At 67.6% G+C, this 108,784-nt stretch carries 99 protein-coding genes and 1 riboswitch; of the genes, 59 read left to right on the top strand and 40 right to left on the bottom strand.

Features of this window, described 5'->3' with window-relative positions:
* Positions 1–478: 478 nt before the first annotated feature.
* The 8 genes from ACYX7E_RS16400 to ACYX7E_RS16365 all read left to right on the top strand — a co-directional run bounded on the left by ACYX7E_RS16400 (position 479) and on the right by ACYX7E_RS16365 (position 8,040).
* On the top strand, positions 479–1,402 hold the full coding sequence (locus ACYX7E_RS16400; protein ID WP_462081675.1) for an acyl-CoA desaturase: 924 nt from the start codon (positions 479–481) through the stop codon (positions 1,400–1,402).
* Entirely contained in the window at positions 1,399–2,751 is a 1,353-nt protein-coding gene (locus ACYX7E_RS16395) for an NAD(P)/FAD-dependent oxidoreductase (protein WP_462081673.1), read from the top strand. The genes ACYX7E_RS16400 and ACYX7E_RS16395 overlap by 4 nt, the downstream gene beginning before the upstream one ends.
* Positions 2,752–2,777: 26 nt before the next feature.
* Complete coding sequence (locus tag ACYX7E_RS16390; RefSeq protein WP_462081672.1) at positions 2,778–3,632, top strand: DUF1365 domain-containing protein; 855 nt, start codon at positions 2,778–2,780, stop codon at positions 3,630–3,632.
* The gene (locus ACYX7E_RS16385; RefSeq protein WP_462081671.1) at positions 3,629–4,924 is read left to right on the top strand and encodes a class I SAM-dependent methyltransferase; all 1,296 of its coding nucleotides are present in this window, start codon (positions 3,629–3,631) and stop codon (positions 4,922–4,924) included. The genes ACYX7E_RS16390 and ACYX7E_RS16385 overlap by 4 nt, the downstream gene beginning before the upstream one ends.
* Positions 4,921–5,496, top strand: coding sequence for a DUF2878 domain-containing protein (locus ACYX7E_RS16380; protein WP_462081670.1), 576 nt, complete (start codon positions 4,921–4,923; stop codon positions 5,494–5,496). Before ACYX7E_RS16385 ends, ACYX7E_RS16380 begins: the two co-directional genes overlap by 4 nt.
* Positions 5,493–6,320: a DUF1295 domain-containing protein gene (locus tag ACYX7E_RS16375; protein WP_462081669.1), complete on the top strand. Its 828-nt coding sequence runs from the start codon at positions 5,493–5,495 to the stop codon at positions 6,318–6,320. Before ACYX7E_RS16380 ends, ACYX7E_RS16375 begins: the two co-directional genes overlap by 4 nt.
* Positions 6,317–7,399, top strand: coding sequence for an SAM-dependent methyltransferase (locus ACYX7E_RS16370; RefSeq protein ID WP_462081668.1), 1,083 nt, complete (start codon positions 6,317–6,319; stop codon positions 7,397–7,399). Before ACYX7E_RS16375 ends, ACYX7E_RS16370 begins: the two co-directional genes overlap by 4 nt.
* Positions 7,400–7,464: 65 nt before the next feature.
* Entirely contained in the window at positions 7,465–8,040 is a 576-nt protein-coding gene (locus ACYX7E_RS16365; RefSeq protein WP_462081667.1) for a lipocalin family protein, read from the top strand.
* 70 nt (positions 8,041–8,110) lie between these two features.
* Here ACYX7E_RS16365 and bla read toward each other — a convergent pair whose 3' ends face one another.
* The 3 genes from bla to ACYX7E_RS16350 form a co-directional block, all read right to left on the bottom strand.
* Positions 8,111–9,013 carry a subclass B3 metallo-beta-lactamase gene (gene bla / locus ACYX7E_RS16360; protein WP_462081666.1) on the bottom strand — a complete coding sequence of 301 codons (903 nt, stop codon included), beginning with the start codon at positions 9,011–9,013 and terminating at the stop codon, positions 8,111–8,113.
* Between the two features lie 136 nt (positions 9,014–9,149).
* Entirely contained in the window at positions 9,150–10,007 is an 858-nt protein-coding gene (locus tag ACYX7E_RS16355) for a bile acid:sodium symporter family protein (RefSeq protein WP_462081665.1), read from the bottom strand.
* Positions 10,008–10,146: 139 nt separating this feature from the next.
* Positions 10,147–10,563, bottom strand: coding sequence for a hypothetical protein (locus ACYX7E_RS16350; protein WP_462081664.1), 417 nt, complete (start codon positions 10,561–10,563; stop codon positions 10,147–10,149).
* Between the two features lie 103 nt (positions 10,564–10,666).
* On the opposite strand from ACYX7E_RS16350, the gene ACYX7E_RS16345 reads away from it, so the two are divergent.
* Entirely contained in the window at positions 10,667–11,260 is a 594-nt protein-coding gene (locus ACYX7E_RS16345) for an NADPH-dependent FMN reductase (RefSeq protein WP_462081663.1), read from the top strand.
* A gap of 1,140 nt (positions 11,261–12,400) precedes the next feature.
* Here the strand turns inward: ACYX7E_RS16345 and ACYX7E_RS16340 are convergent.
* The gene (locus ACYX7E_RS16340) at positions 12,401–13,075 is read right to left on the bottom strand and encodes a C40 family peptidase (protein WP_462081662.1); all 675 of its coding nucleotides are present in this window, start codon (positions 13,073–13,075) and stop codon (positions 12,401–12,403) included.
* A 177-nt stretch (positions 13,076–13,252) separates the two neighbouring features.
* Positions 13,253–13,786 (bottom strand): C40 family peptidase, encoded by a 534-nt coding sequence (locus ACYX7E_RS16335; RefSeq protein WP_462081661.1) that lies wholly within the window; start codon positions 13,784–13,786, stop codon positions 13,253–13,255.
* Between the two features lie 185 nt (positions 13,787–13,971).
* On the opposite strand from ACYX7E_RS16335, the gene ACYX7E_RS16330 reads away from it, so the two are divergent.
* From ACYX7E_RS16330 to ACYX7E_RS16305, 6 genes are all read left to right on the top strand, one after another.
* Positions 13,972–14,451 carry an FKBP-type peptidyl-prolyl cis-trans isomerase gene (locus ACYX7E_RS16330; protein ID WP_462081660.1) on the top strand — a complete coding sequence of 160 codons (480 nt, stop codon included), beginning with the start codon at positions 13,972–13,974 and terminating at the stop codon, positions 14,449–14,451.
* Positions 14,452–14,672: 221 nt separating this feature from the next.
* Positions 14,673–16,763 carry a serine hydrolase domain-containing protein gene (locus tag ACYX7E_RS16325; protein WP_462081659.1) on the top strand — a complete coding sequence of 697 codons (2,091 nt, stop codon included), beginning with the start codon at positions 14,673–14,675 and terminating at the stop codon, positions 16,761–16,763.
* Positions 16,764–17,049: 286 nt separating this feature from the next.
* On the top strand, positions 17,050–18,318 hold the full coding sequence (locus ACYX7E_RS16320) for a DUF418 domain-containing protein (protein WP_462081658.1): 1,269 nt from the start codon (positions 17,050–17,052) through the stop codon (positions 18,316–18,318).
* 126 nt (positions 18,319–18,444) lie between these two features.
* Complete coding sequence (locus ACYX7E_RS16315) at positions 18,445–19,701, top strand: NAD(P)/FAD-dependent oxidoreductase (RefSeq protein WP_462081657.1); 1,257 nt, start codon at positions 18,445–18,447, stop codon at positions 19,699–19,701.
* Positions 19,698–21,122, top strand: coding sequence for a glutathione-disulfide reductase (gene gorA, locus ACYX7E_RS16310; protein WP_462081656.1), 1,425 nt, complete (start codon positions 19,698–19,700; stop codon positions 21,120–21,122). Before ACYX7E_RS16315 ends, gorA begins: the two co-directional genes overlap by 4 nt.
* 437 nt (positions 21,123–21,559) lie before the next feature.
* Positions 21,560–22,507 (top strand): DMT family transporter, encoded by a 948-nt coding sequence (locus ACYX7E_RS16305; RefSeq protein WP_462081655.1) that lies wholly within the window; start codon positions 21,560–21,562, stop codon positions 22,505–22,507.
* Positions 22,508–22,576: 69 nt separating this feature from the next.
* Here the strand turns inward: ACYX7E_RS16305 and ACYX7E_RS16300 are convergent, their stop codons facing one another.
* Both ACYX7E_RS16300 and ACYX7E_RS16295 read right to left on the bottom strand, forming a co-directional pair.
* Complete coding sequence (locus ACYX7E_RS16300; protein WP_462081654.1) at positions 22,577–23,812, bottom strand: MFS transporter; 1,236 nt, start codon at positions 23,810–23,812, stop codon at positions 22,577–22,579.
* On the bottom strand, positions 23,809–25,008 hold the full coding sequence (locus ACYX7E_RS16295) for a serine hydrolase domain-containing protein (RefSeq protein ID WP_462081653.1): 1,200 nt from the start codon (positions 25,006–25,008) through the stop codon (positions 23,809–23,811). The genes ACYX7E_RS16300 and ACYX7E_RS16295 overlap by 4 nt, the downstream gene beginning before the upstream one ends.
* A 276-nt stretch (positions 25,009–25,284) precedes the next feature.
* Between ACYX7E_RS16295 and ACYX7E_RS16290 the strand changes: the two genes are divergently transcribed.
* Positions 25,285–26,199, top strand: a complete 915-nt coding sequence (locus tag ACYX7E_RS16290) for a LysR family transcriptional regulator (protein WP_462081652.1) — start codon at positions 25,285–25,287, stop codon at positions 26,197–26,199.
* An 82-nt stretch (positions 26,200–26,281) separates the two neighbouring features.
* Here the strand turns inward: ACYX7E_RS16290 and ACYX7E_RS16285 are convergent, their stop codons facing one another.
* Positions 26,282–26,887, bottom strand: coding sequence for a TetR/AcrR family transcriptional regulator (locus tag ACYX7E_RS16285; RefSeq protein ID WP_462081651.1), 606 nt, complete (start codon positions 26,885–26,887; stop codon positions 26,282–26,284).
* A 40-nt stretch (positions 26,888–26,927) separates the two neighbouring features.
* Complete coding sequence (locus ACYX7E_RS16280) at positions 26,928–27,983, bottom strand: Gfo/Idh/MocA family protein (protein ID WP_462081650.1); 1,056 nt, start codon at positions 27,981–27,983, stop codon at positions 26,928–26,930.
* A gap of 233 nt (positions 27,984–28,216) precedes the next feature.
* Between ACYX7E_RS16280 and ACYX7E_RS16275 the strand changes: the two genes are divergently transcribed.
* From ACYX7E_RS16275 to ACYX7E_RS16260, 4 genes are all read left to right on the top strand, one after another.
* Positions 28,217–29,104: a beta-keto acid cleavage family enzyme gene (locus ACYX7E_RS16275; RefSeq protein WP_462081649.1), complete on the top strand. Its 888-nt coding sequence runs from the start codon at positions 28,217–28,219 to the stop codon at positions 29,102–29,104.
* A gap of 90 nt (positions 29,105–29,194) precedes the next feature.
* On the top strand, positions 29,195–30,589 hold the full coding sequence (locus tag ACYX7E_RS16270) for an APC family permease (protein ID WP_462081648.1): 1,395 nt from the start codon (positions 29,195–29,197) through the stop codon (positions 30,587–30,589).
* Between the two features lie 152 nt (positions 30,590–30,741).
* On the top strand, positions 30,742–32,661 hold the full coding sequence (locus ACYX7E_RS16265; protein ID WP_462081647.1) for a CocE/NonD family hydrolase: 1,920 nt from the start codon (positions 30,742–30,744) through the stop codon (positions 32,659–32,661).
* Positions 32,658–33,212: a gamma carbonic anhydrase family protein gene (locus ACYX7E_RS16260; RefSeq protein ID WP_462081646.1), complete on the top strand. Its 555-nt coding sequence runs from the start codon at positions 32,658–32,660 to the stop codon at positions 33,210–33,212. Before ACYX7E_RS16265 ends, ACYX7E_RS16260 begins: the two co-directional genes overlap by 4 nt.
* 244 nt (positions 33,213–33,456) lie before the next feature.
* Here the strand turns inward: ACYX7E_RS16260 and parE are convergent, their stop codons facing one another.
* Positions 33,457–35,346, bottom strand: a complete 1,890-nt coding sequence (gene parE / locus ACYX7E_RS16255) for a DNA topoisomerase IV subunit B (protein ID WP_462081645.1) — start codon at positions 35,344–35,346, stop codon at positions 33,457–33,459.
* Positions 35,347–35,713: 367 nt separating this feature from the next.
* Between parE and ACYX7E_RS16250 the strand changes: the two genes are divergently transcribed.
* The 9 genes from ACYX7E_RS16250 (at position 35,714) to truD (ending at position 43,390) form a co-directional block, all read left to right on the top strand.
* Positions 35,714–36,037, top strand: coding sequence for a hypothetical protein (locus tag ACYX7E_RS16250; RefSeq protein ID WP_462081644.1), 324 nt, complete (start codon positions 35,714–35,716; stop codon positions 36,035–36,037).
* Between the two features lie 257 nt (positions 36,038–36,294).
* The gene (locus tag ACYX7E_RS16245; RefSeq protein ID WP_462081643.1) at positions 36,295–37,977 is read left to right on the top strand and encodes a CTP synthase; all 1,683 of its coding nucleotides are present in this window, start codon (positions 36,295–36,297) and stop codon (positions 37,975–37,977) included.
* Complete coding sequence (gene kdsA / locus ACYX7E_RS16240; RefSeq protein WP_462081642.1) at positions 37,974–38,807, top strand: 3-deoxy-8-phosphooctulonate synthase; 834 nt, start codon at positions 37,974–37,976, stop codon at positions 38,805–38,807. Before ACYX7E_RS16245 ends, kdsA begins: the two co-directional genes overlap by 4 nt.
* Positions 38,808–38,827: 20 nt before the next feature.
* Positions 38,828–39,340 carry a hypothetical protein gene (locus tag ACYX7E_RS16235; RefSeq protein WP_462081641.1) on the top strand — a complete coding sequence of 171 codons (513 nt, stop codon included), beginning with the start codon at positions 38,828–38,830 and terminating at the stop codon, positions 39,338–39,340.
* Positions 39,337–40,623, top strand: coding sequence for a phosphopyruvate hydratase (gene eno / locus ACYX7E_RS16230; protein ID WP_462081640.1), 1,287 nt, complete (start codon positions 39,337–39,339; stop codon positions 40,621–40,623). Before ACYX7E_RS16235 ends, eno begins: the two co-directional genes overlap by 4 nt.
* A 16-nt stretch (positions 40,624–40,639) precedes the next feature.
* Complete coding sequence (ftsB, locus tag ACYX7E_RS16225) at positions 40,640–40,981, top strand: cell division protein FtsB (RefSeq protein WP_462081639.1); 342 nt, start codon at positions 40,640–40,642, stop codon at positions 40,979–40,981.
* A gap of 13 nt (positions 40,982–40,994) precedes the next feature.
* Entirely contained in the window at positions 40,995–41,687 is a 693-nt protein-coding gene (gene ispD, locus ACYX7E_RS16220) for a 2-C-methyl-D-erythritol 4-phosphate cytidylyltransferase (protein ID WP_462081638.1), read from the top strand.
* Positions 41,688–41,792: 105 nt separating this feature from the next.
* The gene (ispF, locus tag ACYX7E_RS16215; protein WP_462081637.1) at positions 41,793–42,317 is read left to right on the top strand and encodes a 2-C-methyl-D-erythritol 2,4-cyclodiphosphate synthase; all 525 of its coding nucleotides are present in this window, start codon (positions 41,793–41,795) and stop codon (positions 42,315–42,317) included.
* On the top strand, positions 42,314–43,390 hold the full coding sequence (gene truD, locus ACYX7E_RS16210; protein WP_462081636.1) for a tRNA pseudouridine(13) synthase TruD: 1,077 nt from the start codon (positions 42,314–42,316) through the stop codon (positions 43,388–43,390). Before ispF ends, truD begins: the two co-directional genes overlap by 4 nt.
* A 64-nt stretch (positions 43,391–43,454) precedes the next feature.
* On the opposite strand, the gene ACYX7E_RS16205 is transcribed toward truD, so the two are convergent.
* Positions 43,455–44,000: a Smr/MutS family protein gene (locus tag ACYX7E_RS16205; RefSeq protein WP_462081635.1), complete on the bottom strand. Its 546-nt coding sequence runs from the start codon at positions 43,998–44,000 to the stop codon at positions 43,455–43,457.
* Between the two features lie 145 nt (positions 44,001–44,145).
* On the opposite strand from ACYX7E_RS16205, the gene surE reads away from it, so the two are divergent.
* The 4 genes from surE to ACYX7E_RS16185 all read left to right on the top strand — a co-directional run bounded on the left by surE (position 44,146) and on the right by ACYX7E_RS16185 (position 47,180).
* Positions 44,146–44,928 carry a 5'/3'-nucleotidase SurE gene (gene surE / locus ACYX7E_RS16200; protein ID WP_462081634.1) on the top strand — a complete coding sequence of 261 codons (783 nt, stop codon included), beginning with the start codon at positions 44,146–44,148 and terminating at the stop codon, positions 44,926–44,928.
* Entirely contained in the window at positions 44,925–45,623 is a 699-nt protein-coding gene (locus ACYX7E_RS16195; RefSeq protein WP_462081633.1) for a protein-L-isoaspartate(D-aspartate) O-methyltransferase, read from the top strand. Before surE ends, ACYX7E_RS16195 begins: the two co-directional genes overlap by 4 nt.
* On the top strand, positions 45,620–46,234 hold the full coding sequence (locus tag ACYX7E_RS16190) for a YqaA family protein (RefSeq protein ID WP_462081632.1): 615 nt from the start codon (positions 45,620–45,622) through the stop codon (positions 46,232–46,234). The genes ACYX7E_RS16195 and ACYX7E_RS16190 overlap by 4 nt, the downstream gene beginning before the upstream one ends.
* 166 nt (positions 46,235–46,400) lie before the next feature.
* Positions 46,401–47,180 carry a peptidoglycan DD-metalloendopeptidase family protein gene (locus ACYX7E_RS16185; RefSeq protein ID WP_462081674.1) on the top strand — a complete coding sequence of 260 codons (780 nt, stop codon included), beginning with the start codon at positions 46,401–46,403 and terminating at the stop codon, positions 47,178–47,180.
* A gap of 228 nt (positions 47,181–47,408) precedes the next feature.
* On the opposite strand, the gene ACYX7E_RS16180 is transcribed toward ACYX7E_RS16185, so the two are convergent.
* A complete protein-coding gene (locus ACYX7E_RS16180; RefSeq protein ID WP_462081631.1) occupies positions 47,409–47,786 on the bottom strand; it encodes an Mth938-like domain-containing protein in 378 nt (125 codons plus the stop codon).
* Between the two features lie 111 nt (positions 47,787–47,897).
* Entirely contained in the window at positions 47,898–48,203 is a 306-nt protein-coding gene (yhbY, locus tag ACYX7E_RS16175) for a ribosome assembly RNA-binding protein YhbY (RefSeq protein WP_462081630.1), read from the bottom strand.
* An 80-nt stretch (positions 48,204–48,283) separates the two neighbouring features.
* Between yhbY and rlmE the strand changes: the two genes are divergently transcribed.
* The 3 genes from rlmE to folP all read left to right on the top strand — a co-directional run bounded on the left by rlmE (position 48,284) and on the right by folP (position 51,968).
* Positions 48,284–48,931, top strand: a complete 648-nt coding sequence (gene rlmE, locus ACYX7E_RS16170) for a 23S rRNA (uridine(2552)-2'-O)-methyltransferase RlmE (RefSeq protein ID WP_462081629.1) — start codon at positions 48,284–48,286, stop codon at positions 48,929–48,931.
* A gap of 30 nt (positions 48,932–48,961) precedes the next feature.
* Entirely contained in the window at positions 48,962–50,875 is a 1,914-nt protein-coding gene (ftsH, locus tag ACYX7E_RS16165) for an ATP-dependent zinc metalloprotease FtsH (RefSeq protein ID WP_462081628.1), read from the top strand.
* A gap of 193 nt (positions 50,876–51,068) precedes the next feature.
* Complete coding sequence (gene folP / locus ACYX7E_RS16160) at positions 51,069–51,968, top strand: dihydropteroate synthase (RefSeq protein WP_462081627.1); 900 nt, start codon at positions 51,069–51,071, stop codon at positions 51,966–51,968.
* Between the two features lie 134 nt (positions 51,969–52,102).
* Here the strand turns inward: folP and ACYX7E_RS16155 are convergent, their stop codons facing one another.
* Complete coding sequence (locus tag ACYX7E_RS16155) at positions 52,103–54,427, bottom strand: HzsA-related protein (RefSeq protein ID WP_462081626.1); 2,325 nt, start codon at positions 54,425–54,427, stop codon at positions 52,103–52,105.
* Between the two features lie 348 nt (positions 54,428–54,775).
* Between ACYX7E_RS16155 and putP the strand changes: the two genes are divergently transcribed.
* From putP to ACYX7E_RS16115, 8 genes are all read left to right on the top strand, one after another.
* Entirely contained in the window at positions 54,776–56,263 is a 1,488-nt protein-coding gene (gene putP / locus ACYX7E_RS16150) for a sodium/proline symporter PutP (RefSeq protein WP_462081625.1), read from the top strand.
* 147 nt (positions 56,264–56,410) lie between these two features.
* Positions 56,411–57,379, top strand: coding sequence for a tRNA (adenosine(37)-N6)-dimethylallyltransferase MiaA (gene miaA / locus ACYX7E_RS16145; RefSeq protein ID WP_462081624.1), 969 nt, complete (start codon positions 56,411–56,413; stop codon positions 57,377–57,379).
* A 160-nt stretch (positions 57,380–57,539) separates the two neighbouring features.
* Complete coding sequence (gene hfq, locus ACYX7E_RS16140) at positions 57,540–57,818, top strand: RNA chaperone Hfq (protein ID WP_462081623.1); 279 nt, start codon at positions 57,540–57,542, stop codon at positions 57,816–57,818.
* A 19-nt stretch (positions 57,819–57,837) separates the two neighbouring features.
* Positions 57,838–59,262: a ribosome rescue GTPase HflX gene (gene hflX / locus ACYX7E_RS16135; protein WP_462081622.1), complete on the top strand. Its 1,425-nt coding sequence runs from the start codon at positions 57,838–57,840 to the stop codon at positions 59,260–59,262.
* Positions 59,263–59,339: 77 nt separating this feature from the next.
* Positions 59,340–60,485 (top strand): FtsH protease activity modulator HflK, encoded by a 1,146-nt coding sequence (gene hflK / locus ACYX7E_RS16130; protein ID WP_462081621.1) that lies wholly within the window; start codon positions 59,340–59,342, stop codon positions 60,483–60,485.
* On the top strand, positions 60,482–61,345 hold the full coding sequence (hflC, locus tag ACYX7E_RS16125; protein WP_462081620.1) for a protease modulator HflC: 864 nt from the start codon (positions 60,482–60,484) through the stop codon (positions 61,343–61,345). Before hflK ends, hflC begins: the two co-directional genes overlap by 4 nt.
* Positions 61,346–61,361: 16 nt before the next feature.
* Positions 61,362–61,547, top strand: coding sequence for a DUF2065 domain-containing protein (locus tag ACYX7E_RS16120; protein ID WP_462081619.1), 186 nt, complete (start codon positions 61,362–61,364; stop codon positions 61,545–61,547).
* Between the two features lie 232 nt (positions 61,548–61,779).
* Complete coding sequence (locus ACYX7E_RS16115; RefSeq protein WP_462081618.1) at positions 61,780–63,072, top strand: adenylosuccinate synthase; 1,293 nt, start codon at positions 61,780–61,782, stop codon at positions 63,070–63,072.
* Positions 63,073–63,171: 99 nt separating this feature from the next.
* Here the strand turns inward: ACYX7E_RS16115 and paoC are convergent, their stop codons facing one another.
* From paoC to ACYX7E_RS16095, 4 genes are all read right to left on the bottom strand, one after another.
* Complete coding sequence (paoC, locus tag ACYX7E_RS16110) at positions 63,172–65,373, bottom strand: aldehyde oxidoreductase molybdenum-binding subunit PaoC (RefSeq protein WP_462081617.1); 2,202 nt, start codon at positions 65,371–65,373, stop codon at positions 63,172–63,174.
* The gene (locus ACYX7E_RS16105; protein ID WP_462081616.1) at positions 65,370–66,329 is read right to left on the bottom strand and encodes an FAD binding domain-containing protein; all 960 of its coding nucleotides are present in this window, start codon (positions 66,327–66,329) and stop codon (positions 65,370–65,372) included. Before ACYX7E_RS16105 ends, paoC begins: the two co-directional genes overlap by 4 nt.
* Positions 66,326–67,063 carry an aldehyde dehydrogenase iron-sulfur subunit PaoA gene (gene paoA, locus ACYX7E_RS16100; protein WP_462081615.1) on the bottom strand — a complete coding sequence of 246 codons (738 nt, stop codon included), beginning with the start codon at positions 67,061–67,063 and terminating at the stop codon, positions 66,326–66,328. Before paoA ends, ACYX7E_RS16105 begins: the two co-directional genes overlap by 4 nt.
* Positions 67,064–67,352: 289 nt before the next feature.
* Positions 67,353–67,898 carry an NADPH-dependent FMN reductase gene (locus ACYX7E_RS16095; RefSeq protein WP_462081614.1) on the bottom strand — a complete coding sequence of 182 codons (546 nt, stop codon included), beginning with the start codon at positions 67,896–67,898 and terminating at the stop codon, positions 67,353–67,355.
* Between the two features lie 133 nt (positions 67,899–68,031).
* Between ACYX7E_RS16095 and ACYX7E_RS16090 the strand changes: the two genes are divergently transcribed.
* Positions 68,032–69,312, top strand: coding sequence for a phage tail sheath family protein (locus ACYX7E_RS16090; RefSeq protein WP_462081613.1), 1,281 nt, complete (start codon positions 68,032–68,034; stop codon positions 69,310–69,312).
* Positions 69,313–69,420: 108 nt separating this feature from the next.
* Here the strand turns inward: ACYX7E_RS16090 and ACYX7E_RS16085 are convergent, their stop codons facing one another.
* Entirely contained in the window at positions 69,421–69,879 is a 459-nt protein-coding gene (locus ACYX7E_RS16085) for a hemerythrin domain-containing protein (protein ID WP_462081612.1), read from the bottom strand.
* 28 nt (positions 69,880–69,907) lie between these two features.
* On the bottom strand, positions 69,908–70,453 hold the full coding sequence (locus ACYX7E_RS16080) for a pyridoxamine 5'-phosphate oxidase family protein (RefSeq protein ID WP_462081611.1): 546 nt from the start codon (positions 70,451–70,453) through the stop codon (positions 69,908–69,910).
* Between the two features lie 248 nt (positions 70,454–70,701).
* On the opposite strand from ACYX7E_RS16080, the gene ACYX7E_RS16075 reads away from it, so the two are divergent.
* From ACYX7E_RS16075 to ACYX7E_RS16060, 4 genes are all read left to right on the top strand, one after another.
* Positions 70,702–71,919: an NAD(P)/FAD-dependent oxidoreductase gene (locus tag ACYX7E_RS16075; protein ID WP_462081610.1), complete on the top strand. Its 1,218-nt coding sequence runs from the start codon at positions 70,702–70,704 to the stop codon at positions 71,917–71,919.
* A gap of 340 nt (positions 71,920–72,259) precedes the next feature.
* Complete coding sequence (locus tag ACYX7E_RS16070) at positions 72,260–72,628, top strand: BON domain-containing protein (protein ID WP_462081609.1); 369 nt, start codon at positions 72,260–72,262, stop codon at positions 72,626–72,628.
* 138 nt (positions 72,629–72,766) lie between these two features.
* Positions 72,767–73,981 carry an SDR family oxidoreductase gene (locus ACYX7E_RS16065; RefSeq protein WP_462081608.1) on the top strand — a complete coding sequence of 405 codons (1,215 nt, stop codon included), beginning with the start codon at positions 72,767–72,769 and terminating at the stop codon, positions 73,979–73,981.
* Positions 73,982–74,291: 310 nt separating this feature from the next.
* Positions 74,292–76,388, top strand: a complete 2,097-nt coding sequence (locus ACYX7E_RS16060; protein WP_462081607.1) for a putative bifunctional diguanylate cyclase/phosphodiesterase — start codon at positions 74,292–74,294, stop codon at positions 76,386–76,388.
* 186 nt (positions 76,389–76,574) lie between these two features.
* On the opposite strand, the gene gcvP is transcribed toward ACYX7E_RS16060, so the two are convergent.
* Entirely contained in the window at positions 76,575–79,454 is a 2,880-nt protein-coding gene (gene gcvP / locus ACYX7E_RS16055; RefSeq protein WP_462081606.1) for an aminomethyl-transferring glycine dehydrogenase, read from the bottom strand.
* Positions 79,455–79,604: 150 nt separating this feature from the next.
* Positions 79,605–79,728: riboswitch (glycine riboswitch) on the bottom strand.
* Positions 79,729–80,127: 399 nt separating this feature from the next.
* Between gcvP and ACYX7E_RS16050 the strand changes: the two genes are divergently transcribed.
* Complete coding sequence (locus ACYX7E_RS16050; protein ID WP_462081605.1) at positions 80,128–81,378, top strand: multidrug effflux MFS transporter; 1,251 nt, start codon at positions 80,128–80,130, stop codon at positions 81,376–81,378.
* A gap of 128 nt (positions 81,379–81,506) precedes the next feature.
* Here ACYX7E_RS16050 and ACYX7E_RS16045 read toward each other — a convergent pair whose 3' ends face one another.
* Positions 81,507–82,997 carry a trypsin-like serine peptidase gene (locus ACYX7E_RS16045; protein ID WP_462081604.1) on the bottom strand — a complete coding sequence of 497 codons (1,491 nt, stop codon included), beginning with the start codon at positions 82,995–82,997 and terminating at the stop codon, positions 81,507–81,509.
* A 247-nt stretch (positions 82,998–83,244) separates the two neighbouring features.
* Here ACYX7E_RS16045 and ACYX7E_RS16040 point away from each other — a divergent pair, with 247 nt between their 5' ends.
* The gene (locus ACYX7E_RS16040; RefSeq protein WP_462081603.1) at positions 83,245–83,751 is read left to right on the top strand and encodes a hypothetical protein; all 507 of its coding nucleotides are present in this window, start codon (positions 83,245–83,247) and stop codon (positions 83,749–83,751) included.
* Positions 83,752–83,763: 12 nt separating this feature from the next.
* Here the strand turns inward: ACYX7E_RS16040 and ACYX7E_RS16035 are convergent, their stop codons facing one another.
* The 7 genes from ACYX7E_RS16035 to ACYX7E_RS16005 all read right to left on the bottom strand — a co-directional run bounded on the left by ACYX7E_RS16035 (position 83,764) and on the right by ACYX7E_RS16005 (position 90,549).
* Positions 83,764–85,236 carry an amidohydrolase family protein gene (locus tag ACYX7E_RS16035; RefSeq protein ID WP_462081602.1) on the bottom strand — a complete coding sequence of 491 codons (1,473 nt, stop codon included), beginning with the start codon at positions 85,234–85,236 and terminating at the stop codon, positions 83,764–83,766.
* A gap of 32 nt (positions 85,237–85,268) precedes the next feature.
* On the bottom strand, positions 85,269–87,254 hold the full coding sequence (locus ACYX7E_RS16030; RefSeq protein WP_462081601.1) for a M2 family metallopeptidase: 1,986 nt from the start codon (positions 87,252–87,254) through the stop codon (positions 85,269–85,271).
* Between the two features lie 138 nt (positions 87,255–87,392).
* On the bottom strand, positions 87,393–87,908 hold the full coding sequence (locus tag ACYX7E_RS16025) for a hypothetical protein (RefSeq protein ID WP_462081600.1): 516 nt from the start codon (positions 87,906–87,908) through the stop codon (positions 87,393–87,395).
* 144 nt (positions 87,909–88,052) lie between these two features.
* On the bottom strand, positions 88,053–88,313 hold the full coding sequence (minE, locus tag ACYX7E_RS16020; protein ID WP_462081599.1) for a cell division topological specificity factor MinE: 261 nt from the start codon (positions 88,311–88,313) through the stop codon (positions 88,053–88,055).
* A gap of 4 nt (positions 88,314–88,317) precedes the next feature.
* The gene (gene minD / locus ACYX7E_RS16015) at positions 88,318–89,127 is read right to left on the bottom strand and encodes a septum site-determining protein MinD (protein ID WP_462081598.1); all 810 of its coding nucleotides are present in this window, start codon (positions 89,125–89,127) and stop codon (positions 88,318–88,320) included.
* A gap of 22 nt (positions 89,128–89,149) precedes the next feature.
* Positions 89,150–89,950 carry a septum site-determining protein MinC gene (gene minC, locus ACYX7E_RS16010; protein ID WP_462081597.1) on the bottom strand — a complete coding sequence of 267 codons (801 nt, stop codon included), beginning with the start codon at positions 89,948–89,950 and terminating at the stop codon, positions 89,150–89,152.
* Positions 89,951–89,952: 2 nt separating this feature from the next.
* The gene (locus ACYX7E_RS16005) at positions 89,953–90,549 is read right to left on the bottom strand and encodes a GNAT family N-acetyltransferase (RefSeq protein ID WP_462081596.1); all 597 of its coding nucleotides are present in this window, start codon (positions 90,547–90,549) and stop codon (positions 89,953–89,955) included.
* Positions 90,550–90,858: 309 nt separating this feature from the next.
* Here ACYX7E_RS16005 and ACYX7E_RS16000 point away from each other — a divergent pair, with 309 nt between their 5' ends.
* The 5 genes from ACYX7E_RS16000 to ACYX7E_RS15980 all read left to right on the top strand — a co-directional run bounded on the left by ACYX7E_RS16000 (position 90,859) and on the right by ACYX7E_RS15980 (position 97,246).
* Positions 90,859–92,082, top strand: a complete 1,224-nt coding sequence (locus tag ACYX7E_RS16000) for a sensor histidine kinase (protein ID WP_462081595.1) — start codon at positions 90,859–90,861, stop codon at positions 92,080–92,082.
* A gap of 34 nt (positions 92,083–92,116) precedes the next feature.
* Positions 92,117–92,758 carry a response regulator gene (locus ACYX7E_RS15995; RefSeq protein ID WP_462081594.1) on the top strand — a complete coding sequence of 214 codons (642 nt, stop codon included), beginning with the start codon at positions 92,117–92,119 and terminating at the stop codon, positions 92,756–92,758.
* Positions 92,759–93,124: 366 nt separating this feature from the next.
* A complete protein-coding gene (locus ACYX7E_RS15990) occupies positions 93,125–94,270 on the top strand; it encodes a polyketide cyclase (protein ID WP_462081593.1) in 1,146 nt (381 codons plus the stop codon).
* 82 nt (positions 94,271–94,352) lie between these two features.
* The gene (locus ACYX7E_RS15985; protein WP_462081592.1) at positions 94,353–94,727 is read left to right on the top strand and encodes a DUF423 domain-containing protein; all 375 of its coding nucleotides are present in this window, start codon (positions 94,353–94,355) and stop codon (positions 94,725–94,727) included.
* 254 nt (positions 94,728–94,981) lie between these two features.
* Positions 94,982–97,246 (top strand): penicillin acylase family protein, encoded by a 2,265-nt coding sequence (locus ACYX7E_RS15980; RefSeq protein WP_462081591.1) that lies wholly within the window; start codon positions 94,982–94,984, stop codon positions 97,244–97,246.
* Positions 97,247–97,291: 45 nt separating this feature from the next.
* Here the strand turns inward: ACYX7E_RS15980 and ACYX7E_RS15975 are convergent, their stop codons facing one another.
* From ACYX7E_RS15975 to ACYX7E_RS15950, 6 genes are all read right to left on the bottom strand, one after another.
* Complete coding sequence (locus ACYX7E_RS15975) at positions 97,292–98,095, bottom strand: M15 family metallopeptidase (RefSeq protein WP_462081590.1); 804 nt, start codon at positions 98,093–98,095, stop codon at positions 97,292–97,294.
* Positions 98,096–98,104: 9 nt separating this feature from the next.
* A complete protein-coding gene (locus ACYX7E_RS15970) occupies positions 98,105–98,698 on the bottom strand; it encodes a PH domain-containing protein (RefSeq protein ID WP_462081589.1) in 594 nt (197 codons plus the stop codon).
* A gap of 119 nt (positions 98,699–98,817) precedes the next feature.
* Positions 98,818–98,979, bottom strand: a complete 162-nt coding sequence (locus tag ACYX7E_RS15965) for a DUF4177 domain-containing protein (RefSeq protein ID WP_462081588.1) — start codon at positions 98,977–98,979, stop codon at positions 98,818–98,820.
* Positions 98,972–99,772: an alpha/beta fold hydrolase gene (locus ACYX7E_RS15960; RefSeq protein ID WP_462081587.1), complete on the bottom strand. Its 801-nt coding sequence runs from the start codon at positions 99,770–99,772 to the stop codon at positions 98,972–98,974. The genes ACYX7E_RS15965 and ACYX7E_RS15960 overlap by 8 nt, the downstream gene beginning before the upstream one ends.
* Positions 99,769–99,957 carry a type II toxin-antitoxin system antitoxin gene (locus ACYX7E_RS15955; RefSeq protein WP_462081586.1) on the bottom strand — a complete coding sequence of 63 codons (189 nt, stop codon included), beginning with the start codon at positions 99,955–99,957 and terminating at the stop codon, positions 99,769–99,771. The genes ACYX7E_RS15960 and ACYX7E_RS15955 overlap by 4 nt, the downstream gene beginning before the upstream one ends.
* Before the next feature lie 18 nt (positions 99,958–99,975).
* Positions 99,976–100,842: an SPFH domain-containing protein gene (locus ACYX7E_RS15950; protein WP_462081585.1), complete on the bottom strand. Its 867-nt coding sequence runs from the start codon at positions 100,840–100,842 to the stop codon at positions 99,976–99,978.
* Positions 100,843–100,992: 150 nt separating this feature from the next.
* Between ACYX7E_RS15950 and purT the strand changes: the two genes are divergently transcribed.
* Both purT and ACYX7E_RS15940 read left to right on the top strand, forming a co-directional pair.
* Positions 100,993–102,192, top strand: coding sequence for a formate-dependent phosphoribosylglycinamide formyltransferase (gene purT, locus ACYX7E_RS15945; protein ID WP_462081584.1), 1,200 nt, complete (start codon positions 100,993–100,995; stop codon positions 102,190–102,192).
* A gap of 138 nt (positions 102,193–102,330) precedes the next feature.
* Positions 102,331–102,729: a hypothetical protein gene (locus ACYX7E_RS15940; protein WP_462081583.1), complete on the top strand. Its 399-nt coding sequence runs from the start codon at positions 102,331–102,333 to the stop codon at positions 102,727–102,729.
* 43 nt (positions 102,730–102,772) lie between these two features.
* On the opposite strand, the gene ACYX7E_RS15935 is transcribed toward ACYX7E_RS15940, so the two are convergent.
* Together ACYX7E_RS15935 and ACYX7E_RS15930 are read right to left on the bottom strand one after the other, a co-directional pair.
* A complete protein-coding gene (locus ACYX7E_RS15935; protein ID WP_462081582.1) occupies positions 102,773–104,014 on the bottom strand; it encodes an endonuclease/exonuclease/phosphatase family protein in 1,242 nt (413 codons plus the stop codon).
* On the bottom strand, positions 104,014–104,736 hold the full coding sequence (locus ACYX7E_RS15930) for an arginyltransferase (RefSeq protein WP_462081581.1): 723 nt from the start codon (positions 104,734–104,736) through the stop codon (positions 104,014–104,016). Before ACYX7E_RS15930 ends, ACYX7E_RS15935 begins: the two co-directional genes overlap by 1 nt.
* Positions 104,737–104,909: 173 nt before the next feature.
* On the opposite strand from ACYX7E_RS15930, the gene ACYX7E_RS15925 reads away from it, so the two are divergent.
* Positions 104,910–105,680, top strand: coding sequence for an EF-hand domain-containing protein (locus ACYX7E_RS15925; RefSeq protein ID WP_462081580.1), 771 nt, complete (start codon positions 104,910–104,912; stop codon positions 105,678–105,680).
* 157 nt (positions 105,681–105,837) lie between these two features.
* On the opposite strand, the gene ACYX7E_RS15920 is transcribed toward ACYX7E_RS15925, so the two are convergent.
* The 3 genes from ACYX7E_RS15920 to ACYX7E_RS15910 form a co-directional block, all read right to left on the bottom strand.
* On the bottom strand, positions 105,838–106,974 hold the full coding sequence (locus ACYX7E_RS15920; RefSeq protein ID WP_462081579.1) for an RNA polymerase sigma factor: 1,137 nt from the start codon (positions 106,972–106,974) through the stop codon (positions 105,838–105,840).
* A gap of 85 nt (positions 106,975–107,059) precedes the next feature.
* The gene (locus ACYX7E_RS15915) at positions 107,060–107,902 is read right to left on the bottom strand and encodes a hypothetical protein (protein WP_462081578.1); all 843 of its coding nucleotides are present in this window, start codon (positions 107,900–107,902) and stop codon (positions 107,060–107,062) included.
* Positions 107,903–107,906: 4 nt separating this feature from the next.
* A complete protein-coding gene (locus ACYX7E_RS15910) occupies positions 107,907–108,782 on the bottom strand; it encodes an acyl-CoA thioesterase (protein WP_462081577.1) in 876 nt (291 codons plus the stop codon).
* Positions 108,783–108,784: the final 2 nt, after the last annotated feature.

The raw sequence follows: 108,784 nt of genomic DNA, 5'->3' as shown, positions 1-108,784 counted from the left end.
GCAGCCCCTGCGAACGCCCGGCGTGCTTCGCCGGGCCGGACCGGGCCGCGCAGCGGCACGGGCTGACCGAGCCGAGCAGCAAGCCCTGGAAGGGGCGGCGCAGCTTCCGAAGCCGACAACGTGTCCGCTTTGCTTCACTTGCGAGAAAAAGGCCCAAGCCGGAACGCCGGTGCTAGACGTACAGCGGTTGCGGGCTGCGGTGTCGAGAAAGTTACCGACGCAGCCTCCCTCGAAGACCTCGGCCGACCCGATTCCGGGCCGACCCGGCTCCCGGAGCCGACCACGCCCCGCCTGGACCCGAACCGTAAAACTTCCCCCCGGTCGGCGAAGAGCTCGAAATTTTCCGCCCCCCTGCATCCGGACGCCCGCTCCATCCGTATCTGTCGCCAGTACCCTGGCCACCGCGGAGCAAGCAATGTCGCAGTCCACCGCCCGCATCCGACCGATCGGCGCGCGCCTGCGCGGTCTGTGGGCGGCGATCGGGCGCTGGTTTGATACCAGCGCGTTTGACACCAGCGCGCCAGCCACCGCCGATGGCGGGGACCCCGCATCCGGCGATCGTATCGACTGGCTGCGCGCGGCGCCTTTCATCGCCATGCACCTGGCCTGCGTGGCGGTGTTCTGGGTCGGCGTCTCACCGGTCGCCATCGGTGTCGCCGTCGCGCTCTACGCCCTCCGCATGTTCGCGCTGACGGGCTTCTACCATCGCTACTTCTCGCATCGCACCTTCCGCACCTCGCGCGCGCTGCAGTTCGTGTTCGCATTGATCGGCGCATCCTGCGCGCAGCGCGGCCCCCTGTGGTGGGCAGCACATCATCGCAACCACCATCGCCATACCGAAACCGAGCGCGACCCGCACTCGCCGACTGTGCATGGCTTCTGGTGGAGTCACATGGGCTGGTTCCTGACCCGCAACGGCTTCCGCACCGACTGGGACCGCATCCCCGACCTCGCGAAGTTCCGCGAACTGCGCTGGCTCGACCGCTACGACACCCTCGTGCCGGTCTTGCTGGCGATGGCCCTGTTCGGATTGGGCGCGCTGCTTGAACGCCTCGCGCCTTCGCTGGGCACCAACGGCTGGCAGATGCTCGTCTGGGGCTTCTTCATCTCGACCACCGTGCTGTTCCACGCCACCGTGACCATCAACTCGCTGTCGCACCGCTACGGCAGCCAGCGCTTCGAGACCGGCGACGACAGCCGCAACAACCTCTGGCTGGCACTGTTGACCTTCGGCGAGGGCTGGCACAACAACCATCACTTCTTCCCCGGTACCGTGCGCCAGGGCTTCCGCTGGTGGGAGATCGACCTGACCTGGTATGGCTTGCGCGCGATGGCCGTCCTGCACCTGGTCAGCGACCTCAAGCCGATCCCGGCGTGGGTGCACGCCAAGGCCAAGGCATGAGCGGGCGCATCGCCGTCGTCGGTTCCGGGATCGCCGGCCTCGCCTCGGCGTTGTCGCTGTCGCGCACGCACGATGTGGTGCTGTTCGAGGCCAACGACTATCTCGGCGGCCATACCCACACCCATACGATCGTGCAGGCCGATCGCGAGTACGCCGTCGACAGCGGCTTCATCGTCTTCAACCCCGATCACTATCCGCTGCTGAGTCGGCTGTTCGACGCACTGGGCGTCGCCTCGCAACCGACGACGATGAGCTTCTCGATGCACAGCGATGTCAGCGGCGTCGAGTACAACGCGACCTCGCTCGATGGCCTGTTCTGCCAGCGCCGCAACCTGGTGTCGCCGCGGTTCCTCGGCATGCTGCGCGACCTCGCGCGTTTCTACCGGCAGGCGCCGGTCCTGCTGCAGTCTGCCGACGCCGGCCCCTCGCTCGGCGACTACCTGCACGAAAACGGCTATGGCGACGCCTTTCGCGACGAGCACATCGTGCCGATGGCATCGGCGCTGTGGTCGTCGCCATCGCGTCGCGTACTCGATTTCCCGGCGCGCTACCTCGTGCAGTTCATGGCCAACCACCACATGCTGCAGCTGACCGGACGGCCCCCGTGGCGCGTGGTCACCGGCGGCTCCAGGACCTATGTCGAAGCGCTGCAGCGGCTGTGGTCGGTCGACGTGCGCCTGTCGACGCCGGTGCGCAGCGTGCGTCGCGAGGCTGATGGCGTTGTCGTCCATGTCGATGGTGGCGAGCAACGCTTCGACCAGATCGTGCTGGCCTGCCACAGCGACCAGGCACTGGCCTTGCTGGCCGACGCCGACGCCACCGAGCGTGAGGTGCTGGGTGCGATCCGCTACCAGCACAACGACACCGTGCTGCATACCGACGCCAGCGTGCTGCCGCGCAACCGCAAGGCCTGGGCGGCCTGGAACGCACATGTGCCGCGCGACCCTGAGACGCCGTGCACGGTCAGCTACTGGATGAACCTGCTGCAGGGCATCGACTCACCCGAGCCCTTCATCGTAACGCTGAATCGCAGCGATGCCATCGACCCGGCGAAGATCCTGCGCCGCATGTCCTATGCGCATCCGGTGTACGACGCCGCGATGGTCGCCGCGCAGCAGCGCAGGCCGGAGATCCAGGGGCATCGCCGCACTTGGTTCGCGGGCGCGTACTGGGGTTGGGGCTTCCATGAGGATGGCATCCGCAGCGCCACCCAGGTTGTCGATGCGATGCATGCACGCGGCATATCGGCAGCCCCGCCGGCGCGGCATGGTGTGGACATCGCCGCGACGTCCGTCCTGCCAGCCTGCACGCTCCCCAGTCAGGAGTCCGCGCGACACGCGCCGGCATGAGCCTTCCGTCCGCCCGACCTGATGCAATGGCCGATTTGGCTGTCGATGCCGCTGGTACGGCTGCTGCTGTCACGGGTGCCGTTGACGCCGCCGTGGCAGATACCGCGCCCGCGCCGCTGTCCAGCGCCGTCTACGAGGGCGTCGTCCGGCATCGTCGGCATTCACCGCATCCGCATGCGTTCACCTACCGCATGGCGCAGCTGTGGCTGGACCTTGATGAGATCGACGAGGTCTTCAGGTCGCGCTGGCTGTGGTCGAGCCGCCGGCCCAATATCGCGCGCTTCCAGCGCAGCGACTATCTCGGGCCCGCCGACGTTCCCCTCGCGGACGCCGTGCGCGATCGCGTGCAGGCCAGCATCGGTCGCAGGCCGCTCGGGCCGATCCGCCTGCTGACCCATCTGCGCTATGTCGGCCTAGTCTTCAACCCGGTCAGCTTCTACTACTGCTACCGCGCCGACGGCCGCACGCTCGACTGCATCGTTGCCGAGATCACCAACACGCCGTGGCGCGAGCGACATGCCTACGTACTGCCGGTGGAGACAGCGACACGCCTCGGCCGCGCGCTGCAATGGGACTTCGACAAGCAGTTCCATGTCTCGCCGTTCATGGCCATGGCACGCGGCTACCGCTGGCGCTTCACGCCGCCGGTTGAGGACCTGCATGTGCATATGGACGTCCTGCACGACGGCAAGCCCGAGTTCGACGCCACGTTGACGCTGCAACGGCAACCGCTGGATGGCCGCTCGCTGGCGCGCGTGCTGTGGCGCTATCCGGCGATGACCGCACAGGTTGTCGGCGCGATCCATTGGCAGGCCCTGAAGCTCTGGCTCAAGCGCAACCCGGTCCACGACCATCCCGCAACATCACGGACACCCTCATGAACCAGATCGCCGCCCATGACACCCGACCGGCGTTCGGCAGCCTCGATCGCTGGCTGCGCAGTCGACTGCTCGACCAGTTCGCCGACCTGCAGGGTGGTGCACTTGAGGTCAGCGATGCATTGGGCCGGATGTCGTTCGGCTCGCCGACGACGGGCGCCGACGTGGTCCACGTCCACGTCGAGGATCCGGCGTTCTATCGCATGGTCGCTGCCAGCGGTACGGTCGGCGCCGGCGAGGCCTATATGGATGGCCTGTGGCGCTGCAGCGACCTGGTCGGCCTGGTACGGCTGCTGGTGCGCAACCGGGCGCTGCTCGACTGTCTCGAGAGCGGCCTCGCGCGGGCGGGCGGCATGGCCCTGCGCGGATGGAACGCGCTGCGTCGCAATACCCGCAACGGCAGCCGCCGCAACATCGCCGCGCATTACGACCTCGGCAACGATTTCTTCTCGCTGTTTCTGTCGCCCGACCTGATGTACTCGTCGGCGCTATATGCCGACCCCGGCGACACCCTGGAAGCCGCTTCGATGCGCAAGCTCGATCGCATCTGCCAGGTGCTCGAACTGGTGCCGGGCGATCGCGTCATCGAGATCGGTACCGGCTGGGGCGGCTTCGCACTGCACGCGGCGCGCCACCATGGCTGCCACGTGACCACCACCACGATCTCGCGCGAGCAGCATGCGCTGGCCAGCCGTCGCGTCGCCGAGGCCGGCCTGCAGGATCGGGTGACCCTGCTGCTCCAGGACTATCGCGACCTCGAAGGGCGTTACGACAAGCTGGTGTCGATCGAGATGGTCGAGGCGATCGGCGCGCAATATCTGGAAACCTATTTCGGCAAGCTCGGCAGTCTGCTCGAGGACGACGGCGCGGCGCTGGTGCAGGCGATCACGATCGAAGACCACCGTTACGCACAGGCGCGCGATTCGGTCGACTTCATCAAACGCTTCATCTTCCCCGGCAGCTTCATCCCGTCGGTGGCGGCGATGATCCAGGCCAAGGCCCGCGCCAGCGACCTGCAACTGCGCCAGCTGGAGGATTTCGGCCCGTCGTATGCGCAGACCCTGCAGGCCTGGCGCGAACGCTTCATGGTGCGTCGCGACGAGGTCCGGGCACAGGGCTTCGACGAACGCTTCGTGCGTATGTGGGAGTTCTACCTGGCCTACTGCGAGGGCGGCTTCCGCGAGCGTTCGATCGGCGTGGTGCAGATGCTGATGGGCAAGCCCGGCCACCAGCGCAGCGCCACGTCGACGCTGCCGGGCCGCAGCGCCTCGTTGTCGACGGTGCTGCCGGCATGAGGTTCTGGAGCAACCTGATCGGCTACCAGCTGGTCTGGTGGTGCGCGGTCATCGGCGCCGGGCGCGGGATGGCCTGGGCCGGCGTGCTGGCGGCCGGCGTGTTCGTGACCGCGGAATGGCTGGCCTCGTCGACGCGGTCTACGCTGCTGCGGCTGTGCGCGGTGGCCCTGCTGTGCGGTGCGATCGTCGATGGTGTGCTGGCGGCCAGTGGCTGGGCCTGGTATGCGGCCGCCCGGCCTTGGCCGGGCTTTGCGCCGCTGTGGATCCTGGCGCTGTGGTGCGCTTTCGCGACCACGTTGCTGTCGTCGATGGCGGTGCTGCAACGGCATCGTCTGCTGGCGTCCGCGCTGGGCGCGATCGGTGGCCCGCTGGCCTATCTGGGCGCCGAGCGTGGATTCGCCGCGGTCACGTTCGCGCCGCCCGCGTGGCAGGGACTGGGCTGGCTCGCGCTGGGCTGGGGGATCGCATTGCCGGTGCTGGCGAGCTGCGCGCGACGCTGGCAGGGCCACGTCCCGAAGATCGGCGATCCGCCATCGACATCCACATCCACATCGGCGGGAGCGCTGCCATGAGCTGGTCGGGTCTGATCGTGGTCTGGGGGCTGGCCGCGTTGGCGATGAGCGCCGGCTGGTGGTGGCAGAAAATGCGCGACAACGCCGGCATCGTCGACGTGATCTGGGCGGCGGGTGTCGGTGGCGCGGCCATGGTGCTGGCCGTGCTTGGCGCCGGCGCAAGTTTGCCGCGATGGCTGCTGGGCGTGCTCGGCGCGCTGTGGGGTCTGCGCCTGGCCTCGCATCTGTGGCGGCGCGTGCGCGGCGAGGACGAGGATGGTCGCTACCGCCATCTGCGCGAACACTGGCAGGGGCACCAGGGCAAGTTCTTCCTGTTCTTCCAGGCGCAGGCGCTGCTGATCGTGTTGTTCGCGGTGCCGTTCGTCGCGGTGGCGGCGACGCCGGCGGCGTCGCCATGGTGGCCGGCGGCGGTTGCGATCTGGTTGCTGAGCGTCGGCGGCGAAGCCATCGCCGATCGCCAGCTCGCGCGCTTCCGGGCCGACCCCGCCAACAAGGGCCGGACCTGCCGCAGCGGGCTGTGGAAGTACTCGCGGCATCCGAACTATTTCTTCGAATGGCTGCACTGGCTGAGCTATGTCGTGCTGGCGATCGGCTCGCCGCTGTTCTGGTGGTCGTTGGCCGGCCCGATGGTGATGTACCTGTTCCTGCGCTACATCAGCGGTATCCCGTACACCGAACAGCAGGCGCTGCGCACGCGTGGCGACGACTATCGCGATTACCAGCAGCGCACGCCGATGCTGTTCCCGTGGTGGCCCAAGGATGCCGCGCCCGACCGCGCAGGCCCGCCTGGGACGCCTCCTCCCAGACAAGGACCGACCCGATGACGACGATGGCTGCCACCGAACTTGCGCACGACACCCCCGCCGCAGGCCTGCTCGGCATGGCCGAGCGCGGACTGGTCCCGGATGCGTTGCTGCGGCTGGGCATCCGGCGCCTGTGCGAACAACGCTTGGCCGAGGAACATGCCGGCGGCATCGAGGCGCAGTCCCGGCGCTACGACGCGCTGTTGCACTCCCTGCGCAGCAGCCCACTGGCGATCCACACCGATGCCGCCAACGCGCAGCACTATGAACTGCCACCGGCGTTCTTCGCGAACTGCCTGGGTGCGCGTTTCAAGTACAGCAGCTGCTATTACCCGACCGGCGGCGAGACGCTGGACCAGGCCGAGGAGGCGATGCTGGCGCTGTACGTCGAGCGCGCGCAGCTGGTCGATGGGCAGGACATCCTGGAGCTGGGCTGCGGCTGGGGATCGCTGACGCTGTGGATGGCCGAGCGACTGCCGAATGCACGCATCACCGCGGTGTCGAATTCGCGGCCGCAGCGCGAGCACATCGAGCGCCAGTGCCGCGAGCGCGGGCTGGCGAACGTCCGCGTGCTGACCCGCGATGTCAATCAGCTCGAGCTGGAGGCGAGTGCGTTCGATCGCTGCGTGTCGATCGAGATGTTCGAGCACATGCGCAACTACCAGACCCTGATGCAGTGCATCGGTGCTTGGCTGCGACCGGGTGGGCAGCTGTTCGTGCATATCTTTGCGCACCGCACGCTGATGTATCCCTACGAAACGGCCGGCGAGGACAACTGGATGGGCCGGCATTTCTTTACCGGCGGATTGATGCCGGCCGCCGACACCCTGTTGCATTTCCAGGGCGACGCGCTGTCCCTGCAACATCGCTGGCTGCTCGACGGCACGCACTACGAGCGCACGTCCAATCATTGGCTGGCCAACCAGGAGCGTAATCGCGATGCGGTGATGCACGTGTTGCAGCAGGCCTACGGGGAGGCAGGTGCCCGGTTGTGGTTCCAGCGCTGGCGCATGTTCTGGATGTCGTGCGCGGAACTGTTCGGCTATGACGGCGGCCAGCAGTGGCTGGTGGCGCATTACCGTTTCGCGCGCGACGCCTGATCGGAATCCGCGACCCGCCGACCCGCAACCTCGGTCGACACCATGTTCACAGCAGGAGGTATGCCATGGCCATCCCAACCCGGCGCTTCGTCGCTGGCCTGATCCTCGCGGGCATCGCCACCGGCATGCTCGCGGCATGCGGAGGCGGCAACGTGAAGCAGATTCCCCCGGTCGACCATGTCGACGTGCAGCGCTTCATGGGCGACTGGTACGTCATCGCGCAGATCCCGACCCGGATCGAACGCGAGGCCTTCGATTCCGTCGAAACCTATGCGCTGCGCGAGGACGGCAATATCCAGACCACGTTCCGTTATCGCGACGGCGGCTTGGACAGCAAGCTCAAGACCATGCATCCGGTCGGGACCGTGCGCGAGGGCACCAACAACGCGATCTGGGGCATGCAGTTCGTCTGGCCGATCAAGGCCGAGTACGTGATCGTCTACGTCGACGACCAGTACCAGCAGACGATCGTCGGGCGCAGCAAGCGCGACTACGTCTGGCTGATGGCGCGTACGCCGTCGATCCCCGAGGCCGACTATGCAGCGCACATGGAGCGTATCCGCGCGCTGGGCTACGACCTCGGCAAGATCCGGCGGGTGCCGCAGTCTGCCGCCGCACCGCAAGCCACGCCGACGCCCTGAGACGACAGTGCCGGCATGCGGTGACCGGCGCGCGAATGTCAGCCCGCCCGCACCCAAGCCCGCTGGCGCCTCAGTGCGACGACTTTGCGCGTTGTTCCTCGATCTGCTGATCGAGCTGACGCCCGGCGCGTTCGGCATAGGTGGGGCAGTCGATCGGCGCATGGCTGGCGGCGCGGCGGTCGGCGTAGTTCCAGCCGCTGGCGGCCGGGTGCGGCGTCAGCAGCAGGTCGCAGGGCAGGTCGCGCACGGTGGCGAAGCTGTTGCGGAAATCCTCGACGATGCCCGGGTAGCGCGGATTGGCCAGCAGTTGGTAGCCCGGCGCGGTCAGGCTGTCGACATAGGCGATGCGCAGCGGCTTGCGCTCGCGGGTATCGGTCCAGGTCCAGGCGAGGCTGCCGGGCGTATGCCCGGGCACGAAATGCGCGGTAAAGATGATGCCGCCCAGCGACACGGTTTCGCCATCCTGGATCAGCTGGTCGGCCTGAACCGGCGGATAGACGATAGCATCGCCGAAGTGCAGGTCGTCGCTGCCGCCGCGTGTGAACAGCGCCGCCGATTCGGCATTGGTCACCACCTGCGCGCCGGTGCGACGCTTGAGTTCGGCCAGTGGGCCGGCATGGTCGGCATGGGCATGGCTCGACAGCAGCAGCTTCAGGTCCGCGGGTGCGACGCCGAGCTTGCGCATGTGTTCGAGCAGCATGCCCGCCGCCTGCGGCATGCCGCCGTCGATCAGCACGGCGCCGGCGTCGGTGACCACCAGCAGCGCGGTCAGTCCGGCGGTGCCGATCTGCCAGCTGTGGTCGGCGATCTGGAAGGGTTCGATCGGCTGGCGCCAGCGTTCCTCGACGGTATAGGCCTCCAGTTGCGGCAGCACGGCGTCGGTGGCGTGCGAGGGAGCGCTCGCGCTCAACAGTGCGGGTGTTACGGCCAGCGCGAGCGCGGCGGGCAGGGCGAGGCGCGGCAGTGAAGGCATCGGCGCGATCCGTGGGGCGGGCGGGTGGTCGCCCATTGTCGACGCACCGACGCGCAGGACAAGTGCGGATCGTCGTGTTCGGCCTGTCTTGGCTTAGAGGCTCGCCCTGCGCAGGCCTCGATGCGCTGTTGAATCGTCAGTCCTTGTGGCGGTTCAGCCAGAACGCGAATACGGCCGCGGTGAAGAACATCATCAGGCTGTACAGGGCGGCCGGGATCGACATCGTGGCGTTGCCCAGCACATTCAGCGCGATGTAGATCGCCAGCGTGCCGTTGTGGATGCCGATCTCCATCGCGATCGCGGTGGCCTGCCGGCGCGGCAGCTTCAACGCCAGCGGCGCAAGGTAGCCGCTGCCCATGCTGACCAGGTTGAACAGCAGGCAGGCCACCCCGACGGCGGCGAAGAACGACAGCAGCGTCTGCCACTCGCCGGCCACGGCGGCCACGATCAGCAATGCAAGCACGACCACGGAGAGCAGCCGGATCGGTTTCTCCATGCGTTCGGCGAAGGCCGGCGCGCGGGAGCGGACCAGCATGCCGATCGCGACCGGCAACAGGATGATGGTGGCGACCTCGACGATCTTCTGCACCGGGGGCGGCACGTACTGGCCGGCACCGAGGAAGTACTCGAGCGACAGGTTGAGGATGATCGGCAGTGTCAGCAGGCACAGCACGCTGTTGACGGCGGTCAGCGTGATGTTGAGCGCGACATCGCCGCGCGCGAGGTGGCTGTAGATGTTCGCGGTGGCGCCGCCCGGCGAGGCGGCCAGCAGCATCAGGCCCACGGCCAGTTCCGCCGGCAGCTTGAACAGCAGGGCCAGGCCGAAGGCGGCCCATGGCAGCACGCCGATCTGCAGGAACAGGCCGATCAGCACCGCACGCGGATAGCGCGCGACACGTTTGAAATCCTCGATCGTCAGGCCCAGTCCCAGGCCCAGCATGATGATGCCGAGCGCGAGCGGCAGCAGCAGGTTGGTCAGCAGCGAAGCATTCATCCAGGTCCCTCCCCGGGGATGTGATGCGCGAGGGTAGCAGGCTCGGTCGGTGCGCACGTCGAACGCGCGCATCCGGAGGCGTCAGTGATGCACGCCCGATACCCGAACGCCCGCGGTGACGCGATGCTGCTGTGTGCGATCAACCTGCGGCGCGCGGCGATTGCGCGCCGGCGAGTCGTCCGCCCAGCCATGCCAGCGGCAGCGGCAGGGCCAGGCCTGCGACGGTCATCCACATCGGATGCGGCAGGCTGGCGACGTTGAGCACGACGCCGCACAGGATCAGCGCGCCCACGGCGAGGGCGGCGACGCGACGGTGCTGGCGGGCGATCCGTGCGGCGACCCAGCTGCCGGCAACGCTGGCGATGCACCAGCCCAGCAGCACCAGTGCGAGTTTGGCGGCAGGTGCGGTGTCCATCAGGCGGACCAAGTCTTCTTCAGTCTGCAATGACGTCCCCGGTGGCAGGGGAAACAGGGTCATGCCGAGCCATTCGATGGCGAGCATCAGCACGATCGCGACCAGCAGTCCGGCCAGTATGGCCAACACGGTGCGTAGCATGGGAGCCTCCGGGAAGTGCCGACGCGCGCAGCATGGCCTGCGCCCCGTCCTCCCGCAAGACCGTCCGGGCCTTATGATCGGGTCCCCTGTTGCGGAGACCGGCATGTCCCTTCCTTCCCCGAGACTGCTGGCGTTCGCCGGCAGCCTGCGTTCGGCATCGTTCAATCGCCGGCTGATTCCGATCCTTGCCGATGGCGCGCGCGCGGCCGGTGCGGTGGTCACGCTGATCGACCTGCGCGACTATGCGTTGCCGGTCTACGACGGGGACGTCGAGGCGGCGGGGATGCCGGCGGCGGTGTTGGCGCTGCAGCAGTTGCTGGGGGAACACGACGGTCTGCTGATCAGTACGCCCGAGTACAACGGTTCGATGCCGGCGCTGGTCAAGAACACGCTGGACTGGATCTCGCGGCCGATGGCCGACGGGAGGTCCGGCACGCTGCTGTTCAAGGGCAAGGTGGCGGGGATCGTTTCGGCGTCGCCGGGGCCCTTGGGCGGACTGCGCTCGTTGCTGGTGCTGCGTGACGCGCTGTCTAAGTTCGGTCTGCTGGTGGTGCCTGAGCAGGTCGCGGTCGGGACGGCGGCCGAACGCCTGCCCGACACCGGCGTGCTGACGGATGAAAGGATGAAGGCTTCGGTGCTGGCGGTCGGTGCGGCCGTGGCGGGGCTGGCGGCGCTGCGCAAGCCGGCGGCGGGCTGATCGCGATAGAGCCTCCGGCAAACGCACTTCCGCGAGAGGCAGAAGCGTTGTCGGCTTCGGAAGCCGCGCCGCTCTGATGGCGGATGAGCCGATGTCTTCGACGGCGAGGACATGCGCTGAAGGCCTGCCGACGCCGCGATCCCGCCGTTGCAGATCCCACGCCGGCGATACGGCTTTCGCACTTTCTCTCTTCCAAGCGAAGCAAAGCAGATGCGCTATCGGCTCCGGAAGCCGCGCCGCCCCGTCCGGGGATTGCTGCTCGGCTCGGTCAGCCATCCATGGCTGACTCGCCGCCGCGGGCCATCCATGGCCCGCTCTCCGCAATCCCAGGCCGAGGTGGCGCACTGATGTTGGATGGACCCATATCTTCGACGGCGAAGGCAAGTGCCAAAGACCTGCCGACGCCGCAATCCTGACGCTCGCGGCAGTGACGGGGCGGGCGGAGGTTGCGCCAAGCACGCCATGGATGGCGTGCGCCCGAGTCAGGGCAGGATGCCCTGACCGAGGGAAGAGCAACCGCAGCCCGACACGCTGCTGCAAATCCAGCGCCGACGGCCCGGCTTTTGCCTTTTTCTCTTCTCAGCGAAGCAAAGCAGACACATTGTCGGCTTCGGAAGCCGCAGCGCCCCGTCCAGGGATTACTCCTCGGCTCGGTCAGCCCGTGCCGCTACGCGGCCCGGTCCGGCCCGGCGCAGCACGCCGGGCTGCGCGGCAGTGCCGCGCAAGCAAACCCCTGCTCACCCATGGCTGACTCGCCGCCGCGGGCCATCCATGGCCCGCTCTCCGCAATCCCCGGCCGAGGCGACGCACTGAGGGCGGATGGGCCGAGGTCTTCGATGGGATACACCTTGCCGAAGCCGCAGTCGTGACGCTCGCGGCAGTGGCGGGTTGGGCGGAGGCTGCGCCGAGCACGCCATGGATGGCGTGCGCCCGAGTCAGGGCAGGATGCCCGGACCGAGGGAAGAGCAGCCGCAGCCCGCGACCGCTGCAAGTCCGGATTCAGCGAATCTGCTTCTCTGCCTTCCCGCCATCCGGGATCAGTTGCGGCAGATCTGAGAGACCCCAGGCCGGCGAAGCGCCCAAAGAAAAGGCCGCCCTGGGGCGGCCTTGGCTTGCAGCGGTGGCAGCGACGCGGCTGCGTCAGCTACCCATGCCGGCAACGCGGCGGGCCTGCATGAACTTCTGGCTCCAGTAGCCCGTATCGAGCTCGGAAACCATTACGTCCTTGCCGGTGCGCGGCGCGTGCAGGAAGCGGCCTTCGCCGATGTAGATACCGACGTGGTCGACGTTGCGGCCGCGGCGGCTGAAGAACACCAGGTCGCCGGCCGACAGCGCGCTGCGATCGACGCTCTCGCCGTCGCGGGCCATGTCGCGCGATACCCGCGGCAGCTCGATGCCGAGCGCGGTGCGGAACACGTAACCGACCAGGCCACTGCAGTCGAATCCACTGTCCGGGGAGTTGCCGCCCCAGCGGTACGGTGTACCGAGCAGGGTCAGCGCACGTTTGAGCATCGACTGCACACGACCTTCGACGACCACAGGCTCGTCGGCCTTGGCCGCGATCAGCAGTTCGACATCCTTGACCGACAGCATCCGACGCTCGGGCAATTGCACCGCCGGGGCGGTCAGCGTCTGGGTCACGGAAACAGCAGCAGGCAGCTGGTCGGCGGAGTCTCCGGCGAGGCCGGGACTGGCGGCCATCGCAGCCGGCGCGGCGAGGCCGAGCAGGCAGGCACACAGGACCGGGATGACACTTCGACTGGCCGTGGAAGAGAGTTTGCCGCTGCGGCCGGGTCGAAGAATGCGCTGTGTCATGCGGGCGTGAAATCCTTGGGAACCGGGCGATTCTGCCCAAGCCCGGACATCGAAGTGTTAAAAATGTGTGCCTCGCGTGAACACAAGCCCGTGATTTGATTCACATTTTGTGAACGGATGCCCAAAACACGCCGGGCGCAGACCTGTGGGGCCAAGGCGCCGACCGGCCCGCCAGGATCAGCGCAGGACGCGCTTTGCCCCGCTGTAGCGGGTCTTCCAGTAATTGCCGTCCAGGTGGTCCAGCCGGACCGTGCCACCGGTGCTCGGGGCATGCACGAAACGGCCTTCGCCGACATAGATGCCGACATGGGTGACCTGGCCGCCGCTGCCGAAGAACACCAGGTCGGCGGTGCTGAGCTGGTTCGGATCGATCTTCGGGCCCTGGTAGGCCGCCAGGTCGCGGGAGGTTCGGGGCAGGCGCAGGTCGAGCATGTCGCGGAACACGTAGTTGACCAGGCCGCTGCAGTCGAAGCCGCCCTCGGGGGTATTGCCGCCATACCGATAAGGCGTGCCGACCAGGCTGATGGCCCGCATCAGCACCGCATTGGCGGCGGCGGGGTCGGACGGGGCAACGACCGGCCACTGGCTGGCGCCGGTGGTCGGGGCGGACGGCTTCGGCGAGGGGCGCACGTCCGGCCGTCCGCAGGCGGCCAGGGCCAGGGCGGCCAGCAGCGGCAGGGCCAGCTTCAAGGCGCTGCGCCTGGCCGACACCCGGGCGATGCGGGGGGCGGGTTTGGCGTTGCGGCCGCGAAGACCGGATAATGGGCAGTTCTGGTGGCACGCAGGGGAATATTCACCCCGGCATCCTGCCCAAGCTTGCTGCACCCGACAAGCGATTCGATGCCGGGCGCATCCTCCCGTTACTCACGTCATCCTCCATGAAGCCGGAACCATCCATGAAGATCGAGAAAGACCGCGTCGTCCGTTTCCACTACAGCGTTGCCGAAGCGGGCCAGGAGGCCATGGAGACTTCGCAGGGTCGCGACCCGCTGGTGATTCTGGCCGGCCACGGCAACATCATCCCGGGCCTCGACAAGGCGCTCGAAGGCCATGAAGCCGGCGACACCTTCAGCGTCGACGTCACCGCGGCCGATGCCTATGGCGAGCGTCGCGAAGGTCTGAGCCAGCGCGTGCCCAAGAAGCACTTCGGCGAACAGCGCCTGGCGCCGGGCATGCAGGTCGTGCTCAACACCAACTTCGGCCCGCGTGCGGTCACCATCGAGAAGGTCGGCGTCAGCGTCGTCGATGTCGACCTCAACCACCCGATGGCCGGCAAGGACCTGCGCTTCGAGATCGAGATCGTCGATGTGCGCGAAGCCTCGGCCGAAGAAATCGAACACGGTCACGTCCACGGCGACGGCGGACACCAGCACTAAGTCCCATGCTCCGGGCTCGTGCCGCGCGAAGGGTCGTCGGCAATGGCCGGCCGGACGCCGCGACTGCTCGCCAACGCCCGTAAACGGCCAGTGTTTTGAAGGGAGGTGGCCATCGGCCCGTCCTCCCTGTGGCGTCGATGACGCGCGATTGCCCGCCGACGCTGCCGCAACGGCGACGGCTGTGATGTAATCCCCGGAGCTCTCCGGGGATCCAGATCATCATGCGCCTGCTCAATGCCGCGTATGCGGCCGTGTTGTCGTGCTGTCTCTTCGCCGGGATGCCGGTCGCCGCCCAGGAGGCCGCGACCGTTCCGCCGCCGGTTGCCGCGCCTGCGAGCACAGCGCCCACAAGCGCGCCGCCAACGACCGCGCCTTCCAGCACGCCGCCTGCGACAGCGCCATCCACGACCGCGCCGTCCGCAGCGACGTCTCCCCTGGCCGCGACCGATCCGGCCGCCGCGCCGGAGCCGCGCGCGATCGATGCCGCCGACCTCTCGGCCTATGCCGATGGCCTGATCCAGGCCGCGATGCTGCGCGACAAGATCGCCGGCGTCACCGTCTCGATCGTCGACCGCCAGGGGCCGTTGCTGCTGCGCGGCTATGGCGTGGCCGGAGTGTCGCCGACGACTCCGGTGGATCCGTCGCAGACGCTGTTCCGGATCGCGTCGATCTCCAAGACCTTTACCTACCTGCTGGGCCTGAAACTGGTCGAGGCCGGCAAGCTCGATCTCGAGAAGCCGCTCAACGCCTACCTGCCGGCCGACCTGCAGGTGCCGGACGACGGCTATCCGCCAGTGCTGGTGCGGCACCTGTTCACGCATACCGCTGGCTATGAAGACTCGGCGATGGGACACCTGTTCGTCGACCGTGCCGACCGCGTCACCAGCCTGGAGCAGTACATCCAGCAGCACCGGCCGGCGCGCGTACGCGAGCCCGGCACCCGCGCGGTGTACTCCAACTACTCGCTCGCGCTGCTCGGCGTGCTGGTCGCGCATCTCAACGGCACCGATTTCGACACCCTGGTCGAGCGCGAACTGTTCGCGCCGATGCAGATGACCTCGACGACGTTCCGCGAGCCGCTCAGCGACAGCGATTCGCGCAACGCGGGCGCGGCCTTCACCGGCCGCTGGTCGCAGGGCTTCAAGCGCGGCGGTGGCGGCTACAAGCCGCAGGTGTTCGAGTATATCGCCCAGGTCGGTCCGGTCGGCGGCGCGTCGAGCACGGCTGCGGACATGGGCCGCTACATGCGCATGCTGCTGCGCGGCGGCGAACTCGACGGCACCCAGGTGCTGACGCCGGCCGAATATGCGCGGCTGCGCTCGCCGCCGCTGTTCCGCAACGCCAAGGAAGTCAGCGGCTTCTCGTACGGGTTCTTCAACACCCGCTATGGCCAGGTCGAAACGCTGGGCCACGGCGGTGCGACCAGCTGGTTCCATTCGGGCATGACGGTGGCGCCCGAGCTGGGCGTGGGCATCTTCATCTCCACCAACACCGATACTGGCCGTCGCTTCGCCGGCCAGTTCGCGGGCCTGATCCTCGAGCGCTATTTCGAGAACGCGCGCGCCGCGGCGGTGCCGGCAGTGCCGGCAGGCTTCGACGCCAGCCGCTTCGTCGGCAAGTACAACAGCGACCGCAGCAACCATCGCAGTGCCGAGAAGGTGTTCCTGTCGACGACGCAGGACGTCGCGGCGGCCGACGACCAGAGCCTGGTCATCACCAGCAATGGCGAAAGCTCGCGCTGGATCCCCGAAGGCGGGCTGGTGTTCCGCGAAGCCGAAGGGCAGGGACGGATCAGCTTCTTCGAGAACGACAAGGGCGAGATCACCGGCTATGCCAGTGCGCTCGGCCACAACGCGTTCACCCGCGTGCAGACCTTGTCGGTGCTCGACAACTGGTTGCTGCTGCTGACCGTGACCGGCGTGCTCGCGCTGCTGGTGCTGGTCGGCGCGTGGCTGCGTCGCGGCCGTCGCGAGCAGGTTGCACCGGCCGCACGCCGTGCCGCGTTCTGGCTGTATGTCAGCGCCTTCGCCTGGCTGGCCTGGGTGGTCGCCGTGCTGGTCTATCTGAAGCGCGCGACCGGCGATGAGACCGCGGTGTTCTACGGCTATCCCGGCGTGTTCCTGCCCGTGCTGCTGTGGACCGCGCCGCTGTTGATGCTGCTGAGCCTGGTCAACATCCTGCTGCTGTGGCCGTTCCTGCGCGCGCGCGGCTGGGGCTTCTGGCGCAAGTCGCGACACCTGGTCGTTGTGGCGGTGTTCGCGTTGGCCGCGTGGTCGTTGTGGGCCTGGAATTTCGTCGGCTGGAAACTCTGAGAACCTGTTCACGATCTTGCCGTGCTTGCCAGCTGACGCGCGTGCGGTGCTCGAAAGAACCGCATGGAGCGGTTCTTGACATCGCGCCAGCGATGGCCCGAAGGGTGGCCACCACGGAGGGTGGCCCCAAATGCTCATGAACATGTTGATTGATAGGCACGTACACTGCGATTCCTGCCCGCTGCTCACTACTGTGTCCTCCACGCGCCATCTGACTGCGCTCGCGACAGACCGTGAACAGGTTCTGACCCGATCGCCGCAGGCGACGCGCGGCGGTTTGCCGCCGTTGCCTGATGCCGGCAACGGCACCGGCTTGCCAGATCCGGGGTCGCCGGCGCTGTCGTCGCTGCCGCCAGCGCAACGCTTGCCGGTGCTGGATGCGCTGCGTGGTTTCGCGTTGCTCGGCATCTTCCTGATGAACATCGAGTGGTTCAGCCGGCCGATGCAGGAGATGGCGCTCGGCGTTCCTGCCGACGCCACCGGTTGGGATTACCGCGCCGCGTGGCTGGTGCAAGTACTGGTGCAGGGCAAGTTCTGGGTGTTGTTCGCGCTGCTGTTCGGCATCGGCTTCGCGTTGATGGCGCGTCGACCGGGACCGTCGGCCGACGATGGCCGTGGCTTCCGCCGGATGTTCAAGCGCCGCTGCGCGATGCTGCTGGTGCTGGGCCTGGCGCACGCGGTGCTGTTGTGGCCAGGCGACATCCTGCATCTGTATGCGCTGGCCGGGTTGTTGTTGCTGGGCATGCGCGGGCTGTCGCCTGGGCTGCAGGCCGGCGTCGGCACCGCCCTGTATGCCGCCGCCGCCGTGATGATGCTGGCGGTGGGCGGGCTGATGCTGGCGATGGCGTCGATCGACGGCGCCGCGCTGGCGTCGGTCATCGACGAGAGCATGGCCGACGCGACCCGGGCCGCCGATCGTTACGCGCAAGGCGATTTCCTGGCCGTCAGCCTGCAGCGCCTGCAGGATTTTCTGTTGGTGCTGCAGGCCATCTGGCTGTCGATTCCGATGGCCCTGGGCGTATTCCTGATCGGCAACTGGCTGGTGGCCAGCGGCCGGATTGACGATATTGGCCGGCATCGCGGCTTCTTCATCCGGCTGGCCGCCATCGCATTGCCGCTGGGGATCGCGATGGAGGTCGGCGCGCTCGCGCTGGGCACCCGCTTCAGTCCGGCGCAGCTTGGCCAGGCGACGATCGCCACCGCCGTGAAGATGGCGGCCAGCCTGCCGCTGGCGCTGGCCTACCTGGCGCTGTTCGTCCTCGCCTTCCAGTCGCAGGCGCTCGCACGCGTGCTGCGCTGGCTGGCGCCGGCCGGGCGCATGGCGCTGAGCAACTACCTGCTGCAGTCGCTGTTGGCGTCGAGCCTGTTCTATGGTTACGGCGCCGGTGCGTGGGGACAGTTAGGACGCGCGGAGCAGGTGTTGCTGGTGCTGCTGGTGTTCGCGCTGCAGGTGCTGGCGAGCCACTGGTGGCTGTCGCGGCATCGGCTCGGCCCGGTGGAATGGCTGTGGCGCTGGTGGAGCCATGGCGTGAGGCCGCCGATGCGAACGCGCTAGCGCGGACAGTGGGATCAAGCCGCCCCCGGCAACGGACGCATGGACGGAATGCTGCGATCCCCATGACGGCGCAAACCGGCGGGTCGAAGCGCGAAACCGGGCGCGCCGGATCGCTACACTGTGGTGATGGAATCCTCCACTGACGTCATCATCATCGGCGCGGGCGTGGTCGGGCTTGCGAGCGCGGTGTCCCTGCTCGAATCCGGACGCAGCGTCCGCGTGCTCGAAGCCACCCGCATCGGCGCCGGCAGCTCGCATGGCAACTGCGGCACGCTGACGCCCAGTCACGCGTCGCCGCTGGCCGCGCCGGGCACGATCGGCAAGGCCCTGCGCTGGATGCTGACGCCCGATGCACCGTTCTACGTCAAGCCGCGCATCGATCCGGCGCTGTGGGCGTGGATGCTGCGTTTCGCGTCGCGCTGCAACCGTCGCGACTGGCATGCCGCGATGCTGGCCAAGGGGCGCATCCTGCAGGCATCGCGCGCAGCGTTCCCAGCGTTGGTGTCGCGCTACCAGCTCGACTGCGCGTTCGCCGAGGAAGGCTTTGCCTATGTCTTCCGCGATCCGCAGAAATTCGAACGTTATTGCCGCGACCTGCCGGCGCTGGCGGAACTGGGCATCGTCTCCGAGCCGATGGACGGGCCGGCCTACCTGCAGGTCGAACCGGCGCTGCGCGAAGGACTGGTCGGCGCGGTGCGGTTTCCCGGCGATGCCCGGCTGCGTCCGGACCACTATGTCGCCGAACTGGCGCGCGTGGTGCGCCAGCTCGGTGGCGAGATCGTCGAGCAGTGCCCGGTCGATGCGATCACCGAATCGCGCGAGCGCAGCGAGGTCGCCGCCGGTGGGCGTCGCTTTTCCGCGCGCGACGTGGTCATCGCCACCGGTGCCTGGTCGGGTCCGCTAGGCAGGGCGCTGGGATTGCGCGCGCTGGGGCGGGCGATCCAACCGGGCAAGGGCTATTCGATCACCTACAGCCGGCCGCAGCCCGCGCCGCGGCAGCCGATCGTGCTGTTCGAGCGCAGCATCTGCGTGACCACCTGGGACAGCGGCTATCGACTGGGCAGCACGATGGAGTTCTCCGGTTACGACACCCACCTGACCCCACGCCGCCTGGCCGCGCTCGAGCGCGGTGCCGGCGAGTACCTGCACGCCCCGGTCGGTGCGGAGAAGCGCGAAGAGTGGTTCGGCTGGCGTCCGCTGACCTGGGACGACCTGCCGATCATCGGGCGCATGCCCGGTCGAGATCGCCTGTGGCTGGCCACCGGGCACGGCATGATGGGAGTCAGCATGAGCGTCGCCACCGCGCGCCTGCTCGATGAGTTGATGACGGGAAAGACGCCGCATCTCGATCCCGCCCCTTACGCGATGGAGCGTTTCGCATGAACCGACCCGATGCACAGCTCCCCCCCGCAGGCGAGGCCGGCGACAACGGTGCGACGCTCGATGTCGACCTGGTCGTGCTTGGCGGCGGTTCCGGCGGTCTGGCGGCGGCGTTCCGGGCGGCGCAGCATGGCGCGCGCGTGGTCCTGCTCGAACCCGGCGAACTGGGCGGCACCTGCGTCAACGTCGGCTGCGTGCCGAAGAAGGCGATGTGGCTCGCATCGGCGCTGGGCGGGCAGATCGCGATGGCCTCGCGCCTGGGCTTCGATGTCCCGGCCGCACCGCGCTTCGACTGGCCCGCCTTCATCACCGACCGCCAGCGCTACATCGGCAACATCCACGCCAGCTATCGCCGCCGGCTCGATGCGGCCGGTGTCGTGCTGCTGCCCACGCGCGGACGCCTGCATGACCCTCATACCGTCGATACCGACGACGGCACGCGCATCACCGCGCGGCATGTGCTGCTCGCAACCGGCTCGCAGCCGCAGCGACCGGAGATCCCGGGCGCGGCGCTGGGCAGCGTGTCCGACGATTTCTTCAACTGGTGCGACGCGCCCGCGCGGGTCGCGTTGATCGGTGGCGGATATATCTCGGTCGAGCTGGCAGGCGTGCTGCAGGCACTGGGCAGCCGCGTGGATGTGTTCGTGCGCGGACAGGGCCTGCTGAGCCTGGTCGATGCCGATCTCGGCGAGCACCTGGTGCAGGCCTATCGGCACCAGGGCGTCGGCCTGTCGTTCGGTTATTCGTTGGCCGCGCTGGAACGCGACGACGCGCAACGCATCCGCCTGGTCGCCGACGATGGCAGTCGTCATGAGGGGTACGACGCCGTGCTGTTCGCGATCGGCCGCAATGCCAATACCTGGGGCATCGGCCTGGAAGAGGCGGGCGTGGCGCTCGACGCGCGTGGCAATGTCGTGGTCGATGCCTACCAGGACACCAGCGTCGCCAGCGTGCACGCGGTCGGCGATGTCACCGGGCAGGTGACCCTGACGCCGGTCGCGATCGCCGCGGCGCGTCGCCTGATGGACCGCCTGTTCGGCGGCAAGGCCGGCGCGCGCCTGGACTACGACAACATCGCCACCGCGATCTTCGCGCACCCGCCGCTGGGCATGGTCGGCCTGACCGAAGCGCAGGCGCGCAAGCAATATGGCGATGCGGTGCAGGTCTACACGACCACGTTCCGGCCGATGCTGTCGGCACTGGCCGATTCGCCGCAGCAGAGCCTGTTCAAGCTGGTCTGCGTCGGCGACCGCGCGCAGGCGCAGGACCAGCGCGTGGTCGGCATCCACCTGATGGGCGACGGTGCCGACGAGATCATCCAAGGCTTCGCGGTCGCGCTCAAGCGCGGCATTACGCTGGCCGACCTGCACGACACCGTGGCGATCCATCCGACCAGCGCCGAGGAAGTGGTGCTGATGGGCTGAGAACCTGTTCACGCTTTTGTTGCGCTTGCCATCTGGCGCGTGCGGTGCTCGAAAGAACCGCCAGGAGCGGTTCTTGACATCGCGCCAGCGATGGCCCGAAGGGTGGCCACCACGGAGGGTGGCCACAAATGCTCATGTGCCGCACGTACACTGCGCTTTCTGCCTGCTCTTCACTGGCATGCACACCACGCACCACCTGGCTACGCTCGCGACAGATCGTGGACAGGTTCTGAGGGCCGCGGCGCGACTACGCCGCACGGGGACGGGACAGGTTCGCGCGGCATGCGGCGGGGCGCAGTCGCGGCATCAGCAACATGAGCTGCACTGCATGGGTCTGGCACGACAGCCCTTACAATCAACGCCATGCACGTTCTTTATTGTTCCTGCCCGGCATCGCCGGCTTCAGACGCCCTCGCACGTCGTCGCGCGGTGGCCCGATGAGCGCGCTACGCGTGCAGGAGCAGGTGCCGCCACCCGCACCTGTGGCTCCGTCGCACCGCCTGGACCTGTATGGCGTGCTGCTGGCCGGTATCGGGGCGATCGCGTTCTCGGGCAAGGCGATCATCGTCAAGCTCGGCTATCGCTACGGCGTCGATGCGGTGACCCTGCTGGCGCTGCGGATGCTGGTGGCGTTGCCGTTCTTCGTGCTGATGGGGATCTGGGCCGCGCGCCGCGCGCAACCGCTGCTCCATGCGGACCGTTGGCGGATCCTGCTGCTGGGCGTGTTCGGTTACTACCTCGCCAGCTTCCTCGACTTCGCCGGGCTGGCCTACATCACCGCCACGCTGGAACGGCTGATCCTGTACCTGACCCCGACCCTGGTGCTGTTGATCGGCGTGGTATTCGCGCGTCGCCGGCCGAGCCGCCTGCAACTGGTCGCGCTGGCGATCAGCTATGCGGGCGTGCTGCTGGCCTTCGGCCATGACCTGCAGATCGGTGGCGCCGGCATCCTGACCGGCAGCGCGTTGGTGTTCGCCAGCGCGCTGTCGTACGCGATCTACCTGTATGGCAGCGGCGAAGTCGTCGGCCGGATCGGCGCGGTGCGCCTGACCGCCTATGCGAGCATCGTTGCCAGCGTGCTGTGCATCGCGCAGTTCCTGCTGCTGCGACCGGCCGCGAGCCTGTTCGAACTGCCGGTGCAGGTGCACTGGCTGTCGCTGCTCAACGGCACCGTCTGCACGGTGTTCCCGGTGCTGGCGGTGATGCTGGGCGTGTCCCGGATCGGCTCATCGCTGGCTGCGCAGATCGGCATGGTCGGACCGGTTTCGACGATCCTGCTGAGTCTGCTGATCCTGCACGAGCCGATGGGCGCCTGGCAGGTCGCGGGGACCGCGTTGGTGATGACCGGCGTGTTGCTGGTCAGCCGGGTGCGCCAGCGCAGCTGACCTCGGTCGCGGTACGCATGGCTGTCCCGTGTCTGCAAGGTGTCGGCGCCGTCTGCGGCAGTCCGTGCCTCAGCGGAAGCCATGTCGCCGCGTTGCGAGCACGATGACCAGTGCGACCGAAATCAATACCAGCATCATCGCCGGCAACGCACGCGTGCCCACGCCGCCCAGCAGCAGGCCGCCGATGATGCCGCCGCCGGCGATCGCGAGATTCCAAGACGTGACGATCATCGACTGCGCGATGTCCACTGCGTCCCCGGCCGCCTTCGCCGACGCGGCCTGGAACAGCGTCGGCGAGCCACCGAAGGCCAGTCCCCAGACGATGCAGGCCAGGTAGACGACCCACGGATGCTGGCTTGCCACCGCCAATGCCAGCGTGGCCAGCAGGAACAGCACGACCGTGGCGATCGTCAGCCCGCGCAGCCATCGATCCACGCGCAGCCCGACCAGGCCGATGCCGACCAGCGATGCCAGGCCGAACGTCAGCAACAGGCGGTCGACCTGGCCGGCCAATCCCACGTGTTGCGCGAACGGTGCGATGTAGGTGTACAGCAGGTTGTGCGCGAGCACGAAGGCGAACAGGGTCGCCAGCACGATCGCCACGCCGGGAATACGCAGGACGCCACCGATGCCCCGACTGGCGTCGCCGTGCTGGCCGGGGAATTCCGGCAGCACGCGGCGCGCGAGCAGCAGCAACAGCACGCTGAGCACGGACATCAGGCCGAAGGTCCAGCGCCAGCCGATCATCTGTCCAATGACGGCGCCGGCGGGAATGCCGAGCGACAACGCCAGCGGCGTTCCGACCATCGCCACCGCGATCGCACGACCGGCCTGTTCCGGCGCGACCATGCGCGCCGCGTAGCCGGCCACCAGGGCCCACAACAGGCCGGCGCTGATGCCGGCAAGGAAACGCGCGACCAGGGTCAGTCCGTAGTGCGGCGACAGCGCGGTGATCGTGTTGGCGAGGATGAAGCCGGCGATCGCGCACAGCAGCAGGCGCCGGCGCGGCCACGCGCGGGTCGCGGCCGTCAGCGGGATCGCGGTCAGCAACGACCCCAGGGCATAGACGCTGACCAGTTGCCCGGCCCAGGCTTCGGACACGCCCAGGCCCGCCCCGATCTGCGGCAGCAGACCTGCCGGCAAGGCTTCGGTCAGGATGGTGATGAATCCACCGGCGGCCAGGGCCAGCAGGCCGGTCCATGGCAGGCGGGCCTGCTGGGAAGGGGCTGCGCCCAATGCTGCAGCACCCGATGTTGGAGCAGCCGATCCTGCAGCACGTGGCAGCGCACCGCAGTCGGCGCTCATCGCGATGCCTCGCGCGCGGACAGGCTTGCGTAGATCGCATCCCGTACGTCGCCGACGAATGCGCCGGACATGCCTTCGTACAAGGTGTTGGTCAAAGCCACCACACTGATCCCGCGGGCACGATCGACGAACCAGGCATGTCCGTAGGCGCCGCCCCATCGCCAGGTCCCTGCGGACTCGGGCGATCTGGCCGCAGCAGGATCGTGAAGCACCGAGAAGCCAAGGCCGAAACCGGTTCCCGGCATGTCCGGAGGTCCGAGGTCGCCGGTCTGGTTGCGCGCCATGTCCTCGACGACCGCAGGCGGCAATAACCCGGCGCCGCCTTGGCGCAGCGTGTCGAGCAACTGCAGGAATTCGATGGCGCTGCCGACCATGCCGGCACCGCCGGATGCGAACGCGCCACGGCTGAAGGCACGCGCCGGATCGAAGGCAATACCGACGGTGTCCGGGAACGGCGCGATCGTCTCCGCCCCATGCATGCGCCGGGGCAGGGGAGCGTCGTTGATGTAGACCGCGGCCAATCGTTCCTGCGCGGTCGCGATGAAGCCGGTATCGCGCCAGCCCAGCGGCGCACCGACCAGCGCCTGCAAGGCGGCGGCCAGAGGCTGCCCGGTCGCTGCTTCGATCATGGCCCCGGCGACGTCGATACCCAGCGAGTAGCGCCATTGGCTGCCCGGAGCGAACAGCAGTGGCGCGCTGGCGAGGCGACGCAGGTTGTCCTGCAGGCTGAGGCCCACGTGGTCGAGACCGTCCGAGACACCGGCGCGTGCGTACGGGCCATTGCCATCAGACTCCAGGAAGCGATAGCCCAGCCCGGAGGTATGGGTCAGCAACTGGCGCAGGCTGATGTCGGGCACGCGGCCATCGGCAAGGGCTGGCCGGAAGTCGGGCAACCAACGGTGGATCGGGGCATCCAACTCGAGCCTGCCGGCAGCGACCAGTGCCAGTGCGGCGGTGCTGACGATCGGCTTGCTGACCGACGCCAACCGGAACAGCGTGTCCAGTTGCATCGGCCGCCCGGCTTCGCGATCGGCCAGGCCGGCTGCGTGTTGGTAAACCGGCTTGCCATCGCGCATGACCAGCACGACACAGCCGACCAAACGTCTGGACAGGGCCTGCTCGATGACGGCATCGAGCGAGGCACCAAGCGCCGCAGGCGTCTCCAGCACCGGGGCGGTCGCGAGGGCGGGGGGCATGGCGGCCGCCAGCCCGATCAGGCCGGCCGAGGCCAGCAGCTCGCGGCGGAGGCGCAGCGGCGCGTCGCCAGCATCGGAGGTCTCCGTGCCAGCGGGGGCGCTGGACGCCGGGGCGCGGCACGTGGATGAAGGGCCGGCGTGGCGGGAAGGCGGCAGGAGTGTCGACATCGAAGTAGTCCGCAGGTGAGACGGCCAGCATGGCCACCGACACTTTGAGGATAAAGAGGTCTAGAGTTCCCTGCTGTGCGGACGTTTCTGTCCGCAATGGAGGCATGCATGGAGCGTCTGGCTGGCTTGAGCGTGTTCGTGGTCGTCGCTGAAACCCGCAGCTTCGCGGCCGCGGGTCGCCAGCTCGGCATTTCCGCGTCGGCCGTCGGCAAGCGCGTCGCGCGGCTCGAGGACCGGCTGGGCGTACGCGTGTTCCATCGCAGCACGCGCAGCATCGCGCTGACGCCGGAAGGCCAGCAACTGCTGGAGCGTAGCCGGCGCATCCTCGACGAGATCGACGACATCGAGGCCGAGCTGTGCAGCCGCGCCGGTACGCCGAGCGGCGTGCTGCGCATCAGCTTGCCGCTGGTCAGTTCGCTGGTGCTGCCGGTGCTCGCCGACTTCATGCATGCCTATCCGCGCGTGCAGCTCGACCTGGATTTCAGCGACCGCCTGGTCGATGTCATCGAAGAAGGCTTCGATGTCGTCGTCCGCACCGGAGCGCCGCGCGACTCGCGACTGGTGGCGCGCAAGCTCGGTGACTTCGGCCAGCGGCTCGTGGCCTCGCCCGATTACCTTGCGCGCCATGGCACGCCGAGACAGCCGTCGGACCTGGCCACGCACCTGTGCCTGCACTATCGCTTCCCGTCGACCGGAAAGCTCGAGCAATGGCCGCTGCGCTGGCCGGACGCCGAAGCGGCGGCGCGGCTGCCGATCTCGATGGTCTGCAACAACATCGACACCCGCCTGTGTTTCGCCCAGCGTGGTCGCGGCATCGCCTGCCTGCCGGATTTCTCGGTTAACGCCGCACTGGCCGATGGCAGCCTGCACAGCGTGCTGGACGACTACATCGACTTCAGCAGCAGCTATCACCTGCTATGGCCCTCGGGTCGCCACATGCTGCCCAAGCTGCGCGTGTTCGTGGACTTCATGCAGTCGGCGATGGGACGTGCCGTGCCGACCATGGTGGCCGGTCCGGGCTGATGCCCTGAGGAGAGCAGGGGGCAGGGATGCCGGTATGCGTGCCGCACGCAGAGTTACGCACCGTTGCGCGGCGTGCACGCGGTCATGGCACCGCGGCCAGCATCCGGATATGCCGTTCCATGAAGGCCAGGCTCTGCCTGGGCTTCCAGGTGCCCGGGCTCATGACCACTTCGCCGGAGATGCCGTCGGCGAGCGCGGCGATACCGCGGCCTTCGGTCAATGCATCGAGCTTGGCCGACAGCACGCCGGCCTGCTGCAGTTCGCGGATCGCGTCGGAGAAGATCTTGGTGAAGCGCAGGTCGCGCTTGGCCTGCAGCTTCATCAGGTCGGGATTGCCGATCGCCAGGCCATTGAATGCGGTCAGCACGCGCCAGCGTTCCACCGCGGCGGCGTCCAGCGGCAGCATCTCCCGCCCCATCGCGACCAGGGTGTCGATTTCGGCCGGCCCTTGCCGGGCCTGGGCGACGCGATCGTAGACGGTGTCGAACAGCAGGTTCTTGGCAAACAGCAACAGCTCGGCCTTGCTCGAGTGGTAATGCATCACCACGCCGGTGGAGCAGCCCATCTCGCGGGCGATCTCCGCGATGCCGGCCCGTTCCACGCCCATCCTGAGGATGACCCGGCACGTCGCTTCGGCGATCTGTATCCGCCGGGCATCGTGATCGCCCTTTTTACGTCCTGCCGCCATGCCGGTGTCTTTGTTCCGCGATACTGCAATGAGGGGGATCTTAACGCGTGGCGTAGACCGAAAGCAGGGCGCGGCAGGCCGCGAATCCCACTTCACCCGGCACCGGTGCGTTGTCGCCGGCACGGATCGCATCGGCAAACGTCGCCAGTTGCAGTGCGAAATTGCCCGGCATCGCATCGCCCCGCACCTCGATCTGGCGGATGCCACGCGCATCGCTCCAGTACAGGTGGTTGCCATAGTGATGGATGCGCAGCGCGCCATGCGTGCCGTGCACATGGATGCAGCCCGGATGCGCCTGCCACTGGCCGGGCGCGACACGACCGGACACGTCCCAGCCACCACCCCAAGAAAAGTGGCCCTCGGTCGGTAGTTCGGTGGCGAAGGTGCCGTCCTCGTACAGCAGGTGGCCGAGCGCGCCATTGCCGAATTCCATCGTCATGAATTCCGGTCCCTGCGCCGCGCCCGCGCGATTGCCGCGTCCGCTGGCCGAACGGATCGGCGAGTCCATCAACCATGAAAAGGTATCGATCAGGTGGATGCCATGGTCGACCAGTCCCATGCCCGAGCCACCCGGTCCGCCGGCGGGAAAGTGCACCGGCCCCAGCGTCTGCCGACCTTCGATGCCGGTCCCGCCGATGGCGAATTCGCGCAACAGCAGGATGTCGCCCAGCCCGCCGCCGAGGATGATCTCGCGGGCCTTGATCAAGGCCGGCAGGTAGCGGTACGAGGCGCCATAACACAGCTGCACGCCATGCTGGCGACAGCCTTCGATCATGCGTTCGCAGGCGTCCACCGACAGCGACAGCGGTTTCTCGCACAGCACGTGCACGCCGGCGCGCGCGCAGGCCAGCACGGCCGCCTCGTGCGCCGATGTAGGCGTCAGCACGCAGGCGATGTCGAGTTGTTCGGCGGCCAGCATCGCGTCCACCGTGTCGTAGCCGGTCAGGCCTTCGCGCGCGACCACCGTCGCCAGGCGTTCGGCCGACGGGTCCGCGGCGGCCACGACCTCGATCAGCGGCAGGCTCCGGTAGGCCTCCAGGTGCACCTGCGCGACCGCGCCGACCCCGACCAGTCCCACCCGCAAGCGTGTGTCCATGCTGACGTCTCCCCGTGCGTTTTTAGGTATCCGACGCCAGTTGCGCCACAATTAATATAATGGTTATGATTTAAATTCGGCAAGCGGGGCTGCGGAATGCCCCTGGCCTGCAAGCCTGCTGCACTGCAGCGCCGCCAGCGCTCGGCATCCGATCCAGTCTTCATCCGATCCAGTCCTCCAGACAGAACGCCATTCCTGCCTGACCATCCAGCCAGCCACCAAAGGGCGCCATCATGAAACGCAAAGTAATCCTGACCTGCGCGGTCACGGGCGAGAACAAGTACAACCCCAAGCATCCCGCGTTTCCGATCACCCCGGAGCAGATCGCCACCGCCGCGCTGGAAGCCCAGGAGGCCGGCGCGACCGCCGTGCACCTGCACGTGCGCAATCCGCAGACCGGCCAGGGCTCGCGCGATCCGGTGCTGTTCAAGGAGTTGACCGAGCGGGTGCGTGCCAAGGGCCTGCGCGCCGTGCTCAACCTGACCTGCGGCGGCGGTGGTCTGTATGTCCCGGATCCGGAGAACGACAGCATCGCCGGGCCCGGCACCGATGTGGGCACGGTCGAGAACCGCACGGCCCACATCCGCGAAAACCTGCCGGACATGTGCTCGCTCGATGTCACCACCCAGAACCAGATGGATGGCGACTTCGAATACGTCTACCTGCACAGCCAGCGCACCCTGCGGCGCATGGCCGCCACGTTCAAGGCGCTTGGCGTCAAGCCGGAGATCGAGGTGTTCGCTCCGGGCGACATCCTGTTCGCGAACCAGATGGTGTCCGAGGGGCTGTTCGATGCGCCGCCGATGTACCAGATGGTGCTGGGCTCGCGCTGGGGCCTGCCGTCGGATGTCGAAACCATCCTGTACATGAAGCGCCTGCTGCCGCCGGGCGCACAGTGGGCGGCGTTCGGCATCGGCGCGCAGCAGATGCCGATGGTCGCGCAGTCGGTTGTGCTGGGCGGACACGCCCGCGTCGGGCTTGAAGACAATCTCTACCTGGAGCGTGGCGTGTTTGCGACCAACGCCCAACTGGTCGAGCGTGCGGTCAGGATCATCCGCGATGTCGGCTGCGAGGTGGCAACACCGGACGAAGCCCGCGCGATGCTCGGGCTGAAGCGCTAGGAGACCGCCATGACGATCCGGGAAGAAAGCCAACGCAAGTCAACAGGCACTCCCGGATACGGACAAGCTCCGTCTGTGGGCGCCCCCGCGGTGCCCACGCCACAACCACGGCGCACCATCGGCCGCTTCCAGTATTTCGCACTGGGCTTCGGATCGATCATCGGCTCGGCCTGGGTCGTGGTACTGGGCGACTGGCTGGAGGCCGCCGGGCCGCTCGGGGCCTGCCTGGCCTTCCTGGCCGGTGGCGTGCTGATGTGCCTGCTGGCGGCGGTGTACGCGGAGCTGTCGTCGCGGATGCCGGAAGCCGGCGGCGAGTTCATCTTCGCGTATCGCATCTTCGGCATCCGCGCCGGCTTCTTCGTCGGCTGGTTCGTCACGCTGCACCTGACCGCGGTCGCAGCGTTCGAGGCGATCGTGTTGCCATGGATGCTGCAGGTGCTGTTTCCCGAGCTCAAGGGACCGGCCCTGTACACGCTGATGGGCGAGCAGATCACGCTGGATGCGGTCGTTCTGGGCGCGGCCGGCGTGCTGCTGATGACCTTTCTGAACTATCGCGACGTGCGGCTGGCGGTGCGCTTCCAGAGCGTGGTCACCTACGGTTTCCTCGCGGTGGCGGTCGTGGCCCTGGCGATGGCGTCGGCCACCGGCAGCGCTGCGAACATCGCGCCGATGTTCGCCTCCGGCGGCGCGTCGCCGTGGTGGATCGGCGCCGCATGGATCTTCGCCAACACCGCGTTCTTCCTCAACGGGTTCCAGGCCATTCCGCAGGCGATCGAGGAATCCGCGCCCGGGGTGTCGGCGCAGACCATCGCGCGGATCATGATCGCGTCGGTGGTCATTGCCGTGCTGTTTTATTGCGCGGCGCTGCTGTCGGCATCGATGGCGACGCCATGGCAGCAACTGGCCGGGGCCCCGCTGGCGACCGCGGTCGCGGTGGAGCATGTGCTGCCGAACGGACTGCTGAGCCGGGTGATCCTGCTGGCGGCCGCGTTCTCGCTGCTGAAGACCTGGAACTCGGTGGTGCTGATCGCCGCACGCGTGGTGATGGCGCAGGCGCGCATCGGGCTGTTGCCGGAAACGCTGGGCAGGTTGCATCCGCGGCATGCGACGCCGGCGGCGGCGGTGCTGTTCCTGGGCTTCTTCAGCCTGGCCGGCATGCTGCTCGGTCGCGGCGCGGTGCTGCCGCTGGTCAACATGGCCTCGATCTGCCTGGCGTTCACCTTCGTGCTGGCCTGCGTTGGCGCGTTGAAGCTGCGACGCAGCGCCGCGGCGCCCGCCCCCTTCGTGGTGCCGGGCGGTACGCCGGTGCTGGTGTTCGGTGCGCTGTTCTCGCTGGCGATGTCGCTGATCGCACTGTTCGAGCCGCTGATCCGCGGGCAGGGGATTCCCCTGGAATGGATCCTGATCGTGGGCTGGGGTGTCCTCGGCTTCCTGTTCCTGGCGTGGCGCGAGCGCGCCACCCGCCTGCTGGAGTGTGCGCCATGAGACTGCTGTCGATGATGTCGTCTGCGATCGGAACGCCTAGGGTCAAGGCACTCGCAGTCAAGGAACTTGCGGGCGAGTCACCTACGGGCAAGTCACTTCGGGGCAAGGCGCCCGCAGGGCCGTGCAGTACGCGTGGCCGATGGATGCGGTCGGTGCTATTGCTGTTTGCTGGCCTGTGGTGTGCCGGCACCCTGAGCGTGGCGATGGCGGCCTCGGTGCCGGTTCCGGCGCAGGCGGCTGCCGAGCCGCGGGTCGAGCGCAACGTGTTCGTGACGATGCGCGATGGCGTGCGCCTGGCGACCGATCTCTACCTGCCGGCGACGACCACCGGGCCGGTGCCGGTCGTGCTGATCCGCACGCCCTACAGCAAGGACGCCAAGCATGCGGCCTTCCTGCGCGATCGCGATTCGATCATCCGTTTCTTCGCCGGCAACGGTTATGCGGTGGCGATCCAGGACAAGCGTGGTCGCTTCCAGTCCGAGGGCGACTACATCGTGTCGGTCGGCGATGACCTCGACGGTTACGACACCGTCGACTGGCTGTCGCGGCAGGACTGGTCGAACGCGCGCGTCGGCGCCTATGGCTGCTCCTACGAGGGCGACGTGCAACTGTTCATGGCCGGCCAGAAGCATCCGGCGCTGAAGGCGCTGATCCCGCAGGCGTCGGGCAGCGCGATGGGATCGCTTGGCGAGCAGTATCGTTACTTCGGCGTCCGTGTCGGCGGCGTGGCGGAGTGGGCAGGCAGTATCGGCTGGTTCGGCAGTCACGGGCAGAAGGTGTTCCCGCGCTTGCCGGCGGGACTGGATCGCGCCGAATACAACGCCAACGACCGTCTCTGGGAGCGTGCACGCAAGCCGTCGCCGGTCGATTTCTGGAAGGCCGTCTGGCATCTGCCGATGAAGGATGCGCTGTCGGCGCAGGGCATGCCTGCGACCGACTTCGCCGACAACATCTCGCGCGCGCCGACCGATCCGTACTGGAGCCGACTGCCGTACATGACCCCCGCATATACCTCCGACGTGCCGGCACTGTTCATCAATTCCTGGTATGACTTCGGCGCTGACATCACGCTGGCCGAGTTCAACCACCTGCGCGCGACGTCGGTGTCACAGATCGCGCGCGACCATCAGTTCGCGATCATCAGCCCGCACAGCCATTGCGATTTCGAGCGCGGCGCGTCCGAGCACACGCGTATCGGCGAGCTTGAGGTCGGCGATACCCGTTTCGACTACCGCAAGACCTACCTGACCTGGTTCGACGCCTGGCTGAAGGACGATGCATCCGCGCGCGCAGCGATCCGCGCCTGGCCGAAGCTGCGCTACTACAACATGGGCAGGAACCGCTGGCAGCAGGCCGGGCAGTGGCCGGTGGCGGGAACGGTCGAACGCGAGTTCCTGATCGACAGTACCCGAGGGGCCAACAGCCTGGCCGGCGATGGCGTGCTGCGCGAGAGGCCGGCGGAGGGCGCCGCTGCGCACGTCGCCGGGTCGGACGCCGACCGCTTCGTCTACGACCCTGCCAACCCGGTGCCTTCGCGGGGCGGCTCGATGTGCTGTACGGGCAGTCCCGATGCCGTTGCCGGAGCGCTCGACCAGCGTCCGGTCGAGGCGCGCAGCGACGTGCTGGTCTACACCTCCGAGCCGCTGGTGCAGGCGCTGGATGTCACCGGCATCCCGCGGGTCGTCCTGCATGTCTCGTCCGATGTCGTCGATACCGACTTCACCGCCAAGCTCGTCGACGTGCACCCGGATGGGCGCGCGTTCAACATCCTCGAAGGCATTCTGCGCGCGCGCTACCGCGAGGGCCAGGACAGGGAAGTATGGATGGCACCGGGTGGTGTCTACGAGGTAACGGTGCCGCTGGGCGCGACCAGTAACGTGTTCCTGCCCGGCCACCGGATCAGGCTCGAGATTTCCAGCAGCAACTTCCCGCGCTTCGACCGCAACCTCAACCTCGGCGGCATCAATGCCGAGCAAACGACGTGGCGGATCGCCAACAACACCATCCACCACACGCCGGAACTGCGCTCGCGCCTGTTGCTTCCGGTCGTACCGGCACAGGTCAAACGATGAACAGAACCCGCGCTTTCCTTGGGCGACGGCCCACGCTCGGCGCCCGCGTCTACATCGATCCGGCGGCGACCGTGATCGGCAACGTCGAGCTGGGCGAGGACGTCTCGGTCTGGCCTGGCGCGGTGATCCGCGGCGACGTCAACAGCATCCGCATCGGTGCGCGCACCAATGTGCAGGACGGCACCATCATCCACGTCAACGATCCTTCGCCGCAGCACCCGGAGGGGCAGCCGACGGTGATCGGGGCGGACGTGACGATCGGGCACGGCTGCATCATCCATGCCTGCACGCTGGAAGACCGCTGCCTGATCGGCATGGGCGCCTGCATCCTCGACGGCGCCATCGTCAGGACGCACGGCTTCGTCGGCGCGGGCGCGGTCGTGCCACCGGGCAAGATCGTCGGTGAAGGCGAGTTGTGGCTGGGCAGCCCGGCGCGCTGCGTGCGCACGCTGGGCGAGCAGGAGATCCAGGGCCTGCAGGATTCAGCCGATCACTACGCCAGCCTCAAGGACATCTATCTTGCCGAATGGGCGGACGAGGCTGGGGCGTAAGCCCGGCGGACGAACCACGCGACGGGCAGGCGGAGCAGATCGACAGCAGCAGGCCGACAGCAGCAGGTGGACCCACGCGGCAGGCGGTCACCACGGACCGCCTGCCGCCTTGCCGGATCAGACTTCCAGCGTCGCCAGGTCGCCCTTGTTCTCCAGCCGCGCCAGGCAATTTTTCCCGGCGTGGGCATGCCGAGGCCGTCGCCACGGCAGGCGGTGATGACGCGCCGCTTTCCACATTGCAGGATCAGACTTCGAGTGTCGCCAAGTCGCCCTTGTTCTCCAGCCACGCCTTCCGGTCACCCGCACGCTTCTTCGCCAACAGCATGTCCATCAGCGAGCGGGTCTCGCCATCGTCGTCGATGGTCAGCTGGACCAGGCGGCGGGTATCGGGATGGATCGTCGATTCGCGCAGCTGCTGCGGATTCATTTCGCCCAGGCCCTTGAAGCGGGTGACGTTGATCGCGCCACGCATCTTTTCGCGTTCGACCTTTTCCAGCAGCAGGCGCTTTTCTTCTTCGTCCAGCGCATAGAACACCTGCTTGCCGACGTCGACGCGGAACAGCGGCGGCATCGCCACGAAGATGTTGCCCGCGCGTACCAGTGCCGGGAAATGCTGCAGGAACAACGCCGTCAGCAGCGTCGCGATGTGCAGGCCATCGGAGTCGGCGTCGGCCAGGATCACGACCTTGCCGTAGCGCAGGCCGCTGATGTCGTCCTTGCCCGGATCGCAACCGATCGCGATCGCCAGGTTGTGCACTTCGTCTGACGCCAGTACCGAGGTACTGGCCACTTCCCAGGTGTTGAGGATCTTGCCGCGCAGCGGCAGGATCGCCTGGAAATCCTTGTCGCGCGCCTGCTTGGCGCTGCCACCCGCGGAGTCGCCCTCGACCAGGAACAGCTCGGTCCGCGACAGGTCCTGGCTGATGCAGTCGGCCAGCTTGCCGGGCAGGGCCGGGCCCTGGGTGACCTTCTTGCGGACGATCTGCTTCTCGGTCTTCAGGCGCGCGCTGGCGCGTTCGATCGCCAGCTGCGCGATGCGCTCGCCCAGTTCGGTGTGCTGGTTCAGCCACAGCGAGAAGGCGTCGTGTGCGGCGCCCTCGACGAAGCCGGCGGCCTGGCGCGACGACAGCCGCTCCTTGGTCTGGCCGCTGAATTGCGGGTCGGTCATCTTGACGCTGAGCACGAAGGCGACGCGGTCCCAGACATCTTCCGGCGCAAGCTTGACGCCGCGCGGCAACAGGTTGCGGAAGTCGCAGAACTCGCGCAGCGCGTCGGTGAAGCCGGTGCGCAGGCCGTTGACGTGGGTGCCGTGCTGCGCGGTCGGGATCAGGTTGACGTAGCTTTCCTGCACCAGCTCGCCATCGACGACCCAGGCCACGGCCCAGTCGACGGTCTCGGTGTCCTTTTTCAATGCGCCGACGAACAGCTCCGGCGGCAGCAGTTCACGTTCGGTCAGCTCGCCGCGCAGGTAGTCGCGCAGCCCGTCCTCGTAATGCCACTGGTCGCGCTCGCCGGTGGCCTCGTCCAGCAGGGTTACCGTCAGGCCGGGACACAGCACGGCCTTGGCGCGCAGCAGGTGGCGGATCGCGCGCACGCTGAATTTGGGGGTGTCGAAATACTTCGGGTCCGGCCAGAAGCGCAACCGCGTACCGGTGTTCTTCTTGCCGACGGTACCGACGGTCTCCAGCGGGGTGGCGCGATCGCCATCCTTGAACGACATCCGGTACTCGTTGCCCTCGCGCTTGATGAAGACATCCACATGCAGCGACAGCGCATTGACCACGCTGACGCCGACGCCGTGCAGGCCGCCGCTGAAGGTGTAGTTCTTGTTACTGAACTTTCCGCCGGCATGCAGCCGGGTCAGGATCAGCTCGATGCCCGGGATCTTCTCTTCGGGATGGATGTCCACCGGCATGCCGCGGCCGTCGTCGCTGACCTCGCAGCTGCCGTCCTTGAACAGCGTCACCGAGATCTCGCGCGCATGGCCGGCCAGGGCCTCGTCGACCGCGTTGTCGATGACCTCCTGCGCCAGGTGGTTCGGGCGGGTGGTGTCGGTGTACATGCCCGGACGGCGTTTGACCGGATCCAGGCCGGAAAGAACTTCAATGTCGGCGGCGTTGTAGCGGGAATTCATCGATGCTGCAGTCGTCTGGGAGGGCGTTGGGAGCGCGCCAGAATGGGCTGCGTGACCGGAGCGGTCAAGGTTGGCGACAGGTCGTGGCGGCCGCGCCGGCACGCCGGGGCGACCGGGCCCTGTGAAGCGGCCGGGCGACCGGGCGGCGGCCGGGCACACGTGTGTCCTGTGCCGGTCCGTGGCGCGGTGTGATGCGATAAAACCCTTTCCTGGCCAATGTGTTAGCGTCACGTGCAGGTGGGGTGAGGTAGTCGTTGTTCAGCGCTGGCTGCGCGCCAGGGGGCTAGGTTGGGGGCGTCGCGGCGACCGCAGCGACCGGAGTGCGGGCCTTGAATGCCCGCCGCCCCACCCATCCGGAGACACCGACATGACCCAGCGCACATCCCCATTTGCCGCCCTTGCTGTCAGCGCCGTGATCGCATGCGCCGCGCCTGCCGCGTTTGCGCAGGATGCCCGCACCCAGGAGGCCGCGCAGGAAGCCAACCGCGCCGCCCAGGCTGCCCAGATCGATGCCGAGGCCGCCGAGCAGGCCGCCAAGACGGCCGAGCAGGCCGCCGAACACGCCCGCGAGAAGGAGGCCGAGCACCGCAAGCAGGCTCATCGCAACCACGAGACGGCCGCGCCGCCCCAGCAGGCGCGCCCGCCGGAGACCACCCAGGCCGCCGAACCCGAAGAGGAAGATCCGGCCTGATGCAAGGGCTACCCGGGCGCGGCTACAGCGGTCATGCCCCACACGCAACGCCCCGGCCGGTCCGGGGTGTTGTCGTGCTTATCCGTGCTTGTCGGTGCGTGGAGCCGCATGGGCGCGTGGAGTTCCGGTGGCCCTGAGTAGCTGAGTGACCGCGTCGATGGGCGTCCGCCGGTCGCGGCGCACCCGGACGCAATCCAAACAGGGCAGTTGTCCCCGCTTGCCTGTAGAATGGGGATTTCCAGCGGGTCGCCGATCCCATGACTTCCCCCACTTCCGTCACCCCGCTCATCTTCGTTACCGGAGGCGTCGTCTCGTCGCTCGGTAAGGGCATCGCCGCCGCCTCGCTGGCCGCGATCCTGGAGGCCCGAGGCCTGCGCGTGACGATGATGAAGCTCGATCCCTATATCAATGTCGATCCGGGCACGATGAGCCCGTTCCAGCATGGCGAGGTCTACGTCACCGACGACGGGGCCGAGACCGACCTCGACCTGGGCCATTACGAGCGTTTCATCAATGTCCGCCTGTCCGGCAAGAACTCGATCACGACCGGCAAGATCTACGAGAGCGTGATCCGCAAGGAGCGCCGCGGCGACTACCTGGGCGCGACCGTGCAGGTCATCCCGCACATCACCGACGAGATCAAGCGCTGCATCGACGCCGCCACCCAGGGCTTCGACGTCGCCCTGGTCGAGATCGGCGGCACCGTCGGCGACATCGAGTCGCTGCCGTTCCTGGAGGCGATCCGCCAGATCCGCACCGATCGCGGCGCCGACAAGGCACTGTTCATGCACCTGACCCTGGTGCCGTATATCGCGGCCGCCGGCGAGCTCAAGACCAAGCCGACCCAGCATTCGGTCAAGGAACTGCGCTCGATCGGCATCCAGCCCGACGTGCTGCTGTGCCGCAGCGAGCAGCCGCTGCCTGATGGCGAGCGCCGCAAGATCGCATCGTTCACCAATGTCTCCGAGAAGGCGGTGATCTCGGCGATCGATCTCGACAACATCCACAAGATCCCGATGTGGCTGCATGCGCAGGGGCTGGACGCGATCGTCGTCGAGCGCCTCGGGCTGGCCGACAAGGCGCTGCCGCATGCCGACCTGTCGGAATGGCAGGACGTCGTCGATGCCGCCGAGCATCCGATCGATACCGTCAACATCGCCGTCGTCGGCAAGTACGTCGACCATAAGGACGCCTACAAGTCGGTCGGCGAAGCGCTCAAGCATGGCGGCATCCGCCAGCGCAGCCGCGTCAACCTGCACTGGATCGAATCGCAGGACATCGAGCGCGATGGCGCCGAACAGGTGCTGGCGGGCGTCGACGGCATCCTGGTGCCGGGCGGTTTCGGCGATCGCGGTTTCGAGGGCAAGGTGCTGGCGGCGCAGTACGCGCGCGAGCGCGGCGTGCCTTATTTCGGCATCTGCTACGGCATGCAGGCCGCGGTGGTCGACGTCGCGCGCCACCTGGCCGGCCTGGAAGGCGCCAACAGCACCGAGAACGACAAGCAGTCCGCGCATCCGGTGATCGGCCTGATCACCGAGTGGCGCACCCAGACCGGTGAAGTCGAGCGCCGCAGCGCCGATGGCGACCTCGGTGGTTCGATGCGGCTGGGCCTGCAGGAACAACGCCTGAAGCCGGGCACACGTTCGCGCGAGATCTACGGCAAAGATGTCGTCGGCGAACGTCACCGCCATCGCTACGAATTCAACAACCGCTATCGTACCCAGCTTGAAGATGCAGGCCTGGTGATCTCCGGCAAGTCGATGGACGACCTGCTGGTCGAGATGATCGAACTGCCGAACCATCCGTGGTTCATCGCCTGCCAGGCGCATCCCGAGTTCCTGTCGACGCCGCGCAATGGCCACCCGCTATTCATCGGCTTCGTCCGCGCCGCGCGCGAGCACCAGGCCGGCGGCAAACTGCTGAAGGAGGCCCAGGCATGAAGCTTTGTGGATTCGAGGTCGGGCTGGACCAGCCGTTCTTCCTGATCGCCGGACCCTGCGTCATCGAGTCCGAGCAGTTGCAGATCGACGTCGCCGGACAGCTGAAGCAGATCACCGGCGAGCTCGGCATCCACTTCATCTTCAAGTCCAGCTTCGACAAGGCCAACCGCACGTCCGGCACCAGCTTCCGCGGCCCCGGCATGGAAGTTGGCCTGCGCGTGCTGGCCGAGGTCAAGCGCCAGATCGGCGTGCCGGTGTTGACCGATGTGCACGAGTACACGCCGATGGACGAGGTCGCCTCGGTCGTCGACGTGCTGCAGACGCCTGCGTTCCTGGTGCGCCAGACCGACTTCATCCGCAAGGTCTGCGCGGCCGGCAAGCCGGTCAACATCAAGAAGGGCCAGTTCCTGTCGCCGTGGGACATGAAGCCGGTCGTCGAAAAGGCCAAGTCCACCGGCAACCACGACATCATGGTCTGCGAGCGCGGTGCGAGCTTTGGCTACAACAACCTGGTCAGCGACATGCGTTCGCTGTCGGTGATGCGCGATACCGGCTGCCCGGTGGTGTTCGACGCGACCCATTCGGTGCAGTTGCCGGGCGGGCAGGGCAACAGCTCCGGCGGCCAGCGCGAGTTCGTGCCGGTGCTGGCGCGTGCGGCGGTGGCGGTCGGCGTTGCCGGCGTGTTCATGGAAACCCATCCCAAGCCCGAGGAAGCGCTCAGCGACGGTCCCAACGCCTGGCCGCTGCACAAGATGCGCGCGCTGCTGGAAACGATGCTGGAACTCGATCGCATCACCAAGAAGAACGGGTTCCTGGAGAGCTCGCTCTGATGGACAGACCCAGGCGGCGCATGGCGGTGATGGCGAAGACGCGCGTTGCGTTCGCCGGACTGTCTGCGCTGCTGTTGTTGGCATCGTTCCAGGCCAATGCCTGCCGTCTCGTTGGCGGCGCGAAGTGGCCGACGCTGGCGGAACTGACGGACATGTCGTCCCTGGTGTTTGTCGCGCGTATCGGCCCCACGCCCCCTGCGGCGGCAGCATCGCCGTCGCACGCCGATGGCGGCCCGCCTGGCCAGGGCCACGACGTCGAGGGCCATGACGTCGTCGCCGCCAGCGTGCAGCGCGTGTTGAGGGGCCATTTGCCGGTTGCCGGCGTATGGCTGCGGCAGGCCCTCAACAACTGCGAGGGACCGTTCCTGGATCACGATACCGACTACCTGGTGTTCACCACCCAGCCTGTCGAAAGCGATGCCGTGCTTATTCCATTCAAGGGCTCGTTCCCCCTTGATCATTCTTCCTTATCCGTGGCCGACCTCAAGCAGGTCGAAGCCCGGCTCAACCAAGAGGCCAGCCTGACACCATGACTTCGATCCAGTCCATCCACGCCCGTGAAATCCTCGACTCCCGTGGCAACCCGACCCTCGAAGCCGAAGTCACGCTGAGCGATGGCAGCTTCGGCCGCGCCGCCGTGCCGTCGGGCGCGTCGACCGGCGCGAAGGAAGCCGTGGAACTGCGCGATGGCGACAAGACCCGTTACCTGGGCAAGGGTGTGCAGAAGGCCGTCGCCAACATCAACGGCACCATCGCCGAGACCTTGAAGGGCTTCGATGCCGCCGACCAGGCCGGCCTCGACAAGCGCCTGATCGATCTCGACGGCACCGAGAACAAGGGGCGCCTGGGCGCGAATGCGCTGCTCGGCGTCTCGATGGCGAACGCGCACGCGCTGGCCGCGTCGCGCAAGCTGCCGCTGTGGAAGCTGCTGGCCGGCGATCGTGCGCCGGTGCTGCCGGTGCCGATGATGAACATCATCAACGGCGGCGCGCATGCCGACAACAATGTCGACTTCCAGGAATTCATGGTGCTGCCGGTCGGCTTTTCGACGTTTTCCGAATCACTGCGCGCAGGCACCGAGATCTTCCACGCGCTGAAGTCGGTGCTCAAGGGCCACGGCCTGAGCACGGCGGTCGGCGACGAAGGCGGCTTTGCCCCGGATTTCCGCAGCAATGTCGAGGCGCTCGACACCATCCTCGAGGCCATCGGCCGGGCCGGCTACAGCGCCGGCGACGACGTGCTGCTGGGCCTGGACGTGGCCTCCAGCGAATTCCACGACAACGGCAAGTACCACCTGGTCGGCGAGAACAAGCGCCTGACCTCGGAGCAGTTCGTGGACTTCCTGGCCGACTGGTCGGCGCAGTATCCGATCATCACCATCGAAGACGGCATGGCCGAGGACGACTGGACCGGCTGGAAGCAGCTGACCGACCGCATCGGCAGCAAGGTGCAGCTGGTCGGCGACGATCTGTTCGTCACCAACCCGAAGATCTTCAAGGAAGGCATCGACAGCCACACCGCGAACGCGATCCTGATCAAGGTCAACCAGATCGGCACGCTGACCGAGACGCTGGAAGCGATCGCGATGGCCGACGCGGCCAATTACGCGTCGATCGTGTCGCACCGCTCCGGCGAGACCGAGGACACCACGATCGCCGACATCGCGGTCGCGACCACGGCGACCCAGATCAAGACCGGTTCGCTGTGCCGCAGCGATCGCGTCGCCAAGTACAACCAGCTGCTGCGCATCGAAGAGCAGCTGGGTGCGGGGGCGAAGTACGCCGGCCGCGACGCGTTCGTCTCGCTGAAGCGCTGAGCGGGCCACCTCGACGATGCGTGGTCTACGGATCGCACTGCTGGTGCTGCTCGCGCTGCTGGCGTGGTTGCAGTACCGGCTGTGGTTCGGCAACGGCGGCGCACGCGAGGTCGAGGCCCTGCAGGGCCGGGTCGAGGCGCAGGCGCGCCAGAACGAAGGCCTGCAGCAGCGCAATGCCTCGTTGGCGGCCGAAGTGACCGACCTCAAGTCCGGCGAAGCCGCGATCGAAGAGCGTGCGCGCAGCGAGCTGGGCATGGTCAAGCCCGGCGAGAAGTTCTATCGCGTGGTCGACGACGAGCGTTCGACGTCGACCGCGCAGCCGCCACCCGCGCTGGCCGAACCGGCGCCGACGCCGTGAACAGGACGGCGCCATGAGCTGGGTCATCGTGCCGGCGGCGGGACGCGGCCTGCGGTTCGGCGGCGACGTGCCCAAGCAATACCTCACGGTGGCCGGCATGCCGGTGATCGAACATACCCTGCAGGCCCTGTTGTCGCATCGCGGTATCAGTGGCGCGGTCGTTGTCCTGGCCGAGGCCGATCCGCACTGGCCCGGCTGGCGCGAGATCGCCGGCAAGCCGGTGATCGCCTGCATCGGCGGCGCGGCCCGTGCCGATTCGGTGCTGGCCGGCCTGACCGCGTTGCCCGACAGCGTGCGCCCGGACGATTTCGTGCTGGTCCATGATGCTGCCCGCCCGAACCTGCAGCAGGACGACCTGGATGCGCTGCTCGAGCGTGGGCGTGCCGACCCGGTCGGCGCGATCCTGGCCGCGCCGGTGCGCGACACCCTGAAGCGTGGCGGCGACGATGGCGGCATCGACGGCACCGAACCGCGCGAGCGCCTGTGGCGCGCGCTGACGCCGCAGCTGTTCCGTCGCCTGCAACTGGCCCGTGCGCTGCAGTCCGCGCACGAGTCCGGCGTGCAGGTCACCGACGAATCGATGGCCATGGAGCGGCAGGGCCTGCGTCCGCTGCTGGTCGAAGGCAGCGAAGACAACTTCAAGATCACCACGCCGGCCGACCTGGCGTATTTCGAATACCTCCTTTCCCGGCGTCCGCTCCCGTAGCAGCGACCTTGGCCGCGATGGCCGCGACGGGGCTTTCCCCGAGAGCTTCATCGTGGCCATGGCCGCTCCTGCGGAGCGAGCGGCAACAGACCCACAGGAACCACCATGCAGTCATCCATCCGCATCGGCCAGGGCTTCGATGTCCATGCCTTCGGCGACGGCGACCATGTCGTCATTGGCGGCGTCAGGATCGCGCACACGTGTGGCGTGCTCGCGCACAGCGACGGCGACGTCGCCCTGCATGCCCTGTGCGATGCGATGCTGGGCGCGCTGGCGCTCGGCGACATCGGTGTGCATTTCCCGCCATCGGACATGCGTTGGAAAGGAGCCGACAGCCGCATGCTGCTGCGTCATTGCAACGACCTGATCGCCGCGCAGGGCTGGCGTGTCGGCAATGCCGACATCACCGTGGTCTGCGAGCGCCCGAAGATCGGTCCGCATGCGCTGGCGATGCGCGAGGCGATCGCCGCCGACCTTGGCGTCGCGTTGGGCGATGTCAGCGTCAAGGCAACCACCAGTGAACAACTGGGCTTCACCGGGCGCGGCGAGGGCATCGCCGCACAGGCGGTCTGCCTGCTGGTCGCGGCGGTCGGCACGAACACTGCTGCCGCAACCGGCCAAGACGCATGAGCGATGCGGCATCGCTGGCCGATGGCCTGCCGCGTGCGCACGGCGCCGCTGCACTGAGGGGCTGGATCCGCAGCACGCCCGAGGATTTCCAGGTCGACGAGATCGATGGGTTCGCGGCCTCCGGCAGTGGCGAGCACCTGCTGCTGACGATCGAAAAGCGTGGCATGAATACCGCGTTCGCCGCCAAGCGCATCGCCGAATGGGCGGGCGTGGCGGAATCCGCAATCGGCTACGCCGGCCTGAAGGACCGGCATGCGGTGACCCGTCAGCGCATCAGCGTGCACCTGCCGAAGAAGAAAGCCCCCGAGATCGGCCTGCTGCACAGCGACGACCTGCGCGTGCTGGCGCACGACTGGCATGCGAAGAAGCTGCCGCGCGGCGCACTGGCCGGCAACCGCTTCGTGCTGCGCTTGCGCGCGCTCAGCGGCGACCGCGCGCGCATCGAGTCGCGCCTGCGCGACATCGCCACGCATGGCGTGCCCAATTATTTCGGCGACCAGCGCTTCGGGCGCGACGGCGACAACGTCAGCCAGGCCTTGTCGATGTTCGCCGGCCGCCGCATCCGTCCGGACCAGCGCGGCCTGCTGCTGTCGGCCGCGCGGTCGGAATTGTTCAACCGGGTGCTCGCCAGTCGTGTCGCGGCCGGGCACTGGAACCAGGGACTCGATGGCGAAGTCTGGATGCTCGACGGCAGCCGCAGCGTGTTCGGTCCGGAGCCGTGGAACGACGTGCTGGCCGAGCGCCTTGCCCGCTTCGACATCCATCCCAGCGGTCCGCTGTGGGGCATCGGCGACCTGCGCACGACTGGCGCGGTACAGGCGCTGGAACTGGCGGCGCTGGACGACGTGAACATCAAGAAACTGCGCGCCGGCCTGGAACGCGCAGGCTTGAAGCAGGAGCGCCGCGCCAACCGGCTGCGCCCGGCCGACCTAGCATGGTCCTGGCTCGGCGACGATGCGTTGGAGCTTGCCTTCCAGCTGCCTGCCGGCACCTATGCCACCGTCGTCCTCGATGAACTGGGCGAGCTCCAGGACGGCTCACGCGGCAGGGCGGGGCTCGACCCGCCGCCCTGATCTTCCGATCACCGCCATCCGCTCACCGCCATCCGCTGCCCCGGCCAACGCGGCCCGCCCCGCCTCAGCCCGGCTTCAACAACACCAGCACCGCGCCGGTGCCGCCCTGGGCGCTGGGTGCGGAATGGAACGCCAGCACATCGGCGCGTCGCCGCAGTACGCGGTCGACGAGGTTCTTCAGCACCGGGATGCTGCTGTCGGAATTGCGGCCCTTGCCATGGATGATCCGTACGCAGCCGTAACCGTGCACGCGCGCTTCGCGGATGAAGTCGCGCAGCATGGCTTCGGCGACGTTGGCGGTGCTGTAGTGCAGGTCGAGTTCGTCCTGCGCTGCATACAGGCCACGCGCCAGCCGCTGCAGCACGCGCGGCGTCACCTCGTCGCGGCGGTAGCGCAGGCTGTCGCCCGCATCCAGGGTTTCGACCTCGAGCATGCGCTGGAACTCGCTGCGCGCGTCGGCATCGTCGAGATCGGCCATCCGGGTGGTCGAGCGTGGGCGCGGCTTCGCGGGTGGCGCGGGCGGCGCATCCAGTTGCCGGACCTGGCCGATCGCGGCCCTGAACAGCGCGGCATCGTCGTCATCGTCGCTGGCGGGGGGCGTACGAGCCATGCCGACAGCGTAACGGGTCGCGGCGACCGTTGCAGCGGCGGTGGCGGTCGGGAATGACGCCGGGGCGAGAACACGGTGGGCATCCGGTATCATGGCGATGGCGGCAGAAGTGCGTCGCCAACGGTTCACACAGATAGAGAGGTTCATGCGCGTACTGGTCAGCAACGATGATGGCGTCGACGCGCCGGGGATCCGGATCCTGGCCGCAGGGCTCAGGGACGCCGGTCACGAAGTGGTGATCGTCGCGCCGGACCGCGACCGTTCCGGCGCCAGCAACTCGCTGACCCTGGACATGCCGCTGCATGTCGCGCAGATCGAGCAGGGGGTGTGGCGCGTTTACGGCACGCCGACCGACTGCGTGCACGTCGCGATCACCGGCATGCTGGAACTCGAGCCCGACATCGTGGTGTCGGGCATCAACAACACCGCCAACCTCGGCGACGACGTGATCTATTCCGGCACGGTCGCCGCGGCGATGGAAGGCCGTTTCCTCGGCCTGCCGGCGGTGGCGATGTCGCTGGCGACCGCCGACCACAAGGGACGCCACTACGAAACCGCGGCGCGCGCCGCCGTCGAGATCGTCGCCCGCCTCAAGGCCGATCCGCTGCCTGCCGACACCATCCTCAACGTCAACGTGCCGGACCGGCCGTGGGAGGACATCGCAGGCTTCGAGGTGACCCGGCTGGGCAACCGCCATCGCGCCGAACCCTGCATCCAGCAGCAGGACCCGCGCGGGCGCACCTGGTGGTGGATCGGCCCGGCGGGCCCTGAGATGGATGCCGGTCCCGGCACCGATTTCCATGCCGTGCGCTACGGCAACATCTCGATCACCCCGATCCACGTCGACCTGACCCGTTACCAGGCGCTGGAACAGGTTGCCAGCTGGGTCGGCGGCATGGCGTCCGAGCTCAAGGTCGGCAAGGCATGACCGCACGGCTCCGCCTGCAGCCCGAGGCGCTGGGCGTCGGCATGACCTCGCAGCGCGTGCGCGACCGCCTGATCGAACGCCTGCGCGCCGGTGCGCCGGGGACACAGGCGATCCAGGACGAGCGCGTGCTCAACGCGATCCGCACCGTGCCGCGCCACCTGTTCGTCGACGAGGCGCTGGCCACGCGCGCCTACGAGGACACCGCGTTGCCGATCGGGCAGGGCCAGACGATCTCGCAGCCCTGGGTGGTCGCACGCATGACCGAGGCCCTGTTCGCGCATTCGCAGCCGCGCAAGGTGCTGGAAGTGGGCACCGGGTCGGGCTACCAGGCGACGATCCTGGCCGCGGTGGGACTGGACGTCTACACCGTCGAGCGCATCGGCGAACTGCTGCGCGTCGCGCGCAAGCGCTTCCGCTCGCTTGGCCTCAACATCCGCAGCAAGCACGATGATGGCCGCATCGGCTGGCCCGAGCACGGACCTTATGACGGCATCCTGGTGACGGCGGGAGCGCCGGCACTGGTGGATACCCTGATCGACCAGCTTGCCCCGGGCGGCACCCTGGTGGCGCCTGTCGGCGCCTCGGGCGCGCAGACCCTGCTGATGCTGCGCAAGGACGAGGCCGGCAACGTCACCCGCGAAGAACTGGCTTCGGTCGTCTTCGTGCCACTGCTGTCAGGGACCATCGACGGATGAAGCTCTTCGCACCGCTGTACGAGCGCACGCTGGGCCTGTCGCGCCACCGGCGCGCGCCGACGTTCCTCGCCGGGCTGAGTTTCTTCGAGGCGATCGTGTTTCCGATCCCGCCCGAGGTGATGCTGGCGCCGATGTCGCTGGCGCAGCCGCGGCGCGCGTTCTGGTTCGCGACGCTGAGCCTGGCCGGTTCGATGGCCGGCGCGGTGATCGGCTACCTGCTCGGGCATTTCGCCTATGAGGCGGTCAAGCCGGCCCTGACCGCACTGGGCTGGATCGACCGCATCGACGCGCAGGTCGCCTCGCTGCGCGAGATCGTCGCCGAAAGCCCATGGAAAGCGTTCTGGCTGCTGGTGCTGGCCGGGTTCACACCCATCCCGATGAAGATCTTCACCTGGGCCTCGGGCGTCGTCGGCGTACCGATGCTGCCGTTCCTGTTGAGCATGTTCGTCGGCCGCGGCAAGCGCGTCTATCTGATCGCACTGGCGATCCGCCTTGGCGGCGAGCGTGCCGAGCGCGCGCTGTATCGCTACATCGAACCGATCGGCTGGGTCGCCACCGCGTTGCTGGCGGCAGGCGTCGGCTATCTCCTGTTCAAGGGGTTTACGGCATAAGGACCTCTGCACAATTGCGCCGTGCTGGCGATGCGATGCGCGCGCGGCGTTCGAACGGCTCCGGGACACATGCATGCACGGGCTTGTCTTCGCTGTCGCGACAGGCATTGAACGGGCTCCAGGGAGCGCATGGAATGACAGGCAACAGGAGGACACCGGGCGGATGATGCGGATGGCGTGGCAGGCAATGATCGGGACACTGGTGCTGCTGGTGCTGGTGGGATGCGGCAGCAGTCGCGTGGTCCGCGAGCCGGGAAGCGCGTCGCCTGCGGCGCGTCCCTCGACGCCTCGGCCGGGCGAGAACGTCAGCGTCCAGCGCGGCGATACCCTGTACCGGTTGGCCGTCAACCATGGCATCAGCCCGCTCGACCTGGCGATGTGGAACGGCATCCAGCCGCCTTACACGATCTACCCCGGCCAGCGCCTGCGCCTGTATCCGCCCGGCAGCAGTGCGGGACGTGCACCCACCGCAACCGCTGCGCGCCCGCCGGCCGCAACCGGCAGCCGTCCCGCGCAACCGGTCAGGCCGACCCAGGCCCCGCCGCAGCCGCCGGTGCAGGCGCCGGCCTCCAGCTCCGTCAGCTGGCGCTGGCCGACCGATGGCCAGATCATCACCCGGTTCACCAATGGCGACCCGACCAAGCAGGGCGTGGACATCGCCGGTACCGGCGGGCAGCCGGTGCGTGCGGCCGGCGATGGCGTGGTCGTCTACTCGGGTTCCGGGCTGGTTGGCTATGGCGAGCTGGTGATCATCAAGCACGACGACCAGTGGCTGTCGGCCTATGGCCACAACCGCACCCGGCTGGTCAACGAAGGGACCCGCATCAAGGCGGGCCAGCAGATCGCCGAGATGGGCCGCAGCGGCGCCGCGCGCGACATGTTGCACTTCGAGATCCGCTACAACGGCCGCCCGGTCGATCCATTGCGGTACCTCCCCGCGCGCTGATCGATTCTCGAGGTCTGACGTGCGGATCTCCGGCCCGGCGCAGCGCGCCGTGCTGTCGGCCGGGGCGGCATGCAAGCACGGCTCACCCGCTACAACGGCCGTCCGGTCGACCCGCTGTGGTATATGCCCGCGCGTTGATCGGCGCGGGTCGGGCCTGACGGGTGGGGCGGCCCCGCCTCGGCGAATCGATGGCACGGATCGAACCGATCCGTCCGCGGCCCGCAGCCTCTAGGCACCCGCCAGTACGAACCCCGCCACGACCCGGCGGCCTTCGCTGGCCAGTACGTTGAACGTGCGTGCGGCGGCGGCATTGGTCATCGACTCCAGCCCGATACCGCGGCTGAGGCAAGCCGCCAGCGTCGCGGGCGGCGGGAACGCCTGCCCGGCACCGGTGCCCAGCACGATCAGTTCAGGTTCCAGGGCGAGCAGGGGCTCGAGGTCGGCCGGGCTCAGCGAGCGGGCATCGGTGACCGGCCAGGTCTCGACCAGCGCGTGCGGCGAGACGATGAAGCTGGCCGCCAACCGACGGTCGTTGACCAAGGCGCTGGCGCCGTCGGCACCGCGCAGGAAGTAGTCGTAGTCCGGTGTTTCCAGGATCAGCTGCATCGATGCACTCCCTGTCCTGCTGGCATGGGCGGGTGTGGCGCGAGCCGGCAGGGATCGAGGCTGCGCCGGCGCCTGTCCCGCCAGCGGGGAAGGCGAGCTTGTCGGGTTCGGTCAGCCGCGCGGCAGGACGATCTGGCGCCGTTCTTCGCTGGGGCGGTACAGCACGGCGATATGCCCGATCCGCTGGATCAGGGCCGCGCCGGTCCGGGTGGCGACCGCCTGGATGATACTGTCGCGTTCATCGCGATCGCTGGCGTCGACACGGACCTTGATGAGCTCGTGGTGCTCGAGGGCGCCTTCGATTTCGCTGACGACGGCGTCGGTCAGGCCTTTGCCACCAATCTGCAGCATGGCCTTCAGCCCATGGGCCTGTCCGCGCAGGAATCGGTTCTGGGCGGGTGTCAGGGCGGTACTCATGACGGAATCGATCAAGTGGATTAGGGCATGCAGGGTATCATGCCGATCCGCTTCACCCGATGCACAGGCGTCCCCAGGCCATGGCCACCCGCAGCAAAAGCAGCCAGCGCTGGCTCAAGGAACACTTTTCCGACCCCTTCGTGAAAAAGGCGCAGGCCGAGGGCATGCGTTCGCGCGCGGCCTACAAGCTCGAGGAACTGGTCGCCCGCGACAAGCTGCTCAAGCCCGGCATGCTGGTCGTCGACCTGGGCGCCGCGCCCGGGGGGTGGTCGCAGTGGCTTCGCCAGGAGCTGGACCGGCTGGACAAGGCGCGTCCGGGACGGGTGGTCGCCCTGGACATCCTCGACATGCCGCCCCTGGCCGGCGTGGAGTTCCTGGTCGGGGATTTTCGCGAGGATTCGGTCTTGTCGATGCTTGAGACGACGCTCGACGGCCAGATGGTCGACCTTGTGTTGTCCGACATGGCCCCCAACAAGAGTGGAGTGGATGCCGTCGACCAGCCGCGCGCGATGTACCTCGCGGAGCTGGCGATGGAGTTCGCGGACCGTCACCTGCGTCCCGGCGGTGCGTTCCTGATCAAGCTGTTCCAGGGCGTGGGGTTCGATGACTACGTCAAGGAGCTGCGCAGGCGCTACACCAAGGTCGTGATCCGCAAGCCTGCGGCATCGCGGCAACGTTCGCCGGAAGTCTATGCGCTGGCACAGGGCAAGCTGGCGGCAATCAAGTAGGATGCGTTTCAAGGAATCGAGAAGGTCACGATGAACGATCTGTTCAAGAATCTGATGCTCTGGGTGCTGGTCGCCGTCGTTCTGATGGTGGTCTTCCAGAGCTTCAACCCCAAGCCCGGCGCCAGCCAGGAAATGCTCTATTCACAGTTCATGGAGCAGGTGCGTCGCGACCAGATCAAGAAGGTCGACATCGCCAGCGACGAGAAGACCATTTCCTTCGAGAGCAAGGGTGGCCAGACCGGCACCGTGATCGCGCCGCGCCGCGACGAAGGCATGATGGACGATCTGATCAACCACAAGGTCGAGATCAAGGCGGCGCCGCCGGAAACCGGCAACCTGCTGTGGTCGCTGCTGCTGAACTTCCTGCCGGTCCTGCTGATAATCGGTTTCTGGTTCTTCATGATGCGGCAGATGCAGCAGGGCGGCGGCAAGGGCGCGATGTCCTTCGGCAAGTCGCGCGCCAAGCTGCTCAACGAGGACCAGACCAAGGTCACCTTCGCCGACGTCGCCGGTTGCGACGAGGCCAAGGAAGAAGTGTCCGAGCTGGTCGAGTTCCTGCGCGATCCGTCCAAGTTCCAGAAGCTGGGTGGCAAGATCCCGCGCGGTGTGCTGATGGTCGGCCCGCCCGGTACCGGCAAGACGCTGCTCGCCAAGGCGATCGCCGGCGAAGCGAAGGTGCCGTTCTTCTCGATCTCGGGTTCGGACTTCGTCGAGATGTTCGTCGGCGTCGGCGCCAGCCGCGTGCGCGACATGTTCGAGCAGGCCAAGAAGCACTCGCCGTGCATCATCTTCATCGACGAAATCGACGCCGTTGGCCGCCATCGTGGTGCGGGCCTGGGCGGCGGTCATGACGAGCGCGAGCAGACCCTGAACCAGTTGCTGGTCGAGATGGACGGCTTCGAGGGGGGCGAGGGTGTGATCGTCGTCGCCGCGACCAACCGTCCCGACGTGCTCGATCCGGCGCTGCTGCGTCCGGGTCGCTTCGATCGCCAGGTCGTCGTCGGCCTGCCCGACGTCAAGGGCCGCGAGCAGATCCTGCGCGTGCACATGCGCAAGGTGCCGCTGGCCGACAACGTCGAGCCGATGATCGTGGCGCGCGGTACGCCCGGTTTCTCGGGCGCGGACCTGGCCAACCTTGTCAACGAGGCGGCGCTGTTCGCGGCACGCGAGAACGGCAAGGAAGTGCGCATGGATCATTTCGACCGTGCCCGCGACAAGATCCTGATGGGCGCCGAGCGCCGTTCGATGGCGATGAGCGAGGACGAGAAGACGCTGACCGCTTATCACGAGGCCGGCCACGCGATCGTCGGTCGCCTGGTGCCCGAGCACGACCCGGTCTACAAGGTCACGATCATTCCGCGCGGCAGGGCACTGGGCGTGACGATGTACCTGCCCGAGGGCGACCGCTATTCGATGAACCGCGTCGCGATCGAATCGCAGCTGTGCTCGCTGTACGGCGGACGCGTCGCCGAGGAGCTGATCTTCGGTACCGACAAGGTCACCACCGGCGCGTCCAACGACATCGAGCGCGCGACCAAGATGGCCCGCAACATGGTCACCAAGTGGGGCCTGTCCGATGAGCTCGGTCCGATCGCCTACGGCGAGGACGAGGACGAGGTGTTCCTTGGTCGTTCGGTCACCCAGCACAAGAGCGTGTCCGACGATACCGCGCGCAAGATCGACGAGGTCGTGCGCAGCATCCTCGACAAGGCCTATGACAAGACCACGAAGATTCTGACCGAGAACCTGGACAAGCTGCATGCGATGTCCAGGCTGCTGCTGGAGTACGAGACCATCGACGTGCCCCAGATCGACGCGATCATGGAAGGCCGGACGCCGCCGCCGCCAATGGGCTGGAACAAACCCAGCAACGACAGCGACAGCGATGGCGGCACGCCCTCACGGCCGATGCCGCCGATCGGCGGGCCTGCCGAGCAGACCTGATCCAACGAGGGTCCCGCCTGGGGCGGGCCCGATCCGACAACGGCGCCGATGATCGGCGCCGTTGTCGTTTGTGCGGGGCGTGATCGTCTTCGCGGCGGCGCTGCGATCGGCCATGGCCAGTCGCCGTGGTTGAACACGGCGGTCCGGGGCGAACGCGGTACGCTAGCGATCCGTTCCCGAACGTCCCGACCTCATGTTCGATACCACGCCCCAACTCGATTGCGCCGGTCGCATCCTCCGCTTCGACCGTCCGCAGGTCATGGGCATCGTCAACGTCACCCCGGACTCGTTCTCGGACGGTGGACGGCATGCCGACCCCGAATCGGCGGTGGCGCATGGCCTGCGCCTGGTCGAGGAGGGCGCCGACGTGCTCGACGTCGGCGGCGAGTCGACACGGCCGGGCGCCGATGAAGTGACGGCCGCGGACGAGATCGCGCGCGTGGTGCCGGTCATCGAGCGGCTGGCGCGCGAAACCCGGGTGCCGATCAGCATCGATACCTCAAAGCCGGAGGTGATGCGGGCGGCGGTCGCTGCAGGCGCAGGCCTCATCAACGATGTGTACGGCCTGCGCCGCGAAGGTGCGCTGGACGCGGCAGCGGAGCTTGGTGTGCCGGTGGTGCTGATGCACATGCTGGGGGAGCCCCGATCGATGCAGGCCGCGCCGGAGTACGACGATGTCGTCGGCGAAGTGCATCGTTTTCTTGCCGAGCGGATCTTCGTCGCCGAGATGGCAGGCATCGCCAAGGCGCACATCGTCGTCGATCCGGGGTTCGGCTTCGGCAAGCGCACCGTGCACAACCTGGCGCTGCTGGCACAGTTGGAACGCTTCACCGAGCTGGGCGTGCCGGTGCTCGCGGGCCTGTCGCGCAAGCGCAGCATTGGCGAGCTGACCGGACGCGAGGTCGCGGCCGAGCGCATCCATGGCTCCGTGGCCGCCCATCTGATCGCGGCGCAGCGGGGCGCGCGCTTGCTGCGCGTGCACGACGTCGCCGCGACCGTCGATGCCCTGAAGATCTGGAATGCCGTCGCGGCGGTGCCGATGCCCCGCCGTGAGATGGCGGCGCCGGCCATCCGCTGGCCTGAGGACGGCTGAGCGTCTTGCGGTGGCCAGCGCGGCGAATGCCGCGCGCGTGATCAGTTGACGCGTTGCGCGCGACATCGGCCGTGAACTGTGGAATCCATCCATAGCCGCGACTCGCGGCCATCGATGCTCCTGCAGGACAGGCCTCAGTGCACCAGGGGTGGGGTCCAAGGCTTACGAATGGGAGCGCTTGACGCGTTGTCCTGCTTCCACTGGCGCAGCAGCAGGCGCAGGGCTTCGGGCTTGTTCGTGGCTTCGCCAAGGACGCCGGCCTGATTCCTGCTGTTCTCGCCATGGCAGCCGCCGCAGGCCCTGATCTCGCCGGGCTGCATCGTGACCCAGACGCGTTCGCGGACGACCGCATTGCCGCTGGCGTCCGTGGTCTGCCAGCTCAGGGCGCGACGCGCGGGCACGAAGGCCGCGCTGGAGCCATCGGCGGCGATCTTGACGCTGCCCGGCGGGCCGCCGGCATTGGCGACATTGCCGCTGACCGACAGCGGACGCGGGATGACCCGGCGACCGTTGGCTTGGCTGGCGTTGTAGGCGCGGACCTGCTCGCCCTGGTAGATCTGGAAGTGGCTGATGTCGTAGACGCGGCCGGCGTTTGCCACGGTCTTGACCCCGCCCGGGACCTGCAGGTTGTAGGGCTGCTGGCGGTCGTTGCGGTCACGGCTGGTCTGGTTGCGGACGACGATCAGGGCCAGGTTGTTGGCCTTCATCCACGTACGCAGGCTGGTCTCGTCGACCAGCTCTTCGGTCAGCACGCTGCTTTCGGGCGACTTCAGCGCCAGCGTCGGCGCCGGCGGCGGCGTGCGCGCGACCACTTCGACCGGCTCGAGCTCCCACAGCAGGCCGTTGTAGCTGCCGCGCGAATCCGGGGTCCACCAGGTCAGGTTCTTGCTGATGCCCGGCGTCAGGGCATTACCGGTGACGAACTGGCCGGACGCGTTGACGTCGAGCTGATGCAGGCGCAGCGTCGCGCCGGACTGGAAGACCGCGCTGGAGGTATAGGCCGCGACCATCTGGCCCGACGTCAGCGGCAGCGGATTGCGGTAACGTCCGCCGGCCAGGCTGCTGCCCGACTCGTTGGGCGTCATCGCGGTGATCACCATCTGCTCGGCGTTCAAGGTCGGCGCGCCGGTGATGCGGACGATCTGGTTGGTCGTGCCCTGGGAGAACTCGCGCGCGTTGATGCCGTAATAGGTGCCGGGCGCCAGCGGGTCTTCGCGCAGGTGGAACAGGCCGCCATCGTGGCGGATGTACAGGCGGTTCGCGAACAGCGCGTTGTTGCTGTAGTAGGTCAGCGCGGTGTCGGCGGTGAACGACTGCGGCACGTACGAGAACGAGGTCTCGTGCCGGCCGATGTGGTTCAGGGTCTGCTCGAAGGTGCCGTCCTGGTTCATCTGCCAAGGGGAGAACAGGTTGTACATGTGGCCGGTGACGCCACCGAAGGTGCTGGTCGAATCGGTTCGTGGTTCCGGGAAGGTCTCGGTGGCGGTCGTCAGCTTGGCGGCGGTGCTGGCCTCGCTGGCGTAGTCGTGCGCTCCGGTGCTGCTGACCTCCGCCTGCTGGTCGCGCTGCAGGTGGTCCCAGCGGGTGAAGATCACCCGGCCATAGCTGTCGATCGTCGGCGAGAACGCGCCACTCGGGGCATGGTTGAGGATCGTCAGTTCGCCCGAGGCGGGATTGAGGCTGAAGATGCCGGTGACCGTGGGCGTACTCTCGTACTCGTCCAACTGTGGATACAGGTGCGACTCGCCGCCACGCGGACGGTCCGAGGTGAACAGGATACGGCCGTCGCTGGTGTACAGCGGCGAGACGTTGTTGTAACCGGTCGGCTGGTTGGCGACCTTGGTCACCGACGCGGTCTGGCCCAGCGCCAAGCCGGTGACTTCGTAGAGCTGCCACTTGCCCGGCGTGCTGGCGTACTGCGCCGCGGGCGCACCGACCAGCATGCTGAAGATGGCCTTGGTGCCGTTCCAGTGCACCGTGGGCTCACGTACCGCGATCGCATTCGCGCCCTGCTGGCCTTCCATGCCGAAGCCCGCTTCCTTGGTCAGGTTGCGCAGGGTGCCGTTGGCGTAGCGGATCATCAGGTCGCCGCCGCGCGGCACCTGGGCCATGCTGGTCTGGTGGTTGGCGAACGTCGAGGTGCGGCTGCCGAAGGTGTCGCCCGGCGTCGGCACCTGGGTCACGAACATGATCGGGTTCTGGATCGAGGCGGCCTTGGTGGTCGCCGCGGCCATCGTCGGCGTCGACGCTGTCGTCGCCACCGCATCGGCGGCGATGCTCCCCGTGGCGGCGACCATCGCGCCGGACGCGACCTGATCCTGGTCCGTTGTCTCGGCCGTCGTCGTGGTCACCGCCAGCGTCGGAAGCTCGCAGGCGGAGAGCAGCAGGACACTGGCCAGCAGGGCGAGCGCACGCAAGGGGCGGCGCGTTGCGCCGATGGAGTCTTCGGTCGGGACCATGCGGGTCTCAAGGTTCTCTGGCTTATCGGTATGGTTCTGGCGCCCGCAGACCGCCTGCGGCCGGACGGTCGGGCAGGTCGCCACGATGTCCACGCGCAATGCGGGCAGGTACAAAAACTGCTTTTCAGATCCCCTTGGTGCAAGCATAGGGATGTCCGCGCCTTTTTTCTGCACTTTCAGCTGAATGGAGTGAAAAAGCACGCGTGGCGCAAGCCCTTGGGCGTGATGTATGTCACGAAACCGTTACTACGCAGAATCAAATCAGGCGACCCATCACAATCCGGTCGTCGGTGGGATCTCCGCCGCGCCGCGGAGTAAGCTGGCGACCTCGTTCGCTGGGGGAGCCCAATGACTGCAAGCCTGCCGTTGATCGTGACGTTCTCCGCCTACCTGCTGCTGATGGTGGGCATCGGGTTCTGGGCCTGGCGTAGGACCACGACCTTCGACGACTACATCCTCGGTGGGCGCTCGCTGGGCAGCCTGGTCACGGCGCTGGCGGCGGGCGCGTCGGACATGAGTGGCTGGCTGCTGATGGGCCTGCCCGGCGCGCTGTATGTCAGCGGCGCCTCGGAAGCCTGGATCGCGGTCGGCCTGATCCTTGGCGCCTGGTGCAACTGGAAGTACGTCGCCGGACCGCTGCGGGTCTATACCGAGCGCACCCGCAATGCGCTGACGCTGCCAGACTATTTCACCCATCGCTTCGCCGACGACAAGCGCCTGCTGCGGATCCTGTCGGCGCTGGTGATCCTGGTGTTCTTCGCGATCTATTGCGCGTCCGGCATCGTCGCCGGTGCGCGCTTGTTCGAGAGCGTGTTCGGCGTGCCCTATGCGCAGGCCTTGTGGTGGGGCGCGGCGGCGACGATCGCCTACACCTTCGTCGGCGGCTTCCTGGCGGTGAGCTGGACCGACACCGTGCAGGCGACGTTGATGATTTTCGCGCTGCTGCTGGTGCCGGTCATGGCCATTATCGGGACCGGTGGCGTGTCGCCGGCGCTGGCGATCATCGAGCAGGTGGATCCAGCGCACCTGGACTGGATCGGCAAGGGCGGGATCGTCGCGGTGATCTCGGCGCTGGCCTGGGGATTCGGCTATTTCGGGCAGCCGCACATCCTGGCGCGCTTCATGGCGGCAGACAGCCTGGCGACGATCCCGAAGGCGCGCCGCATCGGCATGACCTGGATGGTGCTGTGCCTGGGTGGCGCGCTGGCTGTGGGCTTCTTCGGCGTCGCCTATTTCCAGTTGCATCCGCAGGCGGCGGGGCCGGTCGAGGCCAATCCGGAGCGGATTTTCATCGTGCTGTCGGAACAGCTGTTCAACCCGTGGGTGGCCGGCGTGCTGCTGTCGGCGATCCTCGCGGCGATCATGAGCACGTTGTCGTGCCAGCTGCTGGTCTGCTCGAGCGCGCTGACCGAGGACTTCTACCACGGATTCGTGCGTCCGCGTGCCGGCCAGCGCGAGCTGGTCTGGTTCGGTCGCGCCATGGTGCTGGCGGTGGCCTTGCTGGCGATCTGGATCGCGCGCGATCCGGAAAGCCGCGTGCTTGGCCTGGTGGCCTATGCCTGGGCTGGATTCGGCGCCGCCTTTGGGCCGGTCGTCGTGCTGTCGCTGTTCTGGAAGCGGATGACGGTGCAGGGGGCGCTCGCCGGCATGGTCGCCGGCGCGGCGGTCGTGCTGCTGTGGAAGCACACCGGCAGCGCGCTGTATGAAATGGTCCCGGGCGTCATCGCCGCGGTGATCGCCATCGTCGCCGGCAGCCTGCTCAGCAAGGCGCCGCCGCAGTCCGTGCAGGCCACGCACGAGCAGGTCCGGCTGACGTTGAAGGAGCAGGGCTACTGATGCGCAGGGGCGGAGGCATTGGAGCATGCCGCGCCGGAGAGCCTAGCGCGGCTTCCGGTGATGGTCGCGGCGCGTGGGTGGAGCAGGCTAGTGCGGGCCCGATCCTGACACGCCGGCTGACACGCCCTCGCTGCGTCGAGCGCCTGTATGCCTGCCGATAGCCGCCCTCCCGCCATCGCCCTGATGGGGCCGACCGCCTCGGGCAAGACCGCATTGGCGATCGACTGGGCGCAACGCCTGGGCGGCGAGATCGTCAGCGTGGATTCGGCGCTGGTCTATCGCGGCCTCGACATTGGCGCCGCCAAGCCGACCGCGCAGGAGCGCGCCGACGTTGCGCACCATCTGCTGGACCTGCGGGATCCCTGGCAGACCTATTCGGCCGCGGAGTTCGCGGTGGAGGCGGGTCGGGCCATCGACGACATCGTCGCGCGCGGCAAGCTGCCGATCCTTGCCGGCGGGACCGGCCTGTACTTTCACGCGTTGCTGCACGGCCTGTCCGCGATGCCGGAGGCCGATCCGGCGGTGCGCGCCGGCATTGCCGCAGAGGCGGCGGAACGCGGCTGGCCGGCGATGCACGCCGAACTCGCCGATGTCGATCCGGTGGCTGCACTGAAAATCCGCGCCAGCGATCCGCAGCGCATCCAGCGGGCGCTGGAGGTCTTCCGGATCAGCGGCCGGCCGCTCAGCGACTGGCAGCGCGAACTGCCGTCCACCCCGCGTTTGCCGGTGCGGGTGCTGCGCCTGGTGCTGTCGCCATCGGATCGCGCGGTGCTGCATGCGCGGATCGCCGCGCGCTTCGACCAGATGCTCGCGCAGGGGTTTCTCGACGAGGTCCGCGGTCTGCGCGCACGGCCCGGGCTGCGGTCGCATCCGGCGCCGCTGGACCTGCCGGCGATCCGCGCCGTGGGCTACCGGCAGGCCTGGGAATATCTCGAAGGCGGGGAGCCGTTCGAGGACTTCCGCAACCGCGCCGTCTCCGCGACGCGGCAACTGGCCAAGCGCCAGATCACCTGGTTGCGTGGGCAACTGGATACGCGCTGGTTCGATCCCGTCGACGATCGTCCAGCGTTGGAAGGGGCGCTCGATCGGTTTCTGAGGGTGCCTGGGACGCCTTAATCCTGTTTTTGCATGATGTCTGTGACGGCCATCACGTTCGGTTGCGCCGAGTCATGCGCGGTTGTGTACCATCCACGGACCACCGCCGTAGGGGATTCCACGGGTCAGGTGGCGCGGTCGAAAGGCCGGACACAACAATAACCAAGATGGAAAACACAGCATGTCGAAGGGGCAGTCTTTGCAGGATCCATTCCTGAACGCTTTGCGCCGTGAGCGCGTTCCGGTGTCGATTTACCTGGTCAATGGCATCAAACTGCAGGGCACGATCGAATCCTTCGATCAGTTCGTGGTGTTGCTGCGCAATACCGTCAGCCAGATGGTCTACAAGCATGCGATCTCCACCGTGGTGCCGGCGCGCAACGTGCGCGTGGGACCGGGCGGCGGCGTAGTGCAGGCCGCCGATGGCAGTACCGAACATGATTCCGACGAAAACGAGTAAACATCAGGCGTGAGCGCAATTGTTCGAACGTAGTCGCAAGGGCGAACAGGCGCTGCTGATCCAGCCGCATGCCGGCGGCCCACCCGAGGAAGGTGCCCTGGAGGAATTCGCCGAGCTGGCGCGTTCCGCGGGCGCCAATGTGCTGGGTGTGATCCCGGCCCGGCTGGATCGCAAGACGCCGTCGACGCTGATCGGCAGCGGCAAGGTCGAGGAAGTCAGGATCGCCGCCGATGCCGTCGGCGCCGACCTGGTCCTGGTCAACCATTCGCTGTCGCCCAGCCAGGAGCGCAACCTCGAGAAGGTGCTGCAGCGCCGCGTGGTGGATCGCACCGGCCTGATCCTGGACATCTTCTCGCAGCGTGCGCGCAGCCATGAAGGCAAACTGCAGGTCGAGCTGGCGCAATTGCGCCATGTGGCGACCCGGCTGGTGCGCGGCTGGACCCACCTGGAGCGCCAGCGCGGCGGCTCGATCGGCCTGCGCGGACCTGGCGAAACCCAGCTGGAAACCGACCGCCGCCTGTTGCAGAAGCGCGTCGAAGTGCTGCAGAAGCGGCTGGAAAAAGTGGAAGTGCAGCGCACCCAGATGCGCCGCGCGCGCGTCCGCAGCGAGATGCCGCGCGTCGCCCTGGTCGGCTATACCAATGCCGGGAAGTCGACGCTGTTCAACGCGCTGACCGGCGCCGACGCCTACGCCGCCGACCAGTTGTTCGCCACGCTTGATCCGACCGTGCGCAAGGTCGCGTTGCCGGGCGGCAACCTGGTGCTGGCCGATACCGTCGGCTTCGTCCGCGACCTGCCGCACGAACTGGTTGCGGCCTTCCGCTCGACCCTGTCGGAGGCCCGCGAGGCCGACCTGCTGTTGCACATCATCGATGCCGCCGATCCGCTGCGCGAGGAACGCATCGCGCAGGTCGATGAAGTGCTGGCCGACATCGGTGCCGGCGACATCCCGCAGGTGCTGGTCTACAACAAGATCGACAAGCTGCGCGTGCGCCGCACTGATGACGAGGCGGACGACACTGCCCCGGATGGAAGCGACGCCGCTACGCATGACGACTTCCCGACCGGCATCGCCCCGCGGCACGACCGCCCGCATGACGCCCAGCCCGACGAGGCGGTCCGCGAGCGGGTCTGGCTGTCGGCGCGCGATGGCCTTGGGCTGGACCTGCTGCGCGATGCGCTGGTCGCTCGGCTGGGCCTGGCGCGGCTGGTCGCGGACCTGCGGCTGCCGCCTTCGGCCGGCCGGCTGCGTGCCCGCCTGCATGCGCTGGGCGCCATCCGGGCCGAATCGCACGAGGCCGATGGCTGGGTGCTGCGGGTCGACCTGCCCCGGGCCGATGCCGCAAAGCTGGCTGCCCAGGACGATGGCGCGCCCTTGCGCGAATTTCTGCTTGAGGTGGACTTGGCGGACTTGTCTGGGGGCGAAAGCGGCCACACCTTGTAAACTATGTGTTCGCGGCGTGACCGGATCGGTCGGCCGCGATTCCTCAGGGGCGATCCGCCCGACGATTTGGAGCAGGCATGGCCTGGAAGATTCCCGGCAGCAACGATAACGGCGGGTCGGACAACAACGAGCGCAACCCGTGGCCACCGAAGCGGCGCCGCAACAGCGGACGCGGCAGCAATGGCCTGGACGGTGTCATCGAAACGCTGCGTGGCATGTTTGGCGGCGGGGGCGGCAATCCGCTGCGCTGGGTCGCCATCGGTCTGGCGCTGTTCCTGCTGTTCAACTGCTTCACGCTGATCGGCGAGCAGGAGCGCGGCGTCGTGCTGCGTTTCGGCCAGTACGCCCGGATCATGCAGCCCGGTCCCAACTTCAAGCTGCCGTGGCCGCTGGAGCGCGTGACCAAGGTCAACACCACCGGCGTGCGTACCTTCAGCAACAGCCTGCCGGTGCTGACCCGCGATGAGAACATCATCACCGTGTCGTTCAACGTGCAGTACCGCATCAGCGATCCGCAGACCTACCTGTTCGGTTCGCGCGATGCAGACGGCGTGCTGCGCCAGATCGCCCAGAGCGCGGTCCGCGAACAGATCGGCCGTGCCAACCTGGATTCGGCATTGAATGCCCGTGGGCCGCTGTCGACCGCGGCGTTCACGTCGTTGCAGGCGTCGCTGGATGCCTACCGCACCGGCCTGGTGGTCACCGAACTGAGCTTGCAGGACGCGCGTCCGCCGGAGCAGGTCAAGCCCGCATTCGACGAGGTCAACAGCGCCCAGCAGATGAACGAGCGGCTGGTCAACGAAGCCCGCGCCTACGCCGCCAAGATCGTGCCCGAGGCACGTGGCCAGGCGCAGCGCGTGCGCACGACCGCCGAAGGCTACAAGACCGCCTCGATCGCGCGTGCGACCGGTGACGCGACCCGCTTCTCGCTGTTGCTGGACCAGTACCGCAATGCGCCCGATGTCACCCGCAAGCGTCTGTGGCTGGAGACGGTGGAGCAGGTGCTGGCCGACAACCGCAAGGTCGTCGGTGGCGATGGCCGCCAGCTGATCTACGTGCCGATGCCCGGTGCAAGCGGAGCGGGCGCCAGCGGTGGCAACAGCGGCAATCCGCCGGTGCTGCCGGCCGAGGTGATCTCGCCGACGGTCAATGCCGCCCAGGATGGTGCGACGCCGATACGCAATACCCCACGTCCTACGCGCGGTGAAGGAGCCAGCCGATGAGACTGAACCTGATCCTCCCGTTGATCGCCATCGTATTGCTGGGGCTGCTCGGCTCGGTCTATGTGGTGCGCGAAGGCCAGGTCGGCCTGGTGCTGAACCTGGGTCGCGTCGCGCGCACCGAAATCGGCCCCGGCCTGCATTTCAAGGTGCCGCTGATCGAGACCGCGCGCGTCTTCGACCGCCGCTTCCAGGCCAGCGAGTTCCCGCCCGAGCGTTCGCTGACCTCAGAGCGCAAGGACGTCAGCGTCGATTTCGTCGCGATCGGTTTCATCGTCAACGTCGCCGATTTCTATCGTGCGACCGGCGGCAATGAAGAGACCGCGACCGACCGCCTGGCGCCGATCATCAAGGAATCGCTGCGCAACGAGATCAACTCGCGCACGCTGACCCAACTGGTGTCGGGCGACCGCACCGAGATGATCGCCAAGCAGTTGCCCGGCATCAACGAAGGCGCCAAGACGCTGGGCATGAGCATCGTCGACATCCGCTTCAAGCAGATCGACCTGCCGACCGACAGCGACGTCATCGACCAGGTCTACGACCGCATGCGCGCCGAGCGTAAGCAGGTCGCCAGTGCCTTGCGCGCTGAAGGCGAGGAGCAGGCGCGTATCGTCCGCGCCGAAGCCGACCGCGAGCAGACCGTGCTGCTGGCCGAAGCCGAGCGCGACGCGCAGAAGCTGCGTGGTGAAGGCGATGCCGAGGCGGCCAGCATCTACGGCCAGGCCGCGAACCGCGATCCCTCGTTCTATGCGTTCCAGCGCAGCCTCGAGGCCTACCGTGCGTCGTTCGCCGACGGCGAGGGCGTCATCGTGCTCGAGCGCAACGACCCGTTCCTGCAGTACATGCGCAGCGATCGCTGACCCCCGGAGCGGCCTGATGTCCGATCTTTGGGCCGCACTGTGCCTGGTGGCGGTGATCGAAGGGGTGCTGCTGTTCGCAGCCCCCGGCGCCTGGAAGCGTGCAATGGCGCAGTTGCAGACGATGCCGGAGCGGCACCTGCGGATCGCCGGCGGCCTCGTGCTGCTGGCCGGCCTGGTCGCCCTGCATCTGGTCCGTCGCTGAAGCCAGGCTTGGGCGGTCGCCGGTTGGGGTGGCCCCAGCCATCGAAAACCCGGATAATCCTGAAAAGCCGGTCGGGCTGATTCGATTCGAATCGTCCGCCGGCTTTTTCCGTGTCAGGGTCTGGCGTGGCAGGCGGTTCCCCGATGGAACAGGCCCGCGCAACGACGCCAGCCCCCGACACGACAACCCGTCAGCGGCCCCGATGGTCGCAACAATGCAGGAGTTACCCGTCATGGGTCAGTCAGTTGTCGTACTCGGAGCCCAATGGGGCGATGAAGGCAAGGGCAAGATCGTCGATCTGCTCACCGAAGAGATTGGTGCGGTCGTACGTTTCCAGGGCGGCCACAATGCCGGCCACACGCTGGTCATCGGTGGCAAGAAGACCGTCCTCCACCTGATTCCGTCCGGCATCCTGCGCGACGATGCGCTGTGCCTGATCGGCAACGGCGTCGTGCTGAGCCCGGCCGCGCTGAAGAAGGAAATCGGCGAGCTCGAGGCCAACGGCGTCGAAGTGCGTTCGCGCCTGAAGATCTCGCCGGCCACGCCGCTGATCATGCCGTACCACATCGCCCTGGACCAGGCGCGCGAAAAGGCCGCCGGCGGCAAGGCCATCGGCACCACCGGTCGCGGCATCGGCCCGGCCTATGAAGACAAGGTCGCGCGTCGCGGCATCCGCGTGGCCGACCTGCACTACCCGGAGCAGTTGGCCGAGAAGCTGCGCGCGGCACTGGACTACCACAACTTCGTGCTGACCCAGTACCTGAAGACCGATCCGGTCGACTTCCAGCAGACCCTGGACGAGGCGCTGGCGTTCGGAGAGTACGTCGAGCCGATGAAGTCCGACGTCGCCGGCATCCTCCACGACCTGCGCAAGCATGGCAAGCGCGTGCTGTTCGAAGGCGCGCAGGGCGCACTGCTCGACATCGACCACGGCACCTATCCGTACGTGACCTCCAGCAACACCACGGTCGGTGGCGCGCTGGCCGGGACCGGCGTCGGCGCCGATGCCATCGACTACGTGCTCGGCATCGCCAAGGCCTATGCCACGCGCGTGGGCGGCGGGCCGTTCCCGACCGAGCTCGACGACGAGGTGGGCCAGGGTCTGCGCGATCGCGGCCAGGAATACGGCGCTTCGACCGGTCGCCCGCGCCGTTGCGGCTGGATGGACATCGTTGCGTTGAAGCGTGCGGTCGCCATCAACGGCATCAGCGGCCTGTGCATCACCAAGCTCGACGTGCTGGATGGCATGAAGACGCTGAAGATCTGCATCGCCTATGAGTACCGCGGCAAGCGTACCGAATACGCCCCGCTGGACGAAGCCGGCTGGGACGAGATCACGCCCGTCTACCTTGAGTTCCCGGGCTGGGACGAGAACACCCATGGCATCACCGAATGGGACAAGCTGCCGCCGGCTGCACGCGCCTACCTGCGTGCGCTGGAAGAGCTGGCCGGTTGCCCGCTGGCGATCGTCTCCACCGGCCCCGATCGTGCCCACACGATGGTGCTGCAGGATCCGTTTGCGTGACAGCTTGCATGTCCGCTGCGTGATCGAAGGCCCCGCTGATGCGGGGCCTTTTTGTTTGCGGGGATTTCGGTGCGTGGCAAGGATCAACGCATGGCCACCTCAGGCCACGTCAGGCAGCTTGCCGATCAGCTTGTCGAGCGTGATCGGGTAGTCACGCACCCGCACGCCGGTGGCGTTGTGGATCGCATTGGCGATCGCCGCGCTGACGCCGCACAGGCCGAGTTCGCCAACGCCTTTGGCCTTCATCGGCGAACTGGCGGGGTCTTCCTCATCGAGGAAGACGACCTCCTGCTTCGGGACGTCGGCATGCACGGGCACTTCGTAGCCGGCGAGATCGTGGTTGACGAAAAAGCCCATGCGTTCGTCGACGGCGAGTGCTTCAGACAGCGCGGCGCCGATGCCCATCGTCATCGCGCCGATGACCTGGCTGCGGGCCTGCTTGGGATTGAGGATACGACCGGCCGCGCACACCGCCAGCATCCGCCGCACGCGCGTCTCGCCGGTCATCGCGTCGACGCCGACTTCGACGAAATGCGCCGCAAACGTCGACAGCTGCACCTGCTTGTCGAGGTCGCCGAATTCGATGGCGTCTTCGACGACCAGCTGACCGCTGCCGGCGGCCTCACCGAGCGGGAAACGCCTGCCGCCGCCGCGCACCTCTCCGTCGATGAACTCGGCGCTGGCGGGATCGAGCGCCAGGCTCGTGGCGACCACCTCGCGCAGCTTCATGCAGGCCGCGTAGACACCGGCGGTCGCGCTGTTGGCGCCCCACTGGCCGCCTGAGCCTGCAGAGGCGGGGAAGTCGGAATCGCCGAGCTTCACCGCGATGCGATCGATGTCCACGCCCATGACCTCGGCGGCGGTCTGCGCAATGATGGTGTAGCTGCCGGTGCCGATGTCGGTCATGTCGGTTTCGATGGTGATGCGGCCCTCGCCATCCAGGCGCGCACGAGCGCCTGATGTCATCACCGGCGCATTGCGGAAGCCCGCAGCGACGCCAAGCCCGACCAGCCAGCGTCCGTCGCGCACGCTGCCGTGTGCACGGCGCTGCTGCCAGCCGAAGCGGTCGGCGCCCTGGCGCAGGCATTCGACCAGTTGCCGTTGCGAGAAGGGCCGCTCCGGCTTTTCCGGATCGACCCGGGTGTCGTTGCGGATGCGGAACTCGACCGGATCGATGTCGAGCTTGTCGGCGATCTCGTCGATGGCGATCTCCAGCGCCATCAGGCCCGGCGTCTCGCCCGGCGCGCGCATCGCATTGCCTTCAGGCAGGTCGAGCGTCGCCAGCCGCATCTTCGTCATCCGGTGCTCGCCGGCATAGAGCAGGCGCGTCTGCTGCACGGCAACCTCGGGACCGCCACCGGGCAAGTCACCGGACCAGCTCTCGTGGCCAAGCGCGGTGATGTGGCCATCGCGCGTGCTGCCGATGCGGATGCGCTGCTCGGTCGCCGGACGATGGGTGGTGTTGTTGGCGATCAGCGGGCGCTGCAACGCCACCTTGACCGGACGCTTGGCGGCGCGTGCACCGAGCGCGGCGAGGATCGCATCGGCGCGGACGAACAGTTTTCCCCCGAAACCGCCGCCGATGTACGGCGAGACCAGGCGCACCTTGTCGCGCGGAATGCCGAGGGTGCGCGCGACGTCGCCGCGGCCCCAGGCGATCATCTGGTTCGAGGTCCACAGCGTCAGCCGGTCGCCGTCCCAGGCCGCCAGCGAGGCCATCGGTTCCATCATCGCGTGCGACTGGTCGGGTGTGGTGTAGGTCGCGTCCAGCGTGACGTCGGCGGCGGCGAACGCAGACTCGAAATCGCCGACGGCGGTGTCTGCAGGCGTGTCGTCGCCCTGTGGTTTGACCGCATGGTCTTTTTCCTGCTTCAGCGAGAAGCGACCGCGCTCGCGCATGTAGTCCACCCGGACCAGTGCAGCGGCTGCGCGCGCTTGCTCGAAGGTCTCGGCGACGACCAGTGCGATCGCCTGGTGGTAGTGCTGGATCTCCGGGCCGCCGAGCAGCCGCGCGGTGTTCATCCTGCCCTTGGCGAGCTTGCCGGCGTTCTGCGCGGTGACGACCGCGAGCACGCCGGGCGCGCGTTCCGCAGCACGGATGTCGATCGAGGCGATGCGGCCCTTGGCGATGCCGGCGCCGACGACATGGCCATAGGCGGCGCGTTCGGTGGCGTCGTGCCACTCGTAGGTATAGGTGGCGGTGCCGGTGACCTTGTGCGGGCCGTCGATGCGGTCCAGTGGCTTGCCGACGACGCGCAGGCGGTCGACGGGGTTGCGGCCGGCGGGGGTGTCGAACTTCATGGCGTGGCCTCCCGGGCTTCGACCAGGACCGCAGCGATGGTGCGCTCGGCCAGTGTCAGCTTGAAGCGGTTGTCGTCGGTCGGCGAGGCGCCTTCGAACAGGCGAGCGGCGGTGGCCTTGGCTCCACGTCGCAGTTCGTCTTCCGCGGCGGTGACCCGCCAGGGCTTGTGCGCGACCCCGCCGACCGCCAGGCGGCCGCTGCCATCGGCTTGCACGATCGCGGCCACCGACACCAGCGCGAAGGCGTAAGAGGCGCGATCGCGGACCTTGCGGTAGATCTGCCGCCCGCCGAGCGGGGGCGGCAGCAGCACGGCGGTGATCAGTTCGCCGGAGGCCAGTGCCGTCTCGTGTTGCGGCGTATCGCCGGGGGCGAGGTAAAGATCGTCCAGTGCGATACGACGCGTGCTGCCGTCGGGCTTGATGGTTTCGACGACGGCATCGAGCGCGCGCATCGCGACCGCCATGTCGCTGGGATGGGTCGCGATGCAGTGGCGGCTGCCGGCAATGACGGCAAGCGGGCGGCTGTAGCCTTCGAGCGCACCGCAGCCACTGCCGGGCAGGCGCTTGTTGCAGGGTTGCGCGGTGTCGTAGAAGTAGGGACAGCGCGTGCGCTGCAGCAGGTTGCCGGCCGTGGTCGCGCGGTTGCGCAATTGGCCCGAGGCGCCGGCGAGCAGGGCGCGCGACAACAACGGGTAGTGTCGACGCACGCGGCGGTCGGCGGCCAGGTCGGTATTGCTGACCAATGCACCGATCCGCAATCCGCCATCGGCGGTCCTGTCGATGTCGTCGAGCTCGAGGCCGTTGACATCGACCAGATGCGTCGGCGTTTCGATCTCCAGCTTCATCAGGTCGAGCAGGTTGGTGCCGCCGGCAATGAAGCGGGCGTGCGGCGTGCGCGCAACGATGGCGGCGGCGTCGGCGGGCGAGCTTGCACGTTCGAAGTCGAAGACCTTCATGCGGTGGCTCCTGCCGGATCCGCCGGGATTGCCTTCGCACCACGGTTCGCGTGACTGGATGCGGTGTGCTTTGAATCGGTTTCCTTCAAGCCGATTCGCTCCGGTCCCATCGCGGCGACCTCCTCGATTGCCTCCAGGATGTTCGCGTAGGCGCCGCAGCGGCACAGGTTGCCGCTCATGCGCTCGCGGATCTCGTCGCTGCTTGCGGTCGGCGTCGCGCCAAGATCGGCGCTGACATGGCTGGGGATGCCGTCGCGCAGTTCGTCGAGGACCGCCACGGCCGAGCAGATCTGGCCTGGCGTGCAGTAGCCGCACTGGTAGCCGTCTTGTTTGACGAAGGCGACCTGCATGGGATGCATCCGTTCCGGTGTGCCCAGGCCTTCGATCGTGGTCACGCGGGCGCCCTCGTTCATCACGGCCAGGCTCAGGCAGGTGTTGATGCGACGTCCGTCGACGATCGCGGTGCAGGCCCCGCACTGGCCATGGTCGCAGCCTTTCTTGGTGCCGGTCAGCTGCAGGTGTTCGCGCAGCAGATCGAGCAGGGTCGTGCGGGTGTCGACCTCGATGGCGTGGGCGCGACCATTGACGTGCAGCGTGACGCGTCGGAGCACGGGTGCGCTTGCGGGGACGGGTTGGGTCGCGGCGTCGGCCGCCTGCGCGATTCCGGGGGTGGCAACCGCCCCGGCGGAGGCAGCGGTAGCCTTCAGCAGGGCGCGGCGGGTGAGCGGGGGCATGGCGGTTCCTTTGGCTGGCGACCGTGATGAACGGGCTGGCGGGGAGGTGCGACACATCGGGATGGCGCAGCGCTCAGCATGCGCGCGCTGTTGTGTCGGAAGGGTCAACGCCTGCAGGCTGGCATTGGCACCTGCGTCCCCACGCCTCATCACCAGGGGCGGAGCGCATGGCGACGAGCGCAGAGCAGCGATGATCAAGCTTCCTTGCCTGCTTGCCGTCAGCGTCGTGATCCATGCCGGCAGATGCGACTCGGCCGGGCGCGGGGTGCTTCGCTGCAACCGTCGACGGTCAGGCTTCGAACCGTTTGACCCACGCGAGGTAGGTATCCAGCCATGTCTGTACGAAGTCCCGGCTGCCTTCCGCGAGGCTGCCGTCCTTGCCGAGGACGCTGTCGGCCTTCAGGAAGGCTTCGGGCTGGCCCAGCGTCGGCATGTCGAGATAGGCCAGTACGGTCCGCAGGTGCTGCTGGGCGCAGGCGCTGCCGATCGCGCCGACCGACACGCCGATGATGCCCGCCGGCTTGCCCGCGAATGCGCTGTCGCCGTACGGGCGCGATCCATGGTCGATCGCGTTTTTCAGCACGCCCGGCAGCGAGCGGTTGTACTCGGGTGTGACGAACAGCACGCCATCGGCCTCCCGGATCGCCTTCTTCAGGCGTTGGGCGGCGGCTGGCTGGTGGTCGTCGTCGTCCTGGTTGTACAGCGGCAGATCGTCGATCTGCAGGCGTTCGAAACTGACGCCCTTGGGCGCGAGCGTCGCCAGTACGTCGGCCAGCTGGGCGTTGAATGAGGTCTTGCGCAGGCTGCCGACGATGACGGCGATCTTCAGGGCCATGTTGGGCTCCGTTTTGCGTTGGTCAGAAAGGACATGCTGTCGTCACCGGCGTTAACCCGGGGTGTTGACGATGTGGATGCGGGCCGCGCTTCGCCGGCCGGTCGGCGTGACAACCCGCAACAGGAGCGGCGTGATGAGTCCCACCCCCATGTATCCCGGCGTCTATGTCACCGAGACACCCCGTGCGGTCCGCACGATCGTGGCCGTGCCCACGTCCATCTGCGCGTTCATCGGTCGCGCGTCCCAGGGTCCGGTCGCAGTGCGAGGCGACGCACCTCGGATGGTGTTTTCGTTCGCGGACTACCAGCGCATCTTCGGCGGCCCTGACGAGGCTTCGATGGAGCATGCGGTCCGGGACTTCTTCGCCAACGGCGGAACGCAGGCGCTGATCGTCCGCCTGTACAGGCCGCCGGAGGTGCCTGATGCTGCCGATGGCGATGCGGCGGCCCAAGCGGAGGGCGAGGACGATGCTGCGGTCGGCAACATCGACCGCGATGCCAGCGACATCGGCGCGCCGCTCCACGATGTCGACTACACCGGCGCGGGCTTCGATGCGCTGCGTAGCGCGGATCTCTTCAACCTGCTCTGTATTCCGCCCGATCTGGCCGATGGCGATACGTCGCCGGCTGTCTACCGCAGCGCGCTGGCCCTGTGCGTCGAGCGGCGGGCGATGCTGTTGGTCGATCCGCCGGCAGTATGGGACGGCGTCGAGGCGGTGACCGACGAGGGCGAACGCGGGCTGCAGGCCCTGGGGTTGTCGGGAGAGGCGGGGCGCAATGCCGCGCTGTACTTCCCGCGGCTGCGGCAACGCGATCCGCGCGATCCGACCAGGATCTCGACGCGTGTGCCTTGCGGCGCGACGGCGGGTGTCATTGCCCGGATCGACACCCAGCGCGGTATCTGGAAAGCGCCAGCGGGACTGGACGCGTCCCTGGTCGGGGTGGATGACCTCGCGGTCCAACTGGACGATGCTCAGAACGGGGCGCTCAATCCACTCGGCGTGAACTGCCTGCGGCGGTTTCCCGTGGCCGGAAACGTCATCTGGGGTGCGCGGACGCTACGCGGCGCGGATCGCCATGCCGACGACTACAAATATGTGCCGGTGCGACGCCTGGCGCTGCATCTGCAGCACAGCATCGAACGGGGCGTGGTGTGGGCCGCCTTCGAGCCCAACGACGCGCTCCTGTGGGCACAGTTGCGCCTGAATATCGGCGCCTTCATGCAGGGCCTGTTCCGTCAGGGTGCGTTCCAGGGCGTCAGCGCGCGGGATGCATATTTCGTCCGCTGTGATGCCGGAACCACGACGCAGGGCGATATCGCTCGTGGTGTCTGCAATATCGTCGTCGGGTTCGCGCCGCTGAAGCCTGCCGAATTCGTGGTGCTGCAGATCGCCCAGGCGGCGGGTGGCACCTGATGCAACCTGTGGGTGCCGCTCTTGAATGCGCTACATGCTTCATCAGCACTTGGCTTAAAAGCACGCGAAGTATGAGCCGGGGCCGCAGCCGGAGCTGCGGCGGCTCGATCATGCCTCGCGTAGCGTACCGATCATGCGCTTGTAGTCGCGCCGGTACTGTCCCGCGAGTTTCGTCTTCTGGGATGCACTGAGGATCTTGCCGGAGACCTGGAAGAACTTGCGTTCCTCCTCGCGCAGGTGGTGGTGTACCTTCTTCGACAGCTCGCGCGCCTTGTCCAGCCAGGCATCGCCAGCAGGGTCGAGCTTGTGCACGTCCTCGATCAGTTCGTCGATCTCATGGTGCTCGTGCAGCGCATGCCGGCTGGCATCGAGCCCACCATCGTCCATCAGCATCGGCGCGTACAGATAGCGCTCTTCCGCGGCCTCGTGGGCGTGCAGTTCCACATGCAGCGCCTTGAACAGGCTGATCCTGTCCTGGGTGCCGGGCTTGCTGCGCAGCATGCGCCGCAGCAGGTCGCGCTGGCGCTCATGGCTTTCACGCAGGGCGTCGTACAACGATGCGGTCATGGATGGCATTCCTCCCGGAGCGAGGTGATCAGAGACGATGCAGGCGCGGGTCGGGCGACAGGTCGCCTTCGCGACCGCCGTCGTCGACATCCGCCCCGGTGAAGGCGGCAAACGCCATCTGCGTGAACGCGGCGACCTTGCCGTGCTTGGTCTCCCAGTAGTGGCCGCCATCGACGGTCACCCCGATGATGGTGACGTTGGGGTCGTCCTTGCCCTGCTCGAACCAGGCATCGGCGAGCTTGGTCCAGTGAGCGTCGATGGTGGCGCGGTCGTCGAAGATGCGGGCCACGCCATGCAGGGCCATGTATTCGGCCTTGCCCTCGTTCTGGAACGTCAGCGCGACGCGTGGATCCTGTGCGATGTTGGCATTGCGGGTGCTGTTGCGTCCGCTGATGAACCACAGCGTCGCATTGTCGTCCACGTCCTGCAGCGACATCGGCGTGATGTCGGACGGGTGTGCGTTGACGTCGGTGCTGAACAGGCAGGTGCGCGAATGCTCGGCCAGCGTCTTGAGCTTGTCGATCGCGGCGGGGCCTGACAGGTCCTGGACGGGCTGGTGTTCGATGTCGGCCATGATGTGTTCTCTGATGAGGGTGCGGGCGGGAGCGGTTGACGCGATGCGATGGACCACCGATGAGGGGGCCGCTACCAGCGGCTCGCCAGAGAGCCTCGATGCGAAGTGAAGCGGGACCGGTGCGCGTGAACCGCAATGTGTTGCAAGCGCCGTGAATCCCCCGTCAACGGCGACGGTGGTCTGCAGGTGAAGTCTCCGTCACCCCGGCGGTGCTTAACTTGCGCACCTGATCGACGGCGGATGGCGGCATGGACCTGAAGAGCGGCTATCCCTATTGGGCCATCAACAGCGGTCTGATGCAGGCCTTCCCGGTGCTGGAGGCGGACACGCGGTGCGATGTGGTCGTGGTCGGCGGTGGCATCACCGGCGCGCTGATCGCCGATGAGCTGGCGCGTGGCGGCCACGACGCGGTGCTGCTGGAGCAGCGCGATATCGGCTGGGGCAGCACGGCAGCAAGCACCGCGCTGCTGCAGTACGAGATCGATACCCACATGATCGACCTGGCCCGGCAATACGACGAAGACACCGCCGTGCTTGCCTATCGCGCCTGCGTCGAGGCCATCCCGATGTTGGGACGCCTTGCCGGACAGGTGCGCGATGTCGGTTTCTCGCCGATGCAGAGCCTGTACTACGCAAGCAAGCGCCGGCACCGGCCTGTGCTGCAGGAAGAGTTCGAACTCCGGCGACGGCATGGCATCGATGTCGAATGGCTGGAGCGCGATGCCTTGCATGCGCGCTACGGAATCGATGCGCCTGGCGCGATCCTCAGCGCAACCGCCGCACGCATGGATCCCTATCGCATGACCTGGCGCCTCTGTGGGCGCCTGCAGCGGCAGGGTAGCCGCATTCATGACCGGACCTGCGTCAGCCAGATCGACACCACCAGTCGCGGCGTGCACTTGCGCACCACGTCGGGCGCCAGCATCCGCGCCGCCCATGTTGTGCTGGCCATGGGTTATGCCAACCAGCAGTGGTTGCGCAAACGCGTGGCCAGCAACCGCAGCAGCTACGCATTCATCAGCGATCCTGTCGACAGCGACGCGCTCGGGGTCCTGCGCGACACGATGGTGTGGGAATCCGCGCGTCCTTACCTCTACCTGCGCACCACGACCGACGGTCGCGTGCTGGCGGGCGGAGAGGACGACAGCGTCGACGTGCCGGCCAGGCGCGACCGCCGCGTCGAGAAGAAGGCGCGGGTGCTGATGAAGAAGGTCGGGAAGCTGTTCCCGGGGATCGACCTGCAACCGGCGTTCTCATGGGCCGGCACCTTTGCCGAGACCGCCGATGGCCTGCCGTTCTTCGGGCCGCATCCGCAATGGGGGCCGCGCGTGCACTTCGCGATGGCCTATGGCGGCAACGGCATCGTCTACTCGATGCTGGGCGCCGGATTGTTGCGCGCGGGCATCGAGCGACGTGCGCATCCATTGTCTTCGTTGTTTTCGTTCAAGCGGGTTGGCATCGGCTGAGCGCAATGGAAGACGGAGTGCGCTGATCCGCCGTCGCCGATCGGCTCTCGATCAGATCGTGGCTGCTCGATTGGATGATTTGACGCGACCTGACGCGAGGTGGCGTGGCGGAAGTCAATGACATGAATGCACAGTTCTCTCCATGAATACGCGTTGCGCATGACATGACGCTGCGGTCTTGATTCACGGCCGCACGCGCAAAGCGCAACCGCACTTCATGCACATCGCCGTCGCGTTCATGAATCGTCACTCGAATGTCCCGTACAGGGCGTCGTGATTTCACGCGGCGATGTCATGTGTCGGGACATGCTCCACCCACATTCCCGTTCTGGAGCACGTCATGAAGAAGCGCACCCATCGCATGATCTCGGCCACCACCGCATTGCTGGTCGCGGGCGTTGTGTCGTCGCCGATCGCGTTCGCACAGGATCATCAGGCGCATCCGGCCAAGGATCATGCGGCCACGGCGGATTCTGAGCAGCCGGTCAGCGACACCTGGATCACTACCAAGCTCAAGGCCGATCTCCTGACCACGTCGGACATCCCCGCGACAGATATCAAGGTCGAGACCGTCAATGGCGTCGTCAGCCTGTCGGGCACGGTGCAGAGCCAGGCGCAGGCCGACAAGGCGGTCGATGTCGCCAAGATGATCAAGGGCGTCCGCGACGTCAACGCAGCGCAGCTGCGCGTGGTGGCTGCGGCCAAGTAACGCATCCTTCTCAGCACCGCCATGGACGCCTCCAGCGCCAGTGCTGGGGTTCCATGATCGACCACGCGGGCGCCTTTTGGCGCCCGCGTGCATATGCGGCATCTCCCAATCGAATCGAATCCAATCGAAGGACGTCCCATGTCTGCGAAAGAATCCAGGACGAAGCCATCCGGCGCTTCTCCATCAAAGACGACGTCACCCCCGGCAACGTCGTCACCCGCATCGCAGCACGCGGCAACCGATTCCGCAGCTGGCACGCGCGATGTGGCCGGCGACGCCAGCAACGGGTCCAAGAGCCCTGCTGCAAAGCCGACACAGGTGGAGGTCAGGGCGGCGGCCGGCGACGCGGTCTCGCAGCAACGTGCCATACAGCGCGGCATCGATGCCGGCGCGTCGGAAAAGCGTGGCGACGACAAGACAGCCGGCAAGGCTGGAAAGGGCAAGCAGGCCGGCGGCGCAACGAAGCAGCTATCCGGCACCGCGATGCAGGCGGGTCCGCGCAAGCAGCCGGAGAACCCGATGCCAGCGCAACACCTGCAGAAGCCGGGCCACGAACATGCCCTGGCGCTGGCGCCACGCTTTCTTGCGCCGGACTATCGTGGCAGCGGAAAGCTCGACGGGATGGTCGCGCTGATCACCGGCGGGGACTCCGGCATCGGCCGCGCCGTGGCGGTCCTGTTCGCGCGCGAGGGTGCGGATGTCGCGATCGCCTATCTCGACGAGCAGAAGGACGCCGAGGACACCTGTCGCCAGATCGAGAAGGAGGGCGGTCGCAGCCTGATGATCGCTGGCGACGTCAAGGACCCCGCATTCTGCGTGCGCGCCGTGGCCGCGACGGTGGAAGCTCTGGGCGGACTGGATGTGCTGGTCAACAATGCCGCCTTCCAGCAGCATGCACTTTCGCTGGAGGACATCACCGATGCGCATCTGCAGGAAACCCTGCAGACCAACATCGCCGGCTACATCCACATGGCGCGTGCTGCGTTGCCCCATCTCAAACGCGGCGGATCGATCATCAATTCCGGTTCGCAGACCGGACTCTTCGGCAGCGCTGAGCTGGTCGACTATTCCGCCACCAAGGGCGCGATCCATGCGTTCACCAAGGCGTTGGCATCGAACCTGATCGAGCGCGGCATCCGCGTGAATGCGGTCGCGCCTGGCCCGGTCTGGACACCGCTGAATCCCGCGGATCGCCCAGCCGATGACGTCGCGAAGTTCGGTGCGTCCAGTCCGATGAAGCGCCCGGCGCAGCCCGAGGAACTGTCCCCGGCCTATGTGTTCCTGGCATCGCCCGCGTGCGCGTCGTATATCAATGGCGTCGTCCTGCCGGTCATGGGCGGTCCGCATCCATGAGCGGCGCGCCGGTGTCGCGTCGGTCGCGTCGCCGCCATGTGGGGGGATGTGTTTGCCGATGATGGTGTTCGGGAATGATTCGCGTGCAGGGCGGGCCTAGACCTCGCCATGAGTGACGCGTTACGGCACCCCGCGCTGCCGCACTGCGGTAAATGTGTGCCGTCCAGCACATCTGTCAACATTGGTCCGGCGAACACAGGCGCTGCCGGTATACGGCCCCAGGCGATGGCGCTATGTTGCCCAAGGGGAACGACGGCAGGGGTGTTGTCGCTTGATGGAAATGACGGGGACGTATTCGCCATCGTTGGTCATGGCGTCGTATCTGGTCGCGTCGATCGCATCGTTCGCCGCGCTGAACATGACCGGGCGCATCACCGCCAGCCGGGGCAGGGTGGCGTACTGGTGGCTGGGCGCCGGCGGACTGGCGATGGGCACGGGTATCTGGTCGATGCATTTTATCGGCATGCTCGCGTTCCAGCTGCCGATCCCGCAAGGTTACGATCTTGCGATCACGCTGTATTCGCTGACGATCGCGATCGCGGCGTCGACGTACGCACTCTGGCTGGTGACGCAGGCGAAATTGCCGCGTGCGCGGCTGGCCGGCGGCGCGGTGATCATGGGCGCGGGCATTGCCTTGATGCACTATGTCGGCATGGCGTCGATGCGGATGGAGCCGGGCATCGATTACCGGCCCGGCTGGTTCGCCTTGTCCATCCTGATTGCGATCGCTACTGCGGGTGCCGCGCTGTGGATTGCCTATGCCCTGCGCGACGAAGGCCCGCGGCAGCGCCGCAACCGCATGCTGGCCGCGATGGTCATGGGCATCGCGATCGTCGGCATGCATTACACCGGCATGGCCGCGGCGCGCTTTCCGGAGGGCAGCATCTGCGGCGCCGCGCTCGGCGATGGCGTCTCCCGTGAAGCCCTGGCCGGCGTCATCGGCATCTGTACCGCAGCGATCCTGAGCGCGGCGATCTCGATCTCCGCGGTCGACCGTCATCTCGAGGAGCGCAACTCGCGGCTGTCGCGTTCGCTGCACCAGGCCAACGAGAAGTTGACCTACCTGGCGCTGCACGATCCGTTGACCGGACTGCCGAACCGCCTGCTGCTCGAGGACCGGTTGAACCAGTCCATCGAGACCGCGCGCCTGACGCGGACGCGTTTCGCGCTGTTGTTCATCGACCTCGATGGCTTCAAGGGCGTCAACGATGCTTTTGGCCATCCGGCAGGCGACCGCCTGCTGTCGCATGTCTCGCATGGCATCCGCGCCAGCCTGCGCGCACAGGACACGGTTGCGAGACTGGGCGGGGACGAGTTCGTCGTGCTGGTCGCGATCAACGATCCTTCCGACGCGGCATCGGTCGCCGAGAAGGTGCGCGAGCAGGTGGATGTCCCGCTGATGCTCGATTCCGGATCGGTGCAGGTCAGCGCAAGCATCGGGATCGCGGTGTACCCGGAAGATGGTGAAGCACCGCGCGACCTGCTCGCCAATGCCGACGCGGCGATGTACCACGTCAAGGAACAGGGCCGCAACGGCTACGGCTTCTTCGAGCCGCAGATGGACCTGGGCGCACACGCGCAACTGGCCCTGATCCAGGACCTGCGGCTGGCGGCAGGGCGCGACGAGCTGTTCCTGCAATACCAGCCGAAGGTGGACGCGCGCGATGGCGCGCTGGTCGGCGTCGAGGCCCTGGTGCGCTGGCAGCATCCGCGGCGTGGCCTGGTGGTGCCGGACATCTTCATTCCGTTGTCGGAGAAGCACGGCCTGATCATCGAGATCGGTCGCTGGGTGCTGGACGCGGCCTGCGCGCAGATGACGCGGTGGCGGCTCGCGGGCATGCACATCCCCAACATCGCGGTGAACCTGTCGCCGATCCAGTTCCGCTCGCCCGATCTCGCAATGCAGGTGCGCGACACCCTGCAACGCCATGGCCTGCCGGCGACCGCGCTGACGCTGGAGATCACCGAATGCGCGACGATGCACGACCCCGAAGCCAGCCTGGCGATCCTGCAGCAACTGGTGGATACCGGCGTGCGGATCTCGATCGATGACTTCGGCACGGGCTATTCCAGCCTGGCCTACCTGAAACGCCTGCCGGCGCACGAGTTGAAGATCGATCGTTGCTTCGTGCAGGACATCGCCGAAGACCAGCGCGATGCCGCGATCGCCACGACCGTGGTGGCGCTGGGCCGCAGCCTGGGCCTGGATGTCATCGCCGAAGGTGTCGAGACCGCCGAGCAGCGTCGCATGCTGTGCAGGATCGGCTGCACGGCACTGCAGGGCTTCCATATCAGCCACCCGCTGATGCCCGATGTCCTCGAACAGCGTTGGGGACCGGTCATTGCAGCGCAGCAGCGTTCCGCCGGTATGCCCGTCGTGGCATTCGACTGGGAACCTGTGGCCTGAGGTCGGTCCGCTGCCGGACGATGATGCCGTCGACCCGATGCCGGCTGGGGCGAGGGCGCCGGCGCAACCGCAACCACACACGAAAGAGCCCTGCATCGCAGGGCTTCTCCGTCATTGCATGGCATGCCGCGTCGTGCGGCCCTGCCGGCGCCCCTGTCGGCGGGCGCAGGCGCTGGACCGGGTGGCTCAGGCTTCGGCTTCGTCCTTGAACGCGTCCACCGGAATGCAGCTGCAGAACACGTTCTTGTCGCCGTGCACGTTGTCGACGCGTGCCACCGGCGGCCAGTATTTCTGCTGGCGCAGCGTGGCCAGCGGAAACGCGGCCAGTTCACGCGGGTAGGCATGCGTCCACTCGCTGGCCGCGACCACGTTGGCGGTATGCGGGGCGTGCTTGAGCGGATTGTCCTCGCGATCCAGGCGGCCATCCTCGACCGCGGCGATCTCTTCGCGGATCTGGATCATCGCGTCGATGAAGCGATCCAGTTCGTGCAGCGATTCGGACTCGGTGGGTTCGACCATCAGCGTGCCGGCGACCGGGAAGCTCAGCGTCGGCGCGTGGAAGCCGAAGTCGATCAGGCGCTTGGCGACGTCTTCGGCACTGATCCCGGTGCGCTTTTCCAGCGGACGCAGGTCGAGGATGCACTCGTGCGCGACCAGGCCGTTGCGGCCGGTGTACAGCGTTTCGAAGTGCGGCTCCAGGCGCTTCGCGATGTAGTTGGCGTTGAGCAGCGCGACCTGGGTCGCCTTCAGCAGGCCGGCCTGTCCCATCATCGCGATGTACATCCACGAGATCGGCAGGATGCTGGCGCTGCCGTGGGTCGCCGCCGACACCATGCCGACGTGGCCATCCTCGCTGCCATGCGCGCGCGGCAGGAACGGTGCCAGGTGCGCCTTGACCGCGCAGGGGCCGACACCGGGACCACCGCCGCCGTGCGGGATGCAGAAGGTCTTGTGCAGGTTCAGGTGGGACACGTCAGAGCCCCACTTGCCGGGGCGCGCCAGGCCGACGAGGGCATTGAGGTTGGCGCCGTCGGTGTAGACCTGTCCGCCGTGCTGGTGGACGATCTCGCAGATCTCGACAACGTCTTCCTCGAACACGCCATGCGTCGACGGGTAGGTGATCATCAGCGCGGCCAGGCGCGACGAGTACTTCTCGGCCTTGGCGCGGATGTCCTCGACATCGACGTTGCCATTGGCGTCGCACTTGGTCACCACGACCTGCATACCGCACATCTGCGCCGATGCCGGGTTGGTGCCGTGGGCCGATTCCGGGATCAGGCAGACGTCGCGCTGGTCGTCGCCGCGCGACCGGTGGTACGCGCGGATCGCCAGCAGACCGGCAAACTCGCCCTGCGCGCCGGAGTTGGGCTGGAAGCTCACCGCGTCGTAGCCGGTGATGTCGACCAGCATCGCTTCCAGGCCGTCGACCAGTTCGCGGTAACCCTCGGTCTGGTCCGCCGGCGCCAGCGGATGGATGTTGCCGAACTCCGGCCAGGTCACCGGAATCATCTCGGCGGTGGCGTTGAGCTTCATCGTGCACGAGCCCAACGGGATCATCGTGCGGTCCATCGCCAGGTCCTTGTCGGACAGGGCGCGCATGTAGCGCAGCAGCTCGTGCTCGCTGTGATGGGTGTTGAAGACCGGATGTTGCAGGAACGCGGTATCCCGCAGCAGGCCTGCGGGCAGGGCATCGCGGGTGGCGCGGTCGAGCGCATCGATGTCGGCGATCTCGACGCCGAACAGGCGGGCCAGTGCGACCACGCAACGGCGCGTGCTGGTTTCGTCGAGGCTGATGCCCACGCTGCCGGCGTCGAACGCGCGCAGGTTGATGCGTGCATCGCGCGCCTTGGCGTGGATCGCGGCGGCATCGATGCCGGTGACGTGCAGGGTATCGAAGAAATCCGGGCCGACGGTGATGCCGGCCGAACGCAGCGCGTCGGCCAGGATCGAGGCCAGGCGGTGGGTGCGGCGCGCGATGCGCAGCAGGCCTTCGGGGCCGTGGTAGACGGCGTACATCGAGGCCATGACCGCCAGCAGCACCTGCGCGGTGCAGATGTTGGACGTCGCCTTCTCGCGGCGGATGTGCTGCTCGCGGGTCTGCAGGGTCAGGCGGTACGCGGGGTTGCCCTGGGCGTCGAGCGACACGCCGATCAGGCGGCCCGGCATCGAGCGCTTGTAGGCATCGCGGCAGGCCATGAACGCGGCATGCGGACCGCCGAAGCCGAACGGTACGCCGAAGCGCTGCGAGTTGCCGATGACGATGTCGGCGCCCCAGCTGCCCGGCGCCTTGATGACGGTCAGCGCCAGCAGGTCGGTCGCGACCGAGACCAGGCCGCCGCGCGCATGCACGGCGTCGGCGATCGCGGCATGGTCGCCGATCTGGCCGAAGGTGTTGGGGTACTGCAACAGCACGCCGTAGCTGTCGACGCTGGCGGCATCGCTGGCCGGGCCCACGTGCAGCTCGATGCCGAGGCCGTCGGCGCGCGTGCGCAGCACTTCCAGCGTCTGCGGGTGGACGTCGTCGGCGACGAAGAACACGTTGGACTTCGACTTCGCCGAGCGCTTTGCCAGCGTCATCGCCTCGGCGGCGGCGGTGGCCTCGTCGAGCAGCGAGGCATTGGCGATGTCCATGCCGGTCAGGTCGGCGCACAGCGTCTGGAAGTTGATCAGCGCTTCCATGCGGCCCTGCGAGATCTCGGCCTGGTACGGCGTATAGGCGGTGTACCACGCCGGGTTTTCGAGGATGTTGCGCAGGATGACGTTCGGCGTATGGGTGCCGTAGTAGCCCTGGCCGATGAAGCTGCGGAAGACCTGGTTGCGGTTGGCGACGGTGCGGATCTTGGCCAGCGCTTCCTGCTCGGTCATCGGGTCGGGCAGCGACAGCACGCCGGTGGGCTTGATGCTGTGCGGCACGATCGCATCGGTGAGCGACTGCAGGGAGGCCTGCCCGACCACCTGCAGCATCTGCGCGATCTCGGCATCGTTGGGGCCGACGTGGCGTTCGATGAAGGCGTCGTGGTGTTCGAGTTCGGACAGGCTGGAAGCGGAGTGCGGGGCGTTGGACATGGCGGGTCTTCCGGGAGGGGCTATGGAAAGCCCCGCGATCCACCCGTTGCCATTTCGATCAGGCCGGGAACCCGGGTCGGGCCTGACGGGCCGGACGCCATGGGGTTTCCGCCTGCGCGAAAACGTCGGGCAGGAGCGCGGTGGCTTCTGCGGCGCCCCTCTGTCCTTTTGCCTGAGAGTTTGGAGCCAGCCAACGGGTGTCCCCGGCGGTCTGCCTCGTGCCCCTTCGGCGCCGGTTCCGGCGTTGCCGGTCGGTCTCTCCAGAGTGTTGTTGCTGCGGTGGTACTCGGGCCTGAGCGATTACGGGCGTTTGCGCCTTCGGCAGCGGAGGGCTCCTCTCGGAACCGCCCACTTCTCCCACCTGGTCCAGCGCGGAAAGTATACCCGCACGCCGATGCGGCGTGCCTGCGCGGCGACCGCGGTCGCCGCAACACATGGTCGACGCCCGACGCGGTTGATGCTGGAACGGGCGCGTGCAGACAGGGCCATGCATGCAGGCATGGGTAGGCCGTTGCTGCCCGCCGGGCAGGTCCCGGTCCGGATCGCAGGCCCTAGAATGGGTGTCCCTGTCGTCCGCCTTGCCAATGAATACGCCTTCCGAGCCGAGCAGCCTTCCCCACGCGTCCGTCGCCATGGCCGGACGCCCCGCGGCGACGGGCACGGAGTGCCGGCGATGACGGCACCGGTGGTGGTCTCCACTCGCCGGCTGGCGCTGCTGCTGGCCGGCCTGGCGATGTTCGGGCCGTTCTCGATCGATGCGATCTTCCCGGCCTTCCCGGCGATGGCCGCCGACATGGGCGTCGACAAGGTCGGCATCCAGCAGACGATCAGCGTCTACCTGGCGGCCTACGCGCTGATGAGCCTGGTGCACGGCCCGTTGTCGGATGCGATCGGGCGCAAGCGCGTGATCCTGGCGGGTCTGGTGGTGTTCATCGCGGCCTCGGTGGGCTGCGCGATGGCCCGCGACCTGCCGACCTTGCTGGTGTTTCGTGCGTTGCAGGGATTGTCGGCTGGCGTCGGCCTGATCGTCGGGCGTGCGGTGATCCGCGACGTGTTCCATGGCGATGACGCGCAGCGGGTCATGAGCCAGGTCTCGATGATCTTCGGCGTCGCCCCCGCGATCGCGCCGATCATCGGCGGCTGGTTGCTGGGCTGGGGGCGCTGGCCGTTGATCTTCTGGTTTCTGGTGCTGTTCTCGGTGGCGCTGCTGATGGCGACCTGGCGCTGGCTGCCCGAGACGCACCTGCAGGGCGCGCGCATGCCGTTGAAACCGGCGCGGCTCACCCGCGACTACATCGCGATCGCGCTCAATCCGCGCTTCCAGCGCCTGGCGGCCGCGGGCGCGTTCAATTTCTGCGCCCTGTTCCTGTTCATCGCGTCGGCGCCTGCGTTCGTCATGGACATCCTGAAGCTCAACGAGCGCCAGTTCGCGTGGTTCTTCATCCCGATGATCGGCGGCATGATGCTGGGTGCCTTCGTGTCCGGACGCGCGGCAGGGCGCATCAGCGGCGTACGGCTGGCCAACATCGGCTTTGGCTGCAGCGCGGTAGCGGTGGCGCTCAATGTCGGCTACAGCCTGCTGGTCGCGCAGCCGACGGTGCCGTGGGCGGTGGTGCCGATCGCGCTCAACGCGTTCGGCATCGCGCTGGTGTTCCCGATCCTGACGCTGGCCGTGCTCGACATGTATCCGCGCCAGCGCGGCTCGGCGTCGTCACTGCAGGCATTCACCGGCCTGGTGCTCAACGCCGCCGTCGCGGGCGTGTTGTCGCCGATGATCAGCCACGATCCGCTGTACCTCGCGCTGGCCGCAGCGTTCTTCATGCTGGTCGGCTGGGTGTTCTGGCGCTGGGAACTGCAGCGTGGGCATGGCGGTGCCGACAAGCCGGGCTCGCCGGCGATCCTGGATTCCACCGACCATCTGTAGCGGGTGCGGTGCGGATCTGGTGGTTCCGCACCGCCCGATTTGCACCCATAGGCGCGAACCGTGATGCTGACCGCGCGCGTGACGCGCGTGACTTCAGGATGACGTACCCATCGCGACGATCGCCGCGCTCAGGGTGTCGGCGGAATCAGCGGTTGCGAGCCATTGCGACGAATCGGCGTGGTCGACGGTGTCGGCGACAGGTACTGGCTCAGGCTCGGGTAGACCACGTCGAATCGCGAGTACCAGTCGCGATTCTGGGTGTTGCTGGTCGAACCGGAGTTCGCGCAGGAAGCATTGCCGCCATAGAGTCCGCCGCGCAGCCGGTAGCCGCTGGCATCCAGCGTGAACAGGCCCGAGCCGCTGCTGCCGCCTTCGGTGGTACCACTGGTCCAGGCCACCATGTGATGCTCGTTGTCGGTGCTGAGCTTGAGGCCGGATGAAACCTTCTTGGCGTCGCCGGACGGATGGTGGATCGCCAGGATGCCGGTGTTGTCGCCCAGCGCGGCCGAATCCCACCCGGAGAACTCCGCACCCGCTGGTGCCGGGTTGCGCAGCCGCAGCAGCATCGCATCGGTGACGGCATCGGCATGCATCAGGTCGGCGCCCCCCGACAGCAGCAGGGTTGCGGCCTGCACGCCGTTGCCGCAGGCGGTCGCCTCGTAGCCCCAATAGGTATTGAGGCTGTTGGCGACCTTGGCCATGTCCTGGACCGGCACGCCTTCGCTGCCACCGGCAAAACAGTGGCGCGCGCTGTAGAACCACGGGACCTGGGTGTCGGCGACGGTGTCGGCCAGCAGGGTGCCGGTGCAGATGTAGGTCCCGTAGACGGTGCCGCTGGTGTTGTAGAGGTTGTAGACCATGTGCGCCACGGCGTTCTTGGCGCGTACGAAGGCCGAGCCCAGCTCGGGCACGCGGCAGGCGGTGTCGACATTGCAACTGGCGGACTCGCCGATCTTCTCGACGATCTTGAACTCGCCGCGGCTGTTGGCAAGCAGGTGCGTCAGCTCGGGCGCGTGCACGCGCACCGTGCCAGTGGCGACGCCCGGCGGCAGGTAGATCTCGATGGTCTGGGTTTCGCCATCGGTGACCGGTGTCCAGAACACGCCGCGCGCATCGGCCAGCCGCGAGACTTCGGCGCCGCTCAGCACGCTGGAAATCGCCACCGGGAGTTCGGAACCGCCGAAGCGCAGCTGCGCCAGCGGATGCATCGCGTCCAGCTTCAGCCCGACACGCAGACCCAGGGCGACTGGTGAGGTCACGTCGATCCGCGCCACCGCACCACCGTCTTCGGCGGTGGTCCATTGCAGCGCGGGCAGGCGGCCGGCGCTGCTTTCGCTGCCAGCGCTGCGGGCAATGCCGATCTGCTGCGCCTTGAGCACGCCCTTGGCACCATCCTGGTTGTTGCGATGCAGGGCGACGATGCGCGCCAGCGGCAGCTCGCGGTAGGTCAAGGCGGTGGCAGGGCGTGTCCTGGCCACCGCCGACTTCCATTGCAGCGCGGCGGCGGGCGGGGTCCAGCTGCGCTCGTGGCTGGCGCGCTCCGCGGCGAAGGCGTCGGACACCATTCCCGGCGCAAGGACTGTGGCGGCCACCAGGGCCAGGTGACGTGGACGCAGCATGGCGGACTCTCGGCGGGACTCTCGGTGGGATTCTCGTGGATCCGGCCGTGCCGGACTCGCGCCATCATAGCCAGTTGGCCGCGGCGGGATCGCTGACGGTCGTCGCATCATTCATGCCCCGGTGGCAGGCGCGGGTATGCTTGCCATCCTGACGCCGCGCCAGCGCTGGCCCCGTGCCTGTCGGACCCGTTCAAACGCCGCGATCCCCCCTGCTGCCGCCCGCTGTTGCCTAGGAGAATTGTCCGATATGTCGATCCAGTCCAAATCCCGCCGCGATGCGCGCAAGCGCGAGGCGATGCGCGTGCGCAACCGGACGCGCGCCTCGGCGCCGAAGATCGAGCCGCATGCGGAGCTGCGCGACAGCGACGGCAACCTGCTGGCCGGCATCGTGCGCAAGGCCGACGTCTGGGTGCTGGGCATGGATGGCAGGATCGCCGGCAGCTCCGACAGCGCCGCGCAGATGCTGATGCTGATCCGGCGCGCGCAGCGCCTGCACGATGCGCAGGGCGTGCCGGTGCGGCTGGTGTTCTCCGACGAACTGCGCGACAACGCCGAGCTCGAAGCGGCGGTGCATGGCCTGGACCTGGCCGCCTATGAGCAGCGGCTCGAGGCCGAGATGCAGGCTGCGGCGCAGGACACCGGCAGCATCGATGCCCACACCGATGAAGAGGCCGATGACAACACTGCGGCCGAGGTGGTCGCTAAGGATGCCGACGCCGAGGCGTCGGCGGAAAAGCCCAGCGCCCCTCACTGAGGCGCCGTCGGTTCAGTCCGGAGTGGACGCCGCGCGGCGACGCTGGGCGACCCGCGCGGCCACGGCGTCCAGCATGCCGTCGAGTTGGGCACGATCGAGCACGGCGCCGTGCTTGACCAGCGCATGGATCCTGCGGGTCGCGGTGATGTCGGCAACGGGGTCGGCGTCGAGCAGCAGGATGTCGGCGATCTTGCCGGCATCGAGGCTGCCGTAGTCGCGCTGCTGCTTCAGGAAACGGGCGCCATGGATCGTGGCCCCGCGCAGTGCGTTCAATGGCGTGATGCCGTAGCGGACCAGCCAGCCGAGTTCGTCGTGCAGGCCGATGCCCGGATAGTTGAATGAATTGAGGTAGCCGGCATCGGTGCCGGCCAGCACGACGACGCCTGCCTCCTGCAGCAAGGGCAGGGTGGTGCCGGCGACCGTCTCGAAACGATGGTGGCGGCGCGCGATCTCTTCGGGGGAATCCTTGCCCGCGCGCTCGACCCGCCAGGCGTAGGTGGCCTGCAGTTCGGGGCCGATGTACTTCAGGTACGCGTCGTCGCGATGATCGTCCTGGTCCAGGTAGGCGACCACGCGACTGCCGTTGAGCGTCGGCACGACGACGGTGCCGCGTTCGGCCAGGCGACGGTAGGTCGCACGCGCACGCTCGGGATCGAAGCTTGCGTTCCATTGCTCGTAGGCGTCGCGGCTGGACAGCGTGCCGTCGGCGATCGCGGCCCCCAACGAGGCCTCCAGCGGCGAACCGGCCTTGAAGAGGTAGTCCAGGTGTTCGATCGAATCCAGGCCGGCGGCGCTGGCGTCATCGATGGTCAACCGGTACGGCACGTGCGCCGACGTGGTCAGCCCGCGCTTGTCGGTCTCGCGCAACGTTTCGAGGAACAGGCCGGTGTCCAGCGTGTTGTCGGTGATCTTGACGAAGTCGACCTGCATTGCCTGCAGGCGGTCCAGTGCCGCCGTCAGGTCCTCCGCGGAGCCGACTTCCAGCACGCCCTTCCAGATCGGCTTGCGTCCTTCGATCTTCGGGCCGGACGTGAAGATCCGGGGGCCGGCACGTTCGCCGCGGGCGACGTCGTCACGCCAGTCCAGCACCTCACCGGCAAGGTCGCCGGCGGCATCGCGCACGCCGGTGATGCCATGCGCAAGGTACAGCGGCAGCAGGTCGAGATTGTCCTCGACGGCCGCCGGTCCGCCACCGAAATGGACGTGCATGTCCCACAGCGCCGGGATCGCGTATTTGCCGCGTGCGTCGAGCGTGCGCTCCGGCGCATAGCGCCCGGTCTCGGCGTCAGGCAGCACCGCGACGATGCGGCCATCGTCGATGGCGATGGCATGTTGGTTGCGCCAATGGCCATCGACGATATCCAGCACGTCGGCGCCCCGCACCAGCAGGTCGATCCGCTCCGCCGCCCATGCCGGCATCAGCGCGCAGGCGACGGCGAGCATGCCGATCCGCATGCCTGCGCGTGCCCGGTTCAAGCCCGCCATACTCAATCGCGCTGTGCCCAAGCGCGCCGTACTCAAGCGCGTCCGGGCGTGGCCGGCGCTGCGGGCGCCGCCGCCGTTTCGTTCCAGCCGCAGGTCTTGCCTTCGTTCTGCGTCTTCAGCCAGTCCTGCAGCGGCGCGAAGTATTCCAGCACCGCCGAGGCGTCCATCTGCTCGCCACCGGTCAGTTCCTTCATCGTCTGCTGCCAGGGCTGGCTGTTGCCTTTGCTGAGCATCGTCCAGAACTTCTCGCCGGCCGCCTTGTTGCCGTAGAAGCTGCACTGGTACAGCGGGCCCTGGTAGCCGGAGGCATCGCACAGCGCCTTGTAGAACTGGAACTGCAGCACGTGCGACAGGAAGTAGCGGGTGTACGGCGTATTGCCGGGGACGTGGTACTTGGCGCCGGCATCGAAGAATTCCTCGCCGCGCGGCGTTGCCGGGGCCACGCCCTGGTACTTGGCCTTGAGCTGCCACCAGGCACGGTTGTAGTCGGCCGGCTTGATCGAGCCATCGAAGACGCCCCAGCGCCAGCGGTCGATCATCAGCCCGAACGGGAGGAACGACACCTTCGCCAGCGCCATGCGCATCTGCGAATTGATCAGCGCCTCGTTGCTCGGCTGCTGCTCGCCGACCAGGCTGATCGACTGCAGGTACTGCGGCGTCATCGCCAGCACGATGGTGTCGCCGATGGCTTCGTGGAAGCCGTCATGCGCGCCTCCCTGGAACAGCGGCGGCAGCTTGTTGTAGGCCAGGTAATAGTAGACGTGCCCGAGCTCGTGGTAGATCGTGGTGAAATCTTCTTCGTTGGGCTTGATGCACATCTTGGTGCGCACGTCGCCGCCCATGTTCATGTCCCATGCGCTGGCATGGCAGATCACATCGCGATCGCGCGGCTTGATGAACTGGGTCTTCTGCCAGTAACTCTCGGGCAGCTTGGGCATGCCCAGCGAGGTGTAGAACTCCTGGGCGCGTTCGGTCATCGCGCGCGCACTGTCGAGCTGCGCCTGGCGTGCGACTTCGACGCGCTTGTCGGTGTCGATCAGCGCATTCTGCTTGACCAGCAGGTCGTTGAGGCCGGACTGGTACTGCTTTTCCAGGGTCCCGGAGATGTCGAGATTGCCTGCCTGCGCCTCGCTGTACGGCGCCAGCACGTCCCACAGGTTGCCCCAGTCCTGTTGCCACATGTTGCCCATCAGGTGCGCAGGCAGCAGGCCGTTGACCGAGCCCCGGCCGGGATAGCGGGCTTCGAGCTTGGTGCGCGTGTAGCAATGCAGCTGTTCGTACAACGGTTTGACCTGTCCCCAGAGGCGATCGGTCTCGGCAGCCAGTTCGGCCGGCGACATGTCGTAACCCGAACGCCACATTTCGCCGGCATCGGCATAGCCGAGTTCGCGCGCGCCTTCGTTGACCAGGCCGGCGAAACGTTCGTAGTCCGGGCGCATCGGCTGCGCGATGGTATGCCAGCCCTGCCAGGCATCGAGCTGCTGGTCGTAGTCGCGATTGCTGCGCAGCACGTCTTCGAGTTCGCCGAGCTGGCGGCACTGCTTGGCATCGCCCTCGGTCTTGCAGTAACTGCCTGAGCCGTAGGCGCCTTCCATGCGCGTCGCGATCTGGGTCAACTCGGTCAGCTTGGCCGGATCCTTCGGGGCCGGCATCGACGTGGCCAGCTTCAGCAGCGTGATCGCACGCGCGGTCTCGGGCGACATCGGCTGGCCTTCGAAGCGCTTGGCCTGCTCGATCCAGCCGTTGAGCGTGGTCAGGTACTTCTCGTTGCTTTTGGCGGCCAGCAACTGGCTGTCGTCATTGATGTAGGTATTCGACAGCCATTGCGCGGCGGTCAGTTCCGGGTACATCGCCTTGTATTCGGCATTGACGCGGGCGATGAACTGGTCCGCGCTCTCGCCCGGCTGCGTGGCCGGCGGCGGGGTCGCGGTGGTGTCGGCCGTGGGCTCGCGTTTGCACGCGGACAGGGCGAGGCTTGCCGCGACGGCAAGGGCGAGCAGGGCATGGCGATGGTTCACGGCGGCTTCCTGGCGGTGCGCTCAATGCGGAACCGGCAGGCTAGAGCGCGTGCCACGCGGCTGCAAGTGCAGGCGCCGACCGGTGATCGGAAGACATGCCTGGCGCGTCGGCATGTCGCCGTGTGCGAATGCCCGGCGTCAGTCGCGCAGCAAGCGGCGGGTGTCTGCGTCGACCAGTCCTGCGGCCGCCAGCCAGCGCCAGGCGCTGTCGGCGTCGCCTTCGACATAGTCGCGGGCCGAGCCGTTGCGGAAGGTATAACCCCAGCGATCCATGTCGGCCAGGATGCGGGCGGCGCCGACGCCGGGCAGGGCATCGCCGAGCAGGGACTGCAGCACGCAGACCGCGTCTTCTTCCTCGACCGAGTCGGTGGCGTCGGTATGCACGGCCTGGCGGCGCTCGGGCGGCAGCACGATCAGGTGGCAGGCCTCGTGCAGCAGCGAATGCACCGGCGTGTCGCCGCGCACATAGACGGTATGGCCGATCAGTCCGGCCTCGGGTTCGCCCCAGTAGCTGCCCGGGATGGCGGCGCCGTCGGCGACGCATTCCAGCGTCAGGCCATAGCGGTGCAACAGGTTGGAAACGTCGGCGGCGCGGATGTCGCGCAGGCGCAGCACGTCATCGTCATCGCGGTCGCTGGCAGGGGAGGCGGGCATCGTAGGCAGGGTGCGATCGCAATGCGGGGCCGGGCGCGACGCCGCCGGAGATCCGGCGGCGTGATGGTGCGGGTGCGGGCGGCATGACCGGGTCAGGCTGCCGAGAGCGGGGCCGCACATGGCGACCCACTCAGATCGAAGCGCTCAGATCGAAGCGCGTTCTTCCGGCAGCGCGACCGAGATGTCGAGCACGTCATGCTCGCCATCCTTGACCAGGTCCACCTTGACCGCATCGACGTCGATGCTGACGTACTTGCGGATCACTTCCAGCAGCTCGCGCTGCAGCAGCGGCAGGTAGTCGGGTGCGCCACGATTGGTGCGTTCCTGCGCGACGATGATGCGCAGTCGCTCCTTGGCGATCGACGCGGTGTTCTTCTTGACCTTCAGGAAATCGAACAATCCCATGCCCTCAACCCCCGAAGATCTTGCTGAAGAAACCCTTCTTCTCAGCCTGGATGAAGCGCATCGGGCGATCTTCGCCCAGCAGTCGCGCCACCGCGTCGTCATAGGCCTGGCCGGCGTTGGATTCGCCATCCAGGATCACCGGTTCGCCCTTGTTGGACGCATTGAGCACGTCGCCCGATTCCGGGATCACGCCGATGGTCTTCAGGCCCAGCACTTCCTCGACGTCCTTGATCGACAGCATCTCGCCGGTCTCGACGCGTGAGGGGCTGTAACGGGTCAGCAGCAGGTGCTCCTTGACCCGCTCGCCGTTCTCCGCGCGCTGGGTCTTGGACGCCAGCAGGCCGAGGATGCGATCGGAATCGCGCACCGACGACACTTCCGGGTTGACCACGACCACGGCCTGGTCGGCGAAGTACATCGCCAGGAACGCGCCCTTCTCGATGCCGGCCGGGGAGTCGCAGAGGATGTACTCGAAGCCGTCGTCGGACAGGTCCTTGAGCACCTTCTCGACGCCTTCGCGGGTCAGGGCATCCTTGTCGCGGGTCTGCGACGCGGCCAGCACGTAAAGGTTGTCGAAACGCTTGTCCTTGATCAGCGCCTGCTTCAGCGAGGCTTCGCCCTGCACGACGTTGACGAAGTCGTAAACCACCCGACGCTCGCAGCCCATGATCAGGTCGAGGTTGCGCAGGCCGACGTCGAAATCGATGACGACGGTGCGCTTGCCGCGACGTGCGAGGCCATTGGCGAGGCTGGCACTGGACGTGGTCTTGCCGACGCCGCCCTTGCCCGAAGTGATCACGATGATTTCAGCCAAAACACATCTCCTGTTGAGATCGTCAGTCCAATGCCGCGATCTTGATTTCGTCTCGTTCCAGCCAGACCTGCACGGCCTTGCCGTGCAGCTCCTTCGGGATGTCTTCAAGCACTCTGTAATGTCCGGCCACGGCCACCAGTTCAGCGTGGAAACCGCGGCAGAAGATACGGGCCTGCTCATTGCCCTTGGCGCCGGCCAGCGCGCGACCGCGCAGCGGGCCATAGATATGGATCGAACCGTCCGCGATGACTTCGGCGCCGGCGCCGACGGTCGACAGCACCGTCAGGTCGCGGCTGTCAGCGTAGACCTGCTGCCCTGAACGTACCGGCGCGACATGCATCAGTCCAGGCTGCGCGGCGACCGCCTCGGCCTGCCTGGCTGCGGCGGAACGCGCCGGCGCAGGGGCAGGCTCGCGCGCGGCAGGTGCCGGCGCGGGAGCGGTGTCGGCGGGCGTGCCGTCGGCCCGTTCGTACTGGGCGCGGAACTTCGACAGCAGCGGCAGACCCAGCGCGATCGACAACTGCTCGTTGTCGTTGCTGCCATAGGCCAGCGCAACCGGCAGCACGCCGGCCTCGCGCAGCGCGTCGAGCAGGGCCTGTGCGGTGGCGACGTCCGGCGTACCCGGCAGGCCGCCGAAATCGACGATCACCGCGGCGCGTGCGAACAGCTTGGGCGCACGACTGACGCGGTCGCGCATTTCCTCGCCGAGGCGGGCGACGTCGAGCGTGCGGATCCGCAGGTTGGCGACGCCGACCTGGCCGATCTTGAGTTCACCGGCAGGCTCGAAATCCATCGCGGCGGGTGTCGCGGAGCGGTTGGCCATGCTTACGGACGTCCCGCTGCGGCGGCGGACGCCAGGCTGCGGCGCGGCTGCGCCAGCCAGGGCGCATCGGGCAGGCTGTCGCCGTACTGCTCGCGGACCCAGGCATAGCTGCACAGTTCCTTGGTCAGCATCGACGCGCGGATCTCGCTGTCGGGCATCACGTGCTGGCCGATCTCGCGGAAGCCGATGCTGCCGTGGAACAGGCGCACGGGGTCGTTGTCGTGTTCCAGAAACACTTCGCAGGCCAGCAACGGATAGCGCAGCTCGGCATAGCTCTGGACGTCGGCGTAGAACGCCCGGCCGACGCCACCACCACGGCGGCGGCTGGAGACCACGACGCGATCGATGTAGAAGAAGTGCGGGCACTGGCCGCGGAACCACTGGAAATTGCTGCTGTCGTGGTCGGCGTCCGATCCGAACCCGACCAGGAAGCCCGCCAGGTTGTCGTCGCGCTCGGCGACCCGGAAGTACTCGGCGGCCTCGTAGAAGTAACGAAGGCGAGCTGCATCCAGCGACAGGATCGCTGGGCCGGCGGCGTTGTTGAGGGCAAGGATGGAATCCAGCTCGTGCTCACGCACGTCGCGGACGACAATCGACATTCCTGACTCCAGATAGGTGTTGCGATACCACCGAGGACAGGCTGGACCGGCGGCGGGACGGCCTGGCCACGAGGGCCAGTGTCGGCAATGAGCGCGATTATCGCATGTCGACCGCCCCACGACGACAACGCGTGGGCCCGTGGCGTTCATCGCCGCGCCGGGTGGGCCGGGCCATGGCCGCTGGCGTGGCGGCGAGGCCGGTGGTCCGGGAAGCGGGGCGGCGGGACGGGATCGGGGAGGGACGCCGGTCGGCCGGACCCATGACTTTCGAGGCTCCGCAGGATGCCCGGCAACGCCTACCATGGGCGTATGCCTTCCCGCCTCAACCATATCCGACTGCTGCGCTACGCCGGCCTGTTCACGTGGGCAATGGTCGGCCTGCCCCTGCTGATGCTGTCGCGCCCGCAGGACCTGCCGCCGGAGCTGGCCGAGGCGGCGGCCTTCCAGCTCGGCTGGCAGCCCTGGCTGGCCTGGGCGGTGTTCGGCGCCAGCTATGCCTGGCTGACCTACAAGCTCGATGCGCGCCGCACCGGCTTCTTCGATTACCTGATGCTGGCGCTGATGACGTTCAGCGCGATCGTCATCAGCTATTTCAGCGGCAGTGGCCTGGGCAGCATCCTGCTGATGGTCGTGGCCTGCGTGCTGCCGTGGCGGCTGCCATTGCAGATGGGCATCGTCTGGCTGCTGGTCAGCGAGCTGGTGATCGTGCCGGTCTACGCGCGCTTCCTGGGCCTGTCGTGGACCGAGGCGGTAATGCAGTCGATGCTGTATGTCGGCTTCGCCGGCTTCGTCTATGTCATCAGCCTGGTGGGGCGCCAGCAGGCGATGGCCCGCGACGACCAGCGCCGGCTGAATTCGGAGCTGCGGGCCACCCGCGCGCTGCTGGCCGAGAGCGTGCGCGTCAACGAGCGCACCCGGATCTCGCGCGAGCTGCACGACCTGCTGGGGCATCACCTGACCGCGCTGAGCCTGAACCTGGAGGTCGCCAACCACCTGGTGCAGGGCAAGGCGCAGGAACACGTCGGCCAGGCCCATACGCTGGCCAAGCTGCTGCTCAGCGACGTCCGCGAGGCGGTCAGCCGGCTGCGCGACGACGACGCCATCGACATGCGCGCGACCCTGCTGCCGCTGGCCGACAACGTGCCCGGGCTGCGCGTGGAGATGGACATGCCGCAGGCCTTCCTGCTCGACGACCCCGAGCGCGCGCATGTCCTGCTGCGCTGCACCCAGGAACTGATCACCAATGCCGTGCGGCATTCCTGCGCCGCCCGCCTGGGCCTGCATTACCAGGTCGACCATGCCCAGGTCGTGCTGGACGCCAGCGACGATGGCCGCGGCGCCGAGGCGGCCCAGGCCGGCAACGGGCTGATGGGCATGCGTGAGCGGCTGGCGGCCTACGGCGGCACGATGACGATCACCACCGCGCCCGGCAGGGGCTTCGCGGTGCGACTATGCCTGCCGCTGGACAATGATCCCTCCGCCGCCTGCGCGCCCCCCACGGTCGCCGCGTTGCCGGCGAAGCCCGTTCCCTGATCGGCTCCCTACAGCTCACCCGAAGGATAGAACCATGATCCGCATCTGCCTGGTCGACGATCAGAACCTGGTCCGTCAGGGCATCAAGTCCCTGTTGGCGCTCGATGGAGAGATGGAGGTCATCGCCGAAGCCGGTGATGGCAAGCAGGCGGTCGAGCTGATTCCGCAGGTCCGGCCCGACGTCGTGCTGATGGACATGCGCATGCCGGTGATGTCGGGGCTCGAGGCCCTGCAGGCGCTTGCCAAGGCCTCGGCGCTGCCGCCGACGATCATCCTGACGACCTTCGACGACGACCAGCTGGTGCTGGCCGGGCTGAAGGCCGGTGCCAAGGGCTACCTGCTCAAGGACGTGTCGCTGGAGCAATTGGTCGGCGCGATCCGCGCCGTCGCCGCGGGCGGCTCGCTGGTGCAGCCGGCCGTGACCCAGCGCTTGTTGACCGGGCTGGAGCAGATGCGCAACGAGTTCGTCAGCCTGGAGCGGCCCGATCCGCTGACCGAACGCGAGACCGAGATCCTGCGGCTGATGGCGGGCGGCTTCTCCAACAAGGAGATCGCCAACTCGCTGGGCGTGGCGGAGGGCACGATCAAGAACCACGTCTCCAACATCCTGTCCAAACTCGGCGTGCGCGACCGGACGCGTGCGGTCTTGAAGGCATTCGAGCTGCAGCTGGTCTGAAGGCAGGATGCCCCGCCCGCCGTAGCACGGCGGGCGTTCATCGGTACCGCGAGGCGTTGCCTCGCAAGCGGTACCCATTCACCCTGTCCAAACTCGGCGTGCGCGACCGGACGCGTGCGGTCTTGAAGGCATTCGAGCTGCAGCTGGTCTGAGCGCAGGCCTGCCGACAGTCTCCGTCCAGTGGCGGGGGCTGTCGATGGCAGTCTCAACTGACGCTTTTTTAACATCATCGGGTGCCTTCCACCCTGGTGAAGCGCATTTCAGATGATTTGAATGCGCGTTGCCGCTCGCCGGCTCTGGAACAACTTGTTACGATTGGCCTTCTGTGCCCATCGTGAGGCCAGGATTGGTCCTGGAGAACCCTGAATGACCCGTTTGCTCGAGCTGTTGATTTCCACTGTGATCGTTGCCGTGTTGTTTGGTGTGGTGGGACTGCTCCTGCCTTCGAGCCGTTCCCTTACCGAGTCGGTTGAGACCAACCGTCGCCAGAGCATCGTGTTCGACACGATCAACAGCTTGCGTCGCTTCAAGGACTGGAACCCCGTCGTGTTGCGCGATCCCGGTGCGCAGCTGCAGCTGTCCGGTCCGGATGCCGGCGTCGGCGCCAAGGTGGACTACACCTCGAAGGTCGAGTCGATCGGCAAGGGCAGCTGGGAGATCGTCGAGAGCGACCAGGACGAGCGCGTGCTGTTCAAGCTCGAGAATCCGCAGCGCGGCAGCGACAAGCGCATGGAGTTCACGCTGACGCCGACTGGCCGCAACAACCGCAACATCCAGATCACCCAGAAGTACGACGTCACCTACGGCTGGAACCTGTTCGGCCGTTATGCCGGCCTGTACGTGAGCCGCAACGTCGGCGACGACGTCAAGCTCGGCCTGGGCAAGCTGACCAGCATGCTGGCGTCGGTGCCGAACGTGGATTACCGCGTCGAAGGCAGCAAGCTGCGCGATCTGGCCACTGCCGAACTGCCGCCGGAGAACCTGCTGGTCGTGTTCGCCGGTGCCGTCGAGCGCAACAACCAGATCATCAAGGACTCGATGAAGGCCAACATCGAGTGGATCAAGCGCACGATGGACGCCAACGGTCTTGAAGCCGCCGGTCCGGTCCGCATCATCTCCACCGAACTGGGTCGCGAGAACTACACGTTCGACGTCGCCCAGCCGGTGCGCAAGAAGAGCGGCGCCGCTGCGGCGACCACGACGCCGGCCGAAGGCGAGACCGCAGCCGCGCCGGCACCGGTCGCGACGACCACCGTCGACGACGGCGAGCTGACCGGCCTGGAACTGCTGGGCCCGGTGACCTACACCCGCACCAAGGGCGGCCGCGTCGCCAAGGCCGCGTACACCGGCTACATGGCCGAGCTGGACAACGTCCGCAGCGCGGTGCGCGCCTGGGCGATGACCCAGGGTTACGAAGTCACCGACCGCCCGTACGAGTTCTACAAGAACGGCGTCGACGAAGCCTTCACCGAGAACGGCGAGTACGAGGTCTACTGGACCCTGAAGCAGTAATCACCCGCTGTTCCATGCCGTTGTTTCCGACACGCCGCATCCCTGGATGCGGCGTGTTGCGTTTGAGGAGTCCGTTATCGTGATGTCGCTGGATGTTCCGCGCGTGCCCGGTTCGCGCCGCGCGATTTCCGCCATGGGTGCAGTGCTGGCCGCTGCCGCCGTCGCGCTGTCGGCCTATGCCGCGCATGCGGCGCAGGGCGTGGTGCAGAGCAACCTGCAGACCGCGGCGATCATGGCCTTCGGCCACGGCATCGCGCTGGCCGCGCTGGCCCACCTGTTGCGCGGTTGGCTGGGTCTGTCGGCCCTGCTGGCGGTGCTGTCGGGCTGCCTGGCGTTCTGCGGGGCGCTGGTGTCGAAGTATGTGTTCGGGGTCAGTCTCGGGATCGCGCCGTTCGGTGGGAGCCTGATGATCCTGGGCTGGTTGCTGTGCGCCGTGGTGCTCGCGATCAGGCGCTGAGCGACGCGGGCGTCGCCGGGTCGATGCGGTCGACGCGATGACCCGCGCGATGCGGTCGCCGTCGTCCGGCAGCGGCCCGGTCGTTGCCGCGCAATCGTCGCGTTCGCAGGACGCATTGCGGGCCGCGCATCGCGCCATCGCTTTCAGTGTTGACCCGGATGGCGGTCACGTCGACGCGACGTATGCTCGCCCTGCCACGCGCACGGCGTCCCGGCGTCGCGCGTGGTCGTTCCGATCCTGCCTGGAGTGTGCCGATGTCCCTGCAAGCCGTCCCGTTCGCATGCCGCACCCAACGCGTGGCGCCGCCGCGCCGCCGCTGGCGGGCGGCCCTCGTCGCGCTGGCCATCGGCGTGTCGGTGTCGGTGGCGCTGCCGGTCGCTGCCGCCGCGCCCGTGGTCGTGTATCGCGACGCCTGGTCGGCGCAGGCCGCGCGCGTCGAGATCACGCGTGATGGATGGGGAATCGCGCATGTGCATGGCCGCAGCGATGCCGATGCCGTGTTCGGCATGGTCTATGCGCAGGCCGAGGACGACTTCAACCGGATCGAAACCAACTTCCTGACCAACCTCGGACGGCTGGCCGAAGTCGAAGGCGAGGCGCGGCTGTGGCAGGACCTGCGCCAGCGGCTGTTCATCGATCCGGACACGCTGCGCGCCGACTACGCGGCCAGTCCCGCGTGGTTGAAGGCGTTGATGGACGCCTGGGCGGATGGCCTGAACTACTTTCTCGCGACCCACCCCGAGGTACGCCCGCGCCTGCTGACGCATTTCGAGCCGTGGATGGCCCTGAGCTTCAGCGAGGGCAGCATCGGTGGCGACATCTCCAAGGTGGCTTTGAGCCAGTTGCAGGCGTTCCACGAACGCGAACCGCGAAGCTTGACGGCACTGGAGCAGCATGTGTCGCTGCGCGAGCCCGGCGGCTCGAACGGATTCGCGATCGCGCCCGCGCGGACCCGCGACGGACATGCCTTGCTGCTGATCAATCCGCACACCAGTTTTTTCTTCCGCTCCGAGCTGCAGATGCGCAGCGACGAGGGGCTCAACGCCTACGGCGCGGTGACCTGGGGCCAGTTCTTCATCTACCAGGGTTTCAACGAGCACCTGGGCTGGATGCACACCACCAGCGGCGTCGACAACGTCGACGAATTCGCCGAGACGATCGTCGCGCTCCCCGACGGTACGCCGGGCTATCGCCATGGCGACGAGGTGCGTGCGTTGACGCGCCGGCAGCTCGTGCTGCGCGTGCGCAACGGGGATGGCCGCATCGTCGAGCGCGACTTCCAGACCTATGCCAGCCATCATGGACCGATCGTGCGTGAGGAAGACGGGCGCTGGATCGCGGTCGCGCTGATGAACCGGCCGCTGCAGGCGCTGCAGCAGTCGTTCCTGCGCACCAAGGCGCGCGACTATGCCGGCTTCATGCAAGTGGCTGCGCTGCAGGCGAACTCGTCCAACAACACGGTCTATGCCGACACCCAGGGCCGTGTTGCGCTGCTGTTCCCGCAGTTCGTGCCGATCCGCCGCGCCGGCGTCGACTATCGGCATCCGGTCGACGGCAGCGATCCGCGCAACGACTGGCAGGGGCTGCATGCGCTCGACAGCCTGCCGCAGGTCGTCGCGCCGGCCAATGGCTGGTTGTTCAATACCAACAACGCCCCGTGGACCGCGGCGGGTGCGGACAGTCCGCGCGCCGCGGATTTCCCGGCGTACATGGATCAGGCCGGCGACAACCCGCGTGCCGCGCAGGCGATCCGTGTCCTGGGCCGGCAGGACGACTTCACGCCGCAGGCCTTGATCGCCGCCGCGCACGATCCGCACCTGAGTGCATTCGTGCGCCTGTTGCCGACGCTGCTGTCGGCCTACGACGCACTGCCCGTCGGCGATGCGATGCGTGCACGCCTGGCCGATCCGATCACGGTGCTGCGCGACTGGAATGTCGCATGGGCCCTGGATTCGATCGCGACCACGCTGGCGGTGTCATGGGGCGACGCGCTATGGGAACAGGCAGTGGCGCCTGCCAAGGCCGCGGATATCGCGGTCTGGGATTATCTGGCGACGCGTACGCCCGATGCCGAACGCTTGGCTGCGCTGGCCGCCGTGCTCGATCGGTTGACGCAGGACTTCGGAGGCTGGCGCGTGCCCTGGGGTGAGATCAACCGCTACCAGCGCAACGATGGGGCGATCCGCCAGGACTTCGACGACGCCAGGCCGAGCCTGCCTGCAGCCTTTGCTCCGCTGAAGTGGGGCTCGCTGGCGGCATTCGAATCCGCGCGCGGTACGGGCACGAAACGACGCTATGGCACCTCGGGAAACAGTTTTGTCGCGGTGGTCGAATTCGGGCCGCAGCCGCGGGCCTGGGCGGTCAGCACCGGTGGCGAGAGCGGCGATCCGGCGTCGCCGCATTTCGCCGACCAGGCACAGCGCTATCTCGACGGTGACCTGCGCCCGGTGCATTTCGATGCCGCCGACGTCGCGGCGCATGCGCAGCATCGTTACCGTCCGGGCGAGCGCGGGCGCTAGCGGTCGGTCTTCACCGGAAGCGGCGGTCGTCGGCCGCCTGTTTCCTCAGCGTGGCGACCAGCGCCAGTGCCAGGGTTCGTAGACGATGCCGTGACGGTTGTCGCGCGGATAGCTCATCTCGAAGCCGTGCCCGGCCGCGTTCGACTGCAGCCATGCGAACGCCGGCGTGGCCTCGAAAGAGGCTTCCGCGGCGGGCTCGTCGGGCGTGCTGATGTCGAGCGCCTGGCCGGAATGGTGCTCGCTGTAACCGGGGGCCGCGTTGACGGTCAGGATCTCGCCGACCTCCAGTCCGCGCGCGCGCTTGCGCTCGAAGATCCCCAGTTGGTAATCGTGGCTGCGGTAGCCCGAGATCGCATCCAATACGATGCCGTCGCGCAGGGCGTCGTCGCGCAGGTGCTGCCAGGCATTGGCGGCCTGGACGTCGAGCCACAGCGTGCGCCGGTAGCGGTCGAAGCCCGCGAACGCCAGCCATGCGGGTTCGGCCACCAGCGCCAGGCCGGTCTCGGCCTCATAGGCATCGGCATCCACGCCGAGCTGCTCCAGCCGCTCCTGCAGCCGATGCAGGGGCAGGCTGGGCACGACATCCAGTCCGCGGCGCATCGGCTCGTGGAACCGGCTCAATGCATCCAGCGCGTCATCGATGCCGGGCTCGTGCGCGAGCCGCGGGCGCAGCGGCATCAGACCCTCTGGAATCTCGGCGGCGAGGTAGAGCCCGTCGCGCTTGCGCCGGAGCACCGCCGAGGCTCGAGCGAGCAGGCGCGCGTCCTGGTTGCTGCGCGCACGCAGCAGGTGGGCCGGCCAGACTTCGATGTCGGGCGTATTCAGGAGATGACGGAGGTGGCGTCGCATCCGCGCAGGTTAGCGCCGTCGGATGGGTTCCGCCAACCGCTTGAGTTCGTCCAGCAACGCGGCCGGATGCACCGGTTGCAGCAGCAGGTCGTGGCCCTTGCGGGTGGGCAACTGCAGCACGCGCGGGCCACCGGTCGTGGCGACCAGCGCCTTGCCGCCGTTGCGCAGGCGGAACCAGCCGCTGTGGAAGCCGGGCAGGGACACGCCATTGGTCTTGAGCCGGGGCTTGTACTCGGTGCGTTCGTCCAGGTCGATGACGCGCGCGGCATCGAGTTGCAGTTCCGCCAGGGCATAACTGCGGCGGTAGAAACTGGTGGCGACCTCCAGGGTTCCATGCTCCAACGACAGGCGATGCCGCAGCAGGCGGCGCGCCAGCATCACGCCCACCAGCAATGCCAAGCAGACGATCAGGACGCAGGCGCCAATGGCCGGCGTCAGCGGTGTCTGGCCGGAGACCTGTCGGGCCGCTGCGCGAAAGACATCCAACGGCAGTGCGATGGCCAGTGTCATCGGCAACAGCAATGCCAGTGCGCACAGCAGCAGCCGCACGATCGGGGAGGGTGCGGCCAGTTGCCAGCGTGGCAGGGTGTCGGACGTGGTCATGCATCGGTCCCGTTCAAATGCAAGCAAGGGCCATCAAAGGCAATCAAGGGCCATCAGGGACAAGCAGGCAAGGGCACGCCATGCAGGGCAATCGATGGCGGGCATCTCTGACGCTGCCGTCAATTTTCTTTCTTCAGGTAGAGGCGCACGCCCATGCCGTGCGGTGTCACCGAGACCAGCTCCCAGCCTTGCAGGCCGAGCTGGGCTTCGATGTGCTCCGGCTTGACGCCGAGCCATGTGGGTTTGACCTCGACCACCTTGTACTGCCAGCGCTTACTCATGTTGCGGATTCCTGTCGTTGGGGAGGGTCATGGCCGCAAGTACGGCGTCTCGTGTGAGCTGACGTTGCCGCGCGTGCGGGATGCTGGCGACGAAGTCGCCGGGCTGGAAGCCGTAGTCGCCGAACTGCGAATGGTTGCCGCCGGCGATGACGATGCGCGTTGTCTGCGCAGGGAGGTTGCGGCGATTGCGATCGGCGCGGGCGATGCTGGCGATCGGATCTCGCGTCGCCAGGACCTGCAGGACCGGGAAGCGCGCATCGGCCAGGCTGATGTCGCGCGGATGCGACGTGCCGATCAGCACGAGGCCGGCGACGTCGTCGGGGTAGCGGTTCGCGTACAGCGCGGCCACCTTGCCGCCACGGGAATGGCCGGCAACGATCCAGGTGCCGCCGGCAGCGACATGGGCGGCGTGCGCACGCGACAGCAGGGCAGGATCCTCGGCGCCGCCAAAGGCGCCGCGACGCGGCATGCTTGCCAGTGTGACGACATGCCCCTTTGCGGCCACCGCACGCAGCAGTGGCGCGTACGCCACCGGGTCGACCAGTCCGCCCGGGAAGAACAGCAACTGCGTGGCCTGCGGGCCGGGCGGCACGGTGGGCGAGAAGAGCCAGCCGTCATCCGTGGCGCGGACCGAGACCTCAGCGTCGCCACGGATGGCCGTGCGGGCTTCGGCATTGGCGCGATAGGCCAGTGCCGACCAGCCGAAGAACAGCACCAGCAGGCAACTACCGACGATCGCCCAGATCTTCCGGATCCGGGCGAACAGGCTGCGCTTGCGGCCGGGTACGCTCATGCACCGTCGTCCGTGCCGTCGTTGGGAGACGCGTGCCTGGGCAGTCGTCCGGCCTTGCGCAATGCATCGCGCAGCACATATTCGATCTGGGCGTTGACGCTGCGCAGTTCATCGTCGGCCCAACGCTGCATCGCCTCGAGGATCTCGGCATTGATGCGCAGCGGATAGGCTTTCTTTTCGTTCACGATGCGGTCCGCGCCGGCTCAGTACAGCGTACCGGCATTGACGATCGGCTGTGTGCTGCGATCGCCGCACAGCACCACCAGCAGGTTGCTGACCATCGCGGCCTTGCGCTCCTCATCGAGCTTCACGGTGCCGTTCTTCTCCAGTTCCGACAGCGCCATTTCGACCATGCCCACGGCGCCCGCGACGATCCGCGTGCGCGCGGCGATGACCGCGTTGGCCTGCTGGCGCTGCAGCATCGCCTGCGCGATCTCGGGCGCGTAGGCGAGGTGGCTGATGCGCGCTTCCACCACGTCGACGCCGGCCGTGGTCAGGCGCTCGTCGAGCTGTTCCTTCAGGCGTTCGGAAATCTCGGCGGGATGGCTGCGCAGCGAGATCTGGTCGTCCTCGTGCTGGTCGTAGGGATAGCTGGTGGCCATCGCGCGTAGTGCGGCCTCGGCCTGGATGTGCACGAAGCTCTCGTAATCGTCGACGTTGAACACTGCTTCGGCAGAGTCCACGACGCGCCAGACGATGACCGATGCGATCTCGATCGGGCTGCCGTCGAGTTCATTGACCTTGAGCTTGCCGCTTTCGAAATTGCGCACGCGCAGCGATACCTTGCGCTTGCTGAAGAAGGGGTTGTTCCAGCGCAGTCCGTTGTCCTTGACGGTGCCCACGTACTTGCCGAACAGGCTCAGCACCGCAGCCTGGTTGGGCTGCAGCGTGTAGACGCCGAGCATCAGGAACAGGCTGACGAAGGGGATGACCAGGCCGACGACGACCAGCAGCTTGGAGCCTGCGCCTCCGCCATTGGCAGCCGCCAGGGCGAGGCCGGCCAGGATCGCCAGCAGCAGGCCAGCCAGTACGGAGAGGCCGGGGAGGGAGCGGACGGGGTTCTCTTTCATGGGCGGTCTCCAGGTCCGACAGTGGACGAGTTAAGTGATATCAATTTGATATCATCATGTCAAATCAGGTGGCCTGTGGCGCTGGCGCCCGATCCCGGGCCGGGCGCGCCCCGATAGAATCCACTTCCTCTCCCAGCCCGGCCGCCTGCCATGACGACCCTCGGTACTCCGCTGTCCCCCTCCGCCACCCGCGTCCTGCTGCTGGGATCGGGTGAACTGGGCAAGGAAGTCGCGATCGAGCTGCAGCGCCTGGGGGTCGAGGTCATTGCCGCCGACCGCTACGCCGACGCCCCGGCGATGCAGGTCGCCCATCGCAGCCATGTGCTGGACATGCTCGACCCGACGGCGTTGCGCGCGCTGATCGCGCGCGAGCAGCCGCACCTGATCGTGCCGGAGATCGAGGCGATCCATACCGACACCCTGGTCGCCCTGGAGGCTGAGCAGGGCCAGCGCGTGATCCCGACTGCGCGTGCCGCGCGCCTGACCATGGACCGCGAGGGGATCCGCCGTCTGGCCGCCGAAACCCTCGGCCTGCCGACGTCGCCGTATCGCTTCGTCGACACCCGCGAACAGTACCTGGCAGCGATCGACGCGATCGGCTTACCTTGCGTGGTCAAGCCGGTGATGTCGTCGTCCGGCAAAGGCCAGAGCACCGTGCGCGGCAGCGACGACGTCGATGCGGCCTGGAGCTACGCGCAGACCGGTGGCCGTGCCGGGGCGGGGCGCTGCATCGTCGAGGGCTTCATCGATTTCGATTACGAGATCACGCTGCTGACCGTGCGGCATGCCGGCGGCACCTCTTTTTGCGCGCCGATCGGACATACCCAGGAGGCCGGCGACTATCGCGAGAGCTGGCAGCCGCAGGCGATGTCGGTGCAGGCCCTACAGCAGGCGCAGGCGGTCGCGAAGGCGGTCACCGACGACCTCGGCGGCTGGGGCGTATTCGGGGTCGAACTGTTCGTCAAGGGCGACCATGTGTGGTTCAGCGAGGTCTCACCGCGTCCGCATGACACCGGACTGGTCACCCTGGCATCGCAAGAGCTCAGCGAGTTCGCCCTGCATGCGCGCGCGATCCTCGGCCTGCCGATTCCGACCGATGCCGACGGTGTGGTGCCGCAGCAGGGCGCGGGCGCATCGTGCGCGTTGCTGGCCCAAGGTCATGGCGTGCCGGTGTTCCACCACGTCGAGGCCGCCCTGCAACTGCCGGGCAGTGCACTGCGCCTGTTCGGCAAGCCGCGGGTGGAAGGCCAGCGTCGCGTCGGCGTGACGCTGGCGCGTGCCGACAGCGTCGAGCAGGCGCGTAGCCGGGCCCGTGATGCCGCGGCAGGCATCGACATCGACTGGCAGTGAGCCTGCGGGTGCCGGGAACGCGTCGAGCCCGGCTCTTGCGCCCTCGATTCGCTCTCGTGCGTCACACGCGCTCGCCACGTCTGACGCGATACTGGGCGCCGGGCAGTTCGCCCGGCGTCGATCCTTGAAGGGAAGGTCATGAACGGCAACAGTGGTTACGCAGTGTTCTTCTTCCCGCAGGCGCTGGAAGCGTTGGGCGAGGCGATCAAGCCCTATCTGCTGCAGAGCCCGGCCGGCCTGCACGTCGCTTGCGACGAAGTGGATACCGCGGGTGCGTTCATCGAGATGACGCTGCGTGGCAAGACCCAGGACGGACGCGACCTTGCGCTGGAGCTGATGGTGCCGGGCAGCATGGTGTCGATGATCGTGTCGACCCAGAGCGATGGCACGTTCGGCTTCGGTCCGCGCGTACCGCCGAAGGCGGCGCCGGTTGCCGATCCAGCACCTGCAGCACCGACAGCACCCGCAGCACCGACAACGCCGGCAGCAACGGCTGTACCGACGGCGCCTGCAGCAGGCGAACCACCGGCCGCGTAGCGCTCGGTCACGACTCACAGGCCCTGGCGGCCCGCGCGATCGCTCAGAGCGTCAGGTCGACCCAGACCAGTCGATGGTCGCTGCCGTCGACGATCGCGGCCGCCGGGTCTTCGGGCAGCGGCCAGTAGACGCCGTTGCCCTTCAGGGCAAAGCCTGTGGATGGCAGCACATAGTCCAGCCGGAGGTTGCCGGTGCGTGGTCCGAAGTCGCCGGTGTCGTGCGCGTGCGCGCCGCGATGGCGGGCGTTGATGCCGCCGGCCTCCGCACCGGCGCGCGCGGCGCCTTCGCTGCGCGGCGTCGCCTGGCGCATGACGCGCGGATGTTCCAGCAGTTCGAGGATCGCCTCATGGCGTCCATCGCCGTCGGCGGGATCGTTGTTGAGGTCGCCGACGATGACGAAGCGGGCGTCCTGCCCCAGTCCCCCGCAGCGGCCCTGGTCGTCGCACAGCCACGATGCGGTCGCGGCTGCATTGCCGATGTAATCGCGCCAGAGCCTGATCTCGTCGTGGTTGCGCGCACCGTTGCGGTCCTCGGGGCCATCGAATACCGGTGGCGTCGGATGCGAGGCCAACAGGTGCACCACGCCAACGGGCGTGCGCACCGGTACGTCCCAGTGCGATTTCGACGACAGTCGCAACTGCGCCCAGATCGCATCGTCGTGCCAGGGCTTGCCGCTGGCAGGATCGAGGGGGCGCTGCGCGCCGGGCATTGCCTTCCATTTCAGTAGCTGGAACGTGCGCGTGGCATCGGCGTCGATCGGAAACTTCGACAGCACCAGCATGCCGTACTGGCCGGGATGCAGTCCGTAGCCCCAGGCATCGTTGCCGCGGTCGCGTCCTTCGCCGCCCACCTTGCCGTTGCGGTCCAGGTCCAGTCCGCTGGCAACGCCGGTGTTGACCGGTGCCAGGTAGCGGTAAGGGTAGTGCAGCGGCTCGCCACCGCCCGGCTGCGCGTGCTCGAGGTAGTCGCGCTGGAACAGGTCCGCCGCACGCGCCTGCGCGTCGTAGTCGAACTCGTTGAGCAGCACGATGTCAGGGCGCACCTGCTGCAGCACCGCGGCGATCTTTCGCGCCTGCGCATGGCCGAGTTCCAGCCGGCGGATCAGGCCGCCGCTGTCCTCGTCGTACAGCGAGGTGTTGTAGGTCGCGACGCGCAGCGACGCCGGGGTGCGCGCATCCGCCGGCTCAGTGGACATGGACGTGCTGGCTGTCCTGTCCGCAGCGGTGCTGCAGGCGGCGGTGGCCAGCAGCAGCGGCCACCACCATGCGCGATGGAAGCGAGGCATCAGCGTGCACCGTCGCGGGCCATCGGCCGCCATCGCCTGCCGTCGAAGGCTTCCAGCGGCTGGAAATTGCGTTTGTAGTCCATCTTCTGGTGTCCGTCGATCCAGTAGCCAAGGTAGAGGTGGCGGTGGTGCTCGCGCAACGCCCAGTCGATCTGGCTCAGGATCGCGAACGTGCCGAGCCCGCGTGCGGCTTCGTCGGGGTCGTGGAAGGTGTAGACCGCCGAGGCCGCGTCGGCGGTGATGTCGGTCACCGCGACCGCGACCAGGCGACGGTCGATGCGGAATTCGAGGAACCGCCCCTGCGACCAGCTGCCGATCAGGAACTGGTCGAACTCGTGCGCACCGTGATCGTCCATGCCGCCTTCGCGGTGGCGTGCCTGCAGGTAGCGCTGGTAAAGCGCCAGCCGCTCATCGTTGCGCTCGGCCGGCAGCACGCGCATCTGCACGTCGCGGTTGCGCGTCACGCAGCGGCGCTGGCTGCGATTGGGCGTGAACGACTGCACGGGAATGCGCACCGCGACGCAGGCGCGGCAACCGTGGCAATGCGGCCGATAGACGATGTCGCCGGAACGGCGGAATCCCCACAGCAGCGCCTGCGGATAGAAGCGTGCGAGGCGTTCGTCATTGGGGTCGAGCACCAGGTCTCGCGCGCTGCGGTCCGGCCAGTAGCCACAGGGGTGGTCACCGGTGTGGAACAGTCGCAGGTGTTCGTTCTGATCCATGGACGCACGGCTGGGGCGGACGCTGCCAGCATACTGCGCGCGGTCGCATCGGGCGCGACCGCGCGCATATCTGTGGGCTGAATGCAGGCGACCGGCTGTCAACGGCAAGCGCGCGCCCCGCGTTGATGCCACTACGCACGGCACTGTTGCCGGGGCAAGAAGAGGAATCGAACATGAAGAAGTCATTCACGAACGCGATCCTGGTGTCCGCCATCGCGCTGGGCCTGGCGTCGCTGGTGGGCGTTGCCATCGCTGCGGAAGGGCAGCCGGCCCCCGGCCCGGGCAAGCGCGTTTCGCTGGACGTCAACGGTGACGGTGTCATCGATCGTGCCGAAGCGGCGAAGGCGCCGCGGCTGGCAGGGCGCTTCGACCAGTTGGATCGTAATGCCGACGGCAAGCTGGACACGGGCGAACAGCGCGAGGCCTTCGCGCGTCGCGGTGGCGAAGGACGCGGCGACGGCCACGGGCGAGGACATGGCAAGGGCGGCGGTCGCGGCGGCATCGACGGCATCGCGCGCCTGGACACCGACAACGATGGTCGCCTGAGCCGCAGCGAGCTGGAGGCGGGTTCGGCCGGTCGCCAGGGTCGCCCCGGCTACGAGGGCCGCCCGGCGCGTGCGGGCAGCGAGGCGGCGCCGACCCGCGAGGCGCGCCCGAATCCGTTGCTGGCGCACTTCGATGCCATCGACAGCAATCGTGACGGCTACCTCGTGCGCAGCGAGTTGACCGCCTGGCACGCGGCGCAACGCCCGCAGCGGGAGGCGGACATGCGCAAGCGGCTCGACGAGCGCTTCGCGGCGGCCGATCTCAACGGCGACGGCAAGCTCAGCCGCGTCGAAGTCGACGAGAAGATGCCGCGCCTGGCCAAGCGTTTCGCCTGGCTGGACGAGAACCGCGACGGCTTCCTGACCCGCGCCGACCTGCAGCCGCAACGCGGGCACTGACGCTGGACGTGATCGGCGGGCGGGTTGATCCCCGTCTGTCGATCACGCGTGCCGATCATTCGTGTCGAGGGACTACAAGCCCGCACCCTGGTGCGGGCTTTTTATGGCCAGACTAGCCCGCACCTTGTGCGGGCTTTTTAGTGGCCATCACGTTTGCCTACGCCGCGCTCCAGTGCCCGATCACCAGCATGCCGACGACGACCAGGTTGCTGACCAGGACACCGCTGAGGCCGAAGGTCAGGCGATAGCCGAGCTGGCGCATGACCGCGCCCTTCGGGTCGCGTTCGACGTCGCGCCGCAGCAGCGGGTTCATCAGTCTCGGCAGCGGCACCAGCATCTGGTAGTTCATCACCGCCAGCGCCACCAGCACCGCGCCCAGCGTCGTCAGGTTGTCGTTGAACAGCCAGTGCACGCCGAAGATGCCCAGCAGCAGCACGATCGAGGTGCCGATGTAGACGCGGTAGAAGGCGACGATCGCGCGCCGCTCGGCTTCATTGTCGGCATAGCGTTCCAGGACCTTGCGGCACAGCCAGGTCGCGATGATGCCGCCCGCGATGCCGCCGGCCGCGGCGCCGGCCGATCCCATCGCAAGCTTTGCGAACAGGCCACCCGCGATCGACTTGCCGGCGATGCCGAGCGTGGCTGCGGCGGCGGGCTTGCTGAAGCCGATCGCCGCGGTGATGCCGATGACGAATGCCGCGCTGGGCGCGCTGGCACGGGCGAAATCGCTGAAGCGCGTCAGCAGGTCGTCGCGCACGCTGGCACGCGCACGCGACAGCCGCTTGCGTACCGCGGCGTCCGACAGGCCGAGCAGGTGCGCGACCTGCTTGGAACTCTGGCCCTCGCGGTAGTACAGCAGCAGCACCTCACGGCTTTCCTCGGGCAGCTCCGAAATCAGGTCGGCGGCGATGGCATCGCGCTCGTCGTCGATCAATTGCTGCTGCGGGCACGAGCCGGGATCGGCGGCGTGCTGGATCGCAAGTTCGGCGGCTTCGCCGTCGACGGCGCGGTTGCGGTTGCTGCGCAGGTGGTCGTGCGCGAGGTTGCGGGTGATCTGGCGCAGCCAGGGCAGGAAGCTGGACGGGTTCTTCAGACGGGCCAGGTTGTGCCAGGCCGACAGGAAGGCTTCCTGGGCGATGTCCTCGCTGGCGGGGACATCGCGGGTGATCGCCAGCGCGACTGCGGTGACGGTGTTCTGGCTGACCTCGACGATCCGGCCATAGGCCTGGGCGCAGCCCCCGGTCGCGGCAGGCAGTTCACGGGCGATCAACTGGTCGAGAGCGTCAGCGTTCATGGCAGGGGCGTGGGCGGGAAGTCCAGATCATGACGCAGCCGGCCGGCCGATGTGACCGGATCGGCCGGCGGCGCCTGCCGCGCCCTCACCGTTTGGCGAGGATCTCCCACTCGTCGCCGACGCGCCGGACCTCGTGTTCGCGCCGGACAGCCTTGGCGGCGTCGCCGTCATGCGTCGCGAGCTGGATGCTGCCGGTGCCTGAACCATCGGTCAGGTAGTCGTGGACATCCAGCCAGCGCGCTGCCAGGCCGTTCTCGGCCTGGCAGGCCACGGCATCGCGGACATCGCGGCCGCCGGCGCGCAGCGCGTCCAGCACGCTGTCGCCAGGGGGCTGCCCGTCGATCGACAGGCACAGGACGTCGCGATGGGCCTGCAGTTCGCGCCGGGCCAGCATGGCCGCCAGCAGCGGCGGCGTCGGCAGCAGGTAGCGGTCCTCGGGCAGGGCCGCGGCGTCCTGCAGCAGGGCGGCCGCCGACGTGGTGACGATCGGGTCCGGGGTGGACGACGTCGTGGGCGCCGTGGCGATGGCCGGGGCTTCGTCGCGATTCGACGTCACCAGTACGGCGGCGGCGATCAGCGCGATCACCACCAGCAGGCCGTAGCGCATGCGCGCCCCGCGCTTGCGGCCGAGGTCGGCCTTGTCGGGTTCGCGGAACTGCAGCTCGGACGGCAGGAAGCTCTCGCTGCGGCTGGTGGCCTGCAGCAGCCCGGCTTCACGCATCAGCTGGCGCGCACGTGGCTGGTCCTCGGAGCGGATCACCCAGACCGCAGGACGCGGGGCATTGTTGTCGCGATAGCTGAAGTTGCCGCGGATCGCACTGCGGAACGAGCGGCCGTTCTCGATGCGGATCTCGATCTGCTCGGCTTCGAGCATCCTGGCGACGGCTTCGACGTTTTCGAGCCGGGCACTGCTGAACACCTGACGCATGCGCTCAGACCCCGCCGCCGGCGCCAGCCGGGAGTGCGTTGGCGTCGACGACGCGGATCATGCCTTCCTGCGCCGTGCTGGCGACCAGATGGCCATGGCGGTCGAAGATCTGGCCGCGCGCCAGCCCGCGCGAATCCTGCGCGCTGGGGCTGTCGATCGAATACAGCAGCCAGTCGTCGGCGCGGAACGGACGGTGGAACCACAACGCATGGTCGAGCGAGGCCATCTGCACGTTGGGCTGGTAATAACTGATGCCGTGCGGGAAGGTCGCGGTGCCGAGCAACTGGAAATCCGAGGCGTAGGCGAGCAGGGCACGGTGCAGCTCCGGCGCATCGCCGACGGTTTCGCTGAGCCGGAACCAGACCTGCTGGAACGGCGGCCGCTTGGGCGGATGCAGCTCGTCGCGCGGATAGACATGGCGGAATTCGAATGGGCCGCTGCGGTTGAGCCAGCGCTGGACCTTGGTCGGCAGCTTGGCGAGCACGTCGGGCGGCAGCGGATCGGCCGGCGCGAGGTCTTCGGGCTGCGGGACTTCAGGCATCTTGACCTGGTGCTCGGCGCCGGGCTGGTGTTCATGGAATGAGGCCGCGCAGAAGAAGATCACCTTGCCGTGCTGGATCGCACTGACGCGCCGCACCGAGAACGTGCCGCCATCGCGGGTGACATCGACGTCGTAGACGATCGGATGGGCGATGTCGCCGGCCCGCAGGAAGTAGGCGTGCAGCGAATGCGCCGGGCGCGGCGACTCCAGCGTCGCCTGTGCGGCCGACAGCGCCTGGCCCAGCACCTGCCCGCCGAACACGTATTTGGTGCCGATATCCCGGCTCTGGCCGCGGAACAGCTTCTTTTCGAGCTGTTCGAGCGACAGCAGTTCGATCAGTT

Source organism: Luteimonas sp. RIT-PG2_3 (genome assembly GCF_054902115.1).
Note: the sequence above shows the minus strand (reverse complement) of the source record. Positions and strands in the feature narration are given on the sequence as shown.

Bases quoted from the DNA above. Each gene is read 5' to 3' on its own strand.
- ACYX7E_RS16395 (WP_462081673.1), top strand. From the start codon at position 1,399: ATGAGCGGGCGCATCGCCGTCGTCGGTTCCGGGATCGCCGGCCTCGCC.
- ACYX7E_RS16390 (WP_462081672.1), top strand. From the start codon at position 2,778: ATGGCCGATTTGGCTGTCGATGCCGCTGGTACGGCTGCTGCTGTCACG.
- ACYX7E_RS16385 (WP_462081671.1), top strand. From the start codon at position 3,629: ATGAACCAGATCGCCGCCCATGACACCCGACCGGCGTTCGGCAGCCTC.
- ACYX7E_RS16380 (WP_462081670.1), top strand. From the start codon at position 4,921: ATGAGGTTCTGGAGCAACCTGATCGGCTACCAGCTGGTCTGGTGGTGC.
- ACYX7E_RS16375 (WP_462081669.1), top strand. From the start codon at position 5,493: ATGAGCTGGTCGGGTCTGATCGTGGTCTGGGGGCTGGCCGCGTTGGCG.
- ACYX7E_RS16370 (WP_462081668.1), top strand. From the start codon at position 6,317: ATGACGACGATGGCTGCCACCGAACTTGCGCACGACACCCCCGCCGCA.
- ACYX7E_RS16365 (WP_462081667.1), top strand. From the start codon at position 7,465: ATGGCCATCCCAACCCGGCGCTTCGTCGCTGGCCTGATCCTCGCGGGC.
- bla (WP_462081666.1), bottom strand. From the start codon at position 9,013: ATGCCTTCACTGCCGCGCCTCGCCCTGCCCGCCGCGCTCGCGCTGGCC.
- ACYX7E_RS16355 (WP_462081665.1), bottom strand. From the start codon at position 10,007: ATGAATGCTTCGCTGCTGACCAACCTGCTGCTGCCGCTCGCGCTCGGC.
- ACYX7E_RS16350 (WP_462081664.1), bottom strand. From the start codon at position 10,563: ATGCTACGCACCGTGTTGGCCATACTGGCCGGACTGCTGGTCGCGATC.
- ACYX7E_RS16345 (WP_462081663.1), top strand. From the start codon at position 10,667: ATGTCCCTTCCTTCCCCGAGACTGCTGGCGTTCGCCGGCAGCCTGCGT.
- ACYX7E_RS16340 (WP_462081662.1), bottom strand. From the start codon at position 13,075: ATGACACAGCGCATTCTTCGACCCGGCCGCAGCGGCAAACTCTCTTCC.
- ACYX7E_RS16330 (WP_462081660.1), top strand. From the start codon at position 13,972: ATGAAGATCGAGAAAGACCGCGTCGTCCGTTTCCACTACAGCGTTGCC.
- ACYX7E_RS16325 (WP_462081659.1), top strand. From the start codon at position 14,673: ATGCGCCTGCTCAATGCCGCGTATGCGGCCGTGTTGTCGTGCTGTCTC.
- ACYX7E_RS16315 (WP_462081657.1), top strand. From the start codon at position 18,445: ATGGAATCCTCCACTGACGTCATCATCATCGGCGCGGGCGTGGTCGGG.
- gorA (WP_462081656.1), top strand. From the start codon at position 19,698: ATGAACCGACCCGATGCACAGCTCCCCCCCGCAGGCGAGGCCGGCGAC.
- ACYX7E_RS16305 (WP_462081655.1), top strand. From the start codon at position 21,560: ATGAGCGCGCTACGCGTGCAGGAGCAGGTGCCGCCACCCGCACCTGTG.
- ACYX7E_RS16300 (WP_462081654.1), bottom strand. From the start codon at position 23,812: ATGAGCGCCGACTGCGGTGCGCTGCCACGTGCTGCAGGATCGGCTGCT.
- ACYX7E_RS16295 (WP_462081653.1), bottom strand. From the start codon at position 25,008: ATGCCCCCCGCCCTCGCGACCGCCCCGGTGCTGGAGACGCCTGCGGCG.
- ACYX7E_RS16290 (WP_462081652.1), top strand. From the start codon at position 25,285: ATGGAGCGTCTGGCTGGCTTGAGCGTGTTCGTGGTCGTCGCTGAAACC.
- ACYX7E_RS16285 (WP_462081651.1), bottom strand. From the start codon at position 26,887: ATGGCGGCAGGACGTAAAAAGGGCGATCACGATGCCCGGCGGATACAG.
- ACYX7E_RS16280 (WP_462081650.1), bottom strand. From the start codon at position 27,983: ATGGACACACGCTTGCGGGTGGGACTGGTCGGGGTCGGCGCGGTCGCG.
- ACYX7E_RS16275 (WP_462081649.1), top strand. From the start codon at position 28,217: ATGAAACGCAAAGTAATCCTGACCTGCGCGGTCACGGGCGAGAACAAG.
- ACYX7E_RS16260 (WP_462081646.1), top strand. From the start codon at position 32,658: ATGAACAGAACCCGCGCTTTCCTTGGGCGACGGCCCACGCTCGGCGCC.
- parE (WP_462081645.1), bottom strand. From the start codon at position 35,346: ATGAATTCCCGCTACAACGCCGCCGACATTGAAGTTCTTTCCGGCCTG.
- ACYX7E_RS16250 (WP_462081644.1), top strand. From the start codon at position 35,714: ATGACCCAGCGCACATCCCCATTTGCCGCCCTTGCTGTCAGCGCCGTG.
- ACYX7E_RS16245 (WP_462081643.1), top strand. From the start codon at position 36,295: ATGACTTCCCCCACTTCCGTCACCCCGCTCATCTTCGTTACCGGAGGC.
- kdsA (WP_462081642.1), top strand. From the start codon at position 37,974: ATGAAGCTTTGTGGATTCGAGGTCGGGCTGGACCAGCCGTTCTTCCTG.
- ACYX7E_RS16235 (WP_462081641.1), top strand. From the start codon at position 38,828: ATGGCGGTGATGGCGAAGACGCGCGTTGCGTTCGCCGGACTGTCTGCG.
- eno (WP_462081640.1), top strand. From the start codon at position 39,337: ATGACTTCGATCCAGTCCATCCACGCCCGTGAAATCCTCGACTCCCGT.
- ftsB (WP_462081639.1), top strand. From the start codon at position 40,640: ATGCGTGGTCTACGGATCGCACTGCTGGTGCTGCTCGCGCTGCTGGCG.
- ispD (WP_462081638.1), top strand. From the start codon at position 40,995: ATGAGCTGGGTCATCGTGCCGGCGGCGGGACGCGGCCTGCGGTTCGGC.
- ispF (WP_462081637.1), top strand. From the start codon at position 41,793: ATGCAGTCATCCATCCGCATCGGCCAGGGCTTCGATGTCCATGCCTTC.
- truD (WP_462081636.1), top strand. From the start codon at position 42,314: ATGAGCGATGCGGCATCGCTGGCCGATGGCCTGCCGCGTGCGCACGGC.
- ACYX7E_RS16205 (WP_462081635.1), bottom strand. From the start codon at position 44,000: ATGGCTCGTACGCCCCCCGCCAGCGACGATGACGACGATGCCGCGCTG.
- surE (WP_462081634.1), top strand. From the start codon at position 44,146: ATGCGCGTACTGGTCAGCAACGATGATGGCGTCGACGCGCCGGGGATC.
- ACYX7E_RS16195 (WP_462081633.1), top strand. From the start codon at position 44,925: ATGACCGCACGGCTCCGCCTGCAGCCCGAGGCGCTGGGCGTCGGCATG.
- ACYX7E_RS16190 (WP_462081632.1), top strand. From the start codon at position 45,620: ATGAAGCTCTTCGCACCGCTGTACGAGCGCACGCTGGGCCTGTCGCGC.
- ACYX7E_RS16185 (WP_462081674.1), top strand. From the start codon at position 46,401: ATGCGGATGGCGTGGCAGGCAATGATCGGGACACTGGTGCTGCTGGTG.
- ACYX7E_RS16180 (WP_462081631.1), bottom strand. From the start codon at position 47,786: ATGCAGCTGATCCTGGAAACACCGGACTACGACTACTTCCTGCGCGGT.
- yhbY (WP_462081630.1), bottom strand. From the start codon at position 48,203: ATGAGTACCGCCCTGACACCCGCCCAGAACCGATTCCTGCGCGGACAG.
- rlmE (WP_462081629.1), top strand. From the start codon at position 48,284: ATGGCCACCCGCAGCAAAAGCAGCCAGCGCTGGCTCAAGGAACACTTT.
- ftsH (WP_462081628.1), top strand. From the start codon at position 48,962: ATGAACGATCTGTTCAAGAATCTGATGCTCTGGGTGCTGGTCGCCGTC.
- folP (WP_462081627.1), top strand. From the start codon at position 51,069: ATGTTCGATACCACGCCCCAACTCGATTGCGCCGGTCGCATCCTCCGC.
- ACYX7E_RS16155 (WP_462081626.1), bottom strand. From the start codon at position 54,427: ATGGTCCCGACCGAAGACTCCATCGGCGCAACGCGCCGCCCCTTGCGT.
- putP (WP_462081625.1), top strand. From the start codon at position 54,776: ATGACTGCAAGCCTGCCGTTGATCGTGACGTTCTCCGCCTACCTGCTG.
- miaA (WP_462081624.1), top strand. From the start codon at position 56,411: ATGCCTGCCGATAGCCGCCCTCCCGCCATCGCCCTGATGGGGCCGACC.
- hfq (WP_462081623.1), top strand. From the start codon at position 57,540: ATGTCGAAGGGGCAGTCTTTGCAGGATCCATTCCTGAACGCTTTGCGC.
- hflK (WP_462081621.1), top strand. From the start codon at position 59,340: ATGGCCTGGAAGATTCCCGGCAGCAACGATAACGGCGGGTCGGACAAC.
- hflC (WP_462081620.1), top strand. From the start codon at position 60,482: ATGAGACTGAACCTGATCCTCCCGTTGATCGCCATCGTATTGCTGGGG.
- ACYX7E_RS16120 (WP_462081619.1), top strand. From the start codon at position 61,362: ATGTCCGATCTTTGGGCCGCACTGTGCCTGGTGGCGGTGATCGAAGGG.
- ACYX7E_RS16115 (WP_462081618.1), top strand. From the start codon at position 61,780: ATGGGTCAGTCAGTTGTCGTACTCGGAGCCCAATGGGGCGATGAAGGC.
- paoC (WP_462081617.1), bottom strand. From the start codon at position 65,373: ATGAAGTTCGACACCCCCGCCGGCCGCAACCCCGTCGACCGCCTGCGC.
- ACYX7E_RS16105 (WP_462081616.1), bottom strand. From the start codon at position 66,329: ATGAAGGTCTTCGACTTCGAACGTGCAAGCTCGCCCGCCGACGCCGCC.
- paoA (WP_462081615.1), bottom strand. From the start codon at position 67,063: ATGCCCCCGCTCACCCGCCGCGCCCTGCTGAAGGCTACCGCTGCCTCC.
- ACYX7E_RS16095 (WP_462081614.1), bottom strand. From the start codon at position 67,898: ATGGCCCTGAAGATCGCCGTCATCGTCGGCAGCCTGCGCAAGACCTCA.
- ACYX7E_RS16090 (WP_462081613.1), top strand. From the start codon at position 68,032: ATGAGTCCCACCCCCATGTATCCCGGCGTCTATGTCACCGAGACACCC.
- ACYX7E_RS16085 (WP_462081612.1), bottom strand. From the start codon at position 69,879: ATGACCGCATCGTTGTACGACGCCCTGCGTGAAAGCCATGAGCGCCAG.
- ACYX7E_RS16080 (WP_462081611.1), bottom strand. From the start codon at position 70,453: ATGGCCGACATCGAACACCAGCCCGTCCAGGACCTGTCAGGCCCCGCC.
- ACYX7E_RS16075 (WP_462081610.1), top strand. From the start codon at position 70,702: ATGGACCTGAAGAGCGGCTATCCCTATTGGGCCATCAACAGCGGTCTG.
- ACYX7E_RS16070 (WP_462081609.1), top strand. From the start codon at position 72,260: ATGAAGAAGCGCACCCATCGCATGATCTCGGCCACCACCGCATTGCTG.
- ACYX7E_RS16065 (WP_462081608.1), top strand. From the start codon at position 72,767: ATGTCTGCGAAAGAATCCAGGACGAAGCCATCCGGCGCTTCTCCATCA.
- ACYX7E_RS16060 (WP_462081607.1), top strand. From the start codon at position 74,292: ATGGCGTCGTATCTGGTCGCGTCGATCGCATCGTTCGCCGCGCTGAAC.
- gcvP (WP_462081606.1), bottom strand. From the start codon at position 79,454: ATGTCCAACGCCCCGCACTCCGCTTCCAGCCTGTCCGAACTCGAACAC.
- ACYX7E_RS16050 (WP_462081605.1), top strand. From the start codon at position 80,128: ATGACGGCACCGGTGGTGGTCTCCACTCGCCGGCTGGCGCTGCTGCTG.
- ACYX7E_RS16045 (WP_462081604.1), bottom strand. From the start codon at position 82,997: ATGCTGCGTCCACGTCACCTGGCCCTGGTGGCCGCCACAGTCCTTGCG.
- ACYX7E_RS16040 (WP_462081603.1), top strand. From the start codon at position 83,245: ATGTCGATCCAGTCCAAATCCCGCCGCGATGCGCGCAAGCGCGAGGCG.
- ACYX7E_RS16035 (WP_462081602.1), bottom strand. From the start codon at position 85,236: ATGGCGGGCTTGAACCGGGCACGCGCAGGCATGCGGATCGGCATGCTC.
- ACYX7E_RS16025 (WP_462081600.1), bottom strand. From the start codon at position 87,908: ATGCCCGCCTCCCCTGCCAGCGACCGCGATGACGATGACGTGCTGCGC.
- minE (WP_462081599.1), bottom strand. From the start codon at position 88,313: ATGGGATTGTTCGATTTCCTGAAGGTCAAGAAGAACACCGCGTCGATC.
- minC (WP_462081597.1), bottom strand. From the start codon at position 89,950: ATGGCCAACCGCTCCGCGACACCCGCCGCGATGGATTTCGAGCCTGCC.
- ACYX7E_RS16005 (WP_462081596.1), bottom strand. From the start codon at position 90,549: ATGTCGATTGTCGTCCGCGACGTGCGTGAGCACGAGCTGGATTCCATC.
- ACYX7E_RS16000 (WP_462081595.1), top strand. From the start codon at position 90,859: ATGCCTTCCCGCCTCAACCATATCCGACTGCTGCGCTACGCCGGCCTG.
- ACYX7E_RS15995 (WP_462081594.1), top strand. From the start codon at position 92,117: ATGATCCGCATCTGCCTGGTCGACGATCAGAACCTGGTCCGTCAGGGC.
- ACYX7E_RS15990 (WP_462081593.1), top strand. From the start codon at position 93,125: ATGACCCGTTTGCTCGAGCTGTTGATTTCCACTGTGATCGTTGCCGTG.
- ACYX7E_RS15985 (WP_462081592.1), top strand. From the start codon at position 94,353: ATGTCGCTGGATGTTCCGCGCGTGCCCGGTTCGCGCCGCGCGATTTCC.
- ACYX7E_RS15980 (WP_462081591.1), top strand. From the start codon at position 94,982: ATGTCCCTGCAAGCCGTCCCGTTCGCATGCCGCACCCAACGCGTGGCG.
- ACYX7E_RS15975 (WP_462081590.1), bottom strand. From the start codon at position 98,095: ATGCGACGCCACCTCCGTCATCTCCTGAATACGCCCGACATCGAAGTC.
- ACYX7E_RS15970 (WP_462081589.1), bottom strand. From the start codon at position 98,698: ATGACCACGTCCGACACCCTGCCACGCTGGCAACTGGCCGCACCCTCC.
- ACYX7E_RS15965 (WP_462081588.1), bottom strand. From the start codon at position 98,979: ATGAGTAAGCGCTGGCAGTACAAGGTGGTCGAGGTCAAACCCACATGG.
- ACYX7E_RS15960 (WP_462081587.1), bottom strand. From the start codon at position 99,772: ATGAGCGTACCCGGCCGCAAGCGCAGCCTGTTCGCCCGGATCCGGAAG.
- ACYX7E_RS15950 (WP_462081585.1), bottom strand. From the start codon at position 100,842: ATGAAAGAGAACCCCGTCCGCTCCCTCCCCGGCCTCTCCGTACTGGCT.
- purT (WP_462081584.1), top strand. From the start codon at position 100,993: ATGACGACCCTCGGTACTCCGCTGTCCCCCTCCGCCACCCGCGTCCTG.
- ACYX7E_RS15940 (WP_462081583.1), top strand. From the start codon at position 102,331: ATGAACGGCAACAGTGGTTACGCAGTGTTCTTCTTCCCGCAGGCGCTG.
- ACYX7E_RS15935 (WP_462081582.1), bottom strand. From the start codon at position 104,014: ATGCCTCGCTTCCATCGCGCATGGTGGTGGCCGCTGCTGCTGGCCACC.
- ACYX7E_RS15930 (WP_462081581.1), bottom strand. From the start codon at position 104,736: ATGGATCAGAACGAACACCTGCGACTGTTCCACACCGGTGACCACCCC.
- ACYX7E_RS15925 (WP_462081580.1), top strand. From the start codon at position 104,910: ATGAAGAAGTCATTCACGAACGCGATCCTGGTGTCCGCCATCGCGCTG.
- ACYX7E_RS15920 (WP_462081579.1), bottom strand. From the start codon at position 106,974: ATGAACGCTGACGCTCTCGACCAGTTGATCGCCCGTGAACTGCCTGCC.
- ACYX7E_RS15915 (WP_462081578.1), bottom strand. From the start codon at position 107,902: ATGCGTCAGGTGTTCAGCAGTGCCCGGCTCGAAAACGTCGAAGCCGTC.